Source organism: Stenotrophomonas sp. YJH_SMC_106-19 (genome assembly GCF_059368375.1).
Genome location: NZ_JCAFRQ010000001.1, coordinates 922,747 through 1,037,532 on the forward strand (window position 1 = coordinate 922,747; position 114,786 = coordinate 1,037,532).

Consider the following 114,786-nt stretch of genomic DNA (forward strand, 5'->3'; position numbering starts at 1 on the left):
AGCTGCCGAGCGGAAACCGGCGCGTATCGAGATCGTTGACACCGGCCTGCAGGTAAAAGGTCTGCAGCAGGCGATCACCGTCGAAGGCGTCCACGCGTGCATCGCGGCCGAGCAGCACGGTCAACGGGGTGGAGGTGACGTTCGCGTCGGTATCGACGTAGGCCTGCGTGGTACCCACGCGCAGCCCTTCGAAGCGATCCAGCGGCAGCATGCCGAACCCGAAGGTGCCGCCCTGCTGGCTGGACAGATTGCGCCGGTCCATGCGGCCCAGCTGCACGTAGTGGCGCTGGGCAAGATCGTGGCGATAGTAGAGATCGTCCAGCTGGAAGCGGTCATGCGCGCGATAACCCTGCCGCGCCTGGCGGCTGTAGTTCCAGCTGCTGGCGACATGGCCATCGCGCAGCACGCCAAGCACCGTGCTGCCCTGCACGCTCAACGCCTGATAGCCATCGCCCCCGCTGAAATTCACGGTCTGCTGCTGCAGCAGCGCGTTCTGTGCCTGCTCGGACACCTGGTGGAACGGCGAGCGCTGCGCGCTCTGCTGTGGCAGCCACCGGCGTGCCGGAAACAACATCAGCACGCCATCGCTTTCATCGAAGATGGCGTGCACCTGCGCAGGATCGTCCGGACTGTCGATCCAGCCGCAGCCGGGATCCGATTGGCCGTAGGGACAGGCCAGATGACTGTTGCGCGGCAGCGGTGCAGCCAGTGCCGCCTGCAGCGCGTCGCGCGCATCGGCGCTGAGACCCAGGGCTTCCAGTACCTGCGCGGGCTGGTCCAGCTGCACCGTATCCAGCGTGACCCAGGCGGACCACAGGCCGGCCGACTGCCCGAACAGGCGTACCTCGACACGCTCGGTCTGGCCGCTGGCGAGGTCTTCGAAACCGGCCGGTACCGGCCGTGCGTGGACAGTCGGCAGGGCCGGAATGGCCAACGTCAGGGCGAGCGCGACCGCCAGCCGGCTGTGGGCAGGTGCAGGTATCAACATGGGGAGACAACCGATGGCCGGCCGGCCCGCGCACGGGCCGGCGCGGTGGGGATTACGGCGCGGCGGTGTTCTGCGACACGACCAGCGCAACGGTGCCGCTGTACAGGCCCGCGAAGTTGATCTCGCCGGACACGGTCTGCTGCACGCGCAGCGGCATGGCGATCGACGCACCCGGAATCGCGCTGTCGAACAGGTCGTCTGCAGCGAAGTCGATCGGGGTGGTCTCCAGGGCGCGGCCGTTGAGGCTGACCGTCAGCGGCACGTTGATGGCACCCGGTGCGGCCAGGTCGGGACGCAGCACGGCGTCGGCCGCCAGGCGCACGCTGACGTCCTTCTCGGTGTCATTGGTGAAGATGCGCACATCTTCGGTCCACGACGACAGGCCGGCACCGCCGGCGCGGTAGACCAGCTGCACCGCGTCCGGCAGCGCGGTGCCGTCGGCCTTGAGCAGGGACAGGGTCGGATCGACGTTCGCCCACACGGTGATGTTGGTTTCCACGGCGGCCTGCGCGGTCAGCGAGGCGCCGGCGAGCGCCACGGCCAGGGCGGCCTTCTTGAACATGTGCGACATGGTTTCTCTCTCTGATGGATTGGGTTGCCTCCTGGATGGAAGCACTGCCGGCACGGACCTGCCCTGCCAGCAGCGCGGTCAAGGTATTGATCGGCTCCTGCGGTGTACATGCAACGTTTCTTGATTGCCGATTACGCGTACTTCTGCGACATCACACACGCATCGCGCGTGCCGTGACCAGCAGAATGCGACGCTTTCGGCATTGCTACAGCCAGAGGGGGGACCATGGCATGGGCAAAAAAAAACGCCCCCTTGCGGGGGCGTTCTTCCACGTTGCGATTGCGGGGCGATCAGCCCTGGTAGTCGCGCACGTCGCTGCCGGTGTAGACCTGGCGCGGACGGCCGATCTTCATTTCCGGATCGACCTGCTGTTCCAGCCAATGCGACACCCAGCCGGAGGTACGGCCCAGGGCGAACATGACGGTGAACATCTCGGTCGGAATCTGCAGCGCCTTGTAGATGATGCCGCTGTAGAAATCGACGTTCGGGTACAGCTTGCGGGCGACGAAGTAGTCGTCCTGCAGCGCGGCCTGCTCCAGCTTCACGGCCACGTCCAGCAGCGGGTCCTGCACGCCCAGCTGCTTGAGCACCTTGCTGGTCATCTCGCCGATGACCTTGGCGCGCGGATCGAAGTTCTTGTAGACGCGGTGGCCGAAGCCCATCAGGCGGAAGCCGGAGGTCTTGTCCTTGGCCTTGAGCACGGCCGATTCCACGTTGTCGGCCGAACCGATTTCTTCCAGCATCTTCAGCACGGCTTCGTTGGCACCGCCATGGGCCGGACCCCACAGCGCGGTGACGCCTGCGGCAACCGACGCATACGGATTGGCACCGGTCGAGCCGACCAGGCGCACCGTCGAGGTGGACGCGTTCTGCTCATGGTCGGCGTGCAGGATGAACAGCAGGTCCAGCGCCTTGACCACGTCCGGATTCAGTTCGTACTGGCCGTCGGCCGACTCGAAGGTCTGCTTCAGGAAGCGGCTGACGTAATCCAGCGAGGTGTCGGGCGTGTTGGCCGGCAGGCCCTTGCCGTGACGGTAGATCAGCGCCGAGAGGGTCGGCACCTTGGCGATCAGGCGCACAGCGGCCTGGCGGCGCTGTTCGGCGTCGGACAGGTCCAGCGCGTCGTGGTAGACGGCCGACAGCTGCGCGATCGCGGCAGCCAGGATGGCCATCGGATGGGCATCCTTGGCGAAGCTGCCGATCAGGGTGTTGATCGAATCGGGGACGTTGGCCTCGGCAGCCAGCTCATCGGTGAAGGCCTTCAGCTGCTCGGCGCTCGGACGCTCGCCGTTGATCAGCAGGTAGGCCACTTCGACGTAGCTCGACTTTTCCGACAGCTGTTCGATCGGGTAGCCGCGGTACAGCAGCACGCCCTTGTCGCCGTCGATGTAGGTGATGGCGGACTTGCAGCTGGCCGTCGCGGTGAAGCCGGAATCGTAAGTGAAGAACCCCGTTTCCTTGGTCAGCTTCGCGATGTCGACGCAGTCGTTGCCAAGGGTGGGTTTGATGACGGGCAGAACGACCGACGTGTCGCCGGCGTTGAGCGTGACCTGATCAAGATCGGACACTGTGTGCGCTCCTTCATGGGAAGGCGCCTGCCCAAGCGCATTGGTCAGGCACGTGAATGACGTCCACGACCTGTGTCGTGGATCACGCCATTATCGCACAGCAGCATTTGCCCGGTGCTAGACGGAAGTCGTAGACGGCAGGCGGCCGGAACCCGGCCAGCGAGTGGCCCGGATCGGCAAAAGCGTTGTCACGCGAACGCAGTGTTCTGTCCATCCAAACGCCTGTTGGGCAGGCGCCGGGGAAAAACAAACGGCCGCGCAGAGCGCGGCCGTCGGTTCGGAGCGGGATCGACAGATCAGCGCGCGTAGCGCTTCTGGAACTTGTCGATGCGGCCCGAGGTGTCGATGACCTTGTGCTTGCCCGTGTAGAACGGATGCGAAGCCGAGGAAATTTCAACCTTGACCAGCGGGTATTCGTTGCCGTCTTCCCACTGGATGGTTTCCTTCGTCGCCATGGTGGAGCGGGTCAGGATCTTGAAATCGGAGGTGACGTCATGGAAGACGACGTCGCGGTAGTTCGGATGGATATCGGCCTTCATGGGCTCACACCGTAAATGGGCTGGTGGTCAAGAGCGGCATTATAAGCACCGGCCGCCCCTTGGGGCAACCGGTTGGGTGGATCCGCGCTCAGTCCGCGCCAAGTGCCTGCCGCACAAGGCTTTCGAAGCGGGCCTGGTCGTAGGCCATCAGCAGGTCGCAGTTGTCCGGCTGGCCGGTCTGGCGGTTCCAGTCGACGAGGGTCGCGCCGCGACTGAACGTGCCGTTCAGTTCCACGTTCAGCGGCCGCGATTCCACCCGCAGCTGCCCTTCCGGGTTCAGCGCCCAGGCCATGGCCAGGGCATCGGCGGTGTACCAGCGTCCGCCCTTGCTGTCTTCGGACAGGCCACGGGTCTTGCGCGAGATCAGCTCATAGAAGCGGGCGCGCTCCGAATCGGCCTGCAGCCACGTCTCGGCCTCCTGCAGCGGCAGGCCGTGGGCGACGGTGGCTTCCCAGTCCGACACCAGCAGGTGCTTGAATGCGGTGAACACCACGTGCGCCGCTTCCGGATCGAAGGCGATGTTGAACTCCGCCGCCGGCGTGATGTTGCCGTGGCAGGTGACCGCGCCGCCCATCACCACGATGCGCTTGATGCGCTGAGGCAGGGTCGGGTCCAGCTTCAGCGCCAGCGCCAGGTTGGTCAGCGGGCCGAGCATCACCAGCATCAGTTCGCCGGCATGCTTGTGCGACAGGCGCAGGATCGCCAGCGCGGCATGCTCGGCTTCGGCCTGTCGGCCCGGCGGTGGCAGATCGACATCGCCGTAGCCATCACGGCCGTGCACATGCGCGGCATCGACGGAGGGATGCAGCAGCGGATCGGGGCTGCCGGCAAACACCGGCACGTCGGGACGGCCGACGATGTCGCAGAGCTTGAGGGCGTTACGGACGGTGTACTGCAGGCCGACATTGCCGGCGGCGATGGTCAGGGCGACCACGTCATGCCGTTCATCGGCAAAGGCCATCAGCAGGGCCAGGGCGTCGTCCACACCGGGATCGGTGTCGATCAACAGGGGGATCTTGTGGGTCATCGTTGCCGTCTTCAGATCGGCAACGAAGTGTGGACCGGGATGATGACCGTTGCAAGTATGGGGGTTCTGGCAGGGCTGTGCCCTGCACCCGCCGAATCAACGGCAAACGCCAGAGCAACGGCGAAAGCTGGTTTTCTGTGGGATGGCGGGGGTGGGTCCGACAGTTTCCCGCGGCCTGTCGGAACGGCATTTTGCTCTGGTAGGTGTCGACCTTGGTCGACACCTCCACGGGATGATCGAGAAGGCTGTCTGTAGAGTCGAGCCATGCTCGACTCCCGCGCTCAGCGCAGAGAGGCCGCTTACGCCGAGGCGTAGCGCACGGCCGTGCCGATCCAGCGGCTGACCACGCGGTCGGCCAGTGCGGGCTGCTGGGCCAGCAGGCGCTCGGCCAGGTCATGCACGCCGGGCAGCAGGCCGGCGTCGCGTGCCAGATCGGCGATGCGGAAGCCGGCCAGGCCTGTCTGCCGCGTGCCAAGCAGTTCGCCCGGCCCGCGCAGTTCCAGGTCCTTCTCGGCGATGACGAAGCCATCGTTGGTTTCGCGCATGGTCTGCAGACGCTCACGCGCCATCTGCGAAAGCGGCGCCTGGTACAGCAGCACGCAGCGCGACACCGCCGAACCGCGGCCGACGCGACCGCGCAGCTGGTGCAGCTGGGCCAGGCCCAGACGCTCGGCGTTCTCGATCACCATCAGCGAGGCATTGGGCACGTCCACACCCACTTCGATCACCGTGGTCGCCACCAGCAGGTCGATGTCACCGGCCTTGAACGCGACCATGGTCGCCTGTTTCTCGGCGGCCTTCATCCGCCCGTGCACCAGCCCCACGCGCACGCCCGGCAGCAGCGCCTGCAGCGATTCGAAGGTGGCCTGTGCGGGCGTGGCATCCAGCTCTTCGCTTTCCTCGATCAGCGTACACACCCAGTACACCTGCCGCCCTTCCGCGCAGGCCAGGGCGATACGTTCGATCAGCTCCGGACGGCGGTCGTTGTTCAGGGCCACGGTCTGCACCGGCGTACGGCCCGGTGGCAGTTCGTCGATGGCCGATACGTCCAGGTCCGCGTACTCGGACATCGCCAGCGTGCGCGGAATCGGCGTGGCGGTCATCACCAGCTGGTGCGGCACGCTGTTGCCGCCGGCGCCCTTGTCGCGCAGCGCCAGGCGCTGGTGCACGCCGAAGCGGTGCTGTTCGTCGACGATGGCCAGGGCGAGGTCCTGGAACACCACCGCCTCCTGCATCAGCGCGTGGGTGCCGACCACCACCTGCGCTTCGCCATTGGCGACCTGTTCCATCACCTTCGCGCGCGCCTTGCCGGTGACCTTGCCGGCCAGCCAGGCGATACGTACACCCAGCGGCTCCAGCCAACCGCGCAGATTGTTGAGATGCTGTTCGGCCAGCAGTTCGGTGGGCGCAGCCAGCGCGACCTGCTTGCCCTGCTCTACCGCCAGCATGGCGGCCAGCGCGGCCACCACGGTCTTGCCGGAACCCACGTCGCCCTGCACCAGCCGCAGCATGGGACGAGGTCGCGCGAGGTCTTCGCGGATCTGCTTGAATACGCGCGCCTGCGCGCCGGTGAGGGCGAACGGCAGCTGCTTCAGCAGCGCCTCGGCCAGCGCACCGGGGCCGGCCAGCGGCGGCGCATGATGCGCCTGCAGCGCGATGCGCTGGCGACGCAGGCTGAGGTGGTGCGCCAGCAGTTCTTCCATCGCCAGCCGGCGCTGCGCCGGATGGGTGCCGGCGGCCAGCGCGGCCAGGTCGGCATCCGGTGGCGGCCGGTGCACCGTCAGCAGCGCACTGCGCAGCGACGGCAGGCCGAGGCCATCGAGCCAGCCAACGGGCAGCAGTTCCAGCGCGGCTTCTTCGGGGAGGCGATCCAGTGCCTGGCCGATCAGCCTGCGCATCGTCATCGGGCCCACACCTTCCACCGTGGGATACACCGGATCGAGGCGGTCGCCAAGTTCAGGATCATCGTTGCGCCCCAGCACCTGGTAGCTGGGATGAACGATTTCCAGGCCAAGGTGGCCCGGCTTGGGCGTTCCGAAACAGCGCAGGCGGTTGCCGACCGCGAACTGGCCGACCTGCTGCTGGCGGAAATGGAAGAAGCGCAGCACCAGGGTGCCCTGCCCCTCGTCCTCGACCGCCACCTTCAGCATCGGCCGGTAGCGCATGCCGCGCTCGACCGCGACGACGCGCACTTCCACCTGTGCCGGCACGCCGGATCGCAGGTCTTCGATGCGGGTCAGCCGGGTCCGGTCCTCATAGCGCAGCGGCAGGTGAAGCCAGAGATCCTGCAGGGTGGCCAGGCCACGCGCCTGCAGCTTGGCGGCCACGGCCGGACCCACGCCGGCGAGCATCGCCAGGGATGCTTCGCCGGACGGTGACAGGACCGGAGTGACCGCCGCCTTGCGTGCCACGGGGGCGTCAGTCGATGACCATCACCGCGTCGACCTCGAAGTTGGCGCCCTTCGGCAGGCCGGAGACTTCGATGGTGGAACGGGCCGGGAACGGAGCCTGGAAGTAGTCCTGCATGACCGCGTTGACCTTGGCGAACTCGCCCAGGTCGGTCAGGTACAGGCCAAGGCGCACGACCTGGTCCAGCGAACCGCCGGCAGCTTCGGCCACGGCCTTGAGGTTGTCGAACGCGCGGCGGGCCTGGGCTTCGACATCACCGGCACCGACGATGTCGCCGGTCGCCGGATCAAGCGGGATCTGGCCGGAGAAGTACACGGTGTTGCCGGCGCGCACGGCCTGCGAGTAAGGGCCGATGGCGGCAGGCGCCTTTTCGGTGTTGATGATCTGGCGGGACATGGTCGCTCCGGTGCATTTGGAAAACAGAGCGGCGATTGTAGCAACCCGGTAGCGCCGGGCCATGCCCGGCGACGTTTGGTTCATGCTGCGTGGCGCGCTCGCCGGGCATGGCCCGGCGCTACCGGTGCACCATCCACCCATGGTCTCCGGGCCGGGCGCATCCTCGTGCGTCGTGTGCGCGGAACGTCATCCACGCATGGCGTGGCTTTACTGGCGGCGCACCGACTGCACGACCGACAGGCGGCGCAGGCGCCGCATGACCTCGGCCAGGTGGTTGCGGTCGCGCACCTGGATGTTGAACGCCAGCACGGCAGCGTTGAAGTCGCGATCCAGATAATCCACGCGCTCGATGTTGGACTGGCTCTGCGCGATCGCGGCGGCAAGTTGGGCCAGCACGCCGGTACCGTTCTCCACCTCCACCACCAGCGAGGTGTCGTAGTCACCGGAAACGGTGGTATCCCAGCCGATCAGCACCCAGCGCTCGGGCGACTTGCGCAGCTCGGCCAGGTTCGGGCAGTCCATGCGATGCACCACGATGCCCTTGCCGGCGGTGTGGTAGCCCATGATGTCGTCGCCGGGAATCGGCTGGCAGCAGCCCGCGAAGGTGACCACGCCGCGCTCGCTGCCATTGATCAGGATCTTCTCCTGCGAGTGGTGGCGCGAATGCGGGCCGCCACGCAGTTCCGCATAGGCCATCAGCGCCTGCGCGGCCTGGGTCGGCATCCAGTTGCCGAGCGCGACTTCCGCCAGCAGGGCCTCCAGACGCGGGAAACGGTGCTCGGCCAGGAATGCATCCAGGCGCCCCTTCGGCAGCCGCTCCAGCGAGGAATCCATCGCCTCCAGCGCACGGTCAAGCATGCGGTGGCCCAGCTGCACGGCGTCCTCGTGCTCCAGCTGCTTGAGCTGGTGGCGGATCGCGGTGCGCGCCTTGCTGGTGACCACGAACTCCAGCCACTGTGGTTTGGGCGTGGCCGAACGCGCGGTGATGATCTCCACCGACTGCCCGGAGACCAGCTTGGTGCGCAACGGCACCAGCTTCTTGTCCACGCGCGAGGCCACCGCCATGTTGCCGACATCGGTATGCACGGCGTAAGCGAAATCGAGCGCGGTGGAATTGCGCGGCAGGGCCAGGATCTTGCCCTTCGGCGTGAACAGGTAGACCTCGTCCGGGAACAGGTCGACCTTCACGTTGTCGAGGAATTCCAGCGAGGAGCCGGCCGCGCGCTGCGAATCGATCAACTCGACGATCCACGCGTGGGCACGGCTCTGCGCGCTGTTGGGAGAATCGCCACCGAACTTGTAGGTCCAGTGTGCGGCCACGCCTCGCTCGGCAATCAGGTCCATTTCCTCGGTACGGATCTGCACCTCGATCGGCGAGCCGTACGGTCCGAAGAGCACGGTGTGCAGCGACTGGTAGCCGTTGGCCTTGGGAATGGCGATGAAGTCACGGAAGCGACCGTCCAGCGGCTTGAACGTGGCATGCACCGAGCCCAGTGCGTGATAGCAGGTGGGCACGCTGCGCACGACCAGGCGGAACCCGAACACGTCCATCACCTGGTCGAAGCTCTTGTTCTCGTCGCGCATCTTGTTGTAGATGCTCCACGGCGTCTTGATGCGGCTGACCAGGCGGTGTTCGATGCCCTCCTTCGCCAGTCGCTGCGAGAGCTGCACTTCCACCTGCGCCATCGCCTCGCGGCGCACCACCGGCTGGCTGCGGATGTGCTTTTCCAGGATCGCGTGGCGCCACGGATACAACGCCTTGAAGCCCAGGTTCTGCAGCTCGCTCTTGACCAGGCTCATGCCCAGCCGCTGCGCGATCGGCGCGTAGATCTCCAGCGTCTCGCGGGCGATGCGGCTCCTCGCTTCGCGGCTCTGGGCGCCCAGCGTGCGCATGTTGTGCAGGCGGTCGGCCAGCTTGATCATGATCACGCGCAGGTCGCGCGACATCGCCAGCAGCATCTTGCGGAAGCTCTCCGCGGCAGCTTCCTGGCGGTCCCGGAACTTCAGCTTGTCCAGCTTGGTCACGCCATCGACGAGTTCGGCAACCGGCTCGCCGAACTCGGCGGCCAGCGCCTCGCGGGTCAGCGGCGTGTCCTCGATGGTGTCGTGCAGGATCGCGGCGATCAACGCTTCGACATCCAGGCCGAGCTCGGCCAGCACCTGCGCAACCGCCACAGGATGGGTGATATAGGGCTCGCCCGACTTGCGTGTCTGCCCAGCGTGCGCAGCGGCCCCGACTTCCCAGGCACGGCGCAGCAGCGGCAGCTGCTCCGGCGGCAGGTAATGGGCGGCGCGTTCAAGCTGGAGGACGTAGTCGGGTACGGCGGCAGTGGGGGCTGCGGCGACCTTGGCAGTGGGGCCTGGGTTCATGCCCGAAGCCTATTCCAGCGCGACGTTTACGGCAAATCCTGAATGCGAAACAGCCCGCACGGGGCGGGCTGTTCGGCGTGTCCGGCGATGACGCTGATCGATGCGATCAATCGTCGTTCTTGGACATGTCTTCATCGGCGACCACTTCCGCGGCGGCCCACTCCAGCGCTTCGCGCTCGGCGCGCTCACGCTCGGCCTTCTCGACTTCGTCGATCAGCGCGTTGTCGATCTTGCGGGCAGCGATCTCGCGCAGCGCCAGCACGGTCGGCTTGTCCTCGGTCTCGCTGTTGTCCAGCGTGGCCTGCACGCCATTGGCGAGCTGGCGGGCACGCTTGGAGGCCATCATGACCAGCTCGAAACGGTTGTTAACGACTTCCAGGCAATCTTCTACGGTGATGCGGGCCATACGGGCTCCCGGCGACCGGTCGGCCGCTCAGTCGAATGAGGGAAAGGGGACGGAGTGTACCGGCAGGGGCTGGACAAAATCAAGCCAACCCTCACCCGATTCTTTTGGAATCAGTCAGTTGCGCCCGGATCAGGGGTCAACAGGGCCTGGATCAGCCCGGCGTGGCGGACCTTCTGGGCCTCGCGGCGCAGGCGGCTGGCGGTGAAGATCGCGCACAGCTCGTCCACGGCGGTGTCGAACACCTCGTTGACGATGACGTAGTCGAACTCGTTGAAGTGCAGCATCTCGTCGCGGGCGGCGCCCAGGCGCTGGGCGATCACCGCTTCGCTGTCCTGCCCACGCTTGCGCATGCGGTCCTGCAGGGCCTGCTTGGACGGCGGCAGGATGAACACGGTGACCGTGCCCGGTACCAGCTGCCGGACCTGCTGCGCGCCCTGCCAGTCGATCTCCAGCAGCACATCCTGGCCGGCCGCCAGCTGCGGTTCCACCGACTGCCGCGCCGTGCCCTTCCAGTCTCCGTGCACCCATGCATGCTCGAAGAAGTCGCCCGCAGCAATCATCTGCTCGAACTTCTCTGCGGTGACGAAGTGATAGTGCTCACCGTTCACTTCACCCGGTCGCATGGCCCGCGAAGTGAAGGAGATCGACAGGGCAATCTGCGGGTCGCGGGCCAGCGTCGCGTTGACGATGCTGCTCTTGCCGGCGCCTGAAGGGGCGGCAACGATGTACAGCGTGCCGCGCGCGATGGTGGCCGACGGGGTGGACGGGGCGCTCATGCACGGAACCCAACTGGTTGATTTCGCAAAATTTTTCCTCGATGTTCCAGACATGGCGCGGAGGATCGCGCCAGGACGGCGGGGACTGCGCGGAACATCCTGGAACCAGGCCCGGCAGACGGCTCCCCGGGGTGCGGGCACGCAACTTTACCAGAGCGGCCCCTCCCCGCGCCCGGCCACACCCGGCCGGCCTTGTGCCACATGGGCATGCGGGGGGCTGTGCTATAACCGGGACATTGCGGTCGTTCCCGGAAAGACGCTCGCGGCATGCTGGCGGTTCTCCCCTTCGACGGCCGTACCCACCGACAGCCCGGAGGCCTGCACGCCTCCCCGCCATCCAAGGAGAACGGCATGCCCTCGATGAGTCGCCGCCAGTTCCTGAAGGTCACCGGGACAACCCTGGTGGGCTCCAGCCTGGCCCTGATGGGCTTCGCGCCCGGCATCGCGCTCGCGGAGGTGCGGCAGTACAAGCTGACCCGCGCCACCGAGACCCGCAACACCTGTACGTACTGTTCGGTGGCCTGCGGCATCCTGATGTACAGCCTCGGCGATGGCGCCAAGAACGCCGAGCCGAGCATCTTCCACATCGAGGGCGACCCGGACCATCCGGTCAACCGCGGCACGCTGTGCCCGAAGGGCGCCGGCCTGGCCGACATCATCCACAGCAAATCGCGCCTGCTCTACCCGGAATACCGGGCACCGGGTACGAACGAGTGGAAGCGCCTGAGCTGGGACGACGCTCTGGACCGCATCGCGCGGCTGATGAAGGAAGACCGCGACGCCAACTTCGTGCAGAAGAACGAGGCGGGGCAGACGGTCAACCGCTGGCTGACCACCGGCATGCTGGCGGCCTCGGCCACCAGCAATGAAACCGCGGTATTGACCCACAAGGTCGTCCGCTCGCTTGGAATGCTCGCATTCGACAACCAGGCACGTGTCTGACACGGCCCGACGGTGGCAGGTCTTGCCCCGACGCTAGGCCGAGGTGCGATGACGAATCACTGGGTCGACATCAAGAATGCCGACCTGATCCTGATCATGGGTGGCAATGCCGCCGAGGCACACCCGTGCGGGTTCAAATGGGTGACCGAGGCCAAGGCACACAACAAGGCCCGCCTGATCGTCATCGATCCACGCTTCAACCGCTCGGCCGCGGTGGCCGATGTCTACGCGCCGATCCGCACCGGCACCGACATCGTGTTCCTGGGTGGCCTGATCAACTACCTGCTGGCCGAGGACCGCATCCAGCACGAGTACGTGCTGAACTACACCGACATGTCGTTCCTGGTGAAGGACGAATTCGCCTTCACCGACGGCCTGTACTCGGGCTATGACCCGCAGAAGCGCAGCTACGACCGCTCCAGCTGGGACTACCTGTATGGGGACGCCGGTTACGTGCGCAGCGACCCGACCCTGAAGGACCCGCGCTGCGTCTACAACCTGCTCAAGCAGCACTACGCACGCTATACCGTGGAGATGGTCGAACGCATCTGCGGTACGCCCGCCGACAGCATCCGCCAGATCTGGGACATGATCGCGTCCACCGCCGGCAAGGACAAGGCGATGACCATCCTGTACGCGCTGGGCTGGACGCAGCACTCGGTCGGTGCGCAGAACGTGCGCGCCGGCACGATGGTGCAGCTGCTGCTGGGCAACATCGGCGTGGCCGGTGGCGGCATGAACGCCCTGCGTGGGCATTCCAACATCCAGGGCCTGACCGACATCGGCCTGATGTCCGACCTGCTGCCGGGCTACCTGACACTGCCCAGGCAGGACGAGCAGGACTACAACGCCTACATCGCCAAGCGCACGCAGAAGCCGCTGCGCGCCAACCAGATGTCGTTCTGGCAGAACTACCCGAAGTTCCATGTCAGTCTGATGAAGTCGTGGTGGGGCGATGCCGCCACCGCCGACAACAACTGGTGCTTCGATCACCTGCCCAAGCTCGACAAGCCCTACGACATGCTGCAGGCCTACGAGCTGATGAACGAAGGCAGGATCCATGGCTACATCTGCCAGGGCTTCAACCCGCTGGCCTCGGCACCGAACAAGGGCAAGCTGATCAGCGCGTTCTCCAAGCTGAAGTTCATGGTCAGCATGGACCCGCTGGAAACCGAAACCATCGCCTTCTGGCAGAACCATGGCGCACTGAACGACGTCGACCCGAGCACGATCCAGACCGAAGTGTTCCGCCTGCCGACCACCTCGTTCGCCGAGGAGAACGGCGCGGTGGTGAACTCCTCGCGCTGGCTGCAATGGCACTGGAAGGGCGCCAACGCACCGGGCGAAGCGCGCAGCGACATCGAGATCATGTCCGAGCTGTTCCACCGCATCAAGGCGCTGTACGAGAAGGACGGCGGCGCGTGGTGGGAGCCGGTGCGCGACCTCGCCTGGAATTACGCCGACCCGAAACTGCCGACGCCGGAAGAACTGGCGATGGAGTACAACGGCAAGGCACTGGTGGACGTGTTCGATCCGAAGGACCCGACCCGGCTGGTACGCAAGGCCGGCGAACAGCTGGCCGCGTTCGGCGACCTGCGCGACGACGGCAGCACGTCTTCCGGCTGCTGGATCTACATCGGTGCGTGGGGGCCGACCGGCAACATGATGGCACGGCGCGACAACAGCGATCCCACCGGTATCGGCAACACGCTGGGCTGGGCCTGGGCGTGGCCCGCCAACCGCCGCGTGATGTACAACCGCGCCTCGTGCGACGTCGCCGGGCAGCCGTTCGATCCACGACGCACCCTGCTCGCCTGGAACGGCAGGAACTGGGGCAACATCGACGTGCCCGACTTCAAGGCCGATGAAGACCCGGCCGGCGGGATGGGCCCGTTCATCATGAATCCCGAGGGCATTGCCCGCTTCTTCGCCAAGGCCGGCATGGCCGAAGGCCCGTTCCCGGAACACTACGAGCCCTTCGACACGCCGTTGCGCAGCAACCCGCTGAGCCCGGGCCAGGCGCTGACGCTGAACAATCCGGCCGCGCGCGTGTTCGACAGCGACCGCGCGCAGATCGGCTCGCCGGACGAGTTCCCGCACGTGGCCACCACCTACCGGCTGACCGAGCATTTCCACTTCTGGACCAAGCACGGCAAGCTCAACGCCATCATCCAGCCGGAGCAGTTCGTCGAGATCGGCGCAGCCTTGGCCGACGAGCTGGGCATCGGCAACGGCAGTCGCGTGCGGGTCAGCTCCAAGCGTGGCCACATCGAAGCCGTAGCGATGGTGACCAAGCGCATCAAGGCACTGCAGATCGATGGCAGGACGGTGCACCAGGTGGGCGTGCCGATCCACTGGGGCTTCCTGGGTGCTGCCAAGCCCGGTTACATCGCCAATACGCTGACCAACGCCATCGGTGACGGCAATTCGCAGACGCCTGAATCGAAGTGCATCCTGGTCAAGGTCGAGAAGGTGTAGGAGACACGCCATGTCACTGCAATCGCTGGACATCATCCGCCGCTCGGCCACCACCACGCCCTCGCCGCAGGCGCGCGGCGCCCACACCGGGCAGGTCGCCAAACTGATCGACGTGAGCAAGTGCATCGGCTGCAAGGCCTGCCAGGTCGCCTGCATGGAGTGGAACGACCTGCGCGACGAGGTCGGCAGCTGCGTCGGCAGCTATGACAACCCGCCGGACCTGAGCGACCAGTCGTGGACGGTCATGAAGTTCCGCGAGTACGAGGACGAGAAGGGCAAGCTGGAGTGGCTGATCCGCAAGGAGGGCTGCATGCACTGCAGCGACCCGGGCTGCCTGAAAGCCTGCCCGTCGCCGGGCGCGATCATCCAGTACGCCAACGGCATCGTCGATTTCCAGGAGGAGAACTGCATCGGCTGCGGCTACTGCGTGACCGGCTGCCCGTTCGACGTGCCGCGGATCTCCAAGAAGGACCACAAGGCCTACAAGTGCACGCTGTGCTCGGACCGCGTGGCCGTGGGCCAGGAGCCGGCGTGCGTAAAGACCTGCCCGACCGGGGCGATCACGTTCGGCAGCAAGCAGGCGATGACCGAGCACGCCGCCGGCCGCGTCGAGGACCTGAAGTCACGCGGCTACGGGAATGCCGGGTTGTACGACCCGCAGGGCGTCGGTGGCACCCACGTGATGTACGTGCTGCAGCACGTGGACAAGCCGGAGCTGTACGCCGACCTGCCCAAGGACCCGCGCATCAGCCCCATGGTCGAGGTCTGGAAGGGGGTGGCCAAGCCGCTGGGCGTGCTGGCAATCGCCGCGACAGCCTTCGTGGGCTTCCTGCACTACATCGGCATCGGCCGCAACACGGTCAACGATGAGGAGGAAGAGCAGGCCGAGCACGAAGCAAAGAAGATCGAAGAGGAGCAGCGGCCATGAAGTACGCCCCGCACCCCCGCCAGATCGTGCGCTACCGCGCTCCGACCCGCATCAACCACTGGATCGTGGCGATCTGCTTCGTGCTGACCGCGCTGTCCGGCCTGGCCCTGTTCCACCCTGCGCTGTTCCCGTTGACGGCGCTGTTCGGTGGCGGGCCGTGGACACGCATCCTGCATCCCTTCGTCGGCCTGGCCATGGTGGTGGGCTTCGCCCTGCTTGCCTTGCGCATGTGGCGTGACAACCTGCCTACCGCCGACGACCGCGCATGGCTGCGCGGCATGCGCGAAGTGCTGCGCAACGAGGATGAGACACTGCCACCGGTTGGCCGCTTCAACGCCGGCCAGAAACTGCTGTTCTGGGCGATCATCGGCTGCCTTTCGGCGTTGCTGCTGACCGGCTTCGTGATCTGGCGGCAGTATTTCAGCCATCTGTTCCCGATCGGCGTGATCCGTTTTTCGGTGCTGGTGCACGCACTGTTTGGCTGGGTACTGGTATGCGCCATCGTGGTGCACATCTATGCCGCGATCTGGATCAAGGGTTCGGTGCGCGCGATGACCCAGGGCAAGGTGACCTATGGGTGGGCCTACAAGCACCATCGGCAGTGGTTCAGGGACATCCTGCGCGGGCGGCGCGGAGAGGGGTAACGGCAGGGCCTGCGGCCCTGCACCCGCCGGATCAACGTCAACGTCAACGTCAAAAGCAGGTTGCCGCCGGATGGCGGGGTGGGTCCCGCTGCTGTTGGTGGGTGTCGACCTTGGTCGACACGATGAACACGGCAACAACCGATGGGATCAGATCCGTTTTCCTTTGGAAAACGGATCTGACCCCGACCTTTCAGGTGGCCGGCAACACGCTGGACGCCAGCGTCGACAACGGCGAGGATGGAGGCTGGTTCTTCCGGCTGGCCCCGCATGGCGCAACGCATCCTTGAACCCGGTGAGATCGAGACGCTGGCCTCGCGCGATGTCCCGCGCATCATCCTGCCGGATATCGCCTCGCTGTTCGGCGGACGTGCGGACCGGTTGCGCAGCCTGGCAGGACGCAGTGCCATCGGTGGCTACCTGCAGCTGCTGGCGGCACTGGCCGATGCACAACAGGCGCTGCTGGACGAACTGACGCCGCAGCAACGCGAGGCGCTGCAGGCGCAGGCCCGCGCGCAGCAGTCGAGCGCGGCGGCCAGCGCCGGCATGCCATTGCGGCCCGCCAACACACTTCAGCTCGATGGCCGATGGCGCGACTGGTTGCGCGCGCTGTGCCGGCACTGCGCCGATGAAGCCGGACTGCCTGCGGAGACCCGACAGGAACTGCAACGGGTTGCCGCGGCCGCTGACGCCTGGCTGGATGCACAGGCGCATGCGGTGCTGGAGCGCGACGACGCACCGTCGCTGGACGCGGTCGCTGCCCTGCTGGTGATGAACGCGCTGCAGGTGTACTGGGCCGTACTCGCGGCCAGCTTCCGCCCCACCGACCTGAAACCGCTTGCCGATGCACCCGGGCTGTGCCCGCTGTGCGGCTCGTTGCCGGTGGCCAGTGTGGTGCAGGCGCGCCCACCCTACGCCTCCTACCGCTATCTGTCGTGCTCGCTGTGCGCCTGTCAGTGGCACTACGTGCGCGTGCAGTGCAGCCAATGCGGCGCGGCCGGCAAGGACATCGCCTATCGCGCGCTGGCCGAGGTCGACGGCGATGCAGGCGAGGTGGTGCGTGAAGGCGCGATCCGCGCCGAGACCTGCGATCACTGCCACAGCTACCGCAAGATTCTGTATCTGGAGAAGGATCCGGCGCTGGAGCCGGTCGCCGACGACCTCGGCACGCTGGCGCTGGATCTGTTGCTGGGCGAGGAAGGCTACATGCGCGCCAGCCAGAATCCGCTGCTCTGGCAGTCCGACGGCGACTGAACCGATGCCTCGCGTGCACGCCCCCACCGCCCCGGCCAGCGCCCTGCCCTCGCTGGACCGCCTGCTGCGCCTGCCGGCGTTGTCGACGCTGATCAGGGACCACGGCCGCAGCCGCATCGCCCATCTGCTGCGCGAGCACGTGCAGGGGTTGCGCGAGCGCAGCGGCTGCGGCCAGCTGTCACCGGAACAGCTGCAGCGGGCCGTCGCGGAACCCGGCGTGGTCGCGGCCCTGCAGTCGGCGCTGGCAGCCGATGCACGCCTGGATCTGCAGCCGGTATTCAACCTCACCGGCACGGTGCTGCATACGAATCTCGGCCGCGCGCTGTTGCCGGACGCCGCGGTACGCGCAGTGACCCGCGCGATGACGGCGCCGGTGGATCTGGAATTCGACATCGCCCTGGGCCGTCGGGGGGACCGCGATGCGCGCGTGCGGGCACTGGTCTGCGAACTGACCGGCGCCGAAGCGGCGACCGTGGTCAACAACAACGCCGCAGCAGTCCTGTTGCTGCTCAACAGCCTGGCCAATCGCCGCGAGGTAATCGTGTCGCGGGGCGAACTGGTGGAAATCGGCGGCGCCTTCCGAATTCCCGATGTAATGCGCAGCGCCGGTGCGCGGCTGCGCGAAGTGGGCACCACCAACCGCACCCATCCGGCCGACTTCGACAGCGCCATCGGCACGCGCACCGCGCTGCTGATGGAAGTGCACGCCAGCAACTACGCCATCACCGGCTTCACCGCCAAGGTCGATACTGCACGGATGGCATCGATCGCGCACGGGCACGGGCTGCCACTGGCGGTGGACCTTGGCAGTGGCAGCCTGTGCGACCTGTCTGCCCACGGTCTACCGCGCGAACCTACAGTGCAGGAAACGCTGGCGGGGGGCGCCGACCTCGTCTCGTTCAGCGGCGACAAGCTGCTCGGTGGACCGCAGGCCGGGATCATTGCCGGCCGCGCCGACCTCATCGCACGCATCAACCGCAATCCGCTCAAGCGCGCCCTTCGTATGGACAAGATGGGCCTGGCCGCGCTGGAAGCGGTACTGGCGCTGTACCGCGAACCGGAACTGCTGCCGCAGCGGCTGCCGACCCTGCGCACGCTGTCCCGCGAACAGGGAGACATCCATGCGCAGGCACAGCGCCTGCTGCCTTCCGTGCAGCAGGCGCTGGCCGCGCATTACGCGGTTGAAGCGGTGCCGATGTACAGCCAGGTCGGCAGTGGCGCGCAGCCACAGGCGCAACTGGCCAGCGCCGGCCTGCGCATCCGCGTCGCTGCAGCTGCCGGGTTGGACCGTCTGGCCAAGCGCCTGCGCGGCCTGCCACGGCCGGTGCTCGGGCGCATTGCCGAGGATGCGCTGTGGCTTGACCTGCGCGGGCTTGAGTACGGGGATGAGGCTGCTTTCCTCGCCCAGTGGAGCGCGCTGCAGGCATGATCGTCGGTACCGCCGGGCATATCGACCATGGCAAGACCAGCCTGGTGCGGGCACTGACCGGCATCGAAACCGATCGCCTGCAGGAAGAGCGCGCGCGCGGCATCTCCATAGAACTGGGGTATGCCTATGTGCCGGTGGAGGCCGCACGCGGAGAGGGGCCTCCGGCGATGCTGGGCTTCGTCGATGTGCCGGGTCACGAGCGCTTCGTGCACACGATGGTGGCCGGTGCCACCGGCATCGATGTGGCGCTGCTGGTGATCGCCGCCGATGACGGCGTGATGCCGCAGACCCGTGAGCATCTGTCGATCCTGCAGCTGCTGGGTGTGGACCGCGCTGCAGTGGCATTGACCAAGATCGACCGTGTGGATGCGGCGCGCATTGCCGAGGCAGAAGCGGAGATCGTTGCCCTGCTGGCCTGCACACCGCTGCAGGGGTCTGCAGTATTCGCCTGCAACAGCACCGACAGCGCGGATGCCGGCATCCATGCGCTGCGCGCCCACCTGCATGCGTGGGCCGCCGCTAACGACAGCCGCCGGACGGCCCAGCGCCGCAGCGAGCTGTTCCGCATGCCGGTGGATCGCGTGTTCTCGCTGGCCGGTCACGGCACACTGGTCACCGGCGCGGTACAGGGCGGCGTGGCCGCGGTCGGCGCGCATCTGCAGTTGATGCCGACCGCCATCGACGTGCGCATCCGCAGCATCCATGCGCAGAACCAGGCCAGTGGACAGGCTGCCGCGGGACAGCGCTGTGCCCTGAACCTGGCCGCCATCGCCCGCGACGGCATCACCCGCGGCGACTGGATCGCCGATCCGCGCGCGCTGCAGGCCACCACCCGGGTCGACGTACGCCTTCGCCTTGCGGCACAGGTGCGGCCCCTGCGCAACTGGACACCGCTGCACATCCACTGGGGCACGATGCACCGGCAGGCCCATGTGGTGCTGCTGGAGGATGAAGACAGTGGCAATGGCCAGCTGGTGCAGCTGGTGTTCGATGCCCCGGTCTGCGCGATGTGCGGCGACCGCTTCATCGCCCGCGATTCGGCTGCAGCGCATACGCTGGGCGGCGGCACCGTGCTCGATCCCGATCCACCGCAACGACGTCGGCGCAGCCCGGCACGCCGGGCGTGGTTGGCAGCCCTGGAGCAACTGGCCGCAGGCACGGGAATCGGCCCGCTGCTGCAGCAGGCACCGGCCGGCATCGCGCTGGCCGCACTGCAACGCTACTGCCGGCGTGAGGCCGCACAGATCGATCTCCCTGCAGATGCCCGGCGCATCGCCACCCGCGAGGACACGGTGATCATCCTCACCTCGCATTGGCAGGCGCTGCGCGAACAGGTGATCCGCTCACTGCATGACTGGCACGAGCGACGGCCGGACGAGCCCGGTGTCGACAGCGGGCGCCTGCAGCGCAGTACCCTGCCCGCGCTCTCGACCAGTCTCTGGAACGCGCTGCTGCAGGACCTGTTCGACGATGGCGCGTTGCAGCGCGTGGGCGCGTGGTGGCGGCTGCCAGGCCACGACCATGCGCCGCCGGAACGCGAGCGCGCGCTTCTCGAACGCGTGCTCCCGCGTCTGGATGCCGGTGGTTTCGATCCGCCCTGGGTGCGCACGCTTGCGGCCGATCTCGGCTTCGCCGAGGAGGAGATGCGTGCGGTCCTGCGTCGCGCCGCAGCGCGCGGCGAGCTGTTCCAGGTGGTGCCGGACCTGTTCTACGCACCGGCCCGCATCGACGCGCTGGCGGCAACGGTCGCCCGGCTGTCACAGGCAACGGGCATGGTGGACGCGGCAGCATTCCGCGATGCCATCGGCCTGGGCCGCAAGCGCAGCATCCAGATCTTGGAGTTCTTCAATCGCGTTGGCTACACTCGACGCGTCGGTGACCAGCATCGGCCGCGCGGCGACCTGCAATGGAACACCGCCCACGGTTGACTGCACCGGTACCGCCGTACCTTCGGAAGGCATGCGCATCCGGGCATGCGGCTGGGCTTCAAACCCAGCAGGGGGCGTCGATCGCTCCCTGGTAGGTTCGACTCCTGCTGCCTTCCGCCATTCGTGTTCCTGCAGGAGATGCCGGCATGGCCTCGCATGTGCAGTCCCCACTCCCCCCGTCGGCCGAGGCTCCGCAGCGATTGACTTCGCTGGCCCACGGCGGCGGTTGTGGCTGCAAGATCGCACCCGGCGTGCTGGCCGAACTGCTGCGGGGCACCCCGGCGTTCCCTGCGCCGGCCGAACTGCTGGTCGGCCGCGAGACCAGTGACGATGCCGCGGTCTACCGGCTTGATGATCGCCAGGCGATCGTCGCCACCACCGACTTTTTCATGCCGATCGTCGATGACCCATTCGACTTCGGCCGCATCGCCGCCACCAATGCGCTGTCGGACCTGTATGCGATGGGCGCGCGGCCGCTGTTCGCACTGGCCATCGTCGGCATGCCCATCAATACGCTGCCACAGGACACGATCCGCGGCATCCTGCAGGGCGGCGAACGTGCCTGTGCCGACGCCGGCATCGTGGTGGCCGGGGGCCACAGCATCGACTCGGTGGAGCCGATCTATGGCCTGGCCGCGATCGGCGTGCTGGATCCGCAGCGGCTCAAGCGCAATGCCGATGCCCGCGCCGGCGATGTGCTGGTGCTGGGCAAGCCATTGGGCGTGGGCGTGTATTCGTCGGCGCTGAAGAAGGGCGTCCTCGATGCCGACGGTTACCGGCAGATGCTCGACTCCACCACCCGCCTGAATGCCGTGGGCGTACCGTTGGCGGCGTTGCACGGGGTGCATGCGATGACCGACGTCACCGGCTTCGGCCTGCTCGGCCATCTGCTGGAAGTGTGCCGCGCCAGTGGCGTGGCCGCCGAAGTGGATAGCACGCAGGTACCGCTGCTGCCACAGACACTTGCACTGCTACAGCATGGCTGCGTTACCGGCGCATCCAACCGCAACTGGGCCTCGTATGGCGGCCAGGTGCATTTCGCCGAAGGCGTGGCCGCCCACTGGCAGCCACTGCTGACCGACCCGCAGACCAGCGGCGGCCTGCTCGTATCCTGCGCAGCGGACGCCGTGGATGCGGTGAAAGCCGTTTTTGCCGACGCCGGGTTTGCCCAGGCCGCGGTGATCGGCCACCTGCTGGCGGGGCCTGCCGGCGTCAGCGTGCGCTGAAACGATGAGGGCGCCCGAAGGCGCCCCGCAGCATCACTCGATGTTCTGCACCTGCTCGCGGATCTGGTCGATCAGCACCTTCAGCTCGACCGCGGCATTGGACGTGCGGCTGTCCACCGACTTCGAGCCCAGCGTGTTGGCTTCACGATTGAACTCCTGCAGCAGGAAGTCCAGGCGGCGGCCGACCGGCTCGCGCTGCGTGAGCACGCGGCGGATCTCGACGATGTGGCTCGACAGGCGGTCCAGCTCCTCATCCACGTCCAGCTTCTGCAGCCACAGCACCAGTTCCTGCTCGGCGCGGCCGGGATCGACCGGATGCGGCAGATCGGCCAGGCGCGCAGCCAGCTTGGCACGCTGGCCATCACGGATGGCGGGAATCAGCGTGCGGACGTCACCCGCGATGCGCTCGATGCCATCCACGCGCTCGGCAATGGCCGCGGCGAGCTTGCCGCCCTCACGCTCGCGGGCTTCGACGAATCCGTCCAGCACCTGATCCAGCAAGGCCAGCGCCTCGACCTGCAGGGCCGCCGCATCGGTGGCCTCGCCCCGGGTCACGCCCGGCAGCTGCAGCAGATCGGTGAAGCTCACCTGCAGGTTGGGAAAATCCGACGTCAGGCGATGGGCCAGATGCCCGAGCTGGCCCAGCAGGGCCTCATCGACCTGCAGATTCCCCGCCGCGTCCGGCGCACGCAGTCGCAGCACCAGATCCAGCTTGCCGCGGCTCAGGCGCGCGGCGATGCGCTCGCGCAGCTGCGGCTCCAATGCCCGCAGCTCTTCAGGCAGGCGGGTGCCGACCTCCAGGAAGCGGTGGTTGACCGAGCGCAGCTCACAGCCCAGCGTGCCCCACGGGGTGACCCGCTCGCCACCCGCGTAGGCGGTCATGCTTCGAATCATGGAATGTGTCCGGTGCGTGCAAAGGGGGAATGGTACCCTAGCGCCCTCACCAGAGCCCCCCTGCCCGCCCCGTGAAGGTCGCGGGCATGGCGGCGTACTCCCCGCCCTTACGGAACCCGCATCATGTCCGATTCCCGCCCCAGTGGCCGCCAGCCCGACCAGCTCCGCCCGGTCGTCATCCAACGCGGCTTCACCCGCCACGCCGAAGGCTCGGTACTGGTGTGCTTCGGTGAAACCCGCGTGCTGTGCACGGCCAGCGTCGAGAACCGGGTTCCGGGCTTCCTGCGCGGCAAGGGCGAAGGCTGGGTGACCGCCGAGTACGGCATGCTGCCGCGCGCCACCCACACCCGCAGCGACCGTGAAGCGGCGCGTGGCAAGCAGGGCGGCCGCACGCTGGAGATCCAGCGCCTGATCGGCCGCAGCCTGCGCGCCTGCGTGGACCGCAATGCCCTCGGCGAACGCACCATCACCCTGGACTGCGACGTGCTGCAGGCCGACGGCGGCACCCGCACCGCGGCCATCACCGGTGCCTACGTGGCCCTGGTCGACGCCGTGAACGTGCTGATCAAGCGCGGCGAGATCAAGCGCAACCCGATCCTGGGTGCGGTGGCAGCGGTGTCGGTGGGCGTTTACCGCGGCACTCCGGTGCTGGACCTGGACTACGCCGAAGACAGCGACTGCGACACCGACATGAACGTGGTGATGAACGATGGCGGTGGCTTCATCGAGCTGCAGGGCACTGCCGAAGGCCATGCCTTCCGCCGCGATGAACTGGACGCGCTGCTGGGACTGGCCGAAAAGGGCGTGAACGAACTGCTGGCCGCACAGCAGGCGGCGCTGTCGGCATGAACCGGCGCCTTGCCCTGACCACCCTGGTGGTGGCCGACTATGACGAGGCCATCGCCTGGTATACCGGCAAGCTCGGCTTCGCACTGCTGGAGGACATCGACCAGGGCCACAAGCGATGGGTCGTGGTCGGACCGACCGACGGCAGCGCCGCCGCCCTGCTGCTGGCGCGCGCCAGCGACGAGGAACAGCGCAGCCGCATCGGCAACCAGACCGGTGGGCGCGTTGCGTTCTTCCTCAACACCGACGACTTCCACCGCGACCATGCGGCGATGCTGGCCGCCGGGGTGGAGTTCCTGGAATCGCCGCGCGAAGAACCCTATGCAACGGTCGCGGTGTTCCGCGATCTGTATGGCAACACCTGGGACCTGCTGGAGCCCCGTCAATGAAGAAACTGGTACTGGCCAGCCACAACGCCGGCAAGCTGGTGGAGATGCAGGAGATCCTTGCCGACCTGCCGCTGCAGATCACCTCGGCCGCCGAACTGGGCCTGGGCGACGTCGACGAGACCGGCCTGACCTTCGTCGAGAACGCGCTGCTGAAGGCGCGCGCAGCCTGCGAAGCGACCGGCCTGCCGGCGTTGGCGGATGATTCGGGGCTGATCGTCGATGCGCTCGGCGGCGCACCCGGCCTGTACAGCGCGCGCTATGCCGGCCACCCGACCAATGCCGCCGCCAACAACGCCAAGCTGCTGGACGCGATGGCCGACATCCCCGATGGCCAGCGCAGCGCCCGCTTCTATGCGGTGATCGTGCTCCTGCGCCACGCCACCGACCCGCAGCCGCTGATCTGCGAGGGCCGCTGGGAAGGGCAGATCATCCGCGAACTGCGTGGCACGAACGGTTTTGGCTACAACCCGGTATTCCTGGACACCACCCACGGCCTGACCGCTGCGGAAATGGAGCCGGCCCTGAAGAACGCCATCAGCCACCGTGCCATTGCCCTGCAGCAGCTCAAGCAGCAGCTGGCGACGCTGTACTGAAGCCATCCGATCGAACCAGGGAAGCCGGCCAGCGGCCGGCACTACCGATGAAGCCCATGCCGCACGCCCACGACCACTGCAACCACCTGCCCGGCGAAGCCTGCTCCGCTGACCACGACAGCCCACCGCGACTGGTGCCACCGCCGCTGTCGTTGTACGTGCACCTGCCGTGGTGCGTGCGCAAATGCCCGTACTGCGATTTCAACTCGCACCAGGCCAAGGGCGAGCTGCCGTTCGAGGCCTACATCGATGCACTGCTGCGCGACCTGGACCAGGACCTGCCGCTGGTCTGGGGCCGGGTGGTGCACAGCGTGTTCTTCGGCGGTGGCACGCCCAGCCTGTTCCCGCCGGAGGCGATCGATCGCTTCCTGCAGCAGGCCAGCGCCCGCCTGCGCTTCGCGCCGAACGCCGAGATCACGCTGGAAACCAATCCCGGCACCGCCGAGCATGGCCGCTTCGACCGCTACCGCGCGGCTGGCGTGAACCGCCTGAGCTTCGGCATCCAGAGCTTCGACGACGAAGCGCTGAAGCGGCTGGGCCGCATCCACGACAGTGGCGAAGCCGAGCGTGCGGTGAAGATGGCCCAGGATGCGGGGTACGACAATTTCAACATCGACCTGATGTACGCACTGCCCGAGCAGACGCTGGCCGGTGCCGAATCGGACCTCGAGCGCGCCTTTGCACTGCAGCCGGCGCACATCTCGCACTACCAGCTGACCCTGGAACCGAACACGGTGTTCTTCGCGCGCCCGCCGCAGGGCATTCCCGATGAAGACAACGCCTGGGACATGCAGGAACACTGCCAGGCGCTGCTGGCGCAGGCCGGCTTCGGCCAGTACGAGGTCAGCGCCTACGCGCGCCCCGGCCGGCAGAGCGCGCACAATCTGAACTACTGGCGCTTCGGCGATTACCTGGGCATCGGCGCCGGTGCACACGGCAAGATCAGTTCCGGCGCCGAAGAGCACGTGCTGCGGCGCTGGAAGCTCAAGCATCCGCAGGCCTACCTGGACAGCGCTGGCACCCCGGCGTCGTTCGGTGGCGATGAGGTGATCACGCCCGCGCGGCTTCCGTTCGAGTACATGCTCAACCTGCTGCGCCTGCACGAGGGCTTCAGCCTGCGTGATTTTGAATCGCGCACCGGCCTGCCGCGCAGCGTGCTCGACGCACCGCTGGCCGAGGCCGTGCAGCGCGGCTGGCTGGAGACGGCCGATGGCCAGGTCCGCCCGACCGAACTGGGCCGCCGTTTCACCAATGATGTGGTGAGCCTGTTCCTGGACGAATGAGCGCCCCGTCGCACCCGCCGGGCATGGCCCGGCGCCACCCGGCGGCCAGCATGCGGTAGCGCCGGGCCATGCCCGGCGTGCAGCGTGTGCATTCACCCTAAAGTAGCGCCGGCCTCGGCCGACACGGTAAATTCACAGGATCGCTCCGCGGGAATCCGGGTACCGCACGCCGATGTCAGCTGTCTTCTCCCTCTCCGCCACCGACGCTGCCCGCCTGGCCAGCACCGACCTGCCACCGCGGGTACGTGAACTGCTGGGGGCGTTGACCGGCCTGTGCCGGCAGGCACTGACCGCGCCGCTGATCCTGACCGTCGAAGCGCTGGAACAACTCCTGTTGCACGATGCCGACCGCGCGCGCAGTCCGCAGCAGCAGGCTGAACTGATGGCGCAGCGTAGCCAACTGCATGCCTTCGCCGGCCACTTCAGCGAGCGCATGCTCGATGCGGTGGCCGAGGCACTGGCGCGGCTGCGCGAACCGACCGCCTTCACGGCAGCAGCACCACCGCCCGCACTGCCGGGCACGATCGGCCTGTCGCTGGTCGACGAGCACGAGGTCGACCGCGACCTGCTGCTCACCGAAATGGTCCGGCGCGAGACGCAGCGCTCGGCCAACGCCCTGAACCTGCTCGGCCAGCGCCTGGGCGTGCTGGCTGCGGCGCCTGCGTTCGAAGCCGATACCCTTCCGCTGGCACCGCAGGCGCTGTGCGCGATGGTGCGCAGGGTCGCCGAACAGGATGGCCTCGGGGCAGAGGTGCAGCTGGCGCTGTATCGCAGTTTCGAGCGCCAGGTGCTGGAACGCCTGGGCGACCTGCTTGATCGGGCCAATGCCCTGCTCGCCCAGCAGGGCGTGCTGCCGGGCCTGGTCTACACCCCGTATCTGGCCCGCTCGTCGAGTACGCGAAGGATCATCACCCAGTCCGTCGCTGGCGGCCGTGCCACGCAGCCAGCCAGGCGCGCGGCGGCCCCCATGACCGGCTGGGGCGAGAACCTGCCTGCCGGCTCCTGGTCGACCCTGATGCAGGATGCCTTCCAGTCCGGTTCCGCATCCGCTGCAGCGACCCCCGGGCTGACCACCGCCACCGGCACCCTGCTGCACGACCTGCTGCAGCGCGCGCGTACCACGCCGGCGGCAGACGCGCCTGCGGTACCGACTGCTGCCGTCGATGCGGTATTGGCAAGGCTGCAAAACCAGGCCAGCGCCGCTACCGGTGTGGTCGACCTGCAGGCCGCCGTGGTCGCGCAGCTGCGCAGCGAGCATGGCCCGCATGCGCAGATCGGCAGCCATGATCGCGACAACCTGGACCTGCTGCGCCTGTTGATGCAGCAGATCCAGCAGCAGCAGCGCCCGGACCCGGTGCCCGCCGCCCTGCTGGCGCGCCTGCAGGTACCGTTGGCACGTGCAGCGATGGCCGATCCGGGCTTCTTCGTACGCGACGAGCATCCTGCGCGCGAGCTGCTCAACCATATCGCCGAAGCCGGTGCCCGCTGGCTGGGGGACGACGACGTCGATCCGCAGTTTCTGCAGCGCATGGCACAGAGCGTGCAGAGCCTGCTCGGCGAGGATGCACGCACGCCGGAAGCCTTCGCTGCTGCCAACGAAGAGGTGCAGCAGCACCAGCGCGCGGCCGCCCATCGCGCCGAACTGGCCGAACGCCGCCACGTCGAAGCCGCGCGCGGCAGGGAGCGCCTGGAACTCGCGCGGCGCCAGGCCAGCGCCCAGATCGAGCAGTGCTGCAGCACGCAGCAGCCGCCGCGCTTCGTCCAGACCCTGCTGCGCCAGGCCTGGTCCGACGCGCTGACCCTGACCCGGCTGCGCCATGGCGAGGACTCGCCCCAGTGGCAGGAGCGGCTGCAGCAGACCGAGCGCATCGCGGCCGTTACTGCAACCGCCGCCAACGGCGTCGATGGCACCGATGGCGCCTTGGCCGCCGATGTGGAGGCCGCGCTGCTGCAGGTGGGCTATCACGCCGAGGAAGCCTCAGCGGTGGCCCGTCGCCTGGCCACGCCCGGGGGCGAGGACGACAGCACGTCGCGTACCGAACTCAGCGCGCGGCTGAAGGCCCGCGCCCGGCTGGGCGAGCACACCGACAGCCGCAGTGCGTCCGCCCCTGCCGCGCCACGCAGCAGTGCGGAGGAGGCCGCCTACGAACAGCTGTGCTCCCTGCCCTTCGGCAGCTGGTTCGACATCGACAACGGCGACGGCACGCTTCGCCGCCAGCGCCTGTCCTGGTACAGCCTGCTGACCGGCCATGTGCTGTTCGTCAATCCGCGCGGGCAGAAGATTGCCGAAACCGACCTCGACAGCCTGGCGCGGCAGATCAGCGCTGGGCGTGCGCATCTGGTCACCGAAGACAAGGGCCGGCTGGTCGACCGCGCTTGGAAGGCCAGCCTGGGCGCCCTGCGTGCGCTTGCCGGCCGCAACCCGCAGGACACCCCCGCATGAGCATGACGCCGCCGCAGGACACCCGCCGCGCCCCCCGACGCCAGGTGTCGGACCTGGTGCCGGTGACCGACCAGATGCGCGACTGCGTGGTCGGTCGCCTTGGCAATGTGTCCGAAACCGGCATGCTGATGCTGGCCAGCACTGCGCTGCGCGACGACGCGCTGTATCAGTTCCGCTTCCCGCTGCCGCTGGGCGATGGCCAGCAGGCAGCCATCGATGTGGGCGTGCACCTGTTGTGGAGCGAGCCGGCGCACGCCCCGGGACAGAGCTGGGTGGGCTTCCGGTTCCTCACCCTGTCACGCGAACACCGCCAGCTGCTGCGGCAGTGGGTAGGCGAAGACAGCGACGAAGGACCGCTTTCGACGGACTGACTGCCGGTTCCGGCACAGCGGTTTCCGCCGGTATACGGCAGAATCTAGGGCCGTTTTCCGTGTCGAGCCACCGCAATGATCCAGCAAGACCCCGGCGCCCTGTATCCCGATCACCTGGCCGTGCTGTGCCGACGCGCCGAGCAGGCGCTGGCGCGCGGCGGCTTTGATCACCTCGTGGTGCCCAGCGGCACCCTGCACTACCAGGTGTTTGATGATCGCGACTATCCCTATGCGGTGAATCCGCAGTTCAAGGCATGGTTGCCGCTGACGCGCGTGCCCAACAGCTGGATCGTGTTTACGCCCGGCAAGCGGCCGGTGGTGATCTTCCATCAGCCGTTCGATTACTGGCACGTAGTGCCGGACGCGCCGAGCGGCTGGTGGGTGGAGCACTTCGACATCCACATCATCCGCACGCCGGATGAAGCGCTGGCGTTGCTGCCGGCCGATCCGTCGCGCTGCGCGATCCTGGGTGAGCCGCAGAGCGCACTGGGCAGCCACGTGCCGAACAATCCTCCGGCGGTGGTGAATTACCTGGAATGGCACCGTGGCAGCAAGACGCCCTACGAGATCGCCCTGATGCGCCAGGCGCAGGTGCTGGGCGTGCGCGGCCATCGCGCCGCCGAAGCCGCGTTCCGCAACGGTGCCGACGAGTTCAGCATCCACATGGCGTACTGCCAGGCGGTGGGCCAGGACGCCAATGAACTGCCCTACGGCAACATCGTGGCGTTGAACGAGCACGCCGCCGTTCTGCACTACACCGAACTGGGCCGCAAGGCACCGCAGCCGCTGCGCAGCTTCCTCATCGATGCCGGCGCCAGCGCGCACGGCTACGCCAGCGACATCACCCGTACCTACGCGGCGCACGGCCACGACGAATTCGCTGCGATGATCGCTGCCGTCGATGCCGCCCAGCAGCAGATGTGCGCGGCGGTGCGCCCGGGCGTTGATTACAGGACGCTGCACGTGGACGCGCATCTGTCGCTGATGGGCGTTCTGAAGGACTTCGGCGTCATCAGGGTATCGCCGCAGACCGCGCTGGAAACCGGCGTCAGCGCCGCATTCTTCCCGCACGGCATCGGCCATCTGATCGGCCTGCAGGTGCATGACGTGGCCGGATTCGCCGCCAGCGACGAAGGCGGCCGGATCGAACGTCCGGCGGGTCATCCCTACCTGCGTCTGACCCGCATGCTGGAACCGGGGATGGTGGTGACCATCGAGCCGGGCCTGTACTTCATCGACATGCTGTTGAACGAGGTCAAGGACGCCGGCCATGGCGATGCGATCAACTGGGAGCGCGTGGACTTCTTCCGTCCGTATGGCGGCATCCGCATCGAGGACGAAGTGCTGTGCACCGATGGCGAAGCGGACAACCTGACGCGACCGGAGTTTGCGGCAGCCAACGGCTGAGCCCCTCGTGGTTGGCCTCACAGGTAGAGTCGACTGTTAGTCGACTGGCATCATGCGTGATGCGCGCTTGGCGGGGCGGGTAGGCCATGCAGGGGACGCTGCAAGTACGTCCCTGTAAGCTCGATGGCGCCATCCATGGCGCCAACGCCCCTGCATGGCCCACCCGCCCCACCCTTGACAGTTTCCTGCGCGTCCAACCACGGAAAAGAAAAAAGAAAAGCAGAAGCGGGTCGCTCGCTGCGCTCGCTCCGTGTCGACCAAGGTCGACACCTACCAGCAGCCGCAATTACCAGTAGATCCACGCCATGCGTGGATGATTCATTCGATATCTGACAGATGTGCCGACCAACGGTCGGCCCCCACCAACAGCCGCGTGAACCTGTCGAAGGCGGGGCACTGTGGGTTTGCGGGGTGTGAGCGGCATGGATGCCGCGACCAAGCCCCCATGGACGGGTTCACGGCGTCCCCGCAAACCCACAGTGCCCCGCCATCCCACGGATAGCCCGCTGTTGCTGTTGCTCCAGCTGTTGCGTCTGCGGGTGCAGGGCTGCAAGCCCTGCCGGCAACCCTCAACCCGCCATCACCGCTTCGATCTCGTCCGCACTCCGCGCCAGCCCTTCGGTCAGCACGCGATGGCCATCGTCGGTGATCAGCACATCGTCCTCGGTGCGGATGCCGATGCCACGCCAGCGCGGCTCCACCGTCGTATCGTCCACGCCGATGTACAGGCCCGGCTCGATGGTGAACGCCATACCGGGCTCCAGCAGCCGCGAGTCCCCGGCCAGGCGGTAGTCGCCCACGTCGTGCACATCCAGCCCGATCCAGTGGCCGGTCTTGTGCCGGTAGAAACGCTGGTACAGGCCCTCGGAAAGATTCTTCTCCAGCGTGCCCTTCAGCAGGCCGAGCCGCAGCAGGCCTTCGGTCAGCGTCTGCACCGCCGCCAGGTGGCCGGCTTCGTAGGGTACGCCGGGCCGGGCCTGGGCCAGCGCCGCCGCCTGGGCCTGGCCGACCAGATCATGCAGCGCGCGCTGCTCGGCGCTGAAGCGCCCGTTCACCGGGAAGGTGCGGGTGATGTCGCTGGCGTAGCCACGGTACTCGGCACCCGCATCGATCAGCACCAGCTCGCCGTCGCGCGCACGCCCGTTGTTGTCGCGATAGTGCAGGATGCACCCGTTGCGGCCGGCGCCGACGATGCTGCAGTACGCCGGCACCGCATCGCTGGCACGGAACACGCGCTCCAGTTCGGCCTGCAGTTCGTACTCATGGATGCCCGCCTTCGCCGCCTTCATCGCTGCCAGGTGCGCACGCACGCTGATCTGCGCGGCGTGCTGCATCAGCGCCACCTCCGCGCCGGACTTGAACAGGCGCTGCTCATGCAGCAGGTGGCCCAGCTCCAGGAACTCGTGCGGCGGCTGCGCACCGTGGCGCACCTGGGAGCGGACACGGTTGACCCAGCCGATCAGCTTCAGGTCGAAGTCCGCGTCACGGCCGAAGTGGTAGTAGACGCGCGAGCGTCCCTCCAGCAGGCCCGGAAGGATGTCGTCCAGATCGTCGATCGGATAGGCATCGTCCATGCCGAACTGCGCCACGGCGCCTTCCTGGCCGGCGCGGCTGCCGTCCCAGGCCTCGCGCTCGGCATCGCGTTCGCGGCAGAACAGGATCGCCTCGCCGTGACGACGCCCGGGAATCAGCACCAGCACGGCTTCCGGCTCCGGGAAGCCGCTCAGGTACTGGAAGTCCGAATCCTGCCGGTACGGGTAATGGGTATCCAGGCTGCGCACCTTCTCGGACGCGGCGGGCAGCACCAGAATGGCGTCTTCGCCGGCCATGTCCATCAGCTGCCGGCGACGACGCTTGTACTCGCCGGCCGCGATGCCGGTGCGCTGCTTGATGTCCATCAGTTCAGGCGCTGCCGGTGGCGCGCGGCCAGCACCACATCGCCGTGCAGCAGCAGCACCGCCACGCGGATGAATTCCTCGATCTCCGACAGCGCCTCATCGTCGTCCTCGCCACCCGCCTCGAAATCCTCGCTGGAAGCACGCGCCAGGCTGGCCATGTCGGTCAGCGCCTCTTCGCCCTCTTCGGACAGGGCCGGACGACGGCCGCCACTGCCCAGTCCGAATCCACCCAGGAAGGCGCGGGTCCAGCTGAACATGGCGTCGGCCTGCGCAGCCACGTCCTCGCTGTCGCTCAGCAGCAGCTCGAACGCGAAATCGCGGTCCTCCAGCTGCTTGATGGTGGCCTGCAACAACTGCCCGAGGGCGCTGTCGGCCGCCACCGGCAGCAGGCTGTCGTCGGCCAGCACACGCGCCGGCCAGTCGTTGCCGGGAGCTCCACCGGCGGCCAGCCAGCCGCACAGGCCGCCATGCAGCTCGGCAGCGGTGGCGCCCAGGCCCAGGTCCTGGCTGGCGCGGGAAACGTCGTCGACGGAGGGAAGTTCGGTCATCGTGCGGCTCGTTCGGAGAAGGAAACCCCGAGCGCGCACGCGCGCGCCCGTGAGCCCTGTAGTGTAGCAACCCGATAGCGACCTCCCCGTGGCCATCCGGGCATGCTGCGACAGCGCTTGACCGTCCTGACCCGGCTTGCCTATCGTGCCTGCATGGAACCCGCCGATCCCCTTGCCCAGCTGCAGGACTTCGCCGCCCGCGTGGAAGCGTTGCTTGAACGCAACCAGCGCCTGGCCGAAGAGAACCGCAGCCTGCGCCACCAGCAGGAACAGCTGGTGGCCGAGCGCTCGACGCTGCTGGCCAAGAACGAACAGGCGCGCTCGCGGGTGGAAGCGATGATCAGCCGGCTCAAATCCCTGGAGCAGCACACATGAGCGCCGAACCGGTCAGCGTCCGCATCCTCGACCGCGAGTACACCGTCGGCGTGGGTGCCGATGAACGCGACAGCCTGATGGCGGCCGCGCGCCTGCTCGACGCACGGATGCGCGAGATCCGTGGCAGCAACCGCATGGCGGCGGTCGACCGCATCGCGGTCCTGGCGGCACTGAACCTGGCCCATGAACTGCAGCTGCTGCGTGACGAGAACGCCCGCCAGGCCGTGGCCCTGCAGCAGACGCTGGCCGACCTGAACCGGCGGCTGGACCGCGCCATCGACGGCAATCCCTGACAGATCGCGCGACACGCGTCTTCTCATTTCTGAATTGGCACGGACTGTTGCCGACGAACGGCCTATCCAGATCAGGACCGGCCGCTATAATGGCCCTGCGTTCTCTGCGGTACTCGACGGCATGTGCAAACATTCGCCTTGTCCCTTAAGAACGACACCGGGAGCGCGACAGCGCCGGGAGTGCAGGTCCGCCTTGTAGCGGGAAGCCCGATGGTTCTCCAGCGTTCCCACTTGAGCCCCCGGGTTCAAGGTCGTTTCGCATGCATCGACATTGCGGAGAATGCAATATTCCAGCAAGGGCGGCGTCTTCGGGCGTCGCCCTTGTTCTTTCCGGCACAATGACGGCTGTTCCTTGCCGCACGCTGCCATGACCGACCCGCGCCAGGCCCTGCGCCACGACCTGCGGCAACGCCGCCGCGACCTTTCCGCCAGCGAGCGCATCGCCGCCGCCGATGTCCTTGCCGATGGGCTGCTGGCGTTGCCGTTTGCGCCGCTTCACGGCTACGTTGCCGGCTATTGGGCGCTGGACGGTGAGATCGCGCTGCATCGCTGGCAGCTGCAGCTGCCCGATGGACTCACCTACTGCCTGCCGGTGCTGGCCGGCGACACGCTGCGCTTCGCGCCCTGGCGGCCCGGTCAGCCCCTGACCGGCAACCGCTACGGCATTCCGGAACCGGACGTGGCCGTGGAAGACACGCTGGAACCGGCGCAGATGGCGCTGGTAGTGACCCCGCTGGTGGGTTTCGACACACAGTGCCGGCGGCTGGGCATGGGGGGCGGCTGGTATGATCGCAGCTTCGCCTTCCGCCACGACCGGCCGGCGCCGCCCTGGCTGGTCGGTGCTGCCTTCGCGGTGCAGCAGGTCGAGTCCTTGCCGGTGGCGTCGTGGGACGTGCCGGTGGATGCGATCTGCACCGAAGCCGGCACCCTGTTCCCCTCCGCTGCCCCCGTGAACGCATGACCGCCCGCAAGCGCTATTGGCTGATGAAGTCCGAGCCGGACGCCTTCTCCATCGATGACCTGGCCCGGGTCAAGGTCGAGCCGTGGAACGGGGTACGCAACTACCAGGCGCGCAACTTCATGCGCGATGGCATGCAGGTCGGCGACGGCATCCTGTTCTACCACTCCAATACCAAGGTCCCCGGCATCGTCGGCCTGGCCACGGTCGCCAGCCCGGCCTACCCGGACGATACCCAGTTCGACCCGAAATCCGACTACCACGACCCGAAAAGCACGCGCGAGAACCCGCGCTGGATGCTGGTGGACGTGGCCTTCGACCGCAAGCTCAGGCAGGTGATCGCGCTGGACGAGATCAAGCTGCACGCTGAAGCGCTGGGCGAGGGCTTCCCGCTGGTTGCCAAGGGCAACCGGCTGTCGGTGTTCCCGGTGACCGCCGCGCAGTGGAAGCTGCTGCTGTCGCTGGAAAAGAAATCCTGATTCCCTGCTGAGAGTTCCTCCCATGTCCGAAGCCAAGCGCCTGGCCGCCGAGAAAGCCATCGAGTACGTCGAAGACGGCATGATCGTCGGTGTCGGCACCGGTTCCACCGTCGCCTATTTCATCGATGCGCTGGCGCGCATCCAGCATCGCATCAAGGGTGCGGTGTCCAGCTCGGAACAGAGCACCGCGCGCCTGAAGCAGCACGGGATCGAGGTGATCGAGCTGAACCACACCGGCACCCTGTCGCTGTACGTCGACGGCGCCGACGAGTGCGATCCCGGCAAGTGCCTGATCAAAGGCGGTGGCGCTGCACTGACCCGCGAGAAGATCATTGCCGAGGCCAGCGAGCGCTTCGTCTGCATCGTCGACCCGAGCAAGCAGGTCCCGGTGCTGGGCAGGTTCCCGCTGCCGGTGGAAGTGATTCCGATGGCACGCAGCCTGGTGGCCCGGCAGATCCGCGACATGACCGGGGGCCAGCCGACCTGGCGCGAGGGCGTGGTCACCGACAACGGCAACCAGATCCTGGACATCCACAACCTGCAGATCACCGATCCGGAAAAGCTCGAGCGCGAACTCAACCAGCTGCCGGGCGTGGTCTGCGTCGGCCTGTTTGCCCGTCGCCGTGCCGACGTGGTGATCATCGGCGGCGAACCGCCGGTCGTGCTCTGACCCTCACGCGAAGGATCCTGACGATGTCGCTGCTGCGTTCGCTGCTGATGCTTCCCTTGCTCGCCCTGGCCGGCTGTGCCACCGATGCGGCCCGTCACTGGGTCGAACTGGACGGCGCCCGCTACCACGTGGAGCTGGCAACCAATGATGAGACCCGCGCACGCGGGCTGATGTTCCGCGACCAGATGCCCGTTGACCACGGCATGCTGTTCATCCATGACCGCGAGGAAATGCAGGCGTACTGGATGAAGAACACCAAGATCGCGCTGGACATCCTGTACTTCGACAGCCAGCGCCGGCTGGTGAGCCAGCAGCGCGACGTGCCGCCCTGCTCGGCCGGCGACATGTGCCCGCCCTATCCCAGCGGCGGCCCGGCCCGGTACGTGCTGGAACTCAACGCCGGCCAGGCCGAGAAGCTCAAGCTGAAGGACGGTACCGAACTGACCTTCGGCCCGGGCATCGAGAAGTAGGCCCACGCGGCCCGGCGGCCGGCCGGCACCCCGGTCGGGGTCGGATCCCTTTCGCACGCGGACGGGATCTGACCCCTGGATTTTTCACGCCACACCGCTTGAATCCGTCTGCGATTGCCGCCAGTCTGTGACCATGCCGGACCGGATCACACTCCCCGACTGGGATGCACTGGCCGACCTCGAAGACGAGGCGCTGCCGTTGTTGCCGACCGCGCTGCTGATCGCGCGCGATGAATATCCGGATCTGCAGCCGTCCACCTACGACGCGTTGATCCAGAGCCATGTCGACCACCTTCGCGCCGAAGTGGACAGCATCGAGCGCAGTCCGCTGAAAATGGCCGCGATCAATCGCCACCTGTTCGACGAACTGGGCTACAGCGGCGACCACGACGAGTATTACGATCCGCGCAACAGTTATCTCAACCAGGTATTCGAGCGCAGGCTCGGCAATCCGATCTCGCTGGCGCTGGTACAGATGGAGGTCGCGCGGCGGCTTGGCATTCCGCTGGACGGCGTGTCCTTCCCCGGCCACTTCCTGGTGCGCCTGCCGGTGGATGACGGTGTCCTGGTGATGGACCCGTTCAACGGCGGTCGGCCGCTGGATGTGGACGAACTGCGGGAGCGCGCAAAGTCACATCTGGGCGGGCAGATGCCCGACGACCAGGTGCTGGCGCAGATTCTCGATCCGGCACCGTCCCGCGCGATCCTGATGCGGATGCTGCGCAACCTGCACGGCGTGTATGCCGAGGCCGGTGAATGGGACCGTGCCGCGCGCAGTGCCGACCGCCTGCTGAAGCTGGCGCCGGAGCAGGACGACGCCCTGCGCGACCGGGGCCTGGCCTACCTGCAGCTGGAGTACCTGACGGGAGCCCGGCACGATCTGGGGCAGTACCTCAAGCGCAATCCCGAGGCCAGCGACGCGCAGTGGCTGCGCGAGAAGCTGATCGATCTGGGCGGGCCGATGCCACGGCTGCATTGAGGCGGTCGGTGCGCGGACCTGCGGCCCGCCCCACGTCCGTCAATCGACCTCGACCATCTCGAAATCGGCCTTGGTGACGCCGCAGTCGGGGCAGGTCCAGGTGTCCGGAATGTCTTCCCAGCGCGTGCCCGGCGCAATGCCCTCTTCCGGCAGACCGTCGGCCTCGTGGTAAAGGAAGCCGCAGACCACGCACATCCAGGTACGCAGGGTGGTGGGGGTGGCGTCGCTCATCGGATAATCGGGGTTGAATTCACGGGCCGCCATTGTCCCATCGCGGTCCACTCACCGGTAGCCATCGATGACCTCTGCTTCCCCGGCGCCCCGTGGCGTCTACCTCATCACCCCGGATGAGCCCGACACCGCACGCCTGCTGGCCCGCACCGCGCCCTTGCTGGCCGCCGGCGCCACCTGGCTGCAGTACCGCAACAAGACCGCCAGCGACGCGCTGCGGCTGGAACAGGCCACCGCACTGCAGGCGCTGTGCGCAGAGCACGGCGTGCCGCTGATCGTCAATGATGACCCGGTACTGGCCCGGGCCGTGGGCGCAGCCGGCGTGCATCTGGGCGGTACCGACGGCGACATCGCCAGCGCGCGCGCCCTGCTCGGTGCCGACGCCATCATCGGCGCCTCCTGCTACGACCAGCTGGCCAACGCCGAGGCCGCCGCAGCCGCTGGCGCCAGCTATGTGGCCTTCGGCGCCTTCTTTCCGACCACCACCAAGATCACCACCAGCCGTGCCCACATCGATCTGCTGCGGCAGAGCGCCGCACTGGGCGTACCGCGGGTGGCGATCGGCGGCCTGACGCCGGACAATGTCGGTCCCCTCATCGAGGCCGGAGCCGACCTGGTGGCCGTGGTCAGCGGCATCTACGCCGCAGCGGACCCGGTCGCCACCCAGCGCGCCTACCTCGCCCAGTTCCGGTAACACCCAGGAAACCCGATGAACCACGACCAGTCCCACGCCCTGTTCTCCCGTGCCCAGCACTTGCTGCCGGGCGGCGTCAATTCGCCGGTCCGCGCGTTCAAGTCGGTCGGCGGCGAGCCCTTCTTCGTCGAGCGCGCCGATGGCGCCTACCTGTACGACGTGGACGGCAACCGCTACATCGACTATGTCGGTTCCTGGGGTCCGATGATCGTCGGCCACAATCATCCGGCCGTACGCCAGGCGGTGAAGAAGGCCGTCGAACAGGGCCTCTCGTTCGGCGCGCCGTGCGCCGCCGAAGTGACCATGGCCGAGACCATCACCCGCCTGGTGCCGTCCTGCGAGATGGTGCGGATGGTCAACTCCGGCACCGAAGCGACCCTGTCGGCGATCCGCCTGGCGCGCGGTGCCACCGGGCGCAACCGCATCGTCAAGTTCGAAGGGTGTTACCACGGCCATGGCGACTCGTTCCTGGTCAAGGCCGGCAGCGGCATGCTGACCCTCGGTGTGCCCACCTCACCGGGCGTTCCGGCAGGCCTGAGCGAACTCACCCTGACCCTGCCCTACAACGACTTCGAGGCCGCCACCGCACTGTTCGAGGCACAGGGCAGCGAGATCGCCGGCCTGATCATCGAACCGGTAGTGGGCAACGCCAACTGCATCCCGCCACGCGACGGCTACCTGCAGCACCTGCGCGAGCTGTGCACGCAACACGGCGCACTGCTGATCTTCGATGAAGTGATGACCGGCTTCCGCGTGGCGCTCGGCGGCGCGCAGGCGCATTACGGGATCACGCCGGACCTGACCACCTTCGGCAAGATCATCGGCGGCGGCATGCCGGTGGGCGCCTATGGCGGTCGCCGCGACCTGATGCAGCAGATCGCCCCCGCCGGCCCGATCTACCAGGCCGGCACGCTCAGCGGCAATCCGGTGGCGATGGCGGCCGGCCTGGCAATGCTGGAACTGGTCCAGCAACCCGGCTTCCACGCCGACCTGGCCGAGCGCACCGCACGCCTGTGCGAGGGCCTGGAAGCTGCGGCCGCAGACGCCGGAGTGGCCGTGACCACGACCCGGGTCGGCGCGATGTTCGGGCTGTTCTTCACCAGCGAGAAGGTGGAGACCTATGCGCAGGCCACCGCCTGTGACATTCCGGCGTTCAACCGCTTCTTCCACGCCATGCTGGACCAGGGCGTGTTCCTGGCGCCGTCGGCGTACGAGGCCGGCTTCCTGTCCAGTGCGCACGACGATGCGGTGATCGAAGCGACGCTGGCCGCTGCACGCGTGGCGTTCAAGGCCGCCAAGGGCTGAGCCCTGCCCATGGCAGGTGCCAACCTTGGTTGGCACTGCCTTGCACCGTATCCACGCCTGGCGTGGATCTACTGCAACGTGTAGAGCCGAGCCATGCCCGGCTCATCGTACGCAGCGCGGAAAAGAGCAGTCGAGCATGGTGCGACGCTGCAAACGGCGTCAACCAAAGACGAACGTGCCCTTCATCATCGCGAAGTGGCCGGGGAACGAGCAGAAGAAGGTGTAGTCACCGCCCTTCTGCAGGCCCTGGGTAGAGAAGCGCACGCGCGTGGTCTCGCCGCCGCCGATCACCTTGGTGTGCGCCAACACGCGCTTGTCGGCCTTCGGCAGGTAGCTGTCGGCCAGGGTCATGCGCATGCCCGCCATCGCCACCGGCTGGTAATCGGCACTGCGGGTCAGCACCCAGTTGTGGCCCATGGCAGTGGCGGCCAACTTGCCGGTGTGGCGCAGGGTCAGATCCACGGCGGTGCAGTCGGCGGCGACCTTGATCTCGCGGCTGCTGAAGCTCATCTGGTCGGTGCTGTCGATGCTCACCGCACACACACGCGCCATGGCCGACGGCGCCAGCATCAGCGCGCCCAGTCCCACTGCCACCATCCAAGCCTTCATCGTTGCCTCTCCTGCGGATTCAAGCGCCATTCTAGGCAGCCCCCCGTGGCCGCGTCTGCGACCGTCTGTCGCATGCCCGCTCCAGGGTTTCCCGCACACTTGCCGCAATGGCATGCTCGGCCGATGCGGATCGACCTGTTGCTGCTGGATGTAGACGGCGTGCTGGTGCATTACCAGCGCGCGCAACGCGTGCTGCATCTGGCGAAGGCGCTGGGGGTTCCGACGCAGGCCGTGCAGGCCGCGTTGTACGACAGCGGGCTGGAAGCCGCGCATGACAATGGCTCGCTGGGCGGCCCTGCCTATCTGGCGCGATTGGGAGAGCTTCTGCACAGGACCATCGACGTGGACACCTGGACCGCAGCGCGGCAAGCCGCGAGCCATCCGCAGCGCGCAGTCCTGCAACGGCTGCGGGCCCTGCAGCTGCCGATGGCGGTGCTGACCAACAATGGCGCGCTGATGAAGCAGGCGTTGCCTTCCCTGCTGCCGGAGCTGTTCCCTGCCCTGCTGGGTCGCGTGTTCTGCAGCGCCGATTTCGGCCTGCGCAAACCGGCGCCGGAGGTGTTCCTGCGCACGCTGGAGATGCTTGATGCAGCGCCTGCGCACACGCTGTTCGTCGATGACCTGTTCGCCAACGTGCGCGGCGCACGCGCCGCTGGGCTGCACGCGGAAACGGTGCACGATGGCCGTGGGCTGGGCAAGGTGTTGAAACGCTACCGGATCACGTGACCGCTGTAGAGCCGAGCCCATGCTCGGCTGCTGTTGCCTGACGTGGAGATGAGCCGAGCATGGGCTCGGCTCTACAGCGATTCCGCGGCAACGGGGTCAGCGCCAAGGCTTCAGCGTGCGGCGATGAACGCTGCAACAGCGGCACGCAGGCGCTTCAGGCCTTCGGCCACTTCTTCGTCGGTGATGTTCAACGACGGCACGAAACGCAGCACGTCCGGACCGGCCTGCAAGGTCAGCAGGCCGTGTTCGGCCGCGTGATCGAGGATGGCACCGGCCTGCCCGGCGAAGTCCTTGGCCAGGACCGCGCCCAGCATCAGGCCGCGACCGCGTACGCCACTGAACACGCCGAATTCCTCGCTGATGCGGGCGAAACCATCGCGCAGCGCCTTCGACTGGCGGCTGACATTGGCGGCGATCTCAGGCGAGGACAGTTTGCGCAGCGCTACGCGGGCGACGGCAGCAGCCAGCGGATTGCCACCGAAGGTGGTGCCGTGCGCACCGAACTGCATGGTCTCGGCGACCTTCGGGCCGGCCAGCATCGCGCCGATCGGGAAGCCGCCTCCCAGCGCCTTGGCCAGGGTGACCATGTCCGGCACCACGTCATCCTGCCAGTGCGCGAACAGCGTGCCGGTACGGCCCATGCCTGCCTGGATCTCATCCAGCACCAGCAGCGCGCCGTGCTGGTCGCACAGCTCGCGCACGCGCTTGAGGAAACCGGACTTGGCCGGCATCACGCCACCCTCGCCCTGCACCGGCTCCAGCATCACCGCCGCCACGTCGCCCGCGGCCATCGCCGTTTCCAGCTGCACTTCGTCGTTGAAGTCGATGTAGCGGAAGCCACCGGGCAGCGGCTCATAGCCTTCCTGGTACTTCGGCTGGGCGGTGGCGGTCACCGCGCCCATGGTGCGGCCGTGGAAGCTGCCGCGGAACGTGATGATCACCCGCTTGTCAGCCGGCCGCCCCTGGCTGGAGGCCCACTTGCGCACCATCTTGATCGCCACTTCATTGGCTTCGGCGCCGGAATTGCACAGGAACACGCGCTCGGCGAAGCGGCTGGCCTTCACCAGCTCTTCCGCCAGGTGCAGCGGCGGTGCGCTGTAGAACACATTGCTGGTGTGCCAGAGCTTGCCGGCCTGCTCGACCAGTGCCGCCACCAGATCCGGGTCGTTGTGGCCCAGGCCGCACACGGCGATACCGGCCGCCAGATCGATGAACTCACGGCCCTGGCTGTCCCACACGCGGGCGCCCTGGCCACGCTCCAGCACCACCTGGCGAGGCTTGTAGACCGGCAGGTAGTAGTGCGAAAGGGAGATCAGCGGGTCGGTCGCGGCGGTCATGGCAGTCGGCAGGATTCAGGAATGCCCATTCTCGCGCCGGAACCCCTGCGGCACAATGCGCCCATGCGACCGTTCTCCGCCCCCCAGCTGAACCCCGCCACCGAAACCGGCTGGCGCCGCCAGTGGTTCGACATCATCTACCGGCACGATACCCGGCCCTCGCGCAATTTCGACCTGCTGCTGGTGGTGACCATCATCGCCAGCATCCTGGTGGTGATGATCGACAGCGTGCAGCACCTGCACGCCGAGTGGTCCACCAGCCTGTACGTGCTCGAGTGGGGCTTCACCCTCATCTTCACCGCCGAGTACCTGCTGCGGCTGGCGGTGGTCAAGCGCCCGCTGCGCTATGCCGTGAGCGTGTGGGGCATCATCGACCTGCTGTCGATCCTGCCCGCGTACCTGTCGATGTTCATCCCCGGCGCGCAGAGCCTGCTGGTGGTGCGCGCACTGCGCATCCTGCGCGTGTTCCGCATCCTCAAGCTGACCCGCTACATCGAGGAAAGCGGCGTGCTGATGCAGTCGCTGTGGCGCAGCCGGCGGAAGATCCTGGTGTTCCTGTTCACGGTGATCACCATCACCATCATCGCCGGCGCGCTGATGTACGTGATCGAAGGACCGGAGAACGGCTTCAGCAACATTCCTGCCAGCATGTACTGGGCGGTGGTGACCATGGCCACGGTCGGCTTCGGCGACATCGTGCCGCAGACCGTGCTCGGCCGCTTCGTCACGTCCGTGCTGATCCTGATCGGCTACAGCATCATTGCCGTGCCCACCGGCATCTACACCGCTGAACTGGCCAGCACCATGCGCGAGGCCGAGCTGGCGGCACGCCGCGATGCCCGGGGTTGCCCGCACTGCGGGCTGGAAGGCCACGAACCGGATGCACGCCACTGCCGGGCCTGCGGCAACGCGCTGCCGGAAGCCTTCAACCGCTGACCCGTACCTGCGCGGGGCGGTGAGCAGCCTGCCGCCGCTCCCGCCTCAGCGCATCGGATTGCTGGCACTGACCAGTGCGTCGGCACACTGGACTGTCACCCGGATCTACTGCCGGTTGCTCTGGAACACCAGCGCGTTGTAGACATGCAGCAGTCGCCCGGCCGAACCCCGCGGGGCCATCGACGGCGAATCCAGCATGCGCCGCTCGAAGTCGTTGTACGGGGTCTTGCTGCTGACCCGCTGCAGGCGCTCCTTGCCCTCGCGACGGAAGTTCTCGGCTTCGCGCTCGAAGCTGTTCCAGTCCAGCTTGCCCGGCTCCTGATCGGCCACCTTGGCATGTGCTTCGTCGGAAATGCGATTGAAGGCCTGCAGACGTTCATCGGCCTGCGCCGGATCGAAATCGTCGTCGCCCATCAGGTCCATGATCGCTTTCGCTTCCAGCATCATCGCCAGCCGGTAGTACTCGCGGGTGCGGCCCTCGGCCTGTTCCAGCGCCTTGAGGTGCTCGCGCTGGGCAGCATCGTTCTGGCGTTCCAGTTCAACGTTGAACGTTTCGCTGGCGCCGGCGAAGGCCTTGAACGCCGCCATCAGCGGCGCGTGCAGCTGCTTGCCCTTGGCGAACTGGTCGTCCTCGTAATCCTGGCGCTCGTAGTAGTCGTGTGCCTCATGGCTGACCGGCACCAATGCCTTCAGCGCCTGCAGGTAGCGGCCAGCCGCCGCATCGAGTTCCGGCAGCGCGGGCTGGGCCGCGATCGCCTCGGTGATCGGTGCGTCGCACTGCTTCATGTCGTAGTCGTCGATCTCGCTTGGTCCGTACACACGGGTCTCGCGTCCGCTCGGACCGGCCTCCAGATCCTTGATCCAGCCCGTGTAGGCGCGGGCGCTGCCATGCACCTCGGAATCGACCGCGTTGAAGCAGCCGATATAGGCGTTGAGCTTGGCGGTCAGCTGCTGCTGGGCATCCTGCGTAGGCGCGGCATCGGCCTTGTCGGACGTGCCGGACGAGGCGGGCGGCTTGCCACCACAGGCGACCAGGGCAAGCGACAACGACGCAGCGAGCAGCGCTGCAGTGGTACGACGGAGCATCTACGCACATCCTTGTTGAAAACGATTACAGCCGCGAATTCTATCGCAGTTGGCCGATCATGACACTCGCATCGGATCAGTCGAGGAACAGATCCGGCAGCAGCGGCCGCGACGGATCCACCGCATAGCCGGACAGGTCGGTGATGCCGGCCTGTGCCAGCACCTCGTCATCGATCAGGAACTGGCCGTGGAAACCCGCGGCTTCGCGCACCAGCACTGCATGCGCGGCATCGGCCATGATCTGCGGCGTGCGGCATCCCGCCGCGTCAACGCCGGGGATCATGTTGATGGCGTCGGTGGCGATCACCGTGCGCGGCCACAGCGCATTGACCGCCACGCCCTGCGGCCCGAACTCGGCGGCAAGACCGAGGGTGACGAAGCTCATGCCCATCTTCGCCAGCGTGTAGCCGGTATGCGCACCCCACCACTTCGGTTCCAGGCTCGGCGGCGGCGCCAGGGTGAGGATGTGTGGATTCGGGGCCTGCCGCAGGTACGGCAGGCAGGCCTGTGCGCACAGGAAACTGCCACGCGCATTGACCTGCTGCATCAGGTCGAAGCGCTTCATCGGTGTCTCCAGCGTGCCGCGCAGCCAGATCGCGCTGGCATTGTTGACCAGGATGTCGATGCCACCGAAGGTATCGACCGTAGCGGCGACGGCCGCCTGCACCTGCTCTTCCTCGCGGATGTCGCATTTCAACGCCAGGCCCTGGCCGCCGGCCGCATTCACCGCATCGGCAGCGCTGTGGATGGTGCCCGGCAACTTCGGGTTCGGCACCGACGACTTGGCCGCGATGGCCACGTTGGCACCATCGCGCGCGGCACGCAGCGCGATCGCCAGGCCGATGCCACGCGAGGCACCGGTGATGAAAAGGGTCTTGCCCTGCAGACTGCCCACGTTCCAGACTCCAGCGTATGCAATGAGCGGCTAGTATGCCGCGCCGACGCGGAGTTCACCCGGTCTTGACGATACTCGGGCCTCCAGTCAACGCACGAGGTCCACGCCATGCGCCGTTCCCGTCTGCTGCTGCCTGCCCTCGCACTCGCCCTGATGACCGCCTGCCAGGGCAGCTCGCCCGAGCCCGGCAAGGAACCTGTCGCCACGGACACCCCCAGCGCGGAGAAGGCAGCGACCGATGGCCGGATGCGCTGGAGCGAGGCGGTGGTGTGGGACGGCGATCTCAACGCCTGCCGTCAGGGAGGCGATGCGGCGACGCGCGACTGCCTGCGCGATGCGATGCGCAGCGGCGGCGCCAGCTCGGATGCAATCACGGCCGCCGAGCAGCTTTCCACCGGCGGCGAACTGGCCTATGTCAGCGCGTGGCATGAGCATGACGGACTGGGCGTGGCCACGGTTGAATATCCCTTCCGCGCCAACACCAACCAAGGCACGCGTCTGGTGGATGCAGGCGGCAAGCGCATCGATGTCGATGCGGTGCAGCTGGACGATGCGCTGCGCGCCGACCCGACTGTGCAGGCAGTGCTGAAGGCCAACCCGCAGGCGACGCCGTTCGCACCGGCGCAGGCCGCAGGCACCACACCACTGGAAGGCGGCGGTATCCGCCTGCTGTACCGCACGCCGCTGCGCGACTGCCATGCCTGCCCGGATGTGGGGCAGCTGCAGATCGGCTATGACTTCGATGCCAAGCGGAACTTCATTGGCCAGCAGCTGGTGCCGGCAACGCCCTAGCGCTCCGGTGGCGCCGGGTGCCGCCGGGCCCGGCCTACCCGTACGCGCGTACCTGCCTGCGCAGCAGATGCGGCACGATCAGCCGGTGCATCGGGTCCACCGGCAGCATGTACAGGCGCCCGAACGCGTTGTGCGTATGCACCACCGTCGCCACTTCCAGCGTGTCACCCTGCCACTGCAGCGCCAGCTGCACGTGCAGGTGCCGGTCGTCATCCTCCAGCACGATGGCATCATCGTGCAGCGACTGCAGGGTGAAAATGCCGAGCCGCTGCCCGGGACTCGGATGCTGCGCAGCCTGCACCGCACGCAGCGAACCCAGATCCTTCATCCCGAGCAGGCGCATGCCCTGGTTGCGCAGCGCCATCAGCCCGTCAAACCACGCGGGGACCGTCGCTGCCATGTCGCGATAGGCCTGCAGTGCACTGCGCCCCTGTCGATGGGTGGCGACGCGGCAGGCATGCACGAAACCCGCACCCGCCAGCTGCGGATGCAGGACGCTGGCCGCGCTCGGCAGCGTGGTCACTACGTTCCACCGTCTCACGGCTTCGGCCCCTGCCCTTCGTTGTCTTCCCAGTGCAGGATGCGCCGTGTGACGAAGCGGTAGACCGGCTTGCCGGTGGCGAACCACAGTTCGCGTACCCACGACGTGCGCTTGAGCACGCGCTTCTCCACCGGCGTCAATGACTCGCGGCAATACATGCGTTTGTGCTTGAGCAGATGGCGCAGATCCTCGCGGGCCAGCAGGCGCATCCAGCGCGAGCGCGGATTGCCGATCACCGCCAGCTGGAAGTCGATCAGCGCCGGACGACCATCGTCGGTGACCAGCCAGTTGGCCTCCTTGGCCAGGTCGTTGTGGGCGACGCCGCGCCGGTGCAACTGCTGCAGCAGGCGCCGCGCGGCGCGGAACCAGGCGAGGTCGCCGCGCGGCGGGCGCTGGTACATGGCATCGCCGGCCATGAAACTGCGATCCAGGTGGCGGCCATCCCAATCGATCAGCTGCGGGACATCGGCCATGCCGTGGATATGGCGCAGCGCGCGTGCTTCGCGCCGGGCCAGCCACCACGCCGGCAGGCGCAGCCACAGCGGCGTCGCCCCCAGATCGCGGCGCACGAACGGCCCGTCGGGGCCCTCCATACGAAGGATGCGGCCGAAGCTGTCGGCCTTCAATGCATGTGGTGGGACGTCTGGCGAATGCGGCATGGCGCCATTCTAGGCGATGCCGACGGTGGCAAACGGTCGGCAAGCGGCTGGGAACCAGTCACCTTCACGCCTTTATAATCGGGCAATGGACTCTTCATGGATCGACGCCACCCTCGCGTGGATTGCCGCTCATCCCGTGCTGGCGGGCGCGGTCATTTTTCTGATCGCGTTCTGCGATGCGGTCATCATTCTCGGCGCCATCGTGCCCGCACTGCCCCTGCTGTTCGCCGTGGGCGTGTTCATCGGCCTTGGCCAGATCTCCGGGCCGTACGCGGTCGCTGCGGCAGCGCTGGGTGCATTCGCGGGCGACGGCATCAGCTACTGGATCGGCCGCCGCTGGGGCGATCGCCTGCGCGGCGTGTGGCCGTTCAGCCGCTACCCGCAACTGCTGGACCGTGGCGAGAACCTGTTCCGCCGCAATGCTTTCAAGAGCATTCTGGTGGCCCGCTACGTCGGCGCGATCCGGCCGTTCGTCCCCGCCATCGCCGGCATGATGAACATGCCCGCCAGCCGCTACATGCAGGCCAGCGGCATCGCCAGCATTTCCTGGGCCGTGCTGTTCCTGGCGCCAGGCTGGATCCTGGGCGAAGCCTATGACGCGGTCGCCGCCGTGGCAGGTCGCCTGGTGGTGGTGGTCGGCCTGCTCGCGGTGATCCTCAGCCTGGTCTGGGCGATCGTGCTGTACGGCTACCGCTGGTCCGCCGCGCGCATGGATCATTGGCTGTCGCGCCTGCTCGACTGGTCCAACCGCCATCCGACCCTGGGCCGTTACACGGTCGGCGTGCTCGACCCGAAGCGGCGCGAGTCGGTGCCGTTGGCGATGCTGGCACTGATGCTGCTGCTGCTCGGCTGGGGCTGGTTCGCACTGCTCACCCTGGTGGTCGCGCACGGTGAACCGCTTGCGGTCGATCTGCTGGTGCACCAGGCCATGCTGGCGCTGCGCAACCCGCTAGCCGACTACCCGATGGCGGCGCTGGCCTCGCTCGGCGCATGGCCGGTACTGCTGCCGGCCACCGCCGCGGCGATGGGCTACCTGATCTGGCGCCGGCGCTGGATGGCTGCGGCGCACTGGCTGGCCGCGCTCGCCTTCGGCCTGGCCCTGACGCTGCTGCTCGGCGCGACCGTGGATGTGGTCCGCCCGGTCGACGCCAGCAGCGGCTTCGGCTTCCCGTCGGTGTCGGTGACCATGGCCACCATCACCTTCGGCTTCTTCGCGGTCCTGATCGCGCGCGAGATGCCCGGCCGCACCCGCGTCTGGCCGTACCTCGTATCGGGCATCGTGGTCAGCCTGATCGGCTTCTCGCGCCTGTATCTGGGCGCACACTGGCTGAGCGATGTGATCGGCGGCATGCTGTTCGGCACGTTCTGGCTGCTGGTGCTGGGCATCGCTTACCGCCGCCGGTTCAACCGGTCGTTCTGGGTCAAACCGGTCGCCTGGCTTTTCTACGGCGTCTTCGCCGTTGCCGCGATGTGGTATGCGCCGCGCAACATCGCGGTGAAGCTGGAACGTTTCGAGCCGTCCCTGCCCGCCGCGCAGGCGATGGAGATGCAGGCGTGGTGGCAGCACGACTGGTCCGCGCTGCCGGCGCGCCGCAACGAGTTCGACGATGACCAGCGCTGGCCGCTCGATGTGCAGGTCGCCGGTCCCCTGGCCCCGTTGCAGGCACAGCTGGAGGCACGTGGCTGGACGCTGCAGGAGCAGGCCGGCTGGCAGGAAGCATTGCTGATGCTGGACAAGGACACCGGTGCGGAGCAGCTGCCGGTCTTGCCGGCAACGCTGGACACGCGCGTGGAAGCATTGCTGATGGTGCGCCAGGGGGCGCGTCCGGACGAGCGCTACGTGCTGCGCCTGTGGCCGGCCGCCGTGCAGCTGCAGCCGGGCGACACGCCACTGTGGCTGGGCAGCGCACAGACCCTGCGCTACGAGCGCCACTTCCAGTGGATCGGCATGTGGCATCCGCTGCGCGGCGTGGATCCAGCCTTGAACGCGGTGAAGGACGCCGTGCAGGACCTGCCGCAACGCGAGGATGTGCACGGCGAAACCGGGTTGCCGGTACTGCGGTTGAAGACCGTCGCACCGTGAGGAGCCGCCGGGCGTGGCCCGGCGGATACGGCTTACGGCATCCAGCCCAGCAGCTGCTGCAGGCGCTGATGCGGATCGTCCATCTGCAGCAGTTGCAGGCGCTGCTGTTCGCTCAACGGCAGCAGCTCGGCCAGCCGCCAACCGACCCAGCTTGCCTGGTCCAGCAACGCAGGGTTGGCCGGAGCGTAGGCTTCGCCGGCCTGCTCGATGATGTGACCCAGCACGGTGGCCAGCAGCGCATGCTGTGGACGCAGCTCGTCATCCGGGTCTTCTTCGCACCAGCGCACATCGGCCACCACCAGGCCGTTGTCGCGCACCCGGGTGCGCTCGACATGGAAGCGGCGGGTACCGCGCAGGCGCAGCTGCAGCACGCCGTCGGCGCCGACATCGAAGTCCTCGATGCGTACCTGCACACCGTAGGCGGCCGGCGTTGCCGGCGCACCGACCTCCTGGCCATCAAGGATCAGGCAGACGCCGAATCCCTCCGCACTGCGGCCGCTGTCGCGGATCAGGTCCAGATAGCGGCGCTCGAACACGCGCAGGCCGATCGCCGCGCCAGGCAGCAGGGTGGCGTGCAGCGGGAACAGGGGCAGTGATGCGTCCGTGCTCATCGCGCCTGCAATGCTGCGAGGAAACGGCGCGGCGCGCCGTCGAAGCCACCATTGGACATGAACACCACGTGGTCACCGCGGTGCACGCGCTCCTGCAGCTGTGCCAGCAATGCGTCGGTATCGGGTACCGCGTGCGCGTGGCCGCGCACCGCTGCGATCACCGACGCTGCGTCCCAGGCCAGCTCGGGACGATGCAGGAACACCACCTCGTCGGCCAGCGCCAGCGAGGGCGCAAGCGCGTGTGCATGTGCGCCCAGCCGCATCGAATTGCTGCGCGGTTCCATCGCCACCACGATGCGTGCATTGCCCACCTTGGCGCGCAGGCCCTCGAGGGTGGTGGCGATCGCGGTGGGATGGTGCGCGAAGTCGTCGTAGACGGTGATGCCGTCGTGGCTGCCGATCACTTCCATGCGCCGCTTGACGCTGCGGAAGCGCGCCAGCGCCGGGATCACCTCGGCCGGTGCCACGCCCACCGCATGGGCAGCGGCCAGCGCAGCCAGGCCATTGAGCACGTTGTGCCGCCCCAGCAGCGACCATTGCACATCGCCCAGCGCTTGCCCGTGATGGTGCACGCGGAAGGCGCTGCCATCGGCGGCCAGCAGTTCGGCATGCCATTCCAGCGCCGGATCGAATCCGAAACGCTCGACCGGCGTCCAGCAGCCCATTGCCAGCACTTCGGCCAGGTGCACGTCCTCGCCGTTGACGATCAGGCGGCCGCGCGCCGGCACGGTGCGCACCAGATGGTGGAACTGGCGCTGGATCGCGGCCACGTCCGGGAAGATGTCGGCGTGGTCGTATTCGAGATTGTTGAGGATGGCGACCAGCGGCCGGTAGTGGACGAACTTGCTGCGCTTGTCGAAGAAGGCGGTGTCGTACTCATCGGCTTCCACCACGAACTCACGGCCCTGGCCGAGGCGGGCGGAAACGCCGAAATCCTCGGCCACGCCACCGATCAGGAAACCCGGTGCGCGACCGGCATTCTCCAGCAGCCAGGTGAGGATGGTCGTGGTGGTGGTCTTGCCGTGGGTGCCGGCCACAGCCAGCGTGTCGCGGCCCGGCAGCACCTGCTCGGACAGCCACTGCGCGCCGGAGCTGTAGCGCTGGCCGGCGTCGAGCACGGCCTCCACGGCCGGGTTGCCACGCGAGAGCGCGTTGCCGATCACCACCTGGTCGGTGCCCGCCGGCACGCTGTCGACCCGGTAGCCCTGGTCCAGGGTGATGCCCAGCTGCTCCAGCTGGGTCGACATCGGCGGATAGATGGCCTGGTCACTGCCGCTGACCGTATGGCCCAGTTCCCGCGCCAGGGCGGCCACGCCACCCATGAAGGTGCCGGCGATTGCAAGGATATGTACGCTGCTCATGAGCGAGGATTGTGACCGATCACGGCTGTATAGGGCCAATGTCCGTAATGGGGTCAGACAAGTCCTACACCCGATGTGAGAAAACTCCAGCCACCTGTCAGGGAATTCCCGATAGCGATGTTCTGTGAACCCGGACACAATTCGGATTGCCAGCCGCAGTACCCGAACCGGTCCTACTCCCCAAGAGGCCATCCCCAAGGGAGCTCATGCTGCGGGGCCCTGAGCAAGCCCTCCGCTGGCACCTATGAAAACGACACAGGCCTGGTCCGCAAGGACCAGGCCTGTGTTCTGCATGCCGACCGCAGCCGGCCGCGCGCCTGGTTCAGGCCTTGATCGCGGCCAGGATGCGGGCTTCGATCTCGTCGAGCTCGCCGACGCCATCGACGCGTGCCAGGGTGCCCCGGCCTGCATAGAAATCCACCACCGGCGCGGTCTGGTCGTTGTAGACCTGCAGGCGCTGGCGCACCGATTCGGGATTGTCGTCGGCGCGGCCCTGCTCCTTGGCGCGGCCGGCGATGCGTTCGACCAGCAGTTCGGTGGCCACATCCAGCTGCACCACCGCATCCAGCGGCTGACCGATCTTGGCCAGCAGGCCGTCCAGCGCATTGGCCTGCGCCACGTTGCGCGGATAGCCATCCAGGATGAAGCCCTTGGCGACATCCGCCTGGGCCAGCCGCGACTCAAGCATGCCCAGCAGGATCTCGTCCGATACCAGGTTGCCGGCATCCATCACCGCTTTCGCCTGCTTGCCCAGCTCCGAGCCCGCAGCGATCTCCGCACGCAGCATGTCACCGGTCGAGATATGGGCGATGCCCAGCTTGTCCTTCAGGCGCGTCGCCTGTGTCCCCTTGCCCGAACCGGGCGGTCCCAACAGAACCAATCGCATTGACCTGACTCCAACGTGTTGAAAACAAAGAAGGTTCGCGTCCCGGACGGTCCGGTATCGCTGCACCGCAATAGCGCCACTTTACCGCATCCGGGTAATGTCCCTGCAATGTCCCTCCCCTGAGCAGGTAGAAGCATGCGCAACGGTACCCTCCTCTATGCCCAGTCCGGTGGTGTCACCGCGGTCATCAACGCCACCGCTGCGGCGGTGATCGAACAGGCCCGGGCCAAGGGCATCAAGGTCCTGGCGGCCCGCAACGGCATCCTGGGCGCCCTGCGCGAAGAGCTGATCGATACCAGCAGGGAGAGTGCGGCGGCCATCCGCGCCCTCGCCCATACACCGGGCGGTGCCTTCGGTTCGTGCCGCTTCAAGCTGAAGTCGCTCGATGCCGACCGTGCGCGCTACGAACGTCTGCTGCAGGTCCTGCGCGCGCACGACGTGCGCTGGTTCCTCTACAACGGCGGCAACGACTCGGCCGATACCGCGCTGAAGGTCTCGCAGCTGGCCAAGGCCTCCGGCTACGACCTGACCTGCATCGGCGTGCCGAAGACCATCGACAACGACCTGGCTGTTACCGATACCTGCCCCGGCTTCGGCTCGGCGGCCAAGTACACCGCGGTGTCGGTGCGCGAGGCGGCGCTGGATGTCGCGGCGATGGCCGAGACCTCCACCCGCGTCTTCATCTACGAAGCGATGGGCCGCCATGCCGGGTGGCTGGCCGCTGCCGCAGGCCTGGCCGGCAATGGCGACGATGAGGCCCCGCACATCATCCTGCTGCCCGAACGTGCCTATGACGAGGCGGCCTTCCTGGCCAAGGTCAAGGCGGTGGTCGAACGCGTCGGTTACTGCGTGGTCGTGGCCTCCGAGGGCATCGCCACGGCGGATGGCCGCTTCGTCGCCGATGCCGGCGGCAGCAAGGATTCATTCGGTCATTCGCAGTTGGGCGGCGTCGCCGCGCACCTCGCTGGCCGGGTCAAGGACCAGTTGGGGCTGAAGGTGCACTGGGCCCTGCCCGATTACCTGCAGCGCTCGGCACGTCACATCGCCAGCCGCACCGACTGGGACCAGGCGCAGGCCGTGGGCAAGGCGGCCGTGCAACTGGCATTGAAGGGCCAGAACGGGGTGATGCCGGTGATCGTGCGCAGCAGCGACGCACCGTACCGCTGGAAGATCGAGTCCGCGCCGCTGTCGAAGATCGCCAACCACGAGAAGAAGATGCCGGCCGGCTTCATCCGGCGCGACGGCTTCGGCATCACTGCCCGGGCTCGCGCCTATCTGTCACCGCTGATCAAGGGCGAAGCGCCACTGCCGTACGGCGCCGATGGCCTGCCGAAGTATGTGACGCTGAAGAACGTGGCAGTGAAGAAGACGCTGCCGGCCTTCGAGGTCTGACTGCGATCATGGCCCTGCGGATCGTCCGCCTCGGTTCTCCGCGCATTCCGGGCGAAGGCCTGCGCATCGGCACCGTACGCCGCCCGCCGCGCGGCGTGCCACGCAGCGAGTTCGCCCGCCAGGACTGGTACGACGTCTGGTTCCCGACGTTGTCGCCCAGCGCGGAACGGGTGAAACAGGCTCGCGGGGCGACCACCGCGGCCGACTGGAATGCCTTCTTCCGCAGCTACCGTGCCGAGATGAAGGCGCCCGACGCAGCCCACGCGCTGGATCTGCTGGCCGCGCTGTCGCAGCACACCGACATCAGCGTGGGCTGCTACTGCGAGGATGAGGCGCACTGCCATCGTTCGGCACTGCGTGACCTGCTGGTGGCCCGCGGTGCGAAGCTGGCCGAGTGATGGCAGGGGTGCCGGCCAGCGGCCGGCACTACCGGGTTCTCCGCCGGGCATGGCCCGACGCTACCGGTGCGCGCCGAAGTACATCCACGCCCTGCGTGGCTTCGCCCTGCCGGACGGCGTCAGTTGCAGGCCTTGCCTTCCACCTGCAGCTGCGCGGCGAACATCGTCACCTGCGGAATCTTGCCGGCGGCGGCCTGCTTCTTTGCTTCTTCCAGATAGATGCGCGACTGCCCCTGGCCGTCCAGCGACTGGCGGTTGTCGACCGGCAGACGCCACACCCGCACCACCGCCTGCTGTGCCGGGCACGTCGCGCTGGGCACGCGGATCACGTCATTGAGCTTCCAGCCCTTGTCGACAGCGGGCTGCGCCTTGGCGAAGTCGACAAAACGAGCGCGCGGCTGGCACTGCTCGCTGGTACGGACCACGGCGAATCGATACGGCTCGGCAGCCTGGCCGGTGAAGGCGCCCTCCAGCCGCGCACAGGCTTCGGGAATCTGCCGCAGCGTGTGTACCGCTCCCACCGCCTGCGGCGCACCCACCGCGCGTTGCAGTTCCGGGGTCTCAGCGGCAGATGCAGGCATTGCCGGCACAAGGGCGGCAAGCATCAACAGGGACAGACGCATGGGAGGGTCTCCTTCAGGACTGAGCGCAGGCTTGCAGAGGAAGGCTTAACAGGGTGCAAAGGCGCGTCGGTGGAGGGGCAAGCGCTGCGCCTTCCACGCACGGCGCTACCATCCGGGCGCATGTGCACGCATACTGCGGCCACCAGGGAATGCTGAACACCGCCATACGTCGGACGACCGCCACGGTCGGCACGGGTTGGTTCCAGGCTGCAGCCCGTCGTCCCCCTCGTGGTGAAGTTCATCGCCACTGGATGCTCATCATCCATTCTGCGGAGGGGTCTAATGCTGGAACGTCACGGGCTGTCATTGGCGCTGGGCTGCGCCATTCTCGCGATCCTGTTCGGAATCGTCTCGGCGCGCTGGATCCTGCGCCAACCCACCGGCAATGAGCGCATGGTCGCGATCGCCACCGCGATCCAGGAGGGCGCACGCGCCTATCTGAACCGCCAGTACCTGACCATCGGCATCGCTGGCGCGGTGTTGTTCGTGCTCGTAGGCGTGTTCCTGAGCTGGTACACCGCTGTCGGCTTCGCGGTGGGTGCGGTGCTGTCCGGCGTTGCCGGCTACATCGGCATGAACGTGTCGGTGCGCGCCAACGTGCGGACCGCTGAAGCCGCACGCAACGGCATCAGCGCCGCGATGGACGTAGCGTTCCGTGGCGGTGCGATCACCGGCATGCTGGTGGTCGGCCTGGGCCTGCTGGGCGTGGCCGGCTATTACGCCCTGCTGCTGCGGCTCGGGCTGCAGATGGACCAGGCGCTGCATGCGCTGGTCGGCCTGGCCTTCGGCTCTTCCCTGATCTCGATCTTCGCGCGCCTGGGCGGCGGCATCTTCACCAAGGGCGCCGACGTCGGCGCCGACCTGGTCGGCAAGGTCGAAGCCGGCATTCCCGAAGACGATCCGCGCAACCCGGCGGTGATCGCCGACAACGTCGGCGACAACGTCGGTGACTGCGCCGGCATGGCCGCCGATCTGTTCGAAACCTACGCGGTCACGGTGATCGCAACCATGCTGCTGGGCAGCCTGATGCTCGCCGAAGCCGGCGCCAACGCCGTGCTGTATCCGCTGGTGCTGGGAGGCGTGTCGATCATCGCATCGATCATCGGCGCGCTGTTCGTCAAGGTGAAGCCCGGTGGCTCGATCATGGGGGCCCTGTACAAGGGCGTGATCGTGTCGGGTGTTCTGGCGGCGATCGCCTTCTACCCGATCACCACGGGGCTGATGTCCGACAACGTGCACGGTCCATTGGCGCTGTATGGCTGCGCCCTCATCGGCCTGGTCCTGACCGGCCTGATCGTCTGGATCACCGAGTACTACACCGGTACCCAGTACAAGCCGGTGCAGCACGTCGCCCAGGCGTCGACCACCGGACATGGCACCAACATCATCGCCGGCCTCGGCATCTCGATGAAGTCCACCGCGCTGCCGGTGGTGGCGGTCTGTGCCGCGATCTGGGGCGCCTACGCGCTGGGCGGCCTGTACGGCATCGCCATCGCCGCTACTGCCATGCTGTCGATGGCCGGCATGATCGTGGCCCTCGACGCCTACGGACCGATCACCGACAACGCGGGCGGCATCGCGGAGATGGCCGAACTGCCCTCGGAGATCCGGGACATCACCGATCCGCTTGACGCGGTGGGCAACACCACCAAGGCAGTGACCAAGGGCTATGCGATCGGCTCGGCGGCGCTGGCGGCGCTGGTGCTGTTCGCCGACTACACGCACAACCTGCAGGCGGCGAACCCCGGGCAGGAGTTCCGCTTCGACCTCAGTGACCACACGGTGATCATCGGCCTGCTGATCGGCGGCCTGATTCCGTACCTGTTCGGCGCGATGGCCATGGAGGCGGTGGGTCGTGCCGCCGGCGCGGTGGTGGAGGAAGTGCGCCGGCAGTTCCGCGACATCCCCGGCATCATGCAGGGCACCGGCAAGCCGCAGTACGACAAGGCCGTGGACATGCTGACCCGTTCTGCGATCCGCGAGATGATCCTGCCCTCGCTGCTGCCGGTGGTGGTGCCGGTGGTGGTCGGCCTGCTGCTGGGCCCACGCGCACTGGGGGGCCTGCTGATCGGCACGATCGTCACCGGCCTGTTCGTGGCGATTTCGATGACGACCGGCGGCGGTGCCTGGGACAACGCCAAGAAGTACATCGAGGATGGCCACTTCGGCGGCAAGGGCAGCGAAGCGCACAAGGCCGCGGTGACCGGCGACACGGTCGGCGACCCGTACAAGGACACGGCCGGGCCGGCGATCAATCCGCTGATCAAGATCATCAACATCGTGGCGCTGCTGCTGGTGCCGCTGCTGTAGCGGATCGGTGGAGCCGGGCGTGGGCCCGGTTCCACCCCCTCACCCGGACTCAGCGATTCCAGCGACGCCCACAGCGGCGTGGATCGCCGACATCGCCACGTTCGACACTCTGGGGCGGCTCCAGTCGTGGCGCCGGCCGGCTGAGCACATAGCCGGCGCTGACCGCGAAGAACAGCCCCACGCCCAGCAGCAGCCGCCAGGAAGGGTGCGCGCCCCAGCAGAACAAGGCGAACCCCACCGCCATGCCGGCACTGGCCAATACCTTGCCCCGGCGCGACACCGCGCCCTGTTCCCGCCACAGTCGCAGCGGCGGGCCGTAGCGCGGATGTGCCAGCAGCCGTTGCTCGAACCGTGGCGAACTGCGCGCGAAGCAGCCCAGCGCCAGGATCAGGAAGATGGTGGTGGGCATCACCGGCAGCAACGCGCCGATCACCCCCAGCCCGACCATCATCCAGCCCAGCGCGAACCACAGCCAGCGCATCAGCGCATCGCCCGCAGGCAGAGCCCGGGCATCAGCCGAACTCGATTTCAACGTGGCCATGCACGCTACGGAACGCGGCATCGGCGGCATCGATCACCTGCTGTTCCTGCGCGGCGCTCAGGGGCACCGCATCCAACGCGGCGGTGAATTCCCGCCAGTGGCGGGCCGCGCCATCCGGGTGCGCAGCCAGGTGGCGGGCACCGAACCCTTGGTCCAGGCCAAGCCGCGCGGCCATCTTGTACAGCACCGTGCCCCCCAGGTTGGAGCCTTCGGCCACGTACAGCCACCCCAGCGCCACCGGCAACGGCAGGTCACCTGCCAACGGCGCCATGTCCGCGCCAGGGAGATCCTGCCCCAGGTCGTGCAGATCAGCTGCCACCTGCTGCAGACGCCGACGCCCGGCCAGCCCCGGCAGCAATGCGTCCAGCGCCGGGCTGGCGTACAGCCGGTCGATGCTGCGGTGGAAGCGGTACTGCACGCGCAGGAAGCGGGCGAAGCTGCCGAGATCGGCAAAGATGTCACCGGCCATGATGCGCTTGTCCAGTGCGCCGTGGCTGTCGCGTGTGGCGGCCTTGAGGCGCAGGCTGCGGCTGTCTTCAGGAGCGATGTGTGCGTTCATGGAGGGTACCTGGGAGAGAGGTCCTGCTGTAGACGTGTGGCGCAGGGCTTTCCCCAACCCCGCTTGCGTCGATAATGCCCCTCCCTCTTTCCCGCCGGGAACCGATGATGATCACCACCGAACCGCGCATGACCAACCTGTTCCTGCAGCTGGGCCTGGATGCCAGCGCCGAGGGCATCGCCCGCTTCATCCGCGACCACCAGCTGGCTACCGGCGTGGCGGTGGCCGACGCGCCCTACTGGAACGATGGCCAGCGGCAGTTCCTGGCCGAATCGCTGCAGGCCGATGCGGCCTGGAGCACGGTGGTCGATGAACTGAACGAGTCGCTGCACGAAGATGCGGTGAAGGCAGCGACCGGGCTGTAAGCCCGCGGTCGCGGCAAGGCGGTGCAGTGGCCGGTTCGCACCGGCCGCTGCAGGACGCCCACAGGCTACGCTCAGTATCTCCAGGTGAACGCAAGGCGCGCGGTACGGCCCGGGGCGGGCATCACGCCCAGGGCGAGCGGATCGAGATAGTAACGATCCGTCACGTTGTCCACATTCGCCTCCACCGACAGCTGGTCGCTGAAGCGCCAGCTGGCGAACAGATCCACCAGGGTGGTGGGCCGGTACAGCTGCTGGATCGCCGAAAGGCCGACATTCCAGTCCTTGTCCAGTCTGCTGATCGGGCCGGCGTTGTGGATCACCCGGGTGCCGAAGGTCAGGCGCTCGTCGAACAGGCGCGATCCAGCCGTCAGGTTCACCATGTAGCGCGGCGGGTTCTGCGTATTGGTGTAGGAACCCTCGAAGCCACCGTCCACGCAGTTGGGCGTACTGGCCAGTTCATCATTGTTGCGCTGTGCACCGTACGCCCGGCGCTCGGCGGCGATGTCCGGGGCGCAGGTCTTGGCCTTGAAGTAGTAATGCGCGGACAGGTCGGCAAATACCTTGCCGCTGTCATAGCTGGACTGGAACTCCATGCCTGAGACCTTGAACTGGTCGACGTTGCGGATCAGGCCGGCCGACAGCGTGCGGTAGTCACGCGTGATCAGGTCATCGATGCGCGTATCGAAGTACGCCAGCTTCAGCGCGAGGCGATCATCGGCGGTGAACAGGTCATGGTGGACGGTGCTGGCACCGATTTCCCAACTGCGCGCGCGCTCCGGCTTCAGCTCTCCGACGGGTCTGGCGGCGGTGAACAGGCCCAGTGTCGTCTCGAACAGGCTCGGAAGCTTGGTGCCCTCGGCGTACTTCACGTAGACCATCGTGTCCTCGCTGAAGCGATAGGCCACGCTGGCGGTGGGTGAGAAGGCACTGTCGCGGCGACGGATCGGCTGCGACCAGGTCCAGCTGACCGGCACCTCCAGGTCTTCCGGTGCGTCAGCGTCGTAGAAGTTCCAGCCACCGATGTCAGCCACTGTGCCTTTCTTGTACGGCGAGGCCAACAGCGAGGCCTGGGTGAACGCACCATCGGCGTCCGGATACCAGTTCAGCAGCGCGATGCGCTTGGCGCGCCAGGAGGGCAGTGCCGGGTTGCCATCCAGCAGCTCGGTGTAGCGGTACTGTCCCTGCACTTCATAGGCATCGGGTGTGGCCAGACGATTGCGGTCATGCACGTCCACCCGGTTCCAGCGGCCACCGGCCATCAACTCCCAGTGTTCGTCGGGCTGCCACTTCAGCGACGCCACCGCACTGTATTCCTTGCGCTCAGCGTTGCGCAGGAAACGGTTGTTGACCAGATCATCCTGCTTGATCGGTGCGGAGCTGCCCGGTGCGATGTCCTCGTCGCTGTAGGACAGGCCGTAGTCGAGGGTGAACACGCCTGCACGGGTGTCGAAGATCGAGGTGTTGCTGGCATCCAGGCCGAAGCGCTTCTGTCGCAGCGGATTGCGGTAGGCATCCTTGTAGCCCGGATCGCCGCTGAAACTCGGCGCGTCGTACCACTCGGTACGGCGGTCGAAGTACCACGGCGTGATGCCGGTCAGGCTGTTGTACATCACGCTGTCAGCATCGGTGTACCAGGCGTTGACGCGCAGATCGATCCGTTCGCTGTCTGGATCGAAGCGATAGCGCAGGCTGTAGCTGTCCATGTCGACATGGCCCGGGTCCCATTGTGGAATGCGATCCCGTTCGACGCGGATGATCTGCGAGGCCATGATCTCGCCGGCGCGGCCTTCATAGCGGCGATAGCCGGCTTCGAGGGTCTGCGCATCGTCGATGCGCCAGGTGCCCTTGAGCAGGGCCGACGTCGAGCGCGAGGAGGTGTTGAACACTTCGGTGCGCGGCGGATTCAACGGTGCCAGCGTGCGCCGGGTCTGCGGAAAGTCATCGTATCCGTGCCTGCCGGAGAAGTAGTTGCCGTTGTCGCGGTGGGCGTACGCCGCGACCAGATCGAAGCGGTCCCACTGCCCTGCGGCGACAACGTTGAAGAACTGGCTTCCGGTGGCGCTGCGGTCCGTGCGGGGCACGGCGCTGTATGCCGGCACGCTGTTGGCGCTGGCGTTGGCCAACCCAGCGCGCACGCGGACGCCGACGTCGCGGCCCTCGCGCAGGATGTCACCCACGTTCAGCGTCTCCATCTCCACCACACCTCCGATGCCGCCGGACGCGTTGGCCTGCAGGCTGGGGCCCTTGGTGATGGTCAGGCGTGAGATCAGGTCCGGATCAAGATAGCTGCGCTGTGACTGGCCGGCGTAGCCTCGGTAGGTGTCCATGCTGGACTGCCCGCCATCGATGATGACGGGCACGCGGCTCTGGCCCGGGATGCCGCGGATGTTCACGTCGAAACCGTTGCCCACGCGCGGATCACCGGCGGTGACCCCGGCCACGCCCTTGACGATGTCGCCGTTGGATGTGCCACGGAAGCGCTCCAGCGTTGTGCGATCCAGCGTGGTGGTCGAGCCGACGCTGCGATAGGTGTCGAGCAGGCGCGCCTCGTCGCTGCCGATGCCTTCAGCGACGCGATCGCCGGCCACACGCAGCGGGCCGGTGATGGTCGGCGGTTGCGCCTGCAGGGCGCCGGCCGCTGCCAGTGTCACTGCACCGTCGCCGACACGGCGCACGCCCATGCCACTGCCCTGCAACAGCCGCGCCAGCGCCTCGTCTGCGGTGAGCGGGCCGCTGACCGCCTGCGACGTGACGCCGCTGGCCAACGCAGCCGGATAGACCACCTGTACGCCGGACTGCCGCATGTAGCTGCGCAACGCGCTGTCGAGTGGCTGCGCGGGAATGTCGAAGCGCTGCGCGGCTGCCTGCGGGTTGGCAGTATCCTGGGCCAGCGCGGGCGGTACTGCGCCGGCAATACCGGCGGCGAGCAGTGCGACACACAGGCGGGACGGGCGCGGAGTGCGGCCCGGACGTGGGGAATCGAACATGGAGAAACCTGTCAGGAAAGCGGAGCCGCAGGCGCGGCGTCATCCACGGCACGCGTGGACACGGCGACGTACGTGGCGGCTGCGGGTACGTTCGTGGAGTAAGACGAACGGCAGCGCCACAGCCCCAAGGGGGATCACTGCCGATCACGTCTCCACACGTGACACGGCGTCATCTGTGAACGATGACCACACCCATCGGCAGGCGGGTGATCCTCAGCCCCGTCGTCTCCGCGAGTGCATCCAGGGCCTGTTCGGGGCGATCGATACGCAGTGCGGCGCTCACGGCCGGCAAGGTCGACAGGTCGCCCTGCACGAAGGTCGGACCGGCACGATAGCGACCGAGCAGATGCACTGCATCGGCGACACTGGCCTGCTCAAGCAGCAGTTCGCCCTGGCGCCACGCACCCACGCTGTCGGCAGCGACATCGCTCAGGCGGACGACGCCGGACGCGGAACCGTACTGCGCACGCTGCCCCGCCTGCAGATAGGTCCAGCCACTGTCGGCCGGGGCGGCCACGCGCACCCTGCCCTGCCCGACCTGGGTTTCAACCGCTTCCTCGACCCGCGACACGGAGAATGCCGTGGAGATGTCTTCAACCACGCCGTTGCCTGCGGCCACGCTGAAGCGCCGCTGCGGATCGGCGACCACCTCGAACCAGGCGCGGCCACGCAGCAGATCGATCCGCCGAGTGCCCGCATCGAAGTGCACGGCGATCGCGCTGTCCGCGTCGAGCACCGCACGGCTGCCGTCGGGCAACTGCACATGCTGGACGCTCTGGCGGCTGCGGTGGTCCGCCTGCAGGCGCAGGGACGCCTCGGGCCAGACCATCAGCATCGCCAGGGCGGCAGCGGCAGCCGTCATCCAGCGCAGCCGCTGACGCCGGCGCCGCACCGCAGACGCGACAGCCGGTCGAGGGCCGAGGCTGCGCCACAGCGTGCGCTGCTGCTCGAAGGCGTGGCGATGGCCCGGTTGCGCCAGCCACTCTTCGAATTCGCACATGCCAGCATCGGTGATGTCGCCCGATGCCAGCCACGCGATCCAGCGCATGGCCTGTTCGGCCACGACGTCTTCGCAGGCGGCGGGAGAAGAAGTGTTCGGCGGGCTCATTGGCTGGCGGACAGGAATATTCACGCGCGGGGAGAGGGAACTGGACCGCAGGTACAGTCCAGCCATCAAGACGTTTGAACCAGGCCCATCCCCAAGCGCGTCCGCTCAGCGGCCGCTGCGGGCCCAGGCCAGGCGCTGCAACGCGGCGCGGATGTGGTTCTCCACGGTGGTGACCGACACGCCAAGGCGACGCGCGATCTCGGCCTGGGTCAGGCCCTGCAGCCGATTGAGGCGGAAGATGGCGCGGGTCGGCTCCGGCAGGTGGCTGGCCGCATCGAGGACACGCTGCAGCTCATCCTGCGCCATCACCTGCTCTTCGGTGGACGTGGACGTAGCCTCGTCCGGTCCCCACAGGTAGTGATCGGCCAACAGGCGGTTGCGGCGCGTCGACTCGCGTCCATGATCGGTCGCCAGGTTGGCTGCCAGGCGGTACAGATAGGCCCTGGGATTGTCGATCAACGGGGCGTTGCCCACCCCGCGGGCCTTGAACCAGACAGCCTGGATCACGTCCTCCGCACCCGGGTCGCCCCCCAGGATGCGCTGCACCCGGCGCAGCAGCGCCGGCCGCTCTCGGATCAGCAGTTCGGTGAGGGTGGCGGCATTGGATGGCATGCGCGGAGCCGGTACGACGGGAGGGCGCCGCGCATGCTACACCGTCAATGCGAATCAGTCACGTTCTCATTTGAGAGAATCACAGGCAACCGATCAGCCCCTCGTGAATCGAAATGCGGCTGCCTGGCGGCGTGACATGGATCGCACGGACGGGCGCGGCCTGCTCCAGCGCACGGAGGAAGTCCTCAAGCCGTGTTCCCGTCGCCACGGGCAGTGGACAGGCGAAACTGCGCAGGTCGACATCGATCCGTCCATCATCAGCCACCGCGGTGGCGCTGCCGGCGAAGGTCCAGATGCAGCTCTGGATGGCGCCGCTCGCCGCATGCACCGAGCAGCGCAACCGCATCGGCAGCAGATTGCTGTATTCGCCTTCGCAGAAGGTGTCACCGCAGACGTGGTCAAAGCTCTGCCGCAGCGACCGTTCGACCGCCAGGAAGCGTTGCCACCCAGCCGCCTGGTTGGGGAACAGGCGTGCATCCACATAGGCCGGCGCAGCGTGTGCCGCGCCGGCCAGCCCCATCAGGCCTGCAAGAACACCCCTCTTCAGCGCGCGCATCAGGCGGCCCTCCCGGCATTGCCCGGCCGCCCCAGGCAGGTCGGCAGTGTGTCGAAGACCGTCACATCGGTTCCCGGGAAGGGCTCGAACGCGCCCTCCTCCTGCTCCAGCGTCGCGTGGAACACCTCCACCGGAATCCCCTCCCCAAGGGTGACGGGGCAGATCCAGCGCGCATTGTCCACCTGCACTTCGCCGCGGACCGGTTCGACCTGCAGCTCGCTGGCCACGATGCCCCAGGCGCAGTGGCGTACGGTGCCGGCGTCGGCCTGCACGGCACAGCGGAACGTCAGTACCCGGTAGTTGCTGTACTCACCTTCGCAGAAGGTGTCGGCGCAGATGCCGTCGAACTCGCGCACCAGCGACGCCTGCAACCGGTGGAAGCGGTCCCGATTGGCTTGGAGCGAGGGGTAGTCGACAAGGTCGACATGGCTGGCGTGTGCCAGCGCCGGCAGGGTTGCGAACAACAGGAACGTGCCGCAGCAGCGGGTTGTCCAGGACATGGCGGGTATCTCCCAGGGAACGAGCCAGCAGCCTGCGCCGGCCGGCCTTCCGGGCCCATCGGGCAAGGCGGGCGCCGCAGGTCGTCCACCTGCGCAGCGGCCTGTAGGGGTCGCCCCACCTGCACAGCGGCCTGCAAAGGCATAAAATGGGGGGCTATCCGCCTACATCCCCACCTGGAGCACGACCATGGGTCTGGAACTCGTCTCGCCCGGCAAGAACCCGCCGGAAGAAATCAACGTCATCATCGAGATCCCGAAGGACTCGGAGCCGGTGAAGTACGAAGTGGACAAGGAAACCGGCGCGATCTTCGTCGACCGCATCCTGTCGACCCCGATGCGCTACCCGTGCAACTACGGCTACGTGCCCAGCACCCTGTGCGGCGACGGCGATCCGGCCGACGTGCTGGTGGTGCTGCCGCTGCCGCTGGTGCCGGGCTCGGTGGTGCGCTGCCGCCCGGTCGGCGTGCTGAAGATGAGCGATGAGGCCGGCAGCGACGAGAAGATCCTGGCCGTGCCGGTCGCCAAGATCTTCAGCGGCTATGCCCACGTGGAGGACATCGAGCAGGTCTCCAGCCACTGGCTGGAGCGCATCGGCCACTTCTTCGAGCACTACAAGGACCTGGAAAAGGGCAAGTGGGTCAAGCTCGACGGCTGGGGCGGTGCGGCGGAAGCCAAGCAGATCCTGGTCGAAGCGCACGCGCGCTACCTGGAAGGCAGCAAGGCCTGATCCTGAACCGCGTCGCTCCGGTGTGTCCTGCCGGAGCGATGCGGGTCACGTTTCAACACCACGGCACAGCACTCCGGGTGCTGTATTAGGTAAATTGCGTCACTTCACACGTCGTCGACATCCAGCGTCGAGACAGCCAGGGGATTGTGTCGTGCGTATTCTGCTTGTTGGAGATGCAGCCAGCCTGCCGGCCGAGCTGACCGAATTCATTGCCGATCTTGGGGAAGACTGGCAGCCGTTGACCGCCGCCGACGGCCACACCGCGATGACGGCAGTGGCGACGCAGGGCGTGGACGCGGTGATCGTCTGCCCGCAGCTGCCGGACCTCAATGCCACCACCTTGCTGGGGCAGATCCGGACACTGCGCCCGGAAACCATCCGTATCGCCCTGGTCGATGCCCAGCACGGCAACCGGCCACCACCGGCGCGCCTGATCGGCGTTGCCCACCGCTTCCTGCCGCTGCCACTGGCGCCGGAAGTGCTGCTGGAGGCCTTGACCAGCCTGGAAGAGCTGCGCGAGGTGCTGGACAGCCCGCGCCTGCGTGATGCCATCGGCCGCATCGAGAAGCTGCCTTCGCCGCCACACCTGTACCTGAGCCTGACCCAGGCCCTGGAACACGATGACGATACCGACAGCGCCGACGTGGCCAAACTGGTCGCCGCCGATCCTGCCATCGCCGCGAAAGTCCTGCAGCTGTCCAACTCGGCCTTCTTCAGCCAGGGCCGCACCATCGCCGATCTGCGCACGGCGGTCACCCGACTGGGCCTGTCCACCCTGCGCGACCTGGTCCTGGCAAGCGAGGTGTTCTCGGCACCGACGCTGTCTGCGGCCGAACGCAACTCGCTGCAGCAGCGCGCCCTGCTCGCCTCGCGCCTGGCCGCCCGCCTGCTGCCCGATTCCAGTGCGGAACTGGGTGCCACCGCGGCGCTGCTGGCTGATATCGGCCTGCTGCTGCCGGGCGTCCGCAACGAGCGCAGCGAGCCTGCGCTGGCCGGCGACCTCCGTCCCGGGCACGCCGAAGCCGGCGCCTACCTGCTGGGGCTGTGGGGCCTGCCGATGCCGATCATCGAAGCGGTGGCGTTCCACCTGCAGCCGCAACGCGCCACGACCCGCAGTTTCTGGGTGACCGGCGCGGTGCACGTGGCGCTGGCGCTGGTCAACGGCGATCCCGTTGACGAGGACTACCTGCAGCGCGCGGGCGTGCTCAATCGACTGCCGCAGTGGCGTGAGCATGCCAATGCACTGATGGGGCTGACACCCACTGACGCCTGAGCGGCACGCGGGCGACTGCCGTCACCTCGCATGAGGGCGCGTCCAATGGACGCGCCCTTTTTTCTCTCTCAGCGCTGCGGACAGGCGTCCAGCACGCACAGACGCCATTGACGCTCGCACAGGGCCGGGGCGTTGCCCTTGGCCAGGCACTCCAGCCGGAGTTGCTCGCAGTACACACCGCCGCCGCAGACGATGATGTTCTGTGCGGACAGCGGGCCCACCAGCGTTGCATAGATCAGGACGGCGGCCGATACCTGGCGGAAAAGCGTGCGCTTCATATCCATCTCCCAGTGTCCGGTATTGGACGCACCTACTGTGCTGAATGCGACAAGAGCAGACAGTGACCGCACTCACTTTCCCGACCTGATCAGAATTCCCTTACAGAAACGAAAAGGGCGGACCTTGCGGTCCGCCCTCCTCGTTCTGCTATCGCACTTCGATGGATCAGAAGCGCTGGGTGTACTTCATGTACAGGAAGCGACCCACGTCGAAGCCGCCGTAGTAGGCGAAGCTCGAGTTCGGCTGGGTGAACATGATCGGACCCTTGTGGTCGAACACGTTGTTGGCGCCCAGCGCGATGGTGGCATCCCACGGTGCCTTCCAGCTGACCTGCAGGTCGTGGAAGGTGTTGGAGCCGGTCTTGCGCAGCGGCGACTTCTCACCGTTCTGGTAGCGGTCGGCGTCGTCGCACGGACGGTTGGCCACGCAGGCTTCGTTCATGCCCGAGTAGTAACGTGCGGTGTACGCCACGCCGAAGTCACCCTTCGACCAGGTCAGGCCCAGGTTCGAACGCACGCGGAACAGGCCCGGCTCACCGACACGGCCGATGGTGATGTTGTCACCGTCAGCGTTCTGGCCCTGCTCGTCGTACTTGGCCAGGTAGCTCGTCTGCCAGTCGATCGCGAACTGGCCGATGGCCAGCTCCGGCAGGCGGTACTTGATGCCCAGGTCGTAGCCCTGGGTTTCCATCTGGCCGAGGTTGGCCAGGCCGTAGGTCATGCCGTTGATGTGGCCATCGCCTGCACGGGTGTGCGCGGCGCAACGCGAAGCATCGCCCAGCACGTAGCAGTCACGCAGGATGCGGTCGACGCTGTCAGCGATGATCATGTCGCTGATTTCGTACTTGTACCAGTCCAGCGAGATGTCCAGGCCCTGCACCCAGCGCGGGCTCCAGACCAGGCCGACGGTGGTGCTCTTGGAGGTTTCCGGGGTCAGGTTCGGGTTGGCACCCGAGATGAACTGGTCCGGCGTTGCACACGGGGTCGAGGTGCACGGAATCAGGCCCTGGCCCAGCTGGGTGTAACCGACCGGGACGCCCGCCGCCGAGCAGGCCGCGTTGCCGTTGACCGAACCCGGCGCGGTGATGCCGCACGGATCGGTGTACGACTCGAAGCTGCTGCTCAGGCCACCGTACAGGTTGTCGATGGTCGGAGCACGGAAGCCCTCAGCCCAGGTACCGCGAACCAGCAGCTCGTCCAGCGGACGCCAGGTGAAGCCGAACTTCGAGTTCAGGGTGTCGCCGAAGTTGCTGTAATCCGAGTAACGGGTCGCAGCATTCAGGGTCAGCTCCTTGGCAAACGGCATGTCCGCCAGGACCGGCACGTTCAGTTCCAGGTAGACCTCGTCCAGCGAGTACTCACCCTGGGTGGTCTGCGCGCCCAGGCCGGTGGACTGGCCCGACTGTGCGAAGGCATCCGGCGAGAAGCGGCCTTCTTCCTTGCGGTGCTCGACGCCCACGGCGAAGCCCAGGTCACCGGCCGGCAGGGTCACGATCGAACCCGACAGGTTGGCGGTGAAGCTGGTGGTCTTGGTCAGACCGGTATCGGTGAAGTACGGGAACAGGAAGTCCTGGGTGGCCTGGTCGGCCAGCGAACCGGCACCGGCAACGCCGAACGGCAGCAGCGGGTTCCACGGACGGCAGCCGCTGGTGGCGAGCGGATCGGACATGCTGGTGCCGCAGCGGGCGACGCCATCAGCACCGATGAACGAAGCGCCCAGCGCCTGTTCCGATGCGATCAGGCTCATGTCACCGTGACCACGCTTGGTGGTTTCGTTGCGGTTCCACAGCGCGCCGACGTCCCAGTCGAAGGTCTTGCCGGCGAAGTCGAAGAAGCCGCTGATGCTCGGGGCGAAGCGCAGGGTCTTGACCTGGCTTTCGGTGGTGCGCGGCACTTCCCACAGACGGCGGCGGAAGGTCAGGTCTTCACCGGTCGGGTTGAACGCGCTGTCGGCCGACAGCGGGGTGTCGAAGGATGCCGACTGGTACGGATAGCCTGCGATCTGCTGGGTGGTGTTGCGCTCGTTGTAGAGCACGTCAGCGTTGAACGAGATCGCGTCGGTGAAGTCGTAGTTGCCGTTGACGTACAGCGACTTACGCTCGATACCGGTCTGCACCATCATCTGCTGGTTGGCATTGACGGCGTCAGCGGAGGTTTCCAGACGGTAGTCGGCGCGGTTGGCCGGGTTGCCGCCATCACGCAGGGTGTACCAGCGCTGGTCGCTCGGGCCGACATAGCCCGGCTCGCCCTGCTTCAGGTTCGGGGTGACGCACGGGTCGCAGAAGCCACCCTTCTGGTTGATCGGGCTGGCGCCCGAACCCGGGTAGTTCGGGCCGGCGTTGCCGTCACGGCTGAACCAACGGTCCTTCGCCCACACCGGATCCTGCTTGGAGTACTCGGCGGACAGGGTGACACCGCCGCGCTCGCCCATGCTGCCGAGGGTGAACGAATAGGTTTCGGTGTCGCCGTCGCCCTTGCCGTACTGACCGACATAGACGCTGGCTTCAGCGCCGTCGAAGCGCTTGCGGGTGATCACGTTGACCACGGCCGCGATGGCGTCCGAACCGTAGATGGCCGAGGCGCCGTCCTTCAGGATCTCGATGCGCTCGATGGCGGCCATCGGGATCTGGCTCAGATCCTGGTAGCCGGCGGTGGTCGCGCCCAGGCGCTTGCCGTTCATCAGCACCAGGGTGCGCTGCGCGCCCAGGTTGCGGATGTCGACGTAGTAGCCACCGACGTTTTCGCCCGAAGCCAGCGACTCCGAACGGGAGATGGCCGGGGAGCCGGCCGAGGTCAGGTTCTGCAGGACGTCGGCAACCGAGGTGTAACCCTGCTTTTCCAGGTTCTCACGGCTCAGGGTGACGATCGGCTGCTGGGTTTCAACGGCAGCGCCGCGGATGCGCGAGCCGGTGACCGAAATGCGGTCCAGGTCGGTGGTGCCCTTTGCTTCCGGTGCTTCCTGTGCGGAAGCGAAGGCGGGCGCCAGCGCCAGCGCAATGCCGGCCGGCAGCAGGCCGAACCGCACTGCGGGGTTACGAACGTTCATCAATCTCTCCAAGGTACGTGTTAGCAGCGTGTTAAAACACCCCAGCACGTTACGATTGCGTTGCAGCGCTGTATTTGCGCGAACCAACCAGAGACTTTGCGGATTGTGGCGGGAGCAAGCCGCCGTTTTCCCTGAAGCGCGAAGCGGACTGCCCGTAGCGGGCGCGGAACGCCCGGGCGAAGCTGCAGCAGTTGTCGAAACCACTGGCCGCGGCGACCTCTCCCACCATCATGTCGGTGTCGCGCAGCAGGTCGGCGGCGCGCTCCAGGCGCAGCCGTGCCGAAAGCGACTGCGGGCTTTCTTCATACAGGCTCTGGAACGTCTTGGAGAGATACCAGCTGGAGAAGTTGGTCAGCTCGGCCAGTTCGCCGATGCGTACGACGCGGTGGCTGTTGCCTTCCAGATAGAGGCGGGCGCGCTGCATGCGACCGAACACCTGGCGCTTGCGGCTGCGCGAACGGCCAGGGCAGCGCTGCACGTTGTCGGCCAATCCACGCTGCAGGCCGGCCAGATGCAGCAGCAGCGGGCGCAGGTGCTGCGCCGGGTGGCCACTGGCCAAGGCATCACGCCACAGGCGCAGCGCGACGCGAGCGTCACTGCGGCCCATCCGGCCGCGGCCCGCGTACAGGCCGCAGTCGGCCATCTCCGCCAGCACACGCAGCGCTTCCACGTTCAGGTTCAGGCCGATGCACAGCCCGTTGCGCCCTGCCTGCACCAGCGGGCGCGATTCCTTCTCGAACGCGATCCATTCGCCGTGGCGCAGTCGGAAGCGCCCCTCCTTGGCCTCCACCCAGGAGCTGCCGCGCACCTGCATCCACACGGTGAAGCTGCTGCCCGCGGTCTGCAGGCTGCCGAGCCGGGCCACGCCCAGGCAGGTCGGCACGACGTCATCGAGTGCCTTGTCCAGGGAGACGGATTGGCCACGATCGGCCAGTGAGAGTTGACGCATGGTGCACCACGGATTTGCCAAGTACAGGCCTCCGTTTTGCCCAATCAGGCGGCACCGCGTCAGGAAAGACCGACGAGATCGCCACGAATTCGCGGCGAGATCCCGACGAAAAAATTACGAAGGCCCATTTCCCTTGAACATCAACATCTTGGAGAAGGCCGGGAACAGCGCTGGGGCCTTTTCGGGCAGCCGCATCACGCCGATGTCGGCGCCATCACTGACTGCCAGAGCGACAAACAGGGCCGTCCCGTCTGCGCTGGCGCTGAGTCCGTTGCTCGCGCTCAAGCGCTGCGCGTCCAGGCAGCGCCCGGCATCCTGCTGCCCGGCGGCGATGCGGACGAGGATGGTGCTGCAGCGGGTGGAACTGCCGAGATAGCCGATGCTGTCGTGGCCGGCAACCGTCCACGAGCGGTAGCGCCAGCGGCTGGGTTTGTCCTCGCTGATCTGCCGCACGCTGTCCGGGGACAGCGCCGCGTCCGCCGCCCACAACCCCTCCGCCGCCAGGCGGGTGAACAGCACCCGACGGCCTGCGCGGTCAAAGCGGACCTGGGAGACGCCGTCGATGCTCGCCAGCCGCCGCCAGGGTTGGGTGCTGCGATCGAACAGACTGAGCCGCGTACGCTGGTCGGCATCACGTTCGACCACCAGCAGCTGCTCGGGCGTGGCGCCATACAGCGCCTGCAGCGGCTGTTCGGCGGGCACGGGCAGCGGTTGCAGACGCTCGTCGCGGGGTGCGATCTCGTAGACCACCGCGCGACCGTGTGCATCGCGCCCAACCACCAGAAGTTGCCGGCTGTCGGCCGACCAATCGGGGGCCTGCCGTGCTTCCGGGCGCAGGCCCTCGATCGGCCGCAGCGAATCGGGGCGTTGCATGTCCGCCCACCAGAGAGCGAAGCTGCCCGAGCGGTCAGAGGTGAATACCAGCTGGCGACCGTCCGGTGCTGCCATCGGTTGACCGTCGCGGCCGCTGGACGCAAACAGGCGCTCCGGTTCACCGCCCTGCATCGGCACCTTGAACACGCCGAACTGTGCACGGCGATGGACGAAGGCCAGCATGCCGCCATGCCGCGATACCGCCGGCCACTGCGCGTCGTCCAGTCCGGCATCACGCAGCGTGCGCCGCTCGATGTCGAGGTAATAGAGCCGCACCTCGCTGTCGACCCGGCGGCCGAACACGATGGTGCGGCCGTCGCCAAGCCAGGCCCATCCGCGCAGCTCGGCCGACTCGCTGGTCAGCTGCTCCGGCGTGCCACCCGCGGCAGGAACCCGCCACAGGTCGCCCATCTGCGGGTTGCGCACGAACACCAGCCATTTGCCGTCCGGCGAATAGCGCGGCGCGTAATCGAAATCGTCCTGATCGACGGCGTACTGCAGCGGCTGCCACTGTCCGCTGGCCAGATCGAGTACTCGGATACCGCGGTGGGCATAGCGGCCCACCATGCTGCCGAATACCAGGCCGCGCCCGTCGGGTGTCCAGTCGAAGCTGAGCAGCTCGGTGCCATCGCAGCGCGTGGCCTGGCGCAACGCGCCGCCGGTCGCACTGGCGATCAGCACCTGACAACCCCCATCGGCGGAGAAGCGGGCAAAGGCGATGTCGCGTCCATCCGGCGACCAGTTCGGGAAGCGATCAACCGCACCCTCAGGAGGAACAAGCAGCTGCCGCGCCGGCGCGTTGCCGGACGTCTGTACCTTGATCGCACCGCCGCCCAGGCCATCCTCGCTGGCACCTTCGTAGGCCACCTGCGAACCATCCGGCGACAGCGTGGGATAGGTTTCGAAGCCTGCGGTGGCGGTGATCAGCCGATAGGGCCGCTGCGGGCTGCCGATCACCCGCGTGCCGTTCTCCACCGCCGCCTCCACCGGAGAGCTGGCCGGCGCACGGCGCAGCAGCAGGACCGTCATCACCAGCAGTGCGGCCAGCATCAACAGGCCCAGCACCAGCAACAATCGACGTCGCAGGTAGCGCCAGCGACGGCGTCGCATGTCCTCCGGGGCTGGCGTGTGCACTTCCACGACCGCGTTGGAATCGCCAGCCGCGCCTTCGGCCTCGACCGCCAGTTCCGCTTCGGGCTCGGGCATGGCCTGCACCGGCACGCGCAGGCGGTAGCCGGTCTTGGCGATCGTCTCGATATACGCCTGGCCGTTGTCATCGTCGTTGGCGAAGGCTTTGCGCAGCTGGGTGACCGCCTGCGTCAGCACATCGTTGGTGGGCAGCGTATCGGGCCACACCTCGGCGAACAGTTCTTCGCGGGTGACCACGCGCCCGGGTTGCCGCAGCAGCACACGCAGCACGCCCAGCGCCTTCGGCGTCAGCCGGCGCGGGCGACGCGCGCCGGCAACTTCGACCTCTCGCGAGGACAAAGTGACGACACATTCGCCAATCCGGATCCGATCAGATTCGGTGGGCTGGATTTCGCTGCGGTTCATTTTTTGCTAAACAGTAGAGACAGTTTCCGGGCAGTGTTCGCCTTCGATACCGTCCCCAACGGGGAACAGCGAAAAGCCAGACTCCGCACAAAGCATCGGCGCATACCGCAAAAACAATGGAGCGCGCGAATACTAGCCTATGCCGGTTACCTCGCCTATCGCGTGGTCGACATCAGGCTCTCTCTCGCCGACGCATTCACATAACTTCGCACCATCATTCGCGCCCTTTCGGGCGCGAAATTTTTATCTGCCATTCATTTTCAGAAGCGCCGCAGCATGGTCAATCCGACCAGCCGCGAAACCACCAAAGCCACGTACATCACGCCTGAGAACTGCTCCAGCATGACCAGTGCGCGTGCCTGCGGATGCAGCGGCACGACATCGCTCAGGCCGACCCCGGACAGCAAGCTGAAGCTCAGATAAAGCAGCTCCATCCAGCTTCGCTGAGGTCCCTCGCTGCTGCCCTGGAAGCTGCCCGGATACCACTGTTGGCACACCCCAAATGCGAAGGCGAATGCCCACGCGAGCAAGGTGAAGGTGGCGCCGGCCGCGAACAGTTCGTCGCGGGTGACTTTGTGGTCCTGCAGCATGTAGGCGATCAGGGCGCCGGCCGTATAGAAGTAGAGCAGGCTCTCCAGCAGCTGCGCGGTGGTCACCAGCGCGGCGCGGTCCAGCAGCGCGCCGGCGATGGAGAACACCACCGCCGGAATCGCCAGCAGCAGTGCCAGCCATGTACCCAACGGGCTGCGCTGGACCACCCACAACGCCAGGCCCAGCACCGCCATTCCAAACATGCCCAATGCGGCGCGGCCGGCGGCCGTGTCGTCCAGCGCGGGATACAGCATCACCGCCAGCAGCTGCGCGCCCAGCAGCCACGCGGACGGATGGCGGCGGGCGATGGCCAGCCAGCGGGTGGTCACGGCAACAGGCATGGCGTCCCTTCCCCGGAAAGATGGGCGGAGGATAACGGGATGCGCGTGAGGCGCGCGATGCAGCGCCGCCGGGGCACGCCCGGCGACGCAAGTCCGGTCAGCCCTGCTGGTAGACCTCCGCGCCCGCAGCGCGGAACTGCTCGGACTTCTCCTTCATTCCGGCCTCGGCGTACTCCCGCACGTCCTGGGTGATCTTCATCGAGCAGAAGTGCGGCCCGCACATCGAGCAGAAGTGCGCCAGCTTGTGCGCGTCCTTGGGCAGCGTCTCGTCATGGAATTCCTTTGCCTTCTCCGGGTCCAGCCCGAGGTGGAACTGGTCTTCCCAACGGAACTCGAAGCGCGCCTTGCTCAATGCGTTGTCGCGGACCTGCGCGCCCGGATGCCCCTTGGCCAGGTCGGCCGCATGTGCGGCGATGCGATAGGCCATGATGCCGTCGCGCACATCCTGGCGGTTGGGCAGGCCAAGGTGTTCCTTCGGCGTCACGTAGCAGAGCATCGCGGTACCGAACCAACCGATCATCGCTGCGCCGATGGCACTGGTGATGTGGTCATAGCCGGGCGCGATGTCCGTGGTCAGCGGCCCCAGCGTATAGAACGGAGCCTCACCACATTCGCGCAGCTGCTTGTCCATGTTTTCCTTGATCAGCTGCATCGGCACGTGCCCGGGACCTTCGATCATCGTCTGCACGTCATGCTTCCATGCGATCTTCGTCAGCTCGCCAAGCGTTTCCAGCTCGCCGAACTGCGCCGCGTCGTTGGCGTCTGCGATGCAGCCCGGGCGCAGCCCATCGCCCAGCGAGAAGGTCACGTCGTAGGCCTTCATGATTTCGCAGATGTCCTCGAAGTGCGTGTAGAGGAAATTCTCCTTGTGATGGGCCAGGCACCACTTGGCCATGATCGAGCCGCCGCGACTGACGATGCCGGTCACCCGCTTGGCGGTCAGCGGCACGTAGCGCAGCAGCACGCCGGCATGGATGGTGAAGTAGTCCACGCCCTGTTCGGCCTGTTCGATCAACGTGTCGCGGAAGATCTCCCAGGTCAGTGCCTCGGCACGGCCATCGACCTTCTCCAGGGCCTGATAGATCGGCACCGTGCCGATCGCCACCGGCGAGTTGCGGATGATCCACTCGCGGGTCTCGTGGATGTGCTTGCCGGTGGACAGGTCCATCACCGTATCGCCCCCCCAGCGGATCGCCCACACCAGCTTCTCCACTTCCTCGGCAATGCCCGATGACACCGCGCTGTTGCCGATGTTGGCGTTGATCTTGGTCAGGAAGTTGCGGCCGATGATCATCGGCTCGCTTTCCGGGTGGTTGATGTTGTTGGGCAGCACCGCCCGGCCACGGGCGATTTCGTCGCGGACGAACTCCGGGGTGATGATCTTCTGGATGGATGCGCCGAAGGCTTCGCCCGGATGCTGCTGCAGCAGGCCTGCATCGCGGATCGCGTCCAGCCGCTGGTTCTCGCGGATGGCGACGAATTCCATCTCCGGCGTGATGATGCCGCGGCGCGCATAGTGCATCTGGGTGACATTGCCACCCGCACGGGCGCGGCGCGGCAGGCTGCGGGCCGGGAAGCGCACCGCATCGAGCTTCGGGTCGTGCTCGCGATCGCGGCCGAAGGAAGAGCTCAGGCCATCAAGCTGTTCGGTGTCACCCCGCGCTTCGACCCAGGCACGGCGCAGGGCCGGCAAGCCCGCGGACAGGTCGATGCGCACGTCAGGATCGGTGTAGGGGCCGGAGGTGTCATACACCGTGACCGGCGCGTTCTCTTCGCCGCCGAACAGGGTCGGCGTGCGGCTCAGTGCGATCTCGCGCATCGGCACGCGCAGGTCCGGGCGCGAGCCGGTGACATGGATCTTGCGCGAGCCGGGAATCGGCCGGGTCACGGATTCGGAGAGTTGCTGGGCCTGTTGCTGCAGGGCGGAGAGCTGTGCGTTCATCGGGCATCGTCCAGGAGGGTCAGGGACGAAGCGGCGGCGCACTGCCCCCGCACGCGGACGGCCCTTGGGCCGCGTCCGGGTGCGGTTGCATTGCAAAGCTTCCCTACGCCGGTATGAGCCGGATCAGGTTCCAAGGGACTGTCTCAACCGTGGCCGATGGCCGCGGTACCCCCGCTTCTTGCCGGCATTAGACCATAGAACCCCTGCAACAGGGCCACCCGACAGGGGCGGCTGCGCGTCGCGCGACATTGATGAATTAACGCAACCATGACATCGCGTTCAGTAACGTGCACGCGCATCGTGTCGCTGCGACCGATGACGCATCGCCGCCATCGCGGCCCCTGCCCGGCTCGCGCTCGAGTGCCGCCGGCCCCTCGCTGCAAGCATTTGCTCGCTCCCTCAATCCCTTTGATCGGAGAAGCTCCTTCATGGTGTTTCGTGTTTCCATCGCACTGGTCCTGTTGCTGGTGCTGCTTGCCGGCGTAGCACCCGGTCCCTTCAACGCCGTGGTGCAGAGCATCCTCGGCGAACTCATCCGCGGCATCGGCTGGCTGTACCTGCTGGTGGTGTTCCTGGCGCTGGTGTTCCTGATGTACCTGGCGTTCGGCCGCTTCGGCAACCTGCGCATCGGTGGCGAAGACGCCGAACCCGAATTCTCGCGGGCCAGCTGGATGTCGATGCTGTTCGCCGCCGGCATGGGCATCGGCCTGGTGTTCTGGGGGGCGGCCGAGCCGATCTCCCACTTCAGCAAGCCGCCGGAAGGACTGGCACCGGAAAGCATGGACGCCGCACGTGCAGCGATGCGCTATGCGTTCTTCCACTGGGGCCTGCATCCGTGGGCGATCTACGCGCTGATCGGTCTGGCAATGGCGTGGTTCCAGTTCAACCGCAACGGCCGCGGGCTGGTCAGCGACATGCTGCAGCCGATCATCGGTCATCATCATCGGGGCTGGATCGGACGGATTGTCAACATTGCCGCGGTGGTGGCCACGGCAATCGGTGTGGCCACCACGTTGGGCTTCGGCACCATCCAGATCGCAGCCGGCATGCAGCGCGTGTTCGGCGTGCATGCCGGTGTGCCGCTGCAGCTGACCATCATCGCCGTCGCCTTCGTGCTGTACATGGCCTCCACCCTCAGCGGCGTGGAGCGCGGCGTGAAATGGCTGTCGAACTTCAACCTGGCGCTGGCCGCCCTGCTGCTGGCACTGGTCCTGGTGCTCGGGCCGACCGGCGCGATCTTCAATACCTTCACCACGACGCTGGGTTCCTACCTGAACCAGCTGGTGACGATGAGCCTGCGCATGTCACCGTTCTCCTCCAGTACGTGGGTCGCCGACTGGACGATCTTCTACTGGGCCTGGTGGATTTCCTGGGCACCGTTCGTGGGTTCGTTCATCGCGCGCATCTCGCGTGGCCGCAGCGTGCGCGAGTTCGTGGTGGGCGTGGTACTGGCGCCGACGCTGCTGGGCTTCTTCTGGTTCTCGGTGTTCGGTGGCACCGCGATCTGGTCGCAGATCTTCGGCCATGCAGACCTGGTACAGGCGCTGGGCAATGGCTATGAGACCGTACTGTTCACCCTGTTCGACAGCATGCCGCTGCCATTGCTGCTGTCGTGCATCGCGCTGGTTCTGCTGATGATCTTCTTCGTGACCTCGGCTGACTCGGCGGTGCTGGTGCTGGCCAGCATGTCCACCGACGAGGCAGGCGACCCGCCCGCCAAGCGCAAGCTGGCCTGGGGTGTGGGCATCGCACTGATCGCAGGTGCGTTGCTGCTGGCCGGCGGCCTCGACGCACTGCAGGGCATGATCACGATCTCGGCACTGCCATTCGCGCTGCTGATGGTGCTGGTGATGGTCTCGCTGTACCGGGTACTGGACCAGGAGTACACGCGGGAGCGGCGGCAGGCACAGCGCCAGCGGCACATGATCGATGCGTGGATCGCGCGCGAAATGGCGGCACAGGAAGAAACCCAGGCCGAAGCAGCGCGCGCGCAGGATTCGGATTGAGGGTGTTCGGCAGCCTGCGCCGGAAAAACACGAAGGGGTCGGATCCGTTTCCTCTGGAAGACGGATCCGACCCCAACCCACAGCGCGCGGCTGTTGCTGTTGCTTTTGATCTTCTTCTTTCACTTCAGTGGCTGACGCGCACGGAAATTGTCGGGGGGCGTGCGGGGGGGAAGGACGGGGGTGTCCGCGGCATGGATGCCGCGGCCAAGCCTACAAGGACGTATTCACGGCGTCCCCCGGCATTCCCATCCGCACGCCCCAATCCATGATCGGCTCTGGCGATCAGCCGCGAGGGGGCTCAGCCCGGTGGCCGGGAGACCTCAATACCCCGCCGCCTGCCCATCCTTCCGACTCTCCGACGCGCCGTAGTACACGCCCGTGTCCGGATCCCGCATGATCGCCTGATACCCGCCGTACGGACCGTCGGCGAACACGATGCGATGCCCCTTGCGCATCAGCGCGCGCACCGTTTCGTACGGGAAGCCCGTCTCCAGGTTCACCTCCCCCCCATCGGTCATCGCCGTGGCCTGACCGGTCGGCTCCGTGGAACCTTCATGCTGGATACGCGGCGCATCTCCGGCCTCCTGCAGGTTCATGCCGAAGTCCACCAGGTTCATCACGATCTGCGCGTGGCCCTGCGGCTGCATCGCACCGCCCATCACGCCGAAACTGGCATAGGGCTTTCCATCCTTGGTGATGAACGCCGGAATGATGGTCTGGAACGGGCGCTTGCCCGGTGCGTAGCCATTCGGATGGTTCTTCTGCAGCACGAACATCTCGCCGCGGTCCTGCAGGATGAAGCCGAGCCCCGGTGGCGCCATGCCGCTTCCCATCCCGCGGTAGTTTGACTGGATCAGCGACACCATCATGCCGTCAGCATCGGCCACGGTCATGTAGATCGTATCGCCCTCCTCCAGCTGCTTCGGCGTGCCCGGCTGCACTTCCTTCAACGCCTTGTCCATGGAAATCAGTGCACGCCGCTGCGCGGCATACTCCTTGGAAATCAGCTTCTGGACCGGTGCGGGCTGGAAGGCCATGTCGGCGTAGAAGCGCGCACGATCGGCGAAGGCCAGCTTCTTGGCCTCCACGAACAGATGCACGTGCTCGGGCGAGCCGAATGGAATCTTCGAGAAGTCGTAGCCTTCAAGTACGTTGAGAATCTGCAGCGCGGCGATGCCCTGGCTGTTCGGCGGCAACTCCCATACGTCGTAACCGCGATAGTTGCTGCTGACCGGCTCGACCCACTCGCCGTGGTGGTCGGCCATGTCCTGGTAGCTCAGGTAGCCACCATTGGCCTTGAAGTAATCGCCGATGGTGTGGGCGATCTCGCCCTTGTAGAAGGCATCCCGGCCGCCGTCGGCCACCTTCTGCAACGTATCGGCCAGGTTCGGGTTCTTCCACATCTCGCCCTTGCGCGGCGCATGCCCGTTGACCGTGAACTGTTCCTTGAAGCCGGGATACTGCGACAGCCGTGGCACGGAACGATCCCAGTAATAGGCGATCACCTCGGCCACCGGGTGGCCTTCGCGCGCGTAGCGGATGGCGGGCGCAAGATTGTCGGCCATGGGCTTGCGGCCAAAGCGGCCATGCAGGGCGAACCAGCCATCGACGGCACCCGGCACGGAGACCGGCAACGGCCCGGTCGCCGGGATCTCCTTCAGGCCGCGGCGCTGGAACTCGGCCAGGGTCAGCGACTTCGGCGAGCGGCCGGACCCGTTGTAGCCGTACAGCTTCTGTGTCTTCGGGTCCCAGACGATGGCGAACAGATCGCCACCGATGCCATTGCCGGTCGGCTCCATCAGGCCCAGCGCAGCATTGGCGGCGATGGCGGCATCGACCGCCGAGCCGCCGGATTTCATCACGTCCAGTGCGATCTGGGTGGCCAGTGGCTGCGAAGTGGCCGCCATGGCGTGAGGCGCGATGACTTCCGAGCGGGTGGCGAAGGTGTGGCCGGTGATGCGGTCGGCAGCGAGGGAAAGCGCGGGCATGGCCGCCAGGACGGCGGCAGCCAGCAGGGAACGGGCAAGGCGTCGGGACACAGTCGGGTTCCGATGGAAGGGTGGTAGCACCGATCATCGCCGCTGCGGCCTTCACGCGGTATCGGGCAGAGGTCATGGGGCGAGGCGGCCGCGGCGACCGCTGCCGGCACCGGGTCATGCCCGGCGGGCAGAACCCCCAAAATCCGCGCAAAAACCTTGGTGAAAGGAGTGAATTCGGGTTCACCGAAACACTTTCAGCGGCAACCATCCTTGCGCCACAAGCGATTCCGCTGGACGCAGCGGAAAGTGCCTGGAATCACCCCGACAAGGGTTGACATCGTCAAAACAGCTGTGTTTCTCTCGATCACATGCTGCAACACAACACACCACCGCGAACCCACATCGAAGCCGCCGACATCGGCGCCGCGTCGCTGCGTTCGATTCTTGTGCTCGTACTTATTACCCAACCAACAGGTGCGGGACGAGCCAGCGTGTAAGCAGATAGAACACACCGGAACTCGATCAAAAACCCGCACCCGCCCAGGTGCGGGTTTTTTCATTTCAAGACCTGGTTTCAGACGCAACCACCATGACCACCGCCTTCTGCAAAACCCGGACCCGCTGCACCACGATGCCTCGTGGCGGCCGTTCCTGTGCGATGCGCGGCCCCTCCTCCACCGCTTTCCCCTGACCGGCCGGTACGTCGCTTCGACGACCGGCCGTTCTTTTTTCTTCCCACCGCAAGGAACCTCCCCCATGAGCACCAACGACCTGCCCCAGACCAAGATCGCCGTCATCGGCTACGGCAGCCAGGGCCGCGCCCACGCACTGAACCTGCGCGAATCCGGCTTCGATGTGGTGGTAGGCCTGCGGCCGGGCGGCCCGACCGAAGCCAAGGCCCAGGCCGATGGCTTCACCGTCGTGGCTCCCGCCGATGCGGTGAAGGATGCCGACCTGGTCGCCGTGCTGACTCCGGACATGGTGCAGAAAAAGCTCTACAACGACGTGCTGGCGCCCAACATGAAGCAGGGCGCGTGCCTGCTGTTCGCCCACGGCCTCAATGTCCACTACGGCATGATCGAGCCGCGCGCCGACCTGGACGTGGTCCTGGTCGCACCGAAGGGCCCGGGCGCGCTGGTGCGTCGCGAGTACGAGATCGGCCGTGGCGTTCCGTGCATCTGGGCGGTCTACCAGGACACCAGCGGCCAGGCCGCGCAGCATGCGCAGGCCTATGCGACCGGTCTCGGTGGCGCCCGCGCCAATCTGATCCAGACCACCTTCAAGGAAGAAACCGAGACCGACCTGTTCGGTGAGCAGGCGGTGCTGTGCGGTGGCGCCTCCGCGCTGGTACAGGCCGGTTTCGAGACCCTGGTGGAAGCCGGCTACCAGCCCGAGATCGCCTATTACGAAGTGCTGCACGAACTGAAGCTGATCGTGGACCTGTTCTACGAAGGCGGCATCTCGCGCATGCTGGAATTCATCTCCGAAACCGCGCAGTACGGCGACTACGTCAGCGGCCCGCGGGTGATCGATGCCGGCACCAAGGAGCGCATGAAGGAAGTACTGAAGGACATCCAGGACGGCACCTTCACCAAGAACTGGGTGGCCGAGTACGAAGCGGGCCTGCCGAACTACAACCGGTTCAAGCAGGCCGACCTGGAGCATCCGATCGAGAAGGTAGGCAAGGAACTGCGCGCCAAGATGGTCTGGTTGCAAGGACAGGCCGCGTAACCACGCGGCCCTCCCCCACCCGCTTGCAAGGTCCCCCATGAACTCTTCCACACACCGCAGCGCGCCACCCAACGGGGCGCGCTGGCTGACCCAGGCACTGGAGGCCGAAGGCGTCCGCACGCTGTTCGGCTATCCCGGCGGCACCATCATGCCGTTCTACGACGCGCTGGTGGATTCGTCGTTGAAGCACATCCTGGTGCGGCACGAGCAGGGCGCGGCGCTGGCCGCCAACGGTTTCGCACGCGCCAGCGGCCAGGTGGGCGTCTGCGTGGCCACCTCCGGCCCCGGCGCATCGAACCTGGTCACCGGTATCGCCGATGCGATGCTGGACTCGGTGCCGATGGTCTGCATCACCGGCCAGGTCGGCACGCCCCTGCTGGGTACCGACGCCTTCCAGGAGCTGGATGTGTTCGGCCTGACCATGCCGATCGTCAAGCACAGCTGGCTGGTACGCAGCGTCGATGACCTGCCCCGCGTGGTCGCCGATGCCTTCCGCATTGCCCGCGAAGGACGTCCCGGCCCGGTGCTGATCGACCTGCCCAAGGACGTGCAGGTGGCCGATGCCAGTCACCTGCCGGTGCATGTGCCGAGCAGCGTTGAACCACCGCCGGCAGCCACCGGCGACGCCATTGCCGCCGCCATCGCAGCGCTGGCGGCGGCGGAGAAGCCGGTGGTGTATGCCGGCGGTGGCATCGCACTGGGCGATGCAGTGCAGGACCTGCGCGATTTCGTCGAGGCCAGTGGCATTCCCACGGTGATGACCCTGCGTGGACTGGGTGCTCTGCCGGCACACCATCCGCAGTCGCTGGGCATGCTGGGCATGCACGGCACCCGCGCTGCCAACATGGCGGTTCAGGAAAGCGATCTGCTGCTGGTGCTGGGCGCACGGTTCGATGATCGCGCCACCGGCAAGCTGGCGGAGTTCGCTCCGTTCGCGCGCGTGGTCCATATCGATGCCGATGCGTACGAGATCTCCAAGCTGCGCAGCGCCGACGTCGCCGTGCCCGGCAATGTCGGCCACGCCATCCGTGCCCTGCATGCGGCCTTCCCCTCCCCCAGGGCCCATCAGGACGCATGGCGCAGCCGCTGTGCGCAGCATCGCGACCGCTTCGCCGCCCGCTACGACGCGCCAGGGCAGCACATCTACGCACCAGCGCTGCTGAAGCGCCTGAGCGAACTGGCACCCGCCGACACGGTGATTGCCTGCGACGTCGGCCAGCACCAGATGTGGGTGGCCCAGCATTGTCGCTTCAATCATCCGCGCAACCATCTGACCAGCGGCGCGCTGGGCACGATGGGCTTCGGCCTGCCGGCGGCGATGGGCGCGCAGTTTGCCTGCCCGGAGCGCACCGTGGTGCTGGTGTCCGGCGATGGCAGCTTCATGATGAACGTGCAGGAGCTGGCGACCATCGCCCGGTGCCGCCTGCCGGTGAAGATCGTGCTGCTGGACAACAGCTCGCTGGGCATGGTCCGGCAGTGGCAGGAGCTGTTCTTCGCCGAGCGCTACAGCGAGATCGATCTGTCCGACAACCCGGATTTCGTCGCCCTGGCCCAGGTGTTCGGCATCGCCGCCAGCCGCATCGATTCGCGCGATGACGTCGAAGGCGGCCTGGCCGCGCTGCTGGCCGAGCCGGGCCCGGCGTTGCTGCACGTGGCCATCGACGCGCGCGCCAACGTGTGGCCGCTGGTGCCGCCGAACACCGCCAACAGCACCATGCTGGAAAGCAATCCAGCCCATGCCCGCCAGGAGACTCCCAATGCAATACCGGCTTGACCTGGTGCTGCAGCCGGCCGAAGGCGCGCTGCTGCGCGTGATCGGCATGGCCGAGCGCCGTGGCTTCGCGCCGCGTTCGATCAGCGGTGCTCCGGACGCCGCCGATGACGGACGCTGGCACCTGCAGCTGGTCGTGGACGGCCAGCGACCGGCGGAGACGCTGTGCCGGCAGATCGAAAAGATCTACGACTGCGTATCGGTGGAGCTGACGCCGGTAGACAGCAGCATCGAAGGAGTATCGCAATGAACACCCGTACCGTTGTGACCACGGTGCCGGTACGGAGGCGTCTTCTTCGCCGCCCGTACCCGCATGCGATGGTCGCGCGCACCGCACCGGTGGCCCATGCCGGCCGCTGACACCAGCAAGGAAAGTGATGTCGGCGACGTAAGCGTCGCCGATGTCCTGGCCGCGCAGGCGCGCCTGCGCCGCTTCCTGCCGCCCACGCCACTGCATCATGCCGAACGCTTCGGCACCTGGCTGAAGCTGGAGAATCTGCAGCGGACCGGCTCCTACAAGGTGCGCGGCGCGTTGAATGCCCTGCTGGCCGGCCGCGAGCGCGGCGACAGCCGCCCGGTGATCTGCGCCTCGGCGGGCAATCACGCCCAGGGCGTTGCCTGGGCCGCCTACCGGCTGGATGTCCCCGCGATCACCGTGATGCCGCACGGTGCACCGGCAACCAAGATCGCCGGTGTCGCCCATTGGGGTGCCACCGTACGCCAGCACGGCAACAGTTATGACGAGGCCTGCGCCTTCGCCGTCGAACTGGCGCAGCGTCATGGCTATCGCTTCCTGTCCGCCTTCGACGACGCCGACGTGATCGCCGGCCAGGGGACGGTCGGCATCGAGCTGGCCGCGCACGCGCCGGACGTGGTGATCGTACCGATCGGCGGTGGCGGCCTGGCCGCCGGCGTCGCCCTGGCGCTCAAGTCGCAGGGCGTGCGCGTGATTGGTGCGCAGGTGGAAGGCGTGGACTCGATGGCCCGTGCGATCCACGGCGATGTCCGCGAGATCGCCCCGGTGGCATCGCTGGCCGATGGCGTGCGGGTGAAGATCCCCGGCTTCCTGACCCGTCGCCTGTGCAGTTCGCTGCTGGACGACGTGGTGATCGTGCGCGAGGCCGAACTGCGTGAAACGCTGGTGCGGCTGGCACTGGAAGAACACATCATCGCCGAAGGCGCGGGCGCGCTGGCACTGGCTGCCGGTCGACGCATCGCCGGGCGCCGCAAGTGCGCCGTGGTCTCCGGCGGCAACATCGATGCCGGCGTGCTGGCCGGCCTGCTGACCGACATCCGCCCACGCCCGCCGCGCAAGCCGCGCCGGCGTCGCGCCGAGACGCCCCGCCCGCCGGCACGGACCGGCGTCACGCCCACCACCGCTGCCCCCCCTTCCCCCCTGCACGCCGTTGCACCTGTTGTCGAGGAGATCTCCCTGTGACCACCATCGAACGAATTACCACCCCGCGCATCCGCATCTTCGACACCACCCTGCGTGACGGCGAGCAGTCCCCCGGCTGCAGCATGAGCCCACCGCAGAAGCTGGTGATGGCGCGTGCGCTGGACGAACTGGGCGTGGACATCATCGAGACCGGCTTCCCGGCCAGCTCGCAGTCCGACCGCGAAGCGATGGCCCTGATCGGCCGCGAACTGCGCCGTCCGGGCCTGAGCCTGGCCGTGCTGTCGCGCTGCCTGCAGGCCGATATCGAGACCTCGGCACGTGCCCTGGAAGCTGCGGCCAACCCGCGCCTGCACGTGTTCCTGTCGACCAGCCCGCTGCACCGCGAGCACAAGCTGCGGATGACCCGCGAGCAGGTGCTGGAGTCGGTACGCAAGCATGTATCGCTGGCCCGTTCCTACATCGACGATGTCGAATTCTCGGCCGAAGATGCCACCCGCACCGAGCTGGACTACCTGATCGAGGTCTCGCGCGTGGCCATCGCCGCCGGCGCCACCACCATCAACCTGCCCGACACCGTCGGCTTCACCACGCCGGAGGAAATCCGCGCGATGTTCCAGCAGGTCATTGCCGGCGTGGCCGACGTGCCCAATGCCACCAACGTGATCTTCAGCGCGCACTGCCACAACGACCTGGGACTGGCTGTGGCCAACTCCCTGGCCGCCATCGAGGGCGGCGCCCGCCAGGTCGAGTGCACCGTCAACGGCATCGGTGAACGCGCCGGCAACTGCTCACTGGAAGAAATCGCGATGGCGCTGAAGGTGCGCCAGGCCTTCTACGAGCAGGACACCGCGATCAACACCCCGCGCATCGTCGGCACCTCGCAGCTGCTGCAGCGCCTGGTCGGCATGCCGGTGCAGCGCAACAAGGCCATCGTCGGCGCCAATGCCTTCGCCCATGAATCGGGCATCCACCAGCATGGCATGCTGCGCCATCGCGGCACCTACGAAATCATGCGCCCGGAAGACGTGGGCTGGGAGGATTCGCAGATGGTGCTGGGCCGCCACAGTGGCCGCGCCGCCGTCGAAGCGCGCCTGCGTGCACTGGGCTTCTGGCTGGACGAAGAAGAGCTGAAGCTGGTGTTCGAACAGTTCAAGGGCCTGTGCGAGCAGCAGCGGGTGGTCACCGATGCCGACCTGCAGACCTTGATGCAGGGCGGCGCCAATGCACAGGGCTATCGCCTGGCCTCGATGACCATCAGCGATGTCGGCAGTCGCGCCAATGCACTGGTCGAGCTGTCCGACCCGGACGGCAACCGCGTGGCCGAGACCGCGCAGGGCGATGGCCCGGTGGATGCGCTGTTCGGCGCGTTGTCGGCCGCCACCGGCGTGCAGCTGATGCTCGACAGTTATCACGTGCACAGCGTCGGCATCGGTGCCGATGCACGCGGCGAGGCCAACCTGAGCGTGCGCCACGACGGCATCGAATACGACGGCACCGGCACCAGCAAGGACATCATCGAAGCCTCTGCGCTGGCCTGGCTGGACGTTGCCAACCGGCTGCTGCGCCAACGCCAGGCTGCTGCCAGCAGCGTCAGCGAAACCGCCACCCCTGCCACCGCCTGAGAAACCTGACATGAGCGCCTTCGACACGACCACGTCCGCTACGGCGGGCCAGCAGTGGAACGCCCAGGACTATGCGATCGATGCCGGCTTCGTGCCGCTGCTCGGCGGCGCGGTGTCGCGCCTGCTCGACCCGCGCGCCGGTGAGCACATCCTCGATCTGGGCTGTGGCGATGGGGTGCTCAGCAGTGAACTGGCGTTGAGCGGTGCACGCATCCACGGCGTGGACGCGTCGCCGGAACTGGTGATCGCCGCGCGCGCGCGCGGCGTCGATGCGCAGGTGATGGACGGCCATGCCCTGTCCTTCGACAGCGCGTTCGACGCGGTGTTCAGCAACGCCGCGCTGCATTGGATGCGCCACCCCGACGCCGTGCTGGAAGGCGTGCGCCGTGCACTGCGTCCCGGCGGCCGCTTCGTGGCCGAGTTCGGTGGCCATGGCAACGTGGCGACCATCATCGCCGCGGTGCAGGCCGCACGTGCTGCGCATGGCCATGGCGCCAGCGGTTTCCAGTGGTATTTCCCGACCGCCGACGCCTATGCCGACCGCCTGCGCCAGCACGGCTTCCAGGTGCAGCTGATCGAATGCCTGCCGCGCCCCACCGCACTGCCGACAGGCGTGGCAGGATGGCTGCGGGTGTTCGCCGCACCACTGCTGGACGACCTGCCGGTCGAGGCCCGTGCCACCGTTCGCGAGGCCGCCGCGGCCCTGCTGGCCGACCTGCCCCGCAACGCGGCGGGCCAGCCGCTGGCTGACTACGTGCGCCTGCGCGTACTCGCGCGCCGCCGTTGACTTGACCCTTTCCCGTTATTTCCCGATGTTCGTTCAATCGTACTTCTGCCAGGCAACCGCATGACCTCCGCACCCCGCACCCTGTACGACAAACTGTGGGACGCCCACGTGGTCGTTCCCGAATCCGACAGCGCCCCTGCGGTGCTGTACATCGACCTGCACCTGATCCACGAGGTGACCTCGCCGCAGGCGTTCACCGAGCTGCGCGAACGCGGTCTCCGCCCACGCCGGCCGGACCGCACCAAGGCCACGATGGATCATTCCACGCCGACCCTGCCGGCCACCGCCGACGGCCGGCTGCCGTACGCCAGCGCCGCCTCCGAGGCGCAGGTCGCCACGCTTGCGCGCAACTGCAGCGAGCACGGCATCGAACTGTTCGACATGAGCTCGGACAACCGGGGCATCGTCCATGTCATCGCGCCCGAGCAGGGTTTCACCCAGCCCGGCATGACCATCGTCTGCGGCGACAGCCATACCTCCACCCATGGTGCGTTCGGCTCGCTGGCCTTCGGCATCGGCACCAGCGAAGTGGGTCATGTGCTGGCAACACAGTGCCTGCTGCAGCGGAAGGCGAAGACGCTGGCAATCACGGTCGACGGCCCCCTGGCGCCGGGCGTCGGCGCGAAGGACGTGGTCCTGCACATCATCGGTGTGATCGGCGTCAACGGCGGCACCGGCCATGTGATCGAGTTCCGTGGCAGCACCATCGAAGCGATGGACATGGAGCAGCGCATGACCCTGTGCAACATGTCCATCGAGGCCGGCGCGCGCGCGGGCATGGTGGCACCGGACCAGGTCACCTTCGATTTCGTCGCCAACACGCCACGCGGCCCCAAGGGCGCCGATTTCGAGGCGGCCGTGGCCCGTTGGCAGGAACTGCGCAGCGATGAAGGCGCGCGCTTCGACAGCGAAGTCCACATCGATGCAGCCGACATCCGTCCGACCCTGACCTGGGGCACGCATCCCGGCACCGCCATCGCGGTCGATGTGCCGATTCCTGCGGCCAACGACGCCGCAGCGCAGAAGGGCCTGGACTACATGCACTTCCAGGCCGGCCATGCACTGGCCGGCACGCCGGTCGATGTCGTGTTCGTCGGTTCGTGCACCAACGGCCGCCTCAGCGACATGCGCGAAGTGGCACAGGTGCTGCGCGGCCGCCGCGTCGCCGAGCGCGTGCGCATGCTGGTGGTACCGGGCTCGGAGATCGTCAAGCGCCAGGCCGAAGCGGAGGGCATCGATGAGATCGTGCGTGCAGCCGGTGCCGAATGGCGCGAGCCGGGCTGCTCGATGTGCATCGCCATGAATGGTGATCTGGTCGCCCCCGGCCAACTGGCAGTGAGTACCAGCAACCGCAATTTCGAGGGCCGCCAGGGGCCGGGCTCGCGCACACTGCTGGCCTCGCCGATGAGCGCCGCCTGGGCGGCGGTGAAGGGCCACGTGGCCGATACCCGCGAACTGTTCGCGCAGGAGGTGGCGTAATGGCCGGTTTCCGCACCTTGACCTCGTCCAGCGTCGTGCTGCGCCAGACCAACATCGACACCGACCAGATCATTCCTGCCCGGTTCCTGTCCACCACCGAGCGTGCCGGACTGGGCCGCAACGCGTTCAATGACTGGCGCTGGCAGTCCGACGGTTCGCCGGTGGCCGATTTCGCCTTCAACCAGCCGCACAACGCCGGCCGCAGCATCCTGCTGGCGGGCCGCAACTTCGGCTGTGGTTCCTCGCGCGAGCACGCGCCGTGGGCGCTGACCGACCTGGGCCTGCGCGCCATCGTCAGCAGCGAGATCGCCGACATCTTTCGTGGCAACTCACTGAAGAACGGCCTGCTGCCGATTGTCCTGGACGAAGCCGACGTTCAGGCGCTGATGCAGCGCCCCGACGACGAACTGACCATCGACGTGGCGGCACGCGAGCTGCGTACGCCGGATGGCCGGGTCTACTCCTTCCCGCTGGATGGCTTCTCGCAGACCTGTCTGCTGGAAGGCGTCGATCAACTGGGTTATCTGCTGGGCCGCGTCCCTGACATCGAACGTTACGAGAGTGAGCATGCACGCTGAGATCGTTGTACTCCCCGGTGATGGCATCGGCCCGGAAGTGGCCGCCGCTGCGGTTGCGGTCCTGAAAGCCATCGGCGAACGCTTCAACCACACCTTCACGTTCAGCGAGCACGATATCGGTGGCATCGCCATCGATCGCCATGGCGAGCCCCTGCCCGCCGCCACTCTCGCCGCATGCCAGGCCGCGAATGCCGTGCTGCTGGGTGCAGTGGGTGGACCGAAGTGGTCCGACCCGAACGCCAAGGTGCGTCCCGAGCAGGGCCTGCTGGCGATCCGCAAGGCGCTGGGCCTGTACGCCAACCTGCGGCCGGTGCGTACCCATGATGCCGCCCTGGGGGCATCGCCGATCAAGGCCGAACTGCTCAAGGGCGTGGACTTCGTGGTGGTACGCGAACTGACCGGCGGCATCTACTTCGGCGACAAGACCCGCGATGCCGACAGCGCCAGCGACCTCTGCCGCTACACCGTGGCCGAAATCGAGCGCGTGCTGCGCAGCGCGTTCCGCCTGGCACAGCAGCGCCGAGGCAAGGTGACCTCGGTGGACAAGGCCAACGTGCTGGAGACGTCCCGCCTATGGCGCGACGTCGCCGCCCGCATCGGCCGCGAGGAGTTCCCGGACGTCGCGCTGGAACACCAGCTGGTCGATTCGATGGCGATGCACCTGCTGGCCAAGCCACGCGAATACGACGTGATCGTGACCGAAAACATGTTCGGCGACATCCTCACCGACGAGGCCTCGATGCTGGCCGGTTCGCTGGGCCTGCTGCCGTCGGCATCACTGGGAGAACCGGGTGCGGTCGGCATCTACGAGCCGATCCACGGTTCGGCACCGGACATCGCCGGCAAGGGCATCGCCAACCCCTACGCGACGATCCTCAGCGCGGCCATGCTGCTGCGCCACTCGCTGGGCCTGGATGCCGAAGCGGCGGCTGTGGAGGCGGCCGTGCACGCGGTGCTGGATGATGGCGTGTTCACTGCTGATCTGGCTGCAAAGGGCCAGGCCGTGAGCACGGCGGCGGCGACCGACGCCGTACTGGCGAAGCTGGGCTGACCCGCCGGGCGGCACCTGTAGCGTCGAGCCATGCCCGATGGCTGTTGCATGAGCCGGGCATGGCCCGGCGCCACAGGTGCAGTGCGGTGGAGCCGCGCCCAGCGTGGCCCGGTTACTTGGTGGTGTAGCCACCGTTGACCAGCACCGTCTGCCCGGTCATCCACCAGCCGTCGGTAACCAGGAAACGGATCCACGGCACGATGTCGGCAATGTCGGTCAGACCGGTGCGGGTGAACGCGGACAGCGCCGCCGCGGTCTTGTGATACGCCTGCGCATCGGCACTCTCGGCAGGATAGAAGAACGGCGTGTCCATCGGCCCGGGACCGATCGCGGTCACCGAGATGCCCCGCTCGCCGAACTCCTTCGATGCCGCGCGGGTGAAGTGCTCCACCGGCGCCTTGGTGCCTGCATAGCTGGAGTAGAACGGCGTGTAGGCGCCCAGCAGCGACGTCACCAGGGTGCAGATGCGGCCACCATCATTGACGTGACGGCCGGCCTCCTTGAGGAAGAAGAACGCCGCCTTGGCATTCACCGCGCTCATCTCGTCGTACTCCGCTTCGCTGATCTCCAGCAGCGGCTTCTTCAGGACCTTGCCGACGGTATTGATGGCGACATCGGGACGGCCGACGGCTGCGACAGCGTCGGCGAACAGGCGCTCCATGGCGGCAGCGGAGGTCAGGTCGCCCTGCAGGGCCACGGCCTTGCTGCCCGCAGCCTGGACCGCCGCGACGGTCGCTTCGGCGTCGGCCTGGCTGGCATCGCTGTTGTAATGGATGACGATGGCCCCGGCGCCGTGGGCGGCGAAATCGCGGGCGAGCAGGCCACCGAGGTTCTTGGCACCGCCTGCGATCAGCACGGTCTTGCCCTTGAGGGAGTGGTCGGTCATGGCTTCGGTCTCGGAGTGGGGCTGTCCGGGATGGCAACCCTGCCCCGATGACGATATCGTGCGGAAAATGCGGATAAAGCCCGCAACATTGACTTAACTTTCCAGATCGAGCGAACAATGGATCGGATCGACCGCTTCCGCATCTTCAGCCGGGTGGTGGAGTGCGCCAGCTTCACCCGCGCCGCCGACCAGCTCGGACTGCCCCGTTCCACGGTATCGGCGGCGGTCGCCGAACTGGAGCAGCGGCTGGGTACGCGCCTGTTGCAACGCTCGACGCGACGCGTCTCCACCACCCACGATGGCGATGTGTTCCACGCCCGCTGCCTGCGCCTGATCGCCGAGGTCGAAGATGCCGAATCGCTGTTCCGCCAGGAGGACGCGCAGCCGGTCGGCCTGCTGAGGATCGACGTACCCAGCCGCATCGGCAGGCGCATCGTGGCGCCGGCGCTGCCTGACTTCTTCGCCCGTTACCCGCAGGTGGAGGTGGATCTGGGCATGACCGACCGCGCAGTGAACCTGATCGAGGAAGGCTGCGATGCGGTGTTGAGGGTCGGCCAGCTGGGCGATTCCAGCCTGGTTTCGCGCACGCTGGGCACGCTGGACTTCGTCAACGTGGCTGCGCCGTCCTACCTGCGCGCGTACGGCGTCCCGCAGCAACCGGCGGACCTGCAGCAGCACCGGGCGGTGAACTACGCCTCGCCGACGACCGCGCGGGTGGAACCGTGGGAATGGCAGGACGGACCCCAGCTGCGCACGCTGCCCATGCAGGGTTGGGTGCGGGTGAACAGCGCCGAAGCCTCGATCGCCTGCTGCGTGGCCGGACTGGGACTGCTGCAGATTCCGCGCTATGACGTGCAGGACGAGCTGCAGTCCGGCACGTTGGTGGAAGTGATGCCACGGCACGTCGCACAACCGTTGCCGGTGACCCTGCTGCAACCGCATCGGCAGCATCGGGCACAGCGCGTGCACGTATTCCTGGAGTGGCTGGTGCCACTGCTGCGGAGCGGCCTGCAACTGCAGTAGATCCACGCCATGCATGGATGCTTCTGTAGAGTCGAGCCATGCTCGACTCATCCCATCATCGCGCAAAGAGCAGCCGAGCATGGCTCGGCTCTACAGAAAGCAGATCCCGCGAGCATGCGTGGATGCAACGCGCCGTGCCAACCAGGGTTGGCACCTGCCAGAGGCGGCGGCCCTGGAACCCGGGGCATTACGCCCCGGATTCATCCGGCTTCACCCGGAACCACGCCGCATACAGCGCCGGCAGGAACACCAGGGTCAGCACGGTACCCACGATCAACCCGCCCATGATCGAAATCGCCATCGAGCCATAGAACGCGCTGCGCGACAGCGGAATCATCGCCAGCACCGCCGCCAGGGCGGTCAGCACGATCGGGCGGAAACGCCGTACCGTCGCGTCGATGATCGCATGCCAGCGATCATGCCCGGCATCGATGTCCTGCTGGATCTGGTCGATCAGGATCACCGAGTTGCGCATGATCATGCCGGCCAGCGCGATCGTGCCCAGCAGCGCCACGAACCCGAACGGTGCACGGAACAGCAGCAGGAACAAGGTCGCGCCGATGATGCCCAGCGGTGCCGTCACCAGCACCATCGCGGCACGCGAGAAGCTGCGCAGCTGCAGCATCAGCAGCGTTGCGACCACGATCAGGAACAACGGCATGCCTGCCTTGATCGAGTCCTGGCCACGTGCCGAATCCTCCACCGTTCCGCCGGTTTCCAGCAGGTAACCGCTCGGCAGTGCAGCGCGGATGCTATCCAGCGTCGGCAGGATCTGCTGCACCACGTCCAGCGCCTGGCTGCCGTCGCTGATATCGGCACGCACGGTCACGGTCGGCAGGCGGTTGCGATGCCAGATGATGCCGTCCTCGAACACGTACTCCAGGCGCGCCACCTGCGAGAGCGTCACCGACGTGCCATTGGCTGTGGGAATGGCCAGGCTGCCCAGCATGCCCAGCTGCACGCGCTCGTTCTCCGGACCCCGCAGCAGCATCTCGATCAGGCGGTTGCCCTCGCGATAGGTGCTCACGCTCATGCCCGACAGCGAAGTGCCCAGCAGCTGGCTCACCTGCGCACTGCTCACGCCCAGCGCGCGTGCACGGTCCTGGTCCAGCACCAGCCGCACGACCTTGCTCGGCTCGCTCCAGTCCAGGTTCACGTTCATCACATGCGGGTTCTCCCGCACCTTGTCCTGCACCTGGCGTGCGATCGCCTGCACCTGCTCGATGTGCTCGCCGGAGATCCGCAGCTGCACCGGGTAGCCCACCGGCGGACCGTTCTCCAGCCGCGTCACGCGCATCTGCACATCCGGGAACTGCGGGATCACGTCCTTCAGCAGCCAGTCGCGCGTGGCCTCGCGCGCCTTGGCGTCTTCGGTGAGCACCACGAACTGCGAGAAGTTGGTCGCCGGCAGCTGCTGGTCCAGCGGCAGGTAGAAGCGCGGCGAACCGGTACCCACATAGGCCACGTAGTTGGCGATGCCCTCACGGCCCTTCAGCAGCTTTTCCAGCTTGCTGGCCTGCGCCTGCGTGGCCTGCAGCGACGCGCCTTCAGCCAGTTCGATATCCACCATCAGTTCCGGGCGGGTCGAATCCGGGAAGAACTGCTGCGGCACGAAGCGGAACATCAGCAACGAGAACACGAACAGGGCCACCGTTGCTGCGATCACCCACCAGCGGTGGCGCAGGCACATGTCCAGGAAACGGCGGAAACGCGTGTAGAACGGCCGCTGGTACGGATCGTGGTCGTGTGCATGCTCCTTCGGTGCGACCCAGCGCAGCAGCGCCGGATGGCGATCGGCCCAGGCCAGGCGCTTCGCACGCCAGCGACCGGCCAGGCTGTCCGGCTTGGGCAGCTGCGGATTGAACAGATCCGGCAGCATCTTGTCACCCAGGTACGGAATGAACAGCACCGCCGCAATCCATGACACCACCAGTGCGATGGTCACCACCTGGAACAACGAACGGGTGTACTCACCGGTGCTTGACGCCGCCGTGGCGATCGGCAGGAAACCTGCCGCCGTGATCAGCGTACCGGTCAGCATCGGGAACGCCGTGGATTCCCAGGCGAAGCTGGCCGCGCGCAGGCGGTCGTAGCCCTGTTCCATCTTGGTGGCCATCATCTCCACCGCGATGATCGCATCGTCCACCAGCAGGCCCAGCGCCAGCACCAGCGCGCCCAGCGAGATCTTGTGCAGGCCGATATCGAAGTAATGCATGACGAAGAAGGTCATCGCCAGCACCAGCGGAATGGTCACGCCCACCACCAGGCCCGTACGCAGGCCCAGCGAGAAGAAGCTCACCAGCAGCACGATCACCACCGCTTCGGTCAGCACCTGCACGAACTCACCCACCGACTCTTCCACCGCATGCGGCTGGTCGGAGACCTTGCGCAGGTGCATGCCCGCCGGCAGCGTCTTCTGCAGGCGCTCGAACTCGGCATCCAGCGTGGAGCCCAGCTTCAGGATGTCGCCACCGTCTTTCATCGCGACCGCAATGCCGATCGCATCCTCACCCATGAAGCGCATCTTCGGCGACGCCGGATCGGCGAAGCCGCGCTTGATCTCGGCGATATCGCCCAGGTGCACCGTGCGGTCGCCGGCCTGGATCGGGAAGCGACGGATGTCATCGATGCTCTGGAACTGGCCGGTCACGCGCAGCTGCACGCGATCGGTCGGGGTCTCGAAGAAGCTGGTGGCGCTGATCGCGTTCTGGTCGGCCAGCGCCTGCTGCACCTGCTGCAGCGACACGCCCAGCGTGGCCAGCTTGGTGTTGGACAGCTCGATCCAGACCTTCTCGTCCTGCAGGCCCTGCAGCTCGATCTTGCCCACGTCCGGCACCCGCTGCAGTTCCAGCTGGATGCGATCGGCGTAGTCACGCATCACGGCGTAGTCGAAGCCCTGCCCGGTCAGCGCGTAGATGTTGCCGAAGGTGTCGCCGAACTCATCGTTGAAGAACGGACCGACGATTTCGCGCGGCAGGTTCGGCTTGATGTCGCCCACGCGTTTGCGCACCTGGTACCACAGGTCCGGAATGGCCTTGGAGCGCAGGCTGTCCTTGGCCGCGAAGATCACCTGCGACTCGCCCGGGCGCGAGTAGGAGCGGATGAACTCGTACTGCCCGGTGTTGAGCAGCGCCTTCTCGATCGGCTCGGTCACCTGGCGCGAGACCTGCTCGGCGGTCGCGCCCGGCCACATCGTGCGTACCACCATCACCTTGAAGGTGAACGGCGGATCCTCGGACTGGCCCAGATGCTTGTACGACCAGGCGCCGATGAGGGCGAAGGCGAGCATGGCGAACAGCACCAGCGCGCGGTTGCCCAGCGCCCATTCGGATAGATTGAAACGGCGCACAGGCTTACTCCTTCGCCTTCGGTGCGGCAGCCGGCGCTGCGGGCTTCAGCACCGGGCGGTTCTGCCGGTCCACCGCGACGACCTGCTGGCCGGATCGCAGCAGATGGCCGCCCGCAGCCACCACCCAGTCGTCGGCGTCCACGCCGGACAGCACCGGCACGGCGTCGATGCCATAGGCGCCCGTCCTGACGGTGACCGATTTCAACGTGCTGCTGGCCGGGTCCACCACCCACACACTGGTTGCGCCACCTGCACCGCGCTGGAGAGCGGCCATCGGCAGCTGCAGGGTGCCGTGGCGGCCGGCGCTGCTGAACACGCGCGCGCTCTGCCCCAGCTCGACATCGGCCAGTGCATCGGCGGGCAGGCTGACCCGGGTTGCGTAGGTCCGCGCCTGCGGATCGGCGGCGGCGGCGATCTCGCGGATCGTGCCGGGCAGGCGCTGCCCCGGGCGGTTCCACAACTCCACTTCCACCGGCTGGCCTACCGCGTAGTCGCGGATGGTGGCTTCCGGCAGGTCGATCAGCACTTCGCGGCCACCGTCTGCGGCCAGGTTGAAGATGGTCTGGCCCGCGGCCACCACCTGCCCGGCTTCCGCCTCACGGCTGGCGATCACACCATCGGCCGGCGCACGCAGCTGGGCGTAGCCGGCCTGGTTGCGCAGCACGTCCAGGTTGGCCCGGGCCGCGTTGGCCTGGCCCTGCGCGGCCTTGAACGCGGCAGACTGCTGATCCAGCTGCGAGCGGCTGACCAGCTGCTGGTCGGCCAGCACCTGGTAGCGCTTGAGATCGTCGCGGGCGCGTACCAGATCGGCTTCGGCCGCGGACAGCTGCGCCTGCGAGGCGCGCGCCTGCAGGGCGAAGTCGGCGACATCCAGCTCGGCCAGCACGTCCCCCTTCTTCACCCGTTGGCCGGCGTCCACATGGCGCTTGACCAGGTTGCCGCCGACGCGGAACGACAGCGGGCTCTCCTGGCGTGCCCGGACCGTACCGGGAAACGCCGCCGGCGCCTGCCCGGCCTGCTCGCCGGGATGCACCACCAGCACCGGCACGTCCGCCGGTGGCGCCTGCTCCTGTCCCGAACAGGCTGCCAGCGCAGCCACCCACACGATACCGCCCATCCAGCGCACGATCTTCATCGGTCAACGTCCTGACAACACTGAGTTCAGCAGGGGAGCCGCAACGTCCGGCCCAATTTAGTAAACTGGCCGGTATAGTATAAATATCGAACCGCTTGGTCTAGTATTACCGCAATGAGTTCTTCCACTTCCCGCAAGCCGTCGGCCAAGCCTGCTGCCAAGGCCGCCGGACCCGGGCGTCCCAAGGATCTTGGCAAGCGCGCGGCGATCCTCGAGGCGGCCAAGACCCTGTTCATCGAACAGGGCTATACCGGTGTGAGCATGGACAGCATCGCTGCCCAGGCGGGCGTGTCGAAGCTGACGGTGTACAGCCATTTCGGCGACAAGGAGACCCTGTTCTCCGAGGCCGTGCAGTCCAAATGCATCGAGATGCTGCCGGATGCGCTGTTCGTGGCCGACGCCGAAGGGCCACTGCGCGACCAGCTGATCGGGATCGGCCTGGCCTTCTTCAAGCTGATCACCTCCGACGCGGCGATCTCGATCCAACGGGTGATGATGGCCCCGGAGACCGACGAACGCCTGCGTGAGCTGTTCTGGCAGGCCGGGCCCGAGCGCACCTGCGAGGCGCTGGCCGACTTCCTGCGCTCGCGCAGCGAGCGGGGCGAGCTGCAGATTCCCGACCATCACCTGGCCGGGCAGCAGTTCCTGACCCTGGTCAAGGGTGAAGTGCACATGCATATGATGTGCGGCATGCCACTGTCATCGGTGGAGATCGATCCTGTCACCCACGTGGCGGCCAGCGTCGACTTCTTCCTGCGCGCCTATGCGCCCGGAGGAGCCGGAACCAGCTGAAACGGCAAAGCTGAACGAACCGGTGGTCGCGATGACTTCCGGCACTGCGACCCCGGCCCCCCGGCAGCGGATGCTCTGGGCGCGCCGCCGGCCTCCGGCACCGGTAAAATGGCCGGCCCACTGCGCTGGATTTGAACCTCATGACGATTGATTACGCCCACGCCCGCGAACTGATGGTGGAACAGCAGATCCGTCCCTGGGACGTGCTGGACATCAAGGTGCTCGACGTCCTGGCCCGCCTGCCGCGCGAGGCCTTTGTCGCCGACGCGCACCGGGCACTGGCCTACGCCGATGTTGAACTGCCGATCGGCAATGGCCAGAAGATGATGAAGCCCGTCATCGAGGGCCGTACCCTGCAGGCGCTGGACCTGCAACCGGGTGACGAAGTGCTGGAGATCGGCACGGGCAGCGGCTTCCTGGCCGCCTGCATCGGCGCGCTGGCGCGCGACGTGCTGAGCCTGGAGATCGACCCGGAACTGGCGACAGCCGCGCGCGCGCGGCTGGATGCCTCCGGCCTTGGTACCAACGTCCGGGTGGAAGTGGCTGACGCGCTGGCGTGGCAGACCGAACGTCGCTTTGACGTGATCTGTGTCACTGGTGCCGTCAACGTGGTGCCGTCACAGTTCGCCTCGTGGCTGCGTCCGGGTGGTCGCCTGTTCGTGATCCAGGGCCGTTCGCCGGCGATGGAAGCGCTTCTGATCAAGGCCGATGGCAGCACCGAATCCCTGTTCGAGACCGATATCGATTACCTGCGCGGTGCCGCCCCGGCACCCCAGTTCCACCTCTGAGTCCAAGGAAGCCGCAATGATCCGCCGATCCCTCGCTGTTGCGCTGGCCACTGCCCTGCTGCCGTTGTCTGCCCATGCCGCTGACCTGTTGCAGGTCTACGAGATGGCGCGCAATGGCGATCCGCAGCTGTCGGCCGCCGAATCCACCCGGCTGTACGACAAGGAAGGCGCCGTGCAGGCGCGCGCTGCCCTGCTTCCGCAGATCAACGGCCAGGCCACGCTGAACCGCACACGCAGCGAAGCCAACGCCGATGCCAATACCGGCACGGTCAGCAGCAAGCGCCGCAACTACACGATCGACGGTTCGCAGACCCTGTTCAACTGGACGCAGATCAACAACCTGCGCTCGCAGCGCGAACTGAGCAAGGCGGCTGACTTCACCCTGGATTCGGCCAACGACAGCCTGATCGTCCGCACCTCGGCGGCCTACTTCAACGTGCTGGTGGCGATCGAATCGCTGAATGCCGCACAGACCAACGAAGCGGCCGCGAAGAAGCAGTTCGACTTCGCCGACAAGCGCCTGGAAGTGGGCCTGGCGCCGATCACCGACGTGCACGAAGCGCGCGCGCAGTATGACCAGGCGCGCGCCAACACCATCGTCGCGCAGAACACCCTGGCCGATAACTACCAGGCGCTGACCGAACTTACCGGCCAGCCGGTGCTGAACCTCAAGGGGCTGCCGGCCGACTTCCGTCCCGAAGTGCCGGCCAACCGCGGCAACATCGATGAACTGGTGCAGCAGGCGACCAGCCAGAACCCGTCGCTGAAGGCGCAGGAGCTGAAGGTCAGCGCGGCCGAGGCCGGCGTGCAGGCCGCCCGTGGCGCCCACTACCCGACGCTGTCGCTGGGCGGCAGCTGGGGCAAGACCGCGACCTGGGGCGACAGCACCGGTTCGGGTTCGCTGTCCCCGGATGCGCGCACCAACAGCATCGGCCTGACCCTCAGCGTGCCGATCTTCGCCGGCGGCGCCACCCAGTCCGGCGTGCGCCAGGCGCTGGCCCAGCGTGACATCGCCCAGGATGGCTACGAACAGCAGAAGCGCGCGCTGGATCGCAACACCCGCAATGCCTACCAGACCCTGGTGCAGGGCATCAGCGAGGTGGAAGCACGCCGCCTGGCCGTCGTCTCGGCACAGAGCGCGTACGACGCCTCGCAGGTCGGCCTGGAAGTGGGTACCCGCACGGTGCTGGACGTGATCCAGAACCAGCGCATCCTGTTCTCGGCACAGCTGGACTACGCGCAGGCCCGCTACACCTTCCTGCAGAACCGCCTGCTGCTGAGCCAGTCGCTGGGCGCGCTGGACGTGGCCGAACTGCAGGACATCAATCGCCTGCTGACCCAGGACGCGGGCAATCCCGCCACGACCACCCAGTAAGTCGTCGTCGCCTGTGTTGACGGAAAGCCACCCGACCGGGTGGCTTTTCTGTTTGTGCCGCGGCGATGAGATCTAGCGCAGGAGCGGCAGCAGGCACAACGCTGCTGCCGCCATGCCCAGCACGGCGTCGGCAGGCGAGCGCGTCACCTCGCTGCGCCGCTGGAGTCCCCCCAGGCACAAGGCGGCCACCACCAGCAGTCCCACCTGCCCCGGCATCGTCGGCAAGACGCCGGCCGGCAGCCACAGCGCCAGCAGGGTCGCCAACAGGATGATCGCCACGGTCGCCACGCACGCCGCCGGTGGGTCACCCTCGTTTCCAAGCGGCCACAGCGGCAGCGCCAGCCGCGTCGCCAGCATCAGCAGCACCAGCTGCAGCGCTGCCAACCCTGCATAGCCTGCCAGCGGCAGCCACGGCAACATCCAGGACAACTGGGGATGGCTTCGCAGCGCAACCGTCAAGGGCCGGCTGCTGGCCAGCGCTGGATAGTCGACCAGGCCCGCCTGCAGTGCGGCCAGTGCGATCAGCATCAGCGTCGCCGCGACGAGCACCATGAGCATCGTCAGTGGGCGTCGCGCCAGCCCGCCAACAGGCACCCCGGGAACGCCCAGTGCCAGGCCAGCGCTGGCAAAGATGCCCAGCAGCGGCACAGCCGCAGCGAGCACGCCTCCCAGGCCGAAGCGATACGGTGCAGTGGCGGGGGGAACCCATGGGATCCAGTGCGCGTAGTGCACATACCGGGCCGCCAGCGCCAGCAGCAGCACGCCGATGCCGATCTTCACGGTCAACAGCGCGCACACCAGCAGCACCGTCCGCGCCGGTCGCATCAGCGCGGTGGCTCCCAACAGCAGCAGGCCTGCAGCGGCTGTCACCTGCACCGGCAGCGTACCGGCGCTGGATGCGCTCGCCGCCGCCAGTGCCGCATGCAGATGGCCAGCCCCGGACTGCGCCGCACCCGCCAGCGTCGCCGTGCACTCCAGCAACAACGCCAGGCACAGTACGCGGGCAATCGACCGCCCCCAGCCGGCCACCAGCAGGCCATGCAGGCCATGCAGGCCATCGGCCATATCCGCCTGCGTCACCACCCTGTACAGGCGTGCCAGCACCAGCGCCGCACCGAGGGCTGCGAGCAGCAGACTGAGCACGACGGCCGGCCCCGCCTGCGCCGCCGTGTACTGACCGACCCGTGCGATGACACTGCCACCGAGCAGCAACGTCATCAGGATCACGCCCAGATGATCCATTCCAAGCCGATGGCCATCGCTGCCGCTCATCTCAAGCTCCCTTGATGCCGTCCAAGCACGGTCGACATCAGGCTGGCAGCCTGTGTTGGCAATCGATAGTCAATTTGCATCTGCATGCCGCGAGGTGTGATCCGAGGCACGTTGCGGCGTCGGCAATCGGTCCTGCGGCGACAGAACGATGGCCGTCAAGCAGGCTTAATCCAGTTGATCGCGACAGTACGGCGGCGAGCGCGCCGCGTGCGGCTCAGCCGCGGGGCGGTGGCAGGTGCGGGGCCACCAGCGCCAGCGTCCGCTGCAGCGCGCCGCGCCCATTGCTGACCAGCGTGCATCCAGCGTGCGCCATGTCCTCGCGGGCCTGCGGATCCTCCAGCAGGTGCTGCAGCAGACCGCCGACCGCCTGCACGTCTTCGCCGATCAACAGCGCACCGGCCTCTCGCATGCGCCGCGAGATCTCCGAGAAATTGTGCAGGTGCGGACCGGTCACCGCGGCAGTGCCCATCGCCGCCGGCTCCAGCAGGTTGTGGCCACCGATCGGCTGCAGGCTGCCGCCGACGAAGGCGACCTGCGCACAGCCATAGAACGGCATCAGTTCACCGAGGGTGTCGATGATGAAGGCGTCGGTATCGGCGGACGGCCACTGCTGCGCACGGCGGGTCGCCACGTTCCAGCCCTGCTCGCGCGCCAGCGCCTCCACCTTCGGGAAGCGCTCGGGATGCCGGGGTGCCCACAGCAGCAGCAGGTCCGGATGGTGCTGGCGCAGGCGCCGGTGCAGTTCGATCACCGCCTGCTCTTCGCCATCATGGGTACTGGCCGCGATCCAGACCGGTCGCGTGTCCGGCACCCGTGCGTGGAACTGTTCGATGAAGGCCTGCACGTCCGGCGTGGCGATGTCGAATTTGAGGTTGCCCAGTGCCTGCACCTGGTCAGGCGCCGCCCCCAGCTGCACGAAGCGCTCTGCGTCGTCCTGCGACTGGGCTGCCACGCACGTCACCGTGCGCAGCGCGCGGCGGATCAGCGCGGCCAGCAGCCGGTAGCCACGCAGCGAGCGGGCCGACAGGCGGGCATTGAGGATGTAGACCGGAATGTCGCGGTCACGGCAGCCGAACAGCATGTTCGGCCACAGCTCGGTTTCCAGGATCAGCGCCAGGCTGGGCTGGAAGTGGCCGAGGAAACGGTTGACGCTGCCGGGCACGTCATACGGCAGGTAGACGTGGTCCAGCGCATCGCCCCACAGCGCGCGCACGCGCTCGGAGCCGGTGGGGGTGATGGTGGTGATGACCCAGCGGATATCCGGGCGCTGCTGGCGCAGGGCGTTGACCAGCGGCGCGGCGGCGTTGACCTCGCCCACCGAGACCGCATGCAGCCAGACCCGTGGCTGGCCGCTGGGCTGGGGATAGGAGGCGTAGCGCTCGTCCCAGCGGCGGAAATACTCACGGACCCGGAAGCCGCGCCAGACCAGGTGGTACACGGTGATCGGCAGCAGGATGTAGAGCACGACCGAATACAGGCCGCGCAGGATCCATTCGACAGGGTCTTTGCGCATGCGGCAAGGATACGGGACACCCCCGGGAAAGACACGCAGCCGGATTGCTAGAATGGCGCCATGTCCGATGCCTCCACTGCCGTCCGCCCGTCACTGCGCGATCCCCGCAACTGGCCGATGTTCGCCGCCATGTACGGTGCTTTCGCCATCGCCCGCCTGCCGTGGATGCTGCAGCGCGCCCTCGGTCGCGGGGTGGGGTCGATCGCCTGGCGCCTGGCCGGCAGCCGTCGCCGTGCAGCCGAGGTCAATCTCGCACTGTGTTTCCCGGAAAAGGACGATGCCTGGCGCAAGCGGTTGGTTCGCGACAGCTTCGATGCCCTGGGCGTGGGCGTGTTCGAGTGCATCCGTGCCTGGTGGGGCAGCATCGACAGCATCCGCCCGCAGGTGCAGATCGAAGGGCTGGAGCACCTGCGGCAGATGCAGGCCGAGGGTCGCGGCGTGCTGCTGGTGTCCGGGCACTTCATGACCCTGGAGATGTGCGGCCGCCTGCTGTGCGACTACGTCGACCTGTCCGGCATGTACCGCAAACACAAGAATCCGGTGTACGAGTGGGCGGTGAAGTTCGGCCGCCTGCGCTATGCCAAGGCGATGTTCGCCAACGAGGACATCCGCGCCACCGTGCGCCACCTGAAGAAGGGCGGCTTCCTCTGGTACGCCCCCGACCAGGACATGCGTGGCAAGGACACCGTGTTCGTTCCATTCTTCGGCCACACCGCCGCCACCATCACCGCCACCCACCAGCTGGCGCGGATGACCGGTTGCGCGGTCATTCCGTACTTCCACCGCCGCGAAGGCGGGAAGTACTTCCTGAAGATCGGCGCGCCGCTGGAGAACTTCCCGAGCGAGGATGTGGAAGCCGATACCGCGCGCGTCAACCAGGCGATCGAGGAGATGGTGCGCGAAGCCCCTGACCAGTACCTGTGGATCCATCGCCGCTTCAAGCGCCAGCCCGGCGGGCGCAGCGACTTCTACAAGTAGACCCAGGCACGCCTCGATCCGCCCGGATTACCTGCCCGTTTCCATCGCGCGTGGTGGGTCATCCGCGTCATGCGCCAGCAGGCTGCCGGCGAACAGCGCCGCCAGCAGCACGGTCAGCCCACCCCAGAACGCAGAGTAGAACGCCAGGTGGGTGTTGAGCGGGAACACGGTGACCGCCAGCGCCAGCATCGCCGGCCGCGCCCGCTCGCGGGCCGCGGTCGGTGCGAAGCGCCACGCCCGCCAGGCCTGTGCCACGGCGGCCAGCCACAACAGCAGGCCCAGCGCGCCGGTCTCGGCCAGGATCTCCAGCACGATCTGGTGCGCGTGCAGGGCCGGTTCCGCGCCCCACACCGCGGTTCCCTCCCCTGCGACGCAGGCGGGATACGCATCGCGGAAGCCACGCGCGCCGACACCGTTGATCGGATGTGCTTCGATCATGCACGCCGCTGCGCTCCAGATTCGCGCACGCCCGGACAACGCCTGGTCGACGCCCGTCTCGTCCCCATCCCAGGCCATCGTCGTGCGCAGCACGCGCTCACGCAGCTGCGGCACACTGGCAACCAGGACCCCGGCCCCCAGGACCCCGACCATCGCCAACAGCGCCAGCCGCTTCCAGCCGAACTGGCGCATGCCGCTGTAGGCCAGCACGAGCGCGAAGGTGATCCACGAGGCGCGTGAGCCGGCCAGCAGCAACACACTGCCGAGGGCTGCAGCGGCCAGCAGCCAGCCGGCAGCACCGAAGCGGCGCGCCAGCGGCAGCAGCAGGAACGGCGACAGGCTGGCCAGCACCTGGCCGAATTTCAGGTTGCACGGGCCCAGTACGCCACTGAGCCGGTCGGCCAACGCCGCTTCATCGGCCGGGCACAGCGCACGCCCGCTGATTGCCAGTTTGAGCTGCTCCAGCGACCAGAACCATGGGCTGGTGCCGGCCACCGCCTGTACCAGCGCATCCAGCGTCCAGGCGCCGGTGATCACCGCCAGTCCACCCAGGGTGAGTCTGCGCCGCTCCGGCGTGGCCACTGCGATCGCTACCAGCCACATGAAGGGCAGGTAGCGCAGGCCTCCTGCCGCCTTGGTCCACGAGGCCGACGGGTCGATCGCATCGAATGCGGAAAATGCCTGCGGCAACCAGTAGCCGAGGAACAGGATCGAGGTCAGCGCCCAGGCCGCCGGGCTCAGCAGATGCGGCCGGCGCTGCAGGCGGCGGATGACCATGCGCACTGCGGCATAGATTGCACCCAGGCCCAGGACGGTCTCGGCGATGCCTGGCAGCGGCCACAACGCCACGTAGGCAAGCACCCACAAGGGCGCCCAGCGCCCGGCGCGTTCATCGCGCAGGACCGCTGCGGTGTCAGCCTGCGAGGTCGGCATAGAGACGGAGGGTATCGCGCTGCATGGCCTGCAGGGTGAACGGGATACGGCCCGGCAACGATGGCGGCTGCGCCAGAAGGGCCAGCGCACGTTCACCCAGTGCCTGCGCATCTCCCAGCGGCACCGCACCGGTGGGCTGGAGCTGCTGCAGCAGTTCGCCCACCCCACCGTGGTTCCAGCCGAGCACCGGTCGGCCCACCGACAGTGCTTCCACCACGGTACGGCCGAAGGCTTCGGGCTTGTCGGACAGCTGCAGCACCAGATCGCTGGCGGCATAGGCCTGGGCAATGCGGGCGGTCGGCGTGCTGATGTGGACCGCGTCTGCGATGCCGAGCGTGGCGGCCTGGCGGCGCAGGTCGGCCACATAGGCTTCGCGCCCCGGCTCGTCGGTGCCCAGCATCCACAGCTGCGCCGGCACGCCGGCAGCGCGGACGTCGGCCAGCAGCTGCAGCGCGTGCGCGTGCCCCTTCAGGCGCGTGCCACGGCCCGGCAGCAGCAGCAGCGGCCCGTCCACCCCGGCCAGCCACGGGTAGTCCGCCACCAGCGACAGGCGCGGCCGGCGATCACCGCGCGCCACCCGCGGGAACTGACTGACATCGACACCACGCGGGATCACCCGCAGGTGGTCCTCCGGCACGGTCGGATAGTGGCGCTGCACGTATTCGCGCACGCTGTTGGAGACACAGATCACGCGCTCGCCGCTGGTCATCACCGCGCTGTAGCGGCTGGGCGAGTTCAGCCCGTGCACGGTGGTTACCCAGTGCGGCCGCTGCGCCTGCGGCATCGCCCGGATCGCATACAGCCCCAGCCACGCGGGCAGGCGCGAGCGGGCGTGCACGATATCGGCGCCGACCTCGGCGAACAGGCGACGCAGGGTCGGCAGATGACGCAGGGTCAGCAGCGACTTGCGGCCGATATCGAGGGTGAGATGCTCGGCACCGCTGGCCAGCAGCGGTTCAACGAGGCGGCCACCGGCAGACACCACCAGCGCGCGATGGCCGGCTGCCACCAGTGCCGACGCGATTTCCAGGGTCGAGCGCTCGACGCCGCCGGAGTGCAGCGCCGGCAGCAACTGCACCACGGTCAGTCGACGCATCGGTGAAGGCCGTTCAGTCAGCCAGTACGAACACGGAACCGCAGTACGGGCACTGCGCTTCACCGTTGGGTTCGTCTTCGATCGCCAGGTAGACCCGCGGATGCGAGTTCCACAGCGCCATCTCCGGGGTCGGGCAGCTCAGCGGCAGGTCGCTGCGGTGCACGGTGTAGCGCTTCTCGGCGTTGGCGGGCGCGGTGGCGGTATGGCTCATGGCGGATGTCGATGAACGGATTGCGAGGCCTGCGATTCTAGCACCTGGGGCGGCGACCCGGCCGCCCCTGTCCTTTCCTGGCCCCCGCCCCCTGACAGCCGGGACCTGCCAGCGCCCGGCCTACTGGAAGTCCAGCGACAGCTCCAGGAAGGCCGAGCGGCCATAGGCGTTGTAGATGCCCTGGTCGTAGTACGGCCAGTTGCCGTTGCTGCGGTCGATCGGCGGCATCTCGTCGGTCAGGTTGTTGACCGTCAGCAGCAGGCTGGCCAGGTCATTGATGCGGTAGCCGACCGTGGCGTTCCAGGTGGTCCATGGCCCGATGTTGCGCTGCTCGCCACGGCTGTCCCAGGTGGGCGCGTTGCGCACGCCGAACGCACTGGCGCTGAACGGCCCGCGCTTCCAGTTCACGCCCAGCGTGGCCCGGTACTGCAGTTCATTGGAATTGCCGCAGCACAACTGGTCGTAGACCGGGTCGCCTTCCTTGTCCTGGGTGGTGTGCTTGAGCGGGCGGTAGTAGCCCGCGTTGACCGTGAAATCTCCCACCGAGGAGGTACCCCAGCGATAGTCCAGCGCTGCCTGCACACCGGTCTGGCGTTGGCTGGCGATGTTGATCGGGTAGGAGAACACCTTGTCCACACCGTTGGGGTTGAGCGGATCGGTAGCCGGCTTGCGCTGCACCTGGCCCAGGACCTGCTGGCAGGTGGGCGAGGTGATGTCGAAGCGGGTCTGCCCGTTCTCCGATACGCCCAGCCGGCAGTTGGCCTCGGTGTCGAGGATGCTGTCGGTACCGAGGATGCGCACTTCGTTCTCGATCACCACCGAGTTGTAGTCCACCGACAACGTCAGCGCGTTGTCCAGTGTCGACCACACCGCACCATAGGTGAACGTGCGTGCAGTGATGTCCTTCAGATCGCGGTTGCCGGTACTGGAAGACAGCACCGCCAACCCGGACTGCTCGCAGTCATCGAAGTTGTCGGAGGTGTAACCGGCCTGCCGGCACTGGTAGAGGTCGGTGTTGGTGGTATAGCCGCTGCTCTCGCGGGAAAACAGGTAGAACATGTCCGGCGAACGGAACGCAGTGGCGTAGCTGCCACGCAGCAGCAGCGATTCGATCGGCCGGTACTCCAGGCCAAGCTTCCAGGTCGCCTTGCCGTTGCCGCCACCGCCCTGCAGGGCGTACTTGTCGTAGCGGCCGGACAGGTTGGCGCTGAAGGTATCGATGATCGGCACCTGCAGTTCCGCACCCAGCGCGTACAGATCCCGCTGGCCCTGCGCCGAGGTGCCGGCGGTCTGCCCGCGGAACAGCACACCGGCATCGGGATCGGCCGACTGGTTGAAGAATTTCTCGCGCTGGCCCTGGGCGATCAGCGCGAAACCGACGTCGCCGGCCGGCAGGGCAAACAGCGAACGATGGGTCAGCAGTGCCGTCACTGCTGTGCGCGACGCGCTGGATGCAGCACGGTTGAGGCCGCTGAAGCTGTCGTACTGGTCGCGGGTGATCGGCTGGTACAGGCGCGACAGGTCCGGGGCGTAGACCTCGTAGCCATCCTGCATGCCCAGCATCGGCCCCAGGTAGTAATCGTCCACGCCGTTCCGGGCGAGGAAGTCGGTGGATTTGCGGGTGACATCGGTGCTGGAACGGTTGACGTAGACGTCGTAGTCGAAGCTGCCCAGCACGCCACGCACGCCGGCGGTGACGTTCAGCGATCGCGTGTAGACGCGCTGGTCCTTGGCATCCAGGCCGACTTCCTCGGGCGCGTAGATGCGCTGCCACTGCTCGTACTGGCCGCTGGTGCGGTTGTAGAAGGTCTTGTTCCAGAACGGGCTGCCACCGCTGTAGGTCGGCCGGCTGAAGCCGAACAGGATGTCCGAGTACAACTCGGTACCCGGGCTGAGGTGATAACGCAGGAAGGTGGTCGCGTTGACGTCCTGGCTGGCGTTGTACAGCGACGCGGTGCCGACGTTGTCGGGGGTGCCGCAGTAGTAGCCACCGCCGGAAATGTCGCGGTGCGCGTACACGGTGCTGCCACCGAACAGATTCGACAGCGGCGCGCAGGTGGCCGCGCCCGGGTCGATGTAGGCGTTGGGCCCCTGGCGCATACGCAGGAAGCTGCGCGACGGATCCTGCGGCCCGGTCGGGTTGTCGCTGACGCTGTCGATGCGGCTGCGGTCGAAGGCGTAGATCGCCTTCTGGTTGATGTATTCCAGCCCGTAGCTGATATCGAGGTTGCCGAAGGTCTGTCCACTGCTGGCGCTGAAGCGCTGGCTGGAACCGCCGCCCTGGCTGTAACCACCGACGCGGTAGCGCAGATGGGTGCCTTCCACGCGGTCTTTCAGCACGATGTTGACTACGCCGGCCACGGCCGACGAGCCATACACCGAGGACTGGCCACCGGTGAGCACATCGATGCGTTCGACCATGCCCAGCGGGATGTTGGCAATGTCGGCGATGCTGGTGTTGCCGTTGTAGGCCAGCGGATAGCTGTTGATCGGCCGCCCGTTGATGAGGGTAAGGGTGTAGCTGGGGTCCAGACCGAACAGGCTGATGGTCTTGGCGCCCGGAGTGTAGAAGCCGGTTCCCTGGGAATCCTGCACCGACCCATTGGAGACCGGCAGCGAGCGCAGCGCATCGAACACCGTGGTGAAACCCTGCGCCTGGATCTGCTCGGCGGTGATGGTCGTCACCGGTGAGGGGCCCTCCACCTGCGCGCGCGGAATGAGCGACCCGGTCACCGTGACCGCATCCAGGTCGCGCGTACGCGGCGGATCGGCGCCCTCCCCTGCGTTGGAGGACTGGGCCTGCACGGCCAGCGGCGACAGCAGCAGCGAAGACATCAACAACGACAGCAACCTGGGTTTCATCAAGCGCTCTCCAGAGACGGATGACGGTCCTGCCGGTGGGGGACGGACGGGAGGGTCGTGGATGGACGGTGGTGACGGGCAGCAGCAGCAAGCGCAGGCCGCCCGCCCGGATCAGGGCATGCAGGGTGTTCCGGGACAGATGGAAGGGTTGGGATCGGGACGGGAAGGACGCCGCCTTCCCCGGGCCTGGACCCCGACCACTTTTAAATCGATCCAATCCCCTCTGTCAATAATTTGAAATGAAACGTTTTTCCCGGATTTGGATCGAACTAATTGCACTTGTCAGGGGGCAACGCACTGAGGCAGGATCGGGACCACTCCGACGACCCGATCGCATGGCCCGCCCCCACCGGACCGGCATCGCTCCTTTCCACCGCCCCTGGGCGGCGGGCGCGATGCTGGCCGTGGTACGTGCCGATGCGGGTCCTGCCTGCCGCCTGCCCTTCCGGGAGACCCTGCATGACCCTTTCCGATCCGCGCCGCGCCCTGCTTCCGCTCGCCCTGGCCCTGGCCTGCGCCACGCCCGCCCTGCCCGCAATGGCACAGGGCCTGCAGACCTCGTTCGAAGCAGGTGAGCCCGCACCGGCCAAGGCCGGCGGCGCGCTGCAGGTGCAGATCGGCACCGGTCCGGCGGCGCCGTATGCGGCCAAGCGCAACGCCGGCTACAGCGGCCTGCGCGCGCTGCACTACCAGGCCGACGGCGGCGCGGCGCGGCGCGACCTGTTCAGCACGGACCTGACCATCGACGCCGACACCACCCTGTCCTGGCTGGTGCTGCCGGAGATCGTCGACAAGGACACGGTGGCCTCCACCTACGTCTCGCTGGACCTGCGCCTGGACGATGGCAGCCGCGTATCGGCCAGCTCCGCGCGTGATCAGCACGGCATCGCCGTGGGCGCGCGTGCGCAGGGCGATTCGAAAACGCTGTACCCGCAGCAGTGGGCGCGCAAGGCGGTACGCCTGGGCGATGTGCCTGCGCTGCGCGGCCGCCGGGTGGTCGCCATCGAGCTGGAAGTGGCCAGCGCCGACGGTGCGCCGGTGTCCGGCTGGATCGATGACGTGCGCCTGGATGCGCAGCCGCGGCAGGTGCCGCAGCGGGTCTCGGACTGGGTGCTGACCACCCGCGGTACGCAGGCTAACGGCACGTTCTCGCGCGGCAACAATTTCCCGGCCACGGCGGTGCCGCACGGCTTCAACTTCTGGACCCCGGTGACCGATGCCGGTGCACTGAACTGGCTGTACCGCTGGAACGAGCAGAACGATGCGAACAACCGCCCGCAGCTGCAGGCGCTCGCGCTGAGTCACCAGCCCAGTCCCTGGATGGGCGACCGCCAGACCTTCCAGGTGATGCCATCGGCCAGCCGCGGTGTGCCCGAGGCCGACCGCAGCAAGCGGGCACTGTCCTTCGACCGCACGCACGAGAACGCGCGCCCCTACCGCTACGACGTGCGCTTCGACAACGGCATCGCCGCCTCCATCGCGCCGACGGACCACGCCGCGGTCTTCCGCTTCGATTTCCCTGCGGAAGGTGATGCCAACCTGCTGTTCGACAATGTGGACGCACGCGGCGGGCTGACACTGGATGCGGCCACCCAGACACTGTCCGGCTACACCGACACGCGCAGCGGCCTGTCCAACGGTGCCGGCCGCATGTTCGTGGTGGCCCGCTTCGACCGGCCCTGGCGCAGCAGCGGACGCATCGACAGCGGCCGCCCGACCGGCTACATCAAGTTCGATGCCGGCAGCGATCGCCGCGTCACCATGCGCATTGCCACCTCGCTGATCTCGCTCGAACAGGCGCGGCACAACCTTGCCCTGGAGATTTCCGCCACGGATACGCTGGAAAGCGTGGCCGGCCGCGCCCAGGATGCCTGGGATGCGCGCCTGGCCCGCTTCGATATCGGCGATGCCACGGACGACCAGAAAACCACGCTGTACTCCAGCCTCTACCGGTTGTACCTGTATCCCAACTCCGGCCACGAAAACGTCGGCAGCGCTGCCGCCCCCGAGTGGCGTTACGCCAACCAGGCCAGCGCCAGCGAGAACAACACCGATGGCAGTGACAATCGCACCTTCAGTGGCGTGCGCGATGGCCGGGTGTTCGTCAACAATGGCTTCTGGGATACGTTCCGCACGACGTGGCCGGCGTACGCACTGTTCACGCCGGAGGACGCCGGCCAGCTCGTGCAGGGTTTCATCGAGCAGTACCGCGCGGGCGGCTGGATCGCCCGCTGGTCATCGCCGGGCTACGCGGACCTGATGGTCGGCACCAGTTCCGACGTGGCCTTCGCCGACGCATGGCTGAAGGGCGTCGGCGGTTTCGATCCCGCCGAGGCCTATGCCGCGGCGCTGAAGAATGCCACCGTGGTACCGCCCGATCGCCATGTAGGGCGCAAGGGCATGGATCGCTCGACGTTCCGCGGCTATGCCAGTGCCGACGTGCATGAAGGCATGTCATGGACGATGGAAGGCGCGCTGAACGACTTCGGCATCGCCAACATGGCCGAGGCACTGGCCAAGCGCGCGACCACCGCCGCGCAGCGCGAGCGCTACAGCACCGAAGCCGACTACTTCCGCTACCGCGCTGCCAGCTACGCGACCCTGTTCGACCCTGCCGCCGGCTTCTTCCAGGGCCGCAAGGCCGACGGCAGCTGGCGCGTGGACGCCAAGGACTACGATCCGCGCGTGTGGGGCCACGACTACACCGAATCCAACGGCTGGACGTTCGCCTTCACCGCCGCGCACGATGGCGAGGGCCTGGCCGCGCTGTACGGTGGCCGCGACAGGCTGGCCGCCAAGCTCGATGCCTTCTTTGCCACGCCGGAGACCGCCGATGCCGCGTTTGCAGGCTCCTACGGTGGCATCATCCATGAGATGACCGAAGCGCGCGACGTGCGCATGGGCATGTACGCGCACAGCAACCAGCCGGCGCACCATATCCCGTGGATGTATCTGTACGCCGGGCAGCCCTGGAAGACCCAGCAGCACGTGCGCGAGATCCTGTCGCGGCTGTACGTGGGCAGCGAGATCGGCCAGGGCTATCCGGGCGATGAGGACAATGGCGAGACCTCCGCATGGTACGTGCTGGCTTCGCTGGGCCTGTATCCACTGCGGATGGGCGCGCCGGAATACGTGATCGGCTCCCCGGCATTCAGGCACGCCCGGGTGGAACTGCAGGGTGGCGCGGTGCTGACCGTCAACGCGCCGCAGAACTCCGCGGAGAACGTCTACGTCCAGTCGCTGAAGATCAACGGCACGCCATGGACCCGGACCTGGGTACCGCACGAGGTGATCGCCAAGGGCGCGACGCTGGACTTCGAGATGGGCCCGCAGCCTTCGCGCTGGGGCACAGGCGCCGACGACGTGCCCCGTTCGCTGACCGCACCGGGCCAGCGACCGCAGATGCTGCACGATCTGCTGCGCAGCAGCACGCGCGCTGCGCTGGCCGATGGCCGCGCCGTGCCCGCGCTGTTGGACGACGATGCGACCACGGCCGTTCCGCTGGGCGCGGGTGCCACCCTCATGCTGAGCGCCGTGGGTGATGGCGCGCCGACGATGTATACGCTGACCAGCGGCGAAGGGCCGATCCGGGGGGCTGGATGGACGCTGGAAGCCCGTAACGGCGACGGCCGCTGGACCACGCTGGACCAGCGGCGTGGCGAAGACTTCAGTGCTGCGCGGCAGACCCGTCCGTTCCGCATCGCCTCGCCCTCACGCTATGCCGAGTACCGCCTGCGCGTAACTGCGCCGGGACGCCTGCAGCTGGCTGAGATCGAACTGCTGTCCCCCTCCACTGTACGGTGACCCCATGCGCATTCGCCTGCTGCCCCTTGCACTTGCTGCATTCACCCTGCCCGGCATTGCGCTGGCCCAGCCGTCGCAGAGCCGGGCCTTCGATGGCCAGTTCACCCGCGAAGGCATCACGTTGCACTACCAGGATGCGACCGGTGCGCTGGCCGCACCGGCACGCCAGCGCATCGTCGATACGTTCTATTCCGCCTACCTGCGCGAACGGGCGGACTTCCACCCGGCGGCACCGGCCGAGGTGCACATCGTGATCGATCCGGCCTACGACGGCGTCGCCTACGTCGGCGAGAAGGACAAGGCGAGCACCATCACCATCAACCCGGGCTGGCTGGTGAAGCACCCCGATGACATCGACCTGGTGACCCACGAGGCGATGCACATCGTGCAGGGCTACCCGAGCTACGGCGACACGCGGGTACCGGGCTGGCTGGTGGAAGGCATCGCCGACTACGCCCGCGACCGCTACGGCACGGACAATGCCGCAGCGGGCTGGGCGCTGCCGGACAAAGTGGGCAACGGCCAGAGCGTGGAAAGCGGCTACCGGGTAACCGGGGCCTTCCTGAAATGGGCCGAAGCTGGACACCCCGGCCTGGTGCTGGCGCTGGACAAGGCCCTGCGCAACGGCCAGTACACCCTGGCGCTGTGGCAGCAGCACACCGGCAAGGGCCTGCCGGCGCTATGGGCCGAGTACGCCAAGCCGCGTTCGGATGCCCCGCCGCCGGCACCGGCACGAGGCGGCAAGCGCTGAGCGGTTGCGCCGGGCCATGCCCGGCGGAATGCCTGATTTGCCGCGCTGCGCGCTCGCCGGGCATGGCCCGGCGCTACCGATCGCGGTGACGAAGGATTACGCCTTCTTTTCCGCTTCCAGCTGTTTGCGGATCTGCGCATCGACCGCAGCAATGGCGGTCATGTTCAGGATGCGGCGCGAGGTCGCGCTGGTGGTCAGGATGTGCACCGGCTTGTTCACGCCCATCAGGATCGGGCCGATCGCCACGCCATCGGTGAACACACGCACCAGGTTGTAGGCGATGTTGGCCGCTTCCAGGTTGGGCAGCACGAACAGGTTGGCGCGACCCTGCAGGGTGGAACCCGGCAGCAGTTTCTGGCGCAGCGCCTCGTCCCAGGCGGTATCGCCCTGCATCTCGCCGTCCACGTTCAGGCGCGGATTGCGCTTGAGCAGCAGCTCGCGGACCTGGCGCATCTTCAGCGCGTCCTTGGAATCGTGGCTGCCGAAATTGGAGTGCGACAGCAGCGCCACCTTCGGTTCGATGCCGAACAGCTTCATGCGGTACGCGGCCTGCAGGGTCGCCTCGCAGATCTGCTCGGCACTGGGATCTTCCTGCACGTGCGTGTCGACGAAGAAGAACACGCCCTGCTGGTTGATGACGCCGGTCATCGCCGAGGTCGAGGTGACCTTCGGCTCCAGCGGCAGCACGCTGCGGACATAACCCAGCTTCTTGTGGAAACGGCCGACGATGCCGGTCAGCATTGCATCGGCTTCGCCACGCGCGACCATCACCGCGGCAATCAGGGTCGGCCGCGAACGCATCAGGTTCTTCGCCGCCGCCACGGTGACGCCGCGACGACCGGTCAGCCCGTGGTAGTACTGCCAGTATTCGTTGAAGCGCGGATCATCATTGATGTTGGTGATCTCGAAGTGCTCACCAGCCTTCAGGCGCAGGCCCAGGCGCTCGATGCGCGCTTCGATCACGTCCGGCCGGCCGATCAGGATCGGATGTGCGAGCCCTTCATCGACCACGTTCTGCACCGCCTGCAGCACCACTTCCTCTTCGCCTTCGGCGTAGACCACGCGCTGCTTGTCGGTGCGTGCACGGTCGTACACCGGCTTCATCATCAGGCTGGTGCGGTAGACGAACTGGGCCAGCTTGTCACGGTAGGCGCCCATGTCGGCGATCGGCCGGGCGGCCACCCCCGAGTCCATCGCGGCCTGGGCCACGGCAGCGGACAGCTCCACCAGCAGGCGGCGATCGAACGGGCGCGGGATCAGGTACTCGCGGCCGAAGCTCGGGGTTTCACCGCCGTAGGCCGAGCCCATGTCGGTCGCGGCGCGGCGTGCCAGTGCGGCGATGGCGCGCACGCAGGCGATCTTCATTTCCTCGTTGATCGCGGTGGCGCCCACGTCCAGCGCACCGCGGAACAGGTACGGGAAGCACAGCACGTTGTTGACCTGGTTCGGGTAATCCGAACGGCCGGTGCCGATGATCGCGTCCGGACGCGCCGCACGCGCCACTTCCGGCATGATTTCCGGGGTCGGATTGGCCAGTGCGAAGATCACCGGGTCCGGCGCCATGGTCTTGACCATTTCGGCGGTGAGGATGCCGGGCGCCGACAGGCCCAGGAAGATATCCGCGCCGTCGACGATCTCGGCCAGGGTGCGCTTGTCGGTGTCGCGTGCGTAACGCTGCTTTTCCGGGTCCAGATCGGTACGACCGGTGTGGATCACGCCCTCGCGGTCGAACGCCAGGATGTTCTCCGGCTTCAGGCCCAGCTGCACCAGCATGTTGACGCAGGAAACGCCCGCCGCGCCCATGCCCGTGGTCGCCAGCTTCACCTCCTCGATCTTCTTGCCGGTGATCGCCATGGCGTTCAGCACCGCCGCGCCGACGATGATCGCCGTACCGTGCTGGTCGTCATGGAACACCGGGATCTTCATGCGCTCGCGCAGCTTGCGCTCGACCACGAAGCATTCCGGCGCCTTGATGTCTTCCAGGTTGATGCCGCCGAAGGTCGGCTCCAGCGAGGCGATGATGTCGACCAGCTTGTCCGGATCGGTTTCGTCCACTTCGATGTCGAACACATCGATGCCGGCGAACTTCTGGAACAGCACGCCCTTGCCTTCCATCACCGGCTTGCCG

At 67.2% G+C, this 114,786-nt stretch carries 99 protein-coding genes, 1 tRNA gene, 1 other RNA gene and 1 riboswitch (2 of these 102 cut by a window edge); of the genes, 53 read left to right on the plus strand and 48 right to left on the minus strand.

Features of this window, described 5'->3' with window-relative positions; genetic code table 11:
• The 10 genes from AC5P5M_RS04080 to gmk all read right to left on the minus strand — a co-directional run.
• Window positions 1–988, minus strand: partial view of a TcfC E-set like domain-containing protein gene (locus AC5P5M_RS04080; RefSeq protein ID WP_495205590.1) — the 5' end (the start) only. It extends 1,772 nt beyond the left edge of the window; the window shows 988 of its 2,760 coding nt (coding positions 1–988); its start codon is at window positions 986–988; its stop codon lies beyond the left edge, outside the window.
• Window positions 989–1,040: 52 nt separating this feature from the next.
• Entirely contained in the window at window positions 1,041–1,550 is a 510-nt protein-coding gene (locus tag AC5P5M_RS04085) for a fimbrial protein (RefSeq protein ID WP_258012806.1), read from the minus strand.
• A gap of 299 nt (window positions 1,551–1,849) precedes the next feature.
• Window positions 1,850–3,127, minus strand: coding sequence for a citrate synthase (locus AC5P5M_RS04090; RefSeq protein ID WP_164150898.1), 1,278 nt, complete (start codon window positions 3,125–3,127; stop codon window positions 1,850–1,852).
• Window positions 3,128–3,423: 296 nt separating this feature from the next.
• A complete protein-coding gene (locus tag AC5P5M_RS04095; RefSeq protein WP_005410871.1) occupies window positions 3,424–3,666 on the minus strand; it encodes a type B 50S ribosomal protein L31 in 243 nt (80 codons plus the stop codon).
• Between the two features lie 88 nt (window positions 3,667–3,754).
• Window positions 3,755–4,693 (minus strand): nucleoside hydrolase, encoded by a 939-nt coding sequence (locus AC5P5M_RS04100; RefSeq protein ID WP_053520044.1) that lies wholly within the window; start codon window positions 4,691–4,693, stop codon window positions 3,755–3,757.
• Window positions 4,694–4,992: 299 nt separating this feature from the next.
• A complete protein-coding gene (gene recG / locus AC5P5M_RS04105; protein ID WP_495205591.1) occupies window positions 4,993–7,104 on the minus strand; it encodes an ATP-dependent DNA helicase RecG in 2,112 nt (703 codons plus the stop codon).
• A 7-nt stretch (window positions 7,105–7,111) separates the two neighbouring features.
• Entirely contained in the window at window positions 7,112–7,498 is a 387-nt protein-coding gene (locus tag AC5P5M_RS04110) for a RidA family protein (protein WP_053519454.1), read from the minus strand.
• 207 nt (window positions 7,499–7,705) lie between these two features.
• On the minus strand, window positions 7,706–9,868 hold the full coding sequence (locus tag AC5P5M_RS04115) for a RelA/SpoT family protein (protein ID WP_053519455.1): 2,163 nt from the start codon (window positions 9,866–9,868) through the stop codon (window positions 7,706–7,708).
• Between the two features lie 106 nt (window positions 9,869–9,974).
• Window positions 9,975–10,274, minus strand: coding sequence for a DNA-directed RNA polymerase subunit omega (gene rpoZ, locus AC5P5M_RS04120; protein WP_005410877.1), 300 nt, complete (start codon window positions 10,272–10,274; stop codon window positions 9,975–9,977).
• A gap of 110 nt (window positions 10,275–10,384) precedes the next feature.
• Window positions 10,385–11,050: a guanylate kinase gene (gmk, locus tag AC5P5M_RS04125; protein WP_053519456.1), complete on the minus strand. Its 666-nt coding sequence runs from the start codon at window positions 11,048–11,050 to the stop codon at window positions 10,385–10,387.
• 351 nt (window positions 11,051–11,401) lie between these two features.
• On the opposite strand from gmk, the gene fdnG reads away from it, so the two are divergent.
• From fdnG to selD, 9 genes are all read left to right on the plus strand, one after another.
• Window positions 11,402–14,470 (plus strand): formate dehydrogenase-N subunit alpha, encoded by a 3,069-nt coding sequence (gene fdnG, locus AC5P5M_RS04130; RefSeq protein ID WP_154582373.1) that lies wholly within the window; start codon window positions 11,402–11,404, stop codon window positions 14,468–14,470.
• A 10-nt stretch (window positions 14,471–14,480) separates the two neighbouring features.
• Window positions 14,481–15,398 (plus strand): formate dehydrogenase subunit beta, encoded by a 918-nt coding sequence (fdxH, locus tag AC5P5M_RS04135; protein ID WP_065175731.1) that lies wholly within the window; start codon window positions 14,481–14,483, stop codon window positions 15,396–15,398.
• Window positions 15,395–16,042, plus strand: coding sequence for a formate dehydrogenase subunit gamma (locus AC5P5M_RS04140; protein WP_164150895.1), 648 nt, complete (start codon window positions 15,395–15,397; stop codon window positions 16,040–16,042). Before fdxH ends, AC5P5M_RS04140 begins: the two co-directional genes overlap by 4 nt.
• Before the next feature lie 101 nt (window positions 16,043–16,143).
• Entirely contained in the window at window positions 16,144–16,329 is a 186-nt protein-coding gene (locus AC5P5M_RS04145; protein WP_197625285.1) for a hypothetical protein, read from the plus strand.
• Window positions 16,310–17,293: a formate dehydrogenase accessory protein FdhE gene (gene fdhE / locus AC5P5M_RS04150; RefSeq protein WP_128988518.1), complete on the plus strand. Its 984-nt coding sequence runs from the start codon at window positions 16,310–16,312 to the stop codon at window positions 17,291–17,293. Before AC5P5M_RS04145 ends, fdhE begins: the two co-directional genes overlap by 20 nt.
• Before the next feature lie 4 nt (window positions 17,294–17,297).
• Entirely contained in the window at window positions 17,298–18,722 is a 1,425-nt protein-coding gene (gene selA / locus AC5P5M_RS04155; protein WP_495205592.1) for an L-seryl-tRNA(Sec) selenium transferase, read from the plus strand.
• Window positions 18,719–20,650, plus strand: coding sequence for a selenocysteine-specific translation elongation factor (selB, locus tag AC5P5M_RS04160; protein ID WP_495205593.1), 1,932 nt, complete (start codon window positions 18,719–18,721; stop codon window positions 20,648–20,650). Before selA ends, selB begins: the two co-directional genes overlap by 4 nt.
• Window positions 20,651–20,674: 24 nt before the next feature.
• Window positions 20,675–20,770 (plus strand) — tRNA-Sec (locus AC5P5M_RS04165).
• Window positions 20,771–20,796: 26 nt separating this feature from the next.
• Window positions 20,797–21,876, plus strand: coding sequence for a selenide, water dikinase SelD (selD, locus tag AC5P5M_RS04170; RefSeq protein ID WP_262100485.1), 1,080 nt, complete (start codon window positions 20,797–20,799; stop codon window positions 21,874–21,876).
• A 33-nt stretch (window positions 21,877–21,909) separates the two neighbouring features.
• On the opposite strand, the gene AC5P5M_RS04175 is transcribed toward selD, so the two are convergent.
• Entirely contained in the window at window positions 21,910–22,770 is an 861-nt protein-coding gene (locus tag AC5P5M_RS04175) for a YicC/YloC family endoribonuclease (RefSeq protein WP_053519464.1), read from the minus strand.
• Between the two features lie 123 nt (window positions 22,771–22,893).
• Here AC5P5M_RS04175 and rph point away from each other — a divergent pair, with 123 nt between their 5' ends.
• The 7 genes from rph to pepQ all read left to right on the plus strand — a co-directional run bounded on the left by rph (window position 22,894) and on the right by pepQ (window position 30,102).
• Complete coding sequence (gene rph / locus AC5P5M_RS04180; RefSeq protein WP_053519465.1) at window positions 22,894–23,619, plus strand: ribonuclease PH; 726 nt, start codon at window positions 22,894–22,896, stop codon at window positions 23,617–23,619.
• Window positions 23,616–24,005: a VOC family protein gene (locus AC5P5M_RS04185; protein WP_074899697.1), complete on the plus strand. Its 390-nt coding sequence runs from the start codon at window positions 23,616–23,618 to the stop codon at window positions 24,003–24,005. Before rph ends, AC5P5M_RS04185 begins: the two co-directional genes overlap by 4 nt.
• Window positions 24,002–24,598: an RdgB/HAM1 family non-canonical purine NTP pyrophosphatase gene (gene rdgB, locus AC5P5M_RS04190; RefSeq protein WP_053519467.1), complete on the plus strand. Its 597-nt coding sequence runs from the start codon at window positions 24,002–24,004 to the stop codon at window positions 24,596–24,598. Before AC5P5M_RS04185 ends, rdgB begins: the two co-directional genes overlap by 4 nt.
• 56 nt (window positions 24,599–24,654) lie before the next feature.
• On the plus strand, window positions 24,655–25,881 hold the full coding sequence (gene hemW, locus AC5P5M_RS04195) for a radical SAM family heme chaperone HemW (RefSeq protein WP_081284382.1): 1,227 nt from the start codon (window positions 24,655–24,657) through the stop codon (window positions 25,879–25,881).
• 172 nt (window positions 25,882–26,053) lie between these two features.
• On the plus strand, window positions 26,054–28,324 hold the full coding sequence (locus tag AC5P5M_RS04200; RefSeq protein WP_065181688.1) for a DUF1631 family protein: 2,271 nt from the start codon (window positions 26,054–26,056) through the stop codon (window positions 28,322–28,324).
• Window positions 28,321–28,695 carry a PilZ domain-containing protein gene (locus AC5P5M_RS04205; protein WP_065175725.1) on the plus strand — a complete coding sequence of 125 codons (375 nt, stop codon included), beginning with the start codon at window positions 28,321–28,323 and terminating at the stop codon, window positions 28,693–28,695. The genes AC5P5M_RS04200 and AC5P5M_RS04205 overlap by 4 nt, the downstream gene beginning before the upstream one ends.
• 75 nt (window positions 28,696–28,770) lie before the next feature.
• Window positions 28,771–30,102, plus strand: a complete 1,332-nt coding sequence (pepQ, locus tag AC5P5M_RS04210; RefSeq protein WP_065175724.1) for a Xaa-Pro dipeptidase — start codon at window positions 28,771–28,773, stop codon at window positions 30,100–30,102.
• Window positions 30,103–30,671: 569 nt separating this feature from the next.
• Here the strand turns inward: pepQ and AC5P5M_RS04215 are convergent.
• Window positions 30,672–31,994 (minus strand): aminopeptidase P N-terminal domain-containing protein, encoded by a 1,323-nt coding sequence (locus AC5P5M_RS04215; protein WP_111186809.1) that lies wholly within the window; start codon window positions 31,992–31,994, stop codon window positions 30,672–30,674.
• A gap of 5 nt (window positions 31,995–31,999) precedes the next feature.
• The gene (locus AC5P5M_RS04220) at window positions 32,000–32,548 is read right to left on the minus strand and encodes a UPF0149 family protein (RefSeq protein WP_495205594.1); all 549 of its coding nucleotides are present in this window, start codon (window positions 32,546–32,548) and stop codon (window positions 32,000–32,002) included.
• A gap of 153 nt (window positions 32,549–32,701) precedes the next feature.
• Between AC5P5M_RS04220 and AC5P5M_RS04225 the strand changes: the two genes are divergently transcribed.
• The 8 genes from AC5P5M_RS04225 (at window position 32,702) to AC5P5M_RS04260 (ending at window position 36,772) form a co-directional block, all read left to right on the plus strand.
• Complete coding sequence (locus AC5P5M_RS04225; RefSeq protein WP_005410898.1) at window positions 32,702–32,923, plus strand: TIGR02449 family protein; 222 nt, start codon at window positions 32,702–32,704, stop codon at window positions 32,921–32,923.
• Window positions 32,920–33,216 (plus strand): cell division protein ZapA, encoded by a 297-nt coding sequence (locus AC5P5M_RS04230; protein ID WP_053519829.1) that lies wholly within the window; start codon window positions 32,920–32,922, stop codon window positions 33,214–33,216. Before AC5P5M_RS04225 ends, AC5P5M_RS04230 begins: the two co-directional genes overlap by 4 nt.
• Window positions 33,217–33,314: 98 nt before the next feature.
• Window positions 33,315–33,500, plus strand: a non-coding RNA gene (gene ssrS / locus AC5P5M_RS04235) — 6S RNA.
• Window positions 33,501–33,583: 83 nt separating this feature from the next.
• Entirely contained in the window at window positions 33,584–34,177 is a 594-nt protein-coding gene (locus AC5P5M_RS04240) for a 5-formyltetrahydrofolate cyclo-ligase (RefSeq protein ID WP_065181691.1), read from the plus strand.
• Window positions 34,174–34,653, plus strand: a complete 480-nt coding sequence (locus AC5P5M_RS04245) for an EVE domain-containing protein (RefSeq protein WP_053519831.1) — start codon at window positions 34,174–34,176, stop codon at window positions 34,651–34,653. Before AC5P5M_RS04240 ends, AC5P5M_RS04245 begins: the two co-directional genes overlap by 4 nt.
• Before the next feature lie 22 nt (window positions 34,654–34,675).
• Window positions 34,676–35,323, plus strand: a complete 648-nt coding sequence (gene rpiA, locus AC5P5M_RS04250) for a ribose-5-phosphate isomerase RpiA (protein WP_197600573.1) — start codon at window positions 34,676–34,678, stop codon at window positions 35,321–35,323.
• Between the two features lie 23 nt (window positions 35,324–35,346).
• Entirely contained in the window at window positions 35,347–35,793 is a 447-nt protein-coding gene (locus tag AC5P5M_RS04255) for a DUF192 domain-containing protein (RefSeq protein WP_053519833.1), read from the plus strand.
• A gap of 133 nt (window positions 35,794–35,926) precedes the next feature.
• Window positions 35,927–36,772 (plus strand): SirB1 family protein, encoded by an 846-nt coding sequence (locus AC5P5M_RS04260; RefSeq protein WP_053519834.1) that lies wholly within the window; start codon window positions 35,927–35,929, stop codon window positions 36,770–36,772.
• Window positions 36,773–36,811: 39 nt separating this feature from the next.
• On the opposite strand, the gene AC5P5M_RS04265 is transcribed toward AC5P5M_RS04260, so the two are convergent.
• Window positions 36,812–37,036: a rubredoxin gene (locus AC5P5M_RS04265; RefSeq protein ID WP_053519835.1), complete on the minus strand. Its 225-nt coding sequence runs from the start codon at window positions 37,034–37,036 to the stop codon at window positions 36,812–36,814.
• Window positions 37,037–37,070: 34 nt separating this feature from the next.
• Between AC5P5M_RS04265 and thiE the strand changes: the two genes are divergently transcribed.
• Both thiE and hemL read left to right on the plus strand, forming a co-directional pair.
• A complete protein-coding gene (gene thiE, locus AC5P5M_RS04270) occupies window positions 37,071–37,697 on the plus strand; it encodes a thiamine phosphate synthase (RefSeq protein WP_111186788.1) in 627 nt (208 codons plus the stop codon).
• Window positions 37,698–37,712: 15 nt separating this feature from the next.
• Entirely contained in the window at window positions 37,713–39,002 is a 1,290-nt protein-coding gene (gene hemL / locus AC5P5M_RS04275; RefSeq protein WP_065175080.1) for a glutamate-1-semialdehyde 2,1-aminomutase, read from the plus strand.
• 159 nt (window positions 39,003–39,161) lie between these two features.
• On the opposite strand, the gene azu is transcribed toward hemL, so the two are convergent.
• Window positions 39,162–39,611 (minus strand): azurin, encoded by a 450-nt coding sequence (gene azu, locus AC5P5M_RS04280; protein WP_050509801.1) that lies wholly within the window; start codon window positions 39,609–39,611, stop codon window positions 39,162–39,164.
• Window positions 39,612–39,734: 123 nt separating this feature from the next.
• Here azu and AC5P5M_RS04285 point away from each other — a divergent pair, with 123 nt between their 5' ends.
• A complete protein-coding gene (locus tag AC5P5M_RS04285; RefSeq protein ID WP_053519838.1) occupies window positions 39,735–40,337 on the plus strand; it encodes an HAD-IA family hydrolase in 603 nt (200 codons plus the stop codon).
• Window positions 40,338–40,447: 110 nt separating this feature from the next.
• On the opposite strand, the gene AC5P5M_RS04290 is transcribed toward AC5P5M_RS04285, so the two are convergent.
• Complete coding sequence (locus AC5P5M_RS04290; RefSeq protein ID WP_180875887.1) at window positions 40,448–41,674, minus strand: acetylornithine transaminase; 1,227 nt, start codon at window positions 41,672–41,674, stop codon at window positions 40,448–40,450.
• A 63-nt stretch (window positions 41,675–41,737) separates the two neighbouring features.
• Between AC5P5M_RS04290 and AC5P5M_RS04295 the strand changes: the two genes are divergently transcribed.
• Complete coding sequence (locus AC5P5M_RS04295; protein ID WP_053519846.1) at window positions 41,738–42,610, plus strand: ion transporter; 873 nt, start codon at window positions 41,738–41,740, stop codon at window positions 42,608–42,610.
• A gap of 105 nt (window positions 42,611–42,715) precedes the next feature.
• On the opposite strand, the gene AC5P5M_RS04300 is transcribed toward AC5P5M_RS04295, so the two are convergent.
• Together AC5P5M_RS04300 and AC5P5M_RS04305 are read right to left on the minus strand one after the other, a co-directional pair.
• The gene (locus AC5P5M_RS04300) at window positions 42,716–43,696 is read right to left on the minus strand and encodes a YiiG family protein (protein ID WP_193396841.1); all 981 of its coding nucleotides are present in this window, start codon (window positions 43,694–43,696) and stop codon (window positions 42,716–42,718) included.
• 76 nt (window positions 43,697–43,772) lie between these two features.
• Window positions 43,773–44,591, minus strand: coding sequence for an SDR family oxidoreductase (locus tag AC5P5M_RS04305; protein WP_053519841.1), 819 nt, complete (start codon window positions 44,589–44,591; stop codon window positions 43,773–43,775).
• Between the two features lie 108 nt (window positions 44,592–44,699).
• Here AC5P5M_RS04305 and AC5P5M_RS04310 point away from each other — a divergent pair, with 108 nt between their 5' ends.
• Complete coding sequence (locus tag AC5P5M_RS04310; RefSeq protein WP_197572596.1) at window positions 44,700–45,383, plus strand: hypothetical protein; 684 nt, start codon at window positions 44,700–44,702, stop codon at window positions 45,381–45,383.
• Between the two features lie 34 nt (window positions 45,384–45,417).
• Here AC5P5M_RS04310 and AC5P5M_RS04315 read toward each other — a convergent pair whose 3' ends face one another.
• Window positions 45,418–45,906 (minus strand): DUF2867 domain-containing protein, encoded by a 489-nt coding sequence (locus AC5P5M_RS04315; protein ID WP_414487636.1) that lies wholly within the window; start codon window positions 45,904–45,906, stop codon window positions 45,418–45,420.
• Window positions 45,907–45,920: 14 nt separating this feature from the next.
• Window positions 45,921–46,583 (minus strand): serine/threonine-protein kinase, encoded by a 663-nt coding sequence (locus AC5P5M_RS04320; RefSeq protein ID WP_111186793.1) that lies wholly within the window; start codon window positions 46,581–46,583, stop codon window positions 45,921–45,923.
• An 85-nt stretch (window positions 46,584–46,668) separates the two neighbouring features.
• Here AC5P5M_RS04320 and AC5P5M_RS04325 point away from each other — a divergent pair, with 85 nt between their 5' ends.
• Window positions 46,669–48,666 (plus strand): bifunctional DedA family/phosphatase PAP2 family protein, encoded by a 1,998-nt coding sequence (locus AC5P5M_RS04325; protein WP_340044923.1) that lies wholly within the window; start codon window positions 46,669–46,671, stop codon window positions 48,664–48,666.
• A 32-nt stretch (window positions 48,667–48,698) separates the two neighbouring features.
• Here AC5P5M_RS04325 and AC5P5M_RS04330 read toward each other — a convergent pair whose 3' ends face one another.
• The 3 genes from AC5P5M_RS04330 to AC5P5M_RS04340 all read right to left on the minus strand — a co-directional run bounded on the left by AC5P5M_RS04330 (window position 48,699) and on the right by AC5P5M_RS04340 (window position 51,524).
• Window positions 48,699–49,277 (minus strand): LON peptidase substrate-binding domain-containing protein, encoded by a 579-nt coding sequence (locus AC5P5M_RS04330; RefSeq protein WP_065175087.1) that lies wholly within the window; start codon window positions 49,275–49,277, stop codon window positions 48,699–48,701.
• Window positions 49,274–50,638: a UDP-N-acetylmuramate:L-alanyl-gamma-D-glutamyl-meso-diaminopimelate ligase gene (mpl, locus tag AC5P5M_RS04335; RefSeq protein WP_495205595.1), complete on the minus strand. Its 1,365-nt coding sequence runs from the start codon at window positions 50,636–50,638 to the stop codon at window positions 49,274–49,276. The genes AC5P5M_RS04330 and mpl overlap by 4 nt, the downstream gene beginning before the upstream one ends.
• A gap of 322 nt (window positions 50,639–50,960) precedes the next feature.
• Window positions 50,961–51,524 carry an adenylate kinase gene (locus AC5P5M_RS04340; protein WP_053519211.1) on the minus strand — a complete coding sequence of 188 codons (564 nt, stop codon included), beginning with the start codon at window positions 51,522–51,524 and terminating at the stop codon, window positions 50,961–50,963.
• 135 nt (window positions 51,525–51,659) lie between these two features.
• On the opposite strand from AC5P5M_RS04340, the gene AC5P5M_RS04345 reads away from it, so the two are divergent.
• Together AC5P5M_RS04345 and AC5P5M_RS04350 are read left to right on the plus strand one after the other, a co-directional pair.
• Window positions 51,660–52,916, plus strand: coding sequence for a 6-phosphofructokinase (locus tag AC5P5M_RS04345; RefSeq protein WP_053519209.1), 1,257 nt, complete (start codon window positions 51,660–51,662; stop codon window positions 52,914–52,916).
• 8 nt (window positions 52,917–52,924) lie between these two features.
• Window positions 52,925–53,314, plus strand: a complete 390-nt coding sequence (locus AC5P5M_RS04350; RefSeq protein WP_065175089.1) for a DUF488 domain-containing protein — start codon at window positions 52,925–52,927, stop codon at window positions 53,312–53,314.
• 119 nt (window positions 53,315–53,433) lie between these two features.
• On the opposite strand, the gene AC5P5M_RS04355 is transcribed toward AC5P5M_RS04350, so the two are convergent.
• Entirely contained in the window at window positions 53,434–53,937 is a 504-nt protein-coding gene (locus AC5P5M_RS04355; protein WP_111186796.1) for a hypothetical protein, read from the minus strand.
• 282 nt (window positions 53,938–54,219) lie between these two features.
• Here AC5P5M_RS04355 and AC5P5M_RS04360 point away from each other — a divergent pair, with 282 nt between their 5' ends.
• Window positions 54,220–56,247: a sodium-translocating pyrophosphatase gene (locus AC5P5M_RS04360; RefSeq protein ID WP_065175091.1), complete on the plus strand. Its 2,028-nt coding sequence runs from the start codon at window positions 54,220–54,222 to the stop codon at window positions 56,245–56,247.
• A 49-nt stretch (window positions 56,248–56,296) separates the two neighbouring features.
• Here AC5P5M_RS04360 and AC5P5M_RS04365 read toward each other — a convergent pair whose 3' ends face one another.
• Both AC5P5M_RS04365 and AC5P5M_RS04370 read right to left on the minus strand, forming a co-directional pair.
• A complete protein-coding gene (locus AC5P5M_RS04365) occupies window positions 56,297–56,728 on the minus strand; it encodes a YbaN family protein (RefSeq protein WP_065175092.1) in 432 nt (143 codons plus the stop codon).
• A gap of 31 nt (window positions 56,729–56,759) precedes the next feature.
• Window positions 56,760–57,347, minus strand: coding sequence for a biliverdin-producing heme oxygenase (locus AC5P5M_RS04370; RefSeq protein WP_065175093.1), 588 nt, complete (start codon window positions 57,345–57,347; stop codon window positions 56,760–56,762).
• 107 nt (window positions 57,348–57,454) lie between these two features.
• Between AC5P5M_RS04370 and AC5P5M_RS04375 the strand changes: the two genes are divergently transcribed.
• On the plus strand, window positions 57,455–57,712 hold the full coding sequence (locus tag AC5P5M_RS04375; protein WP_053519195.1) for a DUF2789 domain-containing protein: 258 nt from the start codon (window positions 57,455–57,457) through the stop codon (window positions 57,710–57,712).
• Window positions 57,713–57,783: 71 nt separating this feature from the next.
• On the opposite strand, the gene AC5P5M_RS04380 is transcribed toward AC5P5M_RS04375, so the two are convergent.
• From AC5P5M_RS04380 to AC5P5M_RS04400, 5 genes are all read right to left on the minus strand, one after another.
• Window positions 57,784–60,699 carry a TonB-dependent receptor gene (locus AC5P5M_RS04380; RefSeq protein ID WP_495205596.1) on the minus strand — a complete coding sequence of 972 codons (2,916 nt, stop codon included), beginning with the start codon at window positions 60,697–60,699 and terminating at the stop codon, window positions 57,784–57,786.
• A gap of 169 nt (window positions 60,700–60,868) precedes the next feature.
• Window positions 60,869–61,807 (minus strand): FecR family protein, encoded by a 939-nt coding sequence (locus AC5P5M_RS04385; RefSeq protein ID WP_495205597.1) that lies wholly within the window; start codon window positions 61,805–61,807, stop codon window positions 60,869–60,871.
• A 105-nt stretch (window positions 61,808–61,912) separates the two neighbouring features.
• Entirely contained in the window at window positions 61,913–62,419 is a 507-nt protein-coding gene (locus AC5P5M_RS04390; RefSeq protein ID WP_053519189.1) for an RNA polymerase sigma factor, read from the minus strand.
• 79 nt (window positions 62,420–62,498) lie between these two features.
• Window positions 62,499–62,975, minus strand: coding sequence for a hypothetical protein (locus AC5P5M_RS04395; protein WP_111186799.1), 477 nt, complete (start codon window positions 62,973–62,975; stop codon window positions 62,499–62,501).
• Window positions 62,975–63,475, minus strand: coding sequence for a hypothetical protein (locus tag AC5P5M_RS04400; protein ID WP_111186800.1), 501 nt, complete (start codon window positions 63,473–63,475; stop codon window positions 62,975–62,977). Before AC5P5M_RS04400 ends, AC5P5M_RS04395 begins: the two co-directional genes overlap by 1 nt.
• A gap of 187 nt (window positions 63,476–63,662) precedes the next feature.
• On the opposite strand from AC5P5M_RS04400, the gene ppa reads away from it, so the two are divergent.
• Window positions 63,663–64,202 carry an inorganic diphosphatase gene (gene ppa / locus AC5P5M_RS04405; protein WP_053519183.1) on the plus strand — a complete coding sequence of 180 codons (540 nt, stop codon included), beginning with the start codon at window positions 63,663–63,665 and terminating at the stop codon, window positions 64,200–64,202.
• Window positions 64,203–64,353: 151 nt separating this feature from the next.
• Window positions 64,354–65,475 (plus strand): HDOD domain-containing protein, encoded by a 1,122-nt coding sequence (locus AC5P5M_RS04410; protein WP_053519181.1) that lies wholly within the window; start codon window positions 64,354–64,356, stop codon window positions 65,473–65,475.
• 68 nt (window positions 65,476–65,543) lie between these two features.
• Here AC5P5M_RS04410 and AC5P5M_RS04415 read toward each other — a convergent pair whose 3' ends face one another.
• The 6 genes from AC5P5M_RS04415 to thiC form a co-directional block, all read right to left on the minus strand.
• Entirely contained in the window at window positions 65,544–65,753 is a 210-nt protein-coding gene (locus AC5P5M_RS04415) for a hypothetical protein (RefSeq protein WP_495205598.1), read from the minus strand.
• A 166-nt stretch (window positions 65,754–65,919) separates the two neighbouring features.
• Window positions 65,920–68,799, minus strand: coding sequence for a TonB-dependent receptor plug domain-containing protein (locus tag AC5P5M_RS04420; protein WP_065175097.1), 2,880 nt, complete (start codon window positions 68,797–68,799; stop codon window positions 65,920–65,922).
• A 49-nt stretch (window positions 68,800–68,848) separates the two neighbouring features.
• Window positions 68,849–69,748 (minus strand): helix-turn-helix transcriptional regulator, encoded by a 900-nt coding sequence (locus tag AC5P5M_RS04425; protein ID WP_053519175.1) that lies wholly within the window; start codon window positions 69,746–69,748, stop codon window positions 68,849–68,851.
• A 114-nt stretch (window positions 69,749–69,862) separates the two neighbouring features.
• Window positions 69,863–72,175, minus strand: a complete 2,313-nt coding sequence (locus AC5P5M_RS04430; RefSeq protein WP_495205599.1) for a winged helix-turn-helix domain-containing protein — start codon at window positions 72,173–72,175, stop codon at window positions 69,863–69,865.
• A 260-nt stretch (window positions 72,176–72,435) separates the two neighbouring features.
• The gene (locus AC5P5M_RS04435; protein WP_053519170.1) at window positions 72,436–73,107 is read right to left on the minus strand and encodes an ion channel; all 672 of its coding nucleotides are present in this window, start codon (window positions 73,105–73,107) and stop codon (window positions 72,436–72,438) included.
• 97 nt (window positions 73,108–73,204) lie between these two features.
• On the minus strand, window positions 73,205–75,049 hold the full coding sequence (thiC, locus tag AC5P5M_RS04440) for a phosphomethylpyrimidine synthase ThiC (protein ID WP_128990693.1): 1,845 nt from the start codon (window positions 75,047–75,049) through the stop codon (window positions 73,205–73,207).
• An 82-nt stretch (window positions 75,050–75,131) separates the two neighbouring features.
• Window positions 75,132–75,232: riboswitch (TPP riboswitch) on the minus strand.
• 245 nt (window positions 75,233–75,477) lie between these two features.
• Here thiC and AC5P5M_RS04445 point away from each other — a divergent pair.
• A complete protein-coding gene (locus tag AC5P5M_RS04445) occupies window positions 75,478–77,055 on the plus strand; it encodes a BCCT family transporter (RefSeq protein WP_053519166.1) in 1,578 nt (525 codons plus the stop codon).
• 320 nt (window positions 77,056–77,375) lie between these two features.
• Here the strand turns inward: AC5P5M_RS04445 and ggt are convergent, their stop codons facing one another.
• On the minus strand, window positions 77,376–79,094 hold the full coding sequence (ggt, locus tag AC5P5M_RS04450; RefSeq protein ID WP_053520297.1) for a gamma-glutamyltransferase: 1,719 nt from the start codon (window positions 79,092–79,094) through the stop codon (window positions 77,376–77,378).
• Window positions 79,095–79,790: 696 nt separating this feature from the next.
• On the opposite strand from ggt, the gene ilvC reads away from it, so the two are divergent.
• The 9 genes from ilvC (at window position 79,791) to leuB (ending at window position 89,452) form a co-directional block, all read left to right on the plus strand.
• On the plus strand, window positions 79,791–80,765 hold the full coding sequence (ilvC, locus tag AC5P5M_RS04455) for a ketol-acid reductoisomerase (protein ID WP_053520296.1): 975 nt from the start codon (window positions 79,791–79,793) through the stop codon (window positions 80,763–80,765).
• 37 nt (window positions 80,766–80,802) lie between these two features.
• Window positions 80,803–82,539: an acetolactate synthase 2 catalytic subunit gene (ilvG, locus tag AC5P5M_RS04460; protein ID WP_065181710.1), complete on the plus strand. Its 1,737-nt coding sequence runs from the start codon at window positions 80,803–80,805 to the stop codon at window positions 82,537–82,539.
• Window positions 82,523–82,786: an ACT domain-containing protein gene (locus tag AC5P5M_RS04465; RefSeq protein ID WP_053520294.1), complete on the plus strand. Its 264-nt coding sequence runs from the start codon at window positions 82,523–82,525 to the stop codon at window positions 82,784–82,786. Before ilvG ends, AC5P5M_RS04465 begins: the two co-directional genes overlap by 17 nt.
• Window positions 82,787–82,882: 96 nt before the next feature.
• Entirely contained in the window at window positions 82,883–83,974 is a 1,092-nt protein-coding gene (locus tag AC5P5M_RS04470) for a threonine dehydratase (protein WP_053520293.1), read from the plus strand.
• The gene (locus AC5P5M_RS04475; RefSeq protein WP_459062300.1) at window positions 83,971–85,557 is read left to right on the plus strand and encodes a 2-isopropylmalate synthase; all 1,587 of its coding nucleotides are present in this window, start codon (window positions 83,971–83,973) and stop codon (window positions 85,555–85,557) included. Before AC5P5M_RS04470 ends, AC5P5M_RS04475 begins: the two co-directional genes overlap by 4 nt.
• A 10-nt stretch (window positions 85,558–85,567) precedes the next feature.
• Window positions 85,568–86,344 carry a class I SAM-dependent methyltransferase gene (locus AC5P5M_RS04480; protein WP_111186152.1) on the plus strand — a complete coding sequence of 259 codons (777 nt, stop codon included), beginning with the start codon at window positions 85,568–85,570 and terminating at the stop codon, window positions 86,342–86,344.
• Between the two features lie 60 nt (window positions 86,345–86,404).
• Entirely contained in the window at window positions 86,405–87,823 is a 1,419-nt protein-coding gene (leuC, locus tag AC5P5M_RS04485; protein ID WP_495205600.1) for a 3-isopropylmalate dehydratase large subunit, read from the plus strand.
• Window positions 87,823–88,401: a 3-isopropylmalate dehydratase small subunit gene (gene leuD / locus AC5P5M_RS04490; protein WP_053520097.1), complete on the plus strand. Its 579-nt coding sequence runs from the start codon at window positions 87,823–87,825 to the stop codon at window positions 88,399–88,401. The genes leuC and leuD overlap by 1 nt, the downstream gene beginning before the upstream one ends.
• Entirely contained in the window at window positions 88,391–89,452 is a 1,062-nt protein-coding gene (leuB, locus tag AC5P5M_RS04495; RefSeq protein WP_065175105.1) for a 3-isopropylmalate dehydrogenase, read from the plus strand. The genes leuD and leuB overlap by 11 nt, the downstream gene beginning before the upstream one ends.
• Before the next feature lie 112 nt (window positions 89,453–89,564).
• Here the strand turns inward: leuB and AC5P5M_RS04500 are convergent, their stop codons facing one another.
• Window positions 89,565–90,338 (minus strand): SDR family oxidoreductase, encoded by a 774-nt coding sequence (locus AC5P5M_RS04500; protein ID WP_053520099.1) that lies wholly within the window; start codon window positions 90,336–90,338, stop codon window positions 89,565–89,567.
• Between the two features lie 117 nt (window positions 90,339–90,455).
• On the opposite strand from AC5P5M_RS04500, the gene AC5P5M_RS04505 reads away from it, so the two are divergent.
• Window positions 90,456–91,361, plus strand: coding sequence for a LysR family transcriptional regulator (locus AC5P5M_RS04505; RefSeq protein ID WP_495205601.1), 906 nt, complete (start codon window positions 90,456–90,458; stop codon window positions 91,359–91,361).
• 187 nt (window positions 91,362–91,548) lie between these two features.
• Here AC5P5M_RS04505 and AC5P5M_RS04510 read toward each other — a convergent pair whose 3' ends face one another.
• Window positions 91,549–94,710, minus strand: coding sequence for an efflux RND transporter permease subunit (locus AC5P5M_RS04510; RefSeq protein WP_495205602.1), 3,162 nt, complete (start codon window positions 94,708–94,710; stop codon window positions 91,549–91,551).
• A 4-nt stretch (window positions 94,711–94,714) separates the two neighbouring features.
• The gene (locus AC5P5M_RS04515; RefSeq protein ID WP_495205603.1) at window positions 94,715–95,845 is read right to left on the minus strand and encodes an efflux RND transporter periplasmic adaptor subunit; all 1,131 of its coding nucleotides are present in this window, start codon (window positions 95,843–95,845) and stop codon (window positions 94,715–94,717) included.
• A gap of 114 nt (window positions 95,846–95,959) precedes the next feature.
• On the opposite strand from AC5P5M_RS04515, the gene AC5P5M_RS04520 reads away from it, so the two are divergent.
• The 3 genes from AC5P5M_RS04520 (at window position 95,960) to AC5P5M_RS04530 (ending at window position 98,800) form a co-directional block, all read left to right on the plus strand.
• Window positions 95,960–96,637, plus strand: a complete 678-nt coding sequence (locus AC5P5M_RS04520) for a TetR/AcrR family transcriptional regulator (RefSeq protein ID WP_459062303.1) — start codon at window positions 95,960–95,962, stop codon at window positions 96,635–96,637.
• A gap of 140 nt (window positions 96,638–96,777) precedes the next feature.
• Complete coding sequence (locus AC5P5M_RS04525) at window positions 96,778–97,425, plus strand: protein-L-isoaspartate O-methyltransferase family protein (RefSeq protein WP_053520104.1); 648 nt, start codon at window positions 96,778–96,780, stop codon at window positions 97,423–97,425.
• Window positions 97,426–97,441: 16 nt separating this feature from the next.
• A complete protein-coding gene (locus AC5P5M_RS04530; protein ID WP_065175111.1) occupies window positions 97,442–98,800 on the plus strand; it encodes a TolC family outer membrane protein in 1,359 nt (452 codons plus the stop codon).
• A 72-nt stretch (window positions 98,801–98,872) separates the two neighbouring features.
• Here the strand turns inward: AC5P5M_RS04530 and AC5P5M_RS04535 are convergent, their stop codons facing one another.
• A complete protein-coding gene (locus AC5P5M_RS04535; protein ID WP_495205604.1) occupies window positions 98,873–100,072 on the minus strand; it encodes an amino acid transporter in 1,200 nt (399 codons plus the stop codon).
• A gap of 214 nt (window positions 100,073–100,286) precedes the next feature.
• Window positions 100,287–101,585, minus strand: coding sequence for a lipid IV(A) 3-deoxy-D-manno-octulosonic acid transferase (gene waaA / locus AC5P5M_RS04540; protein WP_111186158.1), 1,299 nt, complete (start codon window positions 101,583–101,585; stop codon window positions 100,287–100,289).
• Window positions 101,586–101,645: 60 nt separating this feature from the next.
• Between waaA and AC5P5M_RS04545 the strand changes: the two genes are divergently transcribed.
• A complete protein-coding gene (locus AC5P5M_RS04545) occupies window positions 101,646–102,563 on the plus strand; it encodes an LpxL/LpxP family Kdo(2)-lipid IV(A) lauroyl/palmitoleoyl acyltransferase (protein WP_053517401.1) in 918 nt (305 codons plus the stop codon).
• A gap of 27 nt (window positions 102,564–102,590) precedes the next feature.
• On the opposite strand, the gene AC5P5M_RS04550 is transcribed toward AC5P5M_RS04545, so the two are convergent.
• The 4 genes from AC5P5M_RS04550 to AC5P5M_RS04565 all read right to left on the minus strand — a co-directional run bounded on the left by AC5P5M_RS04550 (window position 102,591) and on the right by AC5P5M_RS04565 (window position 108,103).
• Window positions 102,591–103,934, minus strand: a complete 1,344-nt coding sequence (locus tag AC5P5M_RS04550) for an O-antigen ligase family protein (protein ID WP_495205605.1) — start codon at window positions 103,932–103,934, stop codon at window positions 102,591–102,593.
• Window positions 103,915–105,030 carry a glycosyltransferase gene (locus AC5P5M_RS04555; RefSeq protein WP_065181722.1) on the minus strand — a complete coding sequence of 372 codons (1,116 nt, stop codon included), beginning with the start codon at window positions 105,028–105,030 and terminating at the stop codon, window positions 103,915–103,917. Before AC5P5M_RS04555 ends, AC5P5M_RS04550 begins: the two co-directional genes overlap by 20 nt.
• Before the next feature lie 13 nt (window positions 105,031–105,043).
• Complete coding sequence (locus AC5P5M_RS04560; RefSeq protein WP_053517405.1) at window positions 105,044–105,241, minus strand: zinc-finger domain-containing protein; 198 nt, start codon at window positions 105,239–105,241, stop codon at window positions 105,044–105,046.
• Between the two features lie 120 nt (window positions 105,242–105,361).
• Entirely contained in the window at window positions 105,362–108,103 is a 2,742-nt protein-coding gene (locus AC5P5M_RS04565; RefSeq protein ID WP_495205606.1) for a TonB-dependent receptor plug domain-containing protein, read from the minus strand.
• 459 nt (window positions 108,104–108,562) lie between these two features.
• Between AC5P5M_RS04565 and AC5P5M_RS04570 the strand changes: the two genes are divergently transcribed.
• Both AC5P5M_RS04570 and AC5P5M_RS04575 read left to right on the plus strand, forming a co-directional pair.
• Window positions 108,563–111,907: a GH92 family glycosyl hydrolase gene (locus AC5P5M_RS04570; protein ID WP_495205607.1), complete on the plus strand. Its 3,345-nt coding sequence runs from the start codon at window positions 108,563–108,565 to the stop codon at window positions 111,905–111,907.
• A 4-nt stretch (window positions 111,908–111,911) separates the two neighbouring features.
• Entirely contained in the window at window positions 111,912–112,658 is a 747-nt protein-coding gene (locus AC5P5M_RS04575) for a basic secretory protein-like protein (protein ID WP_180875861.1), read from the plus strand.
• A gap of 96 nt (window positions 112,659–112,754) precedes the next feature.
• Here the strand turns inward: AC5P5M_RS04575 and AC5P5M_RS04580 are convergent, their stop codons facing one another.
• Window positions 112,755–114,786, minus strand: partial view of an NADP-dependent malic enzyme gene (locus tag AC5P5M_RS04580; RefSeq protein ID WP_065175119.1) — the 3' portion only. Its footprint extends 260 nt past the window's final position; the window shows 2,032 of its 2,292 coding nt (coding positions 261–2,292); its start codon lies off the right edge, out of view; it ends in the stop codon at window positions 112,755–112,757.

Bases quoted from the DNA above. Each gene is read 5' to 3' on its own strand.
- ilvG (WP_065181710.1), top strand. From the start codon at position 80,803: ATGAACTCTTCCACACACCGCAGCGCGCCACCCAACGGGGCGCGCTGG.
- rdgB (WP_053519467.1), top strand. From the start codon at position 24,002: ATGAAGAAACTGGTACTGGCCAGCCACAACGCCGGCAAGCTGGTGGAG.
- AC5P5M_RS04285 (WP_053519838.1), top strand. From the start codon at position 39,735: ATGCGGATCGACCTGTTGCTGCTGGATGTAGACGGCGTGCTGGTGCAT.
- AC5P5M_RS04310 (WP_197572596.1), top strand. From the start codon at position 44,700: ATGCGCCGTTCCCGTCTGCTGCTGCCTGCCCTCGCACTCGCCCTGATG.
- ppa (WP_053519183.1), top strand. From the start codon at position 63,663: ATGGGTCTGGAACTCGTCTCGCCCGGCAAGAACCCGCCGGAAGAAATC.
- AC5P5M_RS04330 (WP_065175087.1), bottom strand. From the start codon at position 49,277: ATGAGCACGGACGCATCACTGCCCCTGTTCCCGCTGCACGCCACCCTG.
- gmk (WP_053519456.1), bottom strand. From the start codon at position 11,050: ATGAGCGCCCCGTCCACCCCGTCGGCCACCATCGCGCGCGGCACGCTG.
- rph (WP_053519465.1), top strand. From the start codon at position 22,894: ATGTCCGATTCCCGCCCCAGTGGCCGCCAGCCCGACCAGCTCCGCCCG.
- AC5P5M_RS04320 (WP_111186793.1), bottom strand. From the start codon at position 46,583: ATGCCGCATTCGCCAGACGTCCCACCACATGCATTGAAGGCCGACAGC.
- AC5P5M_RS04380 (WP_495205596.1), bottom strand. From the start codon at position 60,699: ATGTTCGATTCCCCACGTCCGGGCCGCACTCCGCGCCCGTCCCGCCTG.
- AC5P5M_RS04260 (WP_053519834.1), top strand. From the start codon at position 35,927: ATGCCGGACCGGATCACACTCCCCGACTGGGATGCACTGGCCGACCTC.
- AC5P5M_RS04525 (WP_053520104.1), top strand. From the start codon at position 96,778: ATGACGATTGATTACGCCCACGCCCGCGAACTGATGGTGGAACAGCAG.
- AC5P5M_RS04290 (WP_180875887.1), bottom strand. From the start codon at position 41,674: ATGACCGCCGCGACCGACCCGCTGATCTCCCTTTCGCACTACTACCTG.
- waaA (WP_111186158.1), bottom strand. From the start codon at position 101,585: ATGCGCAAAGACCCTGTCGAATGGATCCTGCGCGGCCTGTATTCGGTC.
- AC5P5M_RS04350 (WP_065175089.1), top strand. From the start codon at position 52,925: ATGGCCCTGCGGATCGTCCGCCTCGGTTCTCCGCGCATTCCGGGCGAA.
- AC5P5M_RS04265 (WP_053519835.1), bottom strand. From the start codon at position 37,036: ATGGCGGCCCGTGAATTCAACCCCGATTATCCGATGAGCGACGCCACC.
- fdxH (WP_065175731.1), top strand. From the start codon at position 14,481: ATGTCACTGCAATCGCTGGACATCATCCGCCGCTCGGCCACCACCACG.
- AC5P5M_RS04390 (WP_053519189.1), bottom strand. From the start codon at position 62,419: ATGCCATCCAATGCCGCCACCCTCACCGAACTGCTGATCCGAGAGCGG.
- hemL (WP_065175080.1), top strand. From the start codon at position 37,713: ATGAACCACGACCAGTCCCACGCCCTGTTCTCCCGTGCCCAGCACTTG.
- AC5P5M_RS04505 (WP_495205601.1), top strand. From the start codon at position 90,456: ATGGATCGGATCGACCGCTTCCGCATCTTCAGCCGGGTGGTGGAGTGC.
- AC5P5M_RS04365 (WP_065175092.1), bottom strand. From the start codon at position 56,728: ATGCGCTGGCTGTGGTTCGCGCTGGGCTGGATGATGGTCGGGCTGGGG.
- AC5P5M_RS04240 (WP_065181691.1), top strand. From the start codon at position 33,584: ATGACCGACCCGCGCCAGGCCCTGCGCCACGACCTGCGGCAACGCCGC.
- AC5P5M_RS04415 (WP_495205598.1), bottom strand. From the start codon at position 65,753: ATGAAGCGCACGCTTTTCCGCCAGGTATCGGCCGCCGTCCTGATCTAT.
- selB (WP_495205593.1), top strand. From the start codon at position 18,719: ATGATCGTCGGTACCGCCGGGCATATCGACCATGGCAAGACCAGCCTG.
- AC5P5M_RS04295 (WP_053519846.1), top strand. From the start codon at position 41,738: ATGCGACCGTTCTCCGCCCCCCAGCTGAACCCCGCCACCGAAACCGGC.
- leuD (WP_053520097.1), top strand. From the start codon at position 87,823: ATGGCCGGTTTCCGCACCTTGACCTCGTCCAGCGTCGTGCTGCGCCAG.
- rpoZ (WP_005410877.1), bottom strand. From the start codon at position 10,274: ATGGCCCGCATCACCGTAGAAGATTGCCTGGAAGTCGTTAACAACCGT.
- mpl (WP_495205595.1), bottom strand. From the start codon at position 50,638: ATGAGCAGCGTACATATCCTTGCAATCGCCGGCACCTTCATGGGTGGC.
- AC5P5M_RS04575 (WP_180875861.1), top strand. From the start codon at position 111,912: ATGCGCATTCGCCTGCTGCCCCTTGCACTTGCTGCATTCACCCTGCCC.
- AC5P5M_RS04245 (WP_053519831.1), top strand. From the start codon at position 34,174: ATGACCGCCCGCAAGCGCTATTGGCTGATGAAGTCCGAGCCGGACGCC.
- AC5P5M_RS04340 (WP_053519211.1), bottom strand. From the start codon at position 51,524: ATGCGATTGGTTCTGTTGGGACCGCCCGGTTCGGGCAAGGGGACACAG.
- AC5P5M_RS04345 (WP_053519209.1), top strand. From the start codon at position 51,660: ATGCGCAACGGTACCCTCCTCTATGCCCAGTCCGGTGGTGTCACCGCG.
- AC5P5M_RS04420 (WP_065175097.1), bottom strand. From the start codon at position 68,799: ATGAACGTTCGTAACCCCGCAGTGCGGTTCGGCCTGCTGCCGGCCGGC.
- AC5P5M_RS04110 (WP_053519454.1), bottom strand. From the start codon at position 7,498: ATGTCCCGCCAGATCATCAACACCGAAAAGGCGCCTGCCGCCATCGGC.
- AC5P5M_RS04255 (WP_053519833.1), top strand. From the start codon at position 35,347: ATGTCGCTGCTGCGTTCGCTGCTGATGCTTCCCTTGCTCGCCCTGGCC.
- rpiA (WP_197600573.1), top strand. From the start codon at position 34,676: ATGTCCGAAGCCAAGCGCCTGGCCGCCGAGAAAGCCATCGAGTACGTC.
- AC5P5M_RS04095 (WP_005410871.1), bottom strand. From the start codon at position 3,666: ATGAAGGCCGATATCCATCCGAACTACCGCGACGTCGTCTTCCATGAC.
- AC5P5M_RS04565 (WP_495205606.1), bottom strand. From the start codon at position 108,103: ATGAAACCCAGGTTGCTGTCGTTGTTGATGTCTTCGCTGCTGCTGTCG.
- AC5P5M_RS04360 (WP_065175091.1), top strand. From the start codon at position 54,220: ATGCTGGAACGTCACGGGCTGTCATTGGCGCTGGGCTGCGCCATTCTC.
- AC5P5M_RS04545 (WP_053517401.1), top strand. From the start codon at position 101,646: ATGTCCGATGCCTCCACTGCCGTCCGCCCGTCACTGCGCGATCCCCGC.
- thiC (WP_128990693.1), bottom strand. From the start codon at position 75,049: ATGAACGCACAGCTCTCCGCCCTGCAGCAACAGGCCCAGCAACTCTCC.
- AC5P5M_RS04395 (WP_111186799.1), bottom strand. From the start codon at position 62,975: ATGCGCGCGCTGAAGAGGGGTGTTCTTGCAGGCCTGATGGGGCTGGCC.
- AC5P5M_RS04175 (WP_053519464.1), bottom strand. From the start codon at position 22,770: ATGATTCGAAGCATGACCGCCTACGCGGGTGGCGAGCGGGTCACCCCG.
- leuB (WP_065175105.1), top strand. From the start codon at position 88,391: ATGCACGCTGAGATCGTTGTACTCCCCGGTGATGGCATCGGCCCGGAA.
- leuC (WP_495205600.1), top strand. From the start codon at position 86,405: ATGACCTCCGCACCCCGCACCCTGTACGACAAACTGTGGGACGCCCAC.
- AC5P5M_RS04470 (WP_053520293.1), top strand. From the start codon at position 82,883: ATGCCGGCCGCTGACACCAGCAAGGAAAGTGATGTCGGCGACGTAAGC.
- AC5P5M_RS04425 (WP_053519175.1), bottom strand. From the start codon at position 69,748: ATGCGTCAACTCTCACTGGCCGATCGTGGCCAATCCGTCTCCCTGGAC.
- AC5P5M_RS04115 (WP_053519455.1), bottom strand. From the start codon at position 9,868: ATGAACCCAGGCCCCACTGCCAAGGTCGCCGCAGCCCCCACTGCCGCC.
- selA (WP_495205592.1), top strand. From the start codon at position 17,298: ATGCCTCGCGTGCACGCCCCCACCGCCCCGGCCAGCGCCCTGCCCTCG.
- azu (WP_050509801.1), bottom strand. From the start codon at position 39,611: ATGAAGGCTTGGATGGTGGCAGTGGGACTGGGCGCGCTGATGCTGGCG.
- AC5P5M_RS04445 (WP_053519166.1), top strand. From the start codon at position 75,478: ATGGTGTTTCGTGTTTCCATCGCACTGGTCCTGTTGCTGGTGCTGCTT.
- AC5P5M_RS04465 (WP_053520294.1), top strand. From the start codon at position 82,523: ATGCAATACCGGCTTGACCTGGTGCTGCAGCCGGCCGAAGGCGCGCTG.
- selD (WP_262100485.1), top strand. From the start codon at position 20,797: ATGGCCTCGCATGTGCAGTCCCCACTCCCCCCGTCGGCCGAGGCTCCG.
- hemW (WP_081284382.1), top strand. From the start codon at position 24,655: ATGCCGCACGCCCACGACCACTGCAACCACCTGCCCGGCGAAGCCTGC.
- AC5P5M_RS04220 (WP_495205594.1), bottom strand. From the start codon at position 32,548: ATGACCGAACTTCCCTCCGTCGACGACGTTTCCCGCGCCAGCCAGGAC.
- AC5P5M_RS04555 (WP_065181722.1), bottom strand. From the start codon at position 105,030: ATGCGTCGACTGACCGTGGTGCAGTTGCTGCCGGCGCTGCACTCCGGC.
- AC5P5M_RS04535 (WP_495205604.1), bottom strand. From the start codon at position 100,072: ATGAGCGGCAGCGATGGCCATCGGCTTGGAATGGATCATCTGGGCGTG.
- AC5P5M_RS04140 (WP_164150895.1), top strand. From the start codon at position 15,395: ATGAAGTACGCCCCGCACCCCCGCCAGATCGTGCGCTACCGCGCTCCG.
- AC5P5M_RS04100 (WP_053520044.1), bottom strand. From the start codon at position 4,693: ATGACCCACAAGATCCCCCTGTTGATCGACACCGATCCCGGTGTGGAC.
- AC5P5M_RS04300 (WP_193396841.1), bottom strand. From the start codon at position 43,696: ATGCTCCGTCGTACCACTGCAGCGCTGCTCGCTGCGTCGTTGTCGCTT.
- AC5P5M_RS04400 (WP_111186800.1), bottom strand. From the start codon at position 63,475: ATGTCCTGGACAACCCGCTGCTGCGGCACGTTCCTGTTGTTCGCAACC.
- AC5P5M_RS04205 (WP_065175725.1), top strand. From the start codon at position 28,321: ATGAGCATGACGCCGCCGCAGGACACCCGCCGCGCCCCCCGACGCCAG.
- AC5P5M_RS04225 (WP_005410898.1), top strand. From the start codon at position 32,702: ATGGAACCCGCCGATCCCCTTGCCCAGCTGCAGGACTTCGCCGCCCGC.
- AC5P5M_RS04370 (WP_065175093.1), bottom strand. From the start codon at position 57,347: ATGAACGCACACATCGCTCCTGAAGACAGCCGCAGCCTGCGCCTCAAG.
- AC5P5M_RS04550 (WP_495205605.1), bottom strand. From the start codon at position 103,934: ATGCCGACCTCGCAGGCTGACACCGCAGCGGTCCTGCGCGATGAACGC.
- AC5P5M_RS04375 (WP_053519195.1), top strand. From the start codon at position 57,455: ATGATCACCACCGAACCGCGCATGACCAACCTGTTCCTGCAGCTGGGC.
- ilvC (WP_053520296.1), top strand. From the start codon at position 79,791: ATGAGCACCAACGACCTGCCCCAGACCAAGATCGCCGTCATCGGCTAC.
- AC5P5M_RS04430 (WP_495205599.1), bottom strand. From the start codon at position 72,175: ATGAACCGCAGCGAAATCCAGCCCACCGAATCTGATCGGATCCGGATT.
- AC5P5M_RS04520 (WP_459062303.1), top strand. From the start codon at position 95,960: ATGAGTTCTTCCACTTCCCGCAAGCCGTCGGCCAAGCCTGCTGCCAAG.
- AC5P5M_RS04515 (WP_495205603.1), bottom strand. From the start codon at position 95,845: ATGAAGATCGTGCGCTGGATGGGCGGTATCGTGTGGGTGGCTGCGCTG.
- AC5P5M_RS04230 (WP_053519829.1), top strand. From the start codon at position 32,920: ATGAGCGCCGAACCGGTCAGCGTCCGCATCCTCGACCGCGAGTACACC.
- AC5P5M_RS04530 (WP_065175111.1), top strand. From the start codon at position 97,442: ATGATCCGCCGATCCCTCGCTGTTGCGCTGGCCACTGCCCTGCTGCCG.
- AC5P5M_RS04085 (WP_258012806.1), bottom strand. From the start codon at position 1,550: ATGTTCAAGAAGGCCGCCCTGGCCGTGGCGCTCGCCGGCGCCTCGCTG.
- AC5P5M_RS04325 (WP_340044923.1), top strand. From the start codon at position 46,669: ATGGACTCTTCATGGATCGACGCCACCCTCGCGTGGATTGCCGCTCAT.
- fdhE (WP_128988518.1), top strand. From the start codon at position 16,310: ATGGCGCAACGCATCCTTGAACCCGGTGAGATCGAGACGCTGGCCTCG.
- AC5P5M_RS04570 (WP_495205607.1), top strand. From the start codon at position 108,563: ATGACCCTTTCCGATCCGCGCCGCGCCCTGCTTCCGCTCGCCCTGGCC.
- AC5P5M_RS04385 (WP_495205597.1), bottom strand. From the start codon at position 61,807: ATGAGCCCGCCGAACACTTCTTCTCCCGCCGCCTGCGAAGACGTCGTG.
- AC5P5M_RS04185 (WP_074899697.1), top strand. From the start codon at position 23,616: ATGAACCGGCGCCTTGCCCTGACCACCCTGGTGGTGGCCGACTATGAC.
- AC5P5M_RS04560 (WP_053517405.1), bottom strand. From the start codon at position 105,241: ATGAGCCATACCGCCACCGCGCCCGCCAACGCCGAGAAGCGCTACACC.
- AC5P5M_RS04355 (WP_111186796.1), bottom strand. From the start codon at position 53,937: ATGCGTCTGTCCCTGTTGATGCTTGCCGCCCTTGTGCCGGCAATGCCT.
- pepQ (WP_065175724.1), top strand. From the start codon at position 28,771: ATGATCCAGCAAGACCCCGGCGCCCTGTATCCCGATCACCTGGCCGTG.
- AC5P5M_RS04500 (WP_053520099.1), bottom strand. From the start codon at position 90,338: ATGACCGACCACTCCCTCAAGGGCAAGACCGTGCTGATCGCAGGCGGT.
- thiE (WP_111186788.1), top strand. From the start codon at position 37,071: ATGACCTCTGCTTCCCCGGCGCCCCGTGGCGTCTACCTCATCACCCCG.
- AC5P5M_RS04435 (WP_053519170.1), bottom strand. From the start codon at position 73,107: ATGCCTGTTGCCGTGACCACCCGCTGGCTGGCCATCGCCCGCCGCCAT.
- AC5P5M_RS04200 (WP_065181688.1), top strand. From the start codon at position 26,054: ATGTCAGCTGTCTTCTCCCTCTCCGCCACCGACGCTGCCCGCCTGGCC.
- AC5P5M_RS04480 (WP_111186152.1), top strand. From the start codon at position 85,568: ATGAGCGCCTTCGACACGACCACGTCCGCTACGGCGGGCCAGCAGTGG.